The following is a 113,885-nucleotide window of genomic DNA, read 5'->3' on the forward strand; positions in this document are numbered from 1 at the left end:
GCTTTGACCGCACCGTGCCCCCGGCCGGACTGCGGCTGGCCGCCAGCTTGGCCGAGGCCGCACCGGGCGCGGACAGCGTCGTCCTGCTGTGCGTGAAAAGCGGCGCCACCGAATCCGCCGCGCGCGAGCTGGCCAGCGCCTGTGTGCCCGGCACACCGGTCGTCTCGCTGCAAAACGGCGTGGACAACGTGGCCCGCATCGCGGCCCACGCGCCGGCCCTGCAGGTGCTGGCGGGCATGGTGCCGTACAACGTGGTGCTGCGGGGCGCGCATGTGCACCGCGCCACGGCCGGGCCCCTGCAGCTGCAGCGCGATGCGTTCACCGAGCGCATCGCGCCCCTCTTCGAGGCCGCGGGCCTTGCCACCCTGCTGCCGCCGGACATCCGCGCCGTGCAGTGGGGCAAGCTGCTGCTCAACCTCAACAACCCGGTGAACGCGCTGTCCGACCTGCCCTTGCGCCAGGAGCTGCTGGACCGCGACTACCGCCGGGTTTTCGCAGCGCTCCAGTCCGAGGCCCTGGCCGTCATGGCCCGTGCGGGGATCCGGCCGGCCAAGGTCACGGCGGTGGCGCCTGCGCTCCTCCCCCACGTGCTGCGCCTTCCGAACGGGCTGTTCACCCGGCTGGCCAAGCGCATGCTGCAGATCGACGCCAGCGCCCGCTCGTCCATGTGGGACGACCTGGAGGCCGGGCGCGTGACGGAGATCGACGCGCTGTGCGGCGCGGTGGTGCGGCTGGCGGCACAGCAGGGCATGGCGGCGCCGCTCAATGCGCGCATGTGCGAGCTGCTCGGCGGGCCGCGGCTGCGCCTGAGTGGGGCGCAGCTGCGGCGCATGCTGGGGGTGTAGGTGCGAAGCTTGTCGGGTTACGCCCTTCGGGCTAACCCGACCTACGATGGGGACCGGCCGCTATCCGTAGGTCGGGTTAGCGCAGCGTAACCCGACACTCTTCAGAAGCCCACGCGACCATGCACTACCGCCGCGCCTTCACCCCTGGCGCCAGCCTGTTCTTCACCGTGGTTACTCATGACCGCCGCCCGCTGTTGCAGAGCGACGGCGCTGTGGAAACGCTGCGCGCCGCTTTCCGCACGGTGCTCGCCTCCCGTCCGTTCGTGATCAACGCCATGGTGGTGCTGCCCGACCATGTGCATTGCATCTGGACGCTGCCACCAGACGACGCGGACTTCGCGACCCGCTGGCGGCTGATCAAGACTTGGTTCACCAAGCACGGCCCTGCACACCAAAGGGCCAACCAAGACTCCGCCCGGGCTGCCAAGCAAGAGCAGGCTGTCTGGCAACACCGCTACTGGGAGCACAGAATCCGGAACGAGGAGGACTACGCCCGCCATGTGGATTACATCCACTACAACCCTGTAAAGCACGGGTGGGCGAAGGCAGCCGCGGAATGGCCGTATTCGAGTTTCCGGCGGTATGTGGCGGCGGGGATTTATCCGGCCGATTGGGGGCACGCCGCGCCGGATCTTGAGGGAGTTGGGCGAGAGTGAATGTCGGGTTACGCTTCGCTAACCCGACCTACGGGTGGCACGGGCTCCGCCCCCAGCGGCACCTTGAGCCCCGCCTTCAAACACCCCAGCGCCACCGACGTCCGAAACCGCCGCACGTTGTCGTCGCCCTCGAACAGCCGCTGCGTCAGCGCCTCGTAGTCGGCCATGGAGGCCACCGTCACCACCAGCAGGTAGTCCGCCTCGCCCGTCACGCTCCAGCACTGCTGCACGGCCTCTTCGGCGGCGATGCGTGCGCGCAGCGGGGCGGTGCGGTCGGGCCATTCGTTCTCCAGATGCACTTCCACGAGGATGGTCAGGGACTTGCCGACTTTCTCCGGGTCCAGCACGGCCACGTTGGCGCGGATCACGCCGGTGCTCTGCAGGCGCTGGATGCGCCGCTGCACGGCCGGGGCCGACAGGTTGACGGCCTGGGCGATCACCCGCTGGGGCGTGGTGTTGTCGGTCTGCAGGATGTCCAGGATGGCGAGGTCGAAGCGGTCGAGTGCGGCAGCGGAAGGCATGAAGACCTCGCGAGGGCGGTGAGTGAAAGTTGCGTTTGGCCACTGAAATCAGAGCCAAAAGCACGGCAGATGCGCACTATATTTTTGCGCATGAGTGTTTTTGCTGCCGCTTCCGCATCCCCCGCCGTTCACCGCTGTCTCCCCTTTCTGGCCGTGCTGGGCTCGGTCACCGCGCTGGGCATTGGCACCTCGTGGGCCAAGCACTGGCTGTTTCCCGCCGTGGGTGCCCAGGGCACCACGGCGCTGCGGGTGGGCTTCTCGGCGTTGCTGGTGCTGCTGCTGTGGCGGCCCTGGCGCTGGCGCCTGTCGCGGGCCGATGCGAAGGCGGTGGTGCTGTACGGCGCGGCCCTCGGCGGCATGAACCTGATGTTCTACCTGTCGCTGCGCACGCTGCCGTTCGGCCTGGCCGTGGCGATCGAATTTGCGGGTCCGCTGGCCGTGGCCCTCTGGGCCTCGCGCCGGGCGGTGGACTTTGTCTGGGTGCTGCTGGCCATCGCGGGGCTGGGCCTGCTGCTGCCCCTGGGCCTGAATGGCAGCGCGCTGGACCCGGCCGGCGTCGCCTACGCGCTGGGCGCGGCGGTGTTCTGGGCGCTGTACATCGTGTTCGGCAAGCGCGCCGGGCACTTGCACGCGGGGCACTCGGTGTCGTTGGGCCTGCTGGTGGCGGCGCTGGTGGTGGTGCCGGTGGGCGTGGCGCATGCGGGGGCGGCGCTGCTGTCGCCCGGCTTGCTGCTGATCGGCGTGGCGGTGGCGGCTGTGTCCAGCGCGGTGCCGATTTCTCTGGAGATGATGGCGTTGAAGCGCCTGCCCAAGGAGGCCTTCGGCATCATGATCAGCATGGAGCCCGCCGTGGCCGCGCTGGTGGCGATGGTGCTGCTGGGCGAGCACCTGAGCGCGGTGCAGTGGCTGGCCATCGGCTGCATCATGGCGGCATCCATGGGCAGCGCGGCCACGGCCGCCCGGCCGGCACCGCCCGCAGAACGGCACGCCCAGGCCGTGTAAAAGGCCCCGCGCGTCCATCCCGCCTCGGCTGTGGTTGCCGCTACGGCAAGGCGTCGTCCCCCGCTGACGCGGCGCATGAGCCGCCGCCTACGCGCCGCCCTGGCGGGGCGGCATAGGCTGACCGCATGCCCTGGCGAACGGTGCCGAACGGTGCGTGCGACGGGGATCGCCCCATCGTCATCCAGCACGCCGCGTGACCCCCGGAGATTGGCCGTCTGTGCCGTCGTCGCTGGCAGAACACCCCAGGAGCCACCCATGCGCACCCCCGATGTCCCCGATTCGAAAGTCCAAGAGGCTGAACGCAAGGTCAGCGCCGTGCTGCAAGACCTGGAGCGCGCCACCGATGTGGAGGTGCAGCGCATTGCCCTGGAAGAAGTGGTGGAAACCGACCCCGCCAGCGGCCGCCCGGCCGTGCACCAGGCGGTGGACATTACCGTGCAGCCCCGCGCACGGCGCAGGTGGCTGTCTTCCGGCAAGTAACGCCGCGTGGTGGCGGAGGGCCGGCGGGCTTGCCGGCTGCGGGCTGCGGAGTGCCGCGGAGTGCCGCGACCGGTGCCGCCCTCCAGCCTGCTGGACTGCTGCTGCGGCGTTGTCAAGACGCTGGCGGCAGCATCCCTGCTGCAAAAAAGGGCAGTACACATACCGATACAAACCGTGTAGGCTGGCGCCGCCTCGCGCAGGCCGCGTCCCCCTGACGGTGTGGAACGCTGGCGGCGCCTCCCCCGCTTCACGAACCGTGCTAAAGGAGTCCCCTTGAATCCACCCATGACCCCTGCAATCCTTGTCCGGCAATGGGCGCGCCCAGCGGTTGTGGGCCTGGCGGCCTTGTGGTGCCAGCTTCCCGCGTCCGCCGCGGTGGGCTGGAACGTGGATGCGTCGCTGGCGACCGAGCGGGGCCAGCATGCTGGCGCGCTGCTGGACGATGGCTCGGTGGCGGTGTTCGCCGGGGTCTACCGCTTTGGGTTCCTGACGAACGGCGAGCGCTATACGGCGGGCGCGTGGTCGTCCATTGGCAGCCCCGGGATCGCGGGCAACGCGACGGAAGCCGTCACGCTGGGAACCGGCCAGGTGCTGGTGCGTTCGGACGGTTCCGCGGAGGCCCGGCTGTACGACCCGGTGGCCAATGCCTGGTTGGCCGGGGGCACCCAGTCGGCAACGCGCTTCCTCCCGTCGATGACGCTGCTGGCCAGCGGCAAGGTGCTGGTGGCCGGGGGGAGCAACTTGAATTCGGCTGAGCTGTACGACCCGGAAACCCGCACCTGGACGGCCACCGGCAGCATGTCCGAGGTGCATCGGGCGCACAGCGCCGTACTGCTGCGCGATGGCCGTGTTCTGGTGGCCTCGGGGTTTGGCCCAGGCGGCGAAGTGTTCACGGCCGAGCTGTACGACCCCGTGTTGGGCACCTGGTCGCTGGCCGCGCCCCCGTTGGTGCCGCGCCACTACGCCAGCCTCACGCTGCTGCCCGATGGCCGGGCCTTGCTGGCCGGGGGCTTCACGGCCGGTGGCGTCACCACGCATGCAGAAATCTACGACCCCGTGGCCAACACCTGGACTGCCACGGGCGCCCTGAACTTTCCCCGCAACGGGGTGATGGGCTCGCCGATGGGCCAGGCCCCCTTGCTGGCGTCCGGCCAGGTGCTGATCGCCGGAGGGGCCGATGGCGCGAGAAACCCCCAGCCGGTGGCCGAGCTGTACAACCCGCTGACGGGCACTTGGTCGCCGGCGGGTTCCATGGGCGTGGGGCGCGAGAATGGCACCGCCCAGCTGCTGCCCAGCGGCGACGTGCTGTTCACGGGGGGATTCACCTCCACGCCTTCGACCACGTTCTACCCGCTGGTAGACCGCTACACCCCCGCAGTGCCGCCTGGCCCGGCGCCGGTGTTGGACCCGCTCAGCCTGCTGCAGCGCGCAGGCACTGCGTTGACCCTGGCCGGCACCGGGTTTGCCGGAGGCTCGGGCTCCAGCACCCCCCAGCTGCAGCTGCAGCGGGTGGAAAACGGCGCGCTGAGCTCGTGGGCTCCCGCCAGCTACACGGCCACCAGTTTCACGTCGCCCCCGCTGGGCGCGCTGCCTGCGGGCCTGTACATCGCGCGGCTGGTGGTCGATGGCGTTCCATCGGCCGGGCAGCTGATTCGCTTCACCGACCCCGCCGGGACGCCCGGCGGAACGCCGGGCAACGGGCAGGTCACCGTGACCTGGACACCCCCCGTGGACACCGGCGGCAACCCGCCAGACAGCTACACCGTCACCTCCAATGCGGGGCCGGGCTGCACCGTGGCGGCCCCTGCAACCAGCTGCACGGTCACCGGGCTGGCCAACGGCACGCCCTACACCTTCACCGTGCAGGCGCAGCATCCCAACGGCCCCGGTCCCGTGTCCGCGGCCTCGGCCGCAATCACGCCCACCGCCGCGCCAGGGCCCGGCCCCCGGCCGGTGCCCGGCCTGTCCCCCCTGGGGGTGGCGCTGACCGCCTTCCTGGCTGCGGCCTTGGCGGGCTGGCGGCGCAGGGGCATGCCGCGCTTGCGCCGCTGAGCATCCGGGGCAGCGCGCGGGCAGAGCTGTGTGAAAGCTTCTTCGGCCCTCGACAGCAGCGCGCAGCCCTATCTGTTCCCAGCACGAAAAAGAAAAGGCCGTAAGCGTCGCGGACGCTGTCGGCCTTGTGGTGTGGTCCTCGGAAATTTTCTAACCCCGCACCGTTCAACACCAGCCCGCCCTGGCGGAAAAAGAGCTGCCCGAGTTCATGTGCAAGCTCGCCGCCTATGACGGCGCCCCTAGCATCGTGCGGGGCCTGCGCATGCGCATGCTGACGGCCTGCAGACCTGGGGAAGTACGCGGCGCGCGCTGATTGGAATTCGACCGCATGAGATTCGGGCCGCGCATCACCGAAGCGCGTACATGGCTGACCGGACGAAATCGATGCAGTGGTGGGCAGACTACATGGAAGGCGGCGTTCGCTGAGTCTGGTGTTAGTGCCGTTTGGGCCACAAGCGGTCGGTCACACCCTCGCTTGGTTTACTGTGCCCGGTTGATCTGTGAGCCATTGGTGTCGCCTACCTGGATGGCGGCTCTCGCCCGCACCGGTCGCGTGAAGGCAATGCCGCGGCCGGCAAATCCATAGCCTTTGTTAGCATCCGTGACAAAGAATTTGCAAACAACGGCAACGTATGAAAGCAACCAACGGTGCGATTCCAATGAGCCGACTGCTGGCTATCTGTCTTTTGCTGTGGGGCACAGTTGCAGCGCAAGCAACTGACACCTCGACCTTTGCCTCCCGAGACGACTTGAATGCCTTTAAGGAATTGCAGCAAAGCAAGCTGGAGTCACAAAAGGAGCTTCAAGTCAAAGATATGGAGGCCGTCCGCCAACAGATCACTGCCGTTGACAAGCGTGTAGATGACCAGTTGGCGCAGATAGGGCAAAGCATTGACCGGTTTGGCATCGTGGCAACACTGCTGAGCATCGGCATCACGATATTGCTGGTTTTGGGTGGATTTCTCGGGTACCGCAATGCCAGGTCGGAAGCCAAGGACGCAGCCTCTGATGCTGCTGGAGCTAGCGCAAAAGAGTGGTTTGACAAACAGGCAAACCAGTTGAGAGAAACAATTGAAGCAATGGAGCAGAAAGCTGCCCGTTTGCATGCGGAAATGGATGAGCATGCGCAAGGGGTTCAAGCTCACGCTGCTGATGTCGCAAAAGCCCTCAACACTGCACAAGAGTCAATCGGCAAAACCGGGACCCAAATCCCATCTGCTCTGGATGAGTCAACAAAAGTGCTTGCTCAGCGCGACCGCGAGCTAAAAGCCTCCAACGAAGACAGCTACTCTTTCGATGACTGGAACACTCGCGCCCACGCCGCGTACGCCTCCGGAGCCTTGGAAGACGCTGCCTATTTTTGGCTCAAAGCTTCAAGAGTTGCCAATGTCGGTGCAGCCAGTGTGGCGAAGGTGCTAGTCAATCGCGGTATCACGCAGGGACAACTGAGCCAGAACGAAGCCGCTATGGCCACCTACGATGAGGTGCTGCGCCGCTTTGGTGAGGCTGCCGAGCCTGCGCTGCGCGAGTCGGTCGCCCGGGCCTTGATCAACAAGGGCATCAGCCAAGGCCGACTGAACCAGGACGAAGCCGCTATGGACACCTACGAAGAGGTGCTGCGCCGCTTTGGTGATTCTGTCGAGCCCGTGCTCCGCGAGTCGGTCGCCAGGGCCTTGATCAACAAAGCCAACACCCAATGCCGACTGAACCAGAACGAAGCCGCTTTGGCCACCTACGATGAGGTGCAGCGCCTCTTTGGTGATTCTGCCGAGCCCGCGCTACAAAAGCAGGTCGCCATTGCCTTGGTCAACAAGGGCAACACCCAAGGCCAACTGAACTAGAACGAAGCCGAAATAGCCACCTACGATGCCAGACAACGAATGACATCTGACGGGTATGCCAGTCGGCGACCGGCCACTCAGGTTCGCTGTGCGAGCTCTATTGCGGATCAAACGGACATGGATCGCGCCGGATACCGGAGATCGTCGCGTTCGCCAGCGCCCCCCTGCGGTACCCTCGCAAACGCTGGCGAGATTCCGCCTCACCTGCCCGCTAAATGGCCCTGAATTGACGACCCTGCCGACAATGGTCTGCGCGAGGCATAGTGCAGCTTCGGAGGCGATTTTCGAATAGTTTTGGGTGACGAGATTTGACGGCTTCTGGACTTGCCATATGCGCAGGAGGGCTATAGCAGGTTACGTTACGGGCTTACGATGACGAAGTTTCGGAATTCGGTCATAGCGCTTTGGGTAAGGTTGGCAAATAGTCGCGCCGCGCTCCAAGTAGTGAGTACCCGATGGCGCGAAAAATGGCATGTGTGACGCATTGGAGCCATGACCTCCTGTGCCTGGCAGCGTGCCACTTGCTATCGCGTTGAGCAAAGAGAAAGGCGTTCTTGACGCTAGCTCTCCGAGGGTAAGGCTTGCTTCTTGCCGCAGTCTGGGCAGGTCACAACAGTGGGCAAGCTGGCATGAGCGAAGACAGTACTTGCAAGAGTGTTGACTCTGAAGACTTCTCGGCACTGCTTGCACGCGACGAGCTTCGACCCAAATAGAGAACCAACGACATCTCCAGCAGAAGGCATGTCCGGAATGACGGTCTTTACGCTCTCTTTGTAAGTAGGCTTGCGGACGAACGCTTGAAGTACATCTTTGAGCTCGGCAAGAATTTGATCCCGGTGATTGATGAAACTGAGCTGTTCTTCCAGGGTCATCTCCAAAGACAGGAATTCCAGGCGAATGCCGTAAGCTGCGGGCGTGTCCAGGCATCCGGCAACGCGCTCAAGGTGATACAAGTCGAGTTCTATCCCGGGTGCACGCTTGATAAGCGTGTCGCGCTTGGCAAGCGTCAATTCTTGGTTTGTGAAGAAGACCAATCTTGTGGCATCGAGTGTTCTAGCCTTGGCCAAATCTTCGTCAAACTTGGAGTAGATAGCACCATCGGTTTGCTGGCCTCGCGGAAAATAGGCTGCGACTAAGTACTCGTCCCCGTCTTTGGTGCATCGTAGATCTCTGCCTCCATCTGGACCGCCCAGAGGGTGCGATGGGTCGAGATTCTGAAAGCCCTGCGTTGCGAGCAACCTGCAAGCCAATCGCTCTGAGTCCGCCTGCCCGCGGTCCCAATCCAACAGGCGGTGCCATGTTTCTCGTCCCCCGGGTCGTCGCATGTTTACTCCTTATGATGCTGTGAGAAATGTATCTCGCTGCACATGCGAACAATTTGGACGTTCCGGGATGTTCCAGGAACTGGCTTTTCTTTCGCAGACCAATCGCAAAATTGCGAGCGCTTTTAGATCATGGTTCCTGAAATCGCAAAATTTTCTCTTGAGTTTTTAAAGCTGGCGCCCCGCCAAGCACACACCTGACCCGCTTCATCGCAACGCTCATGCCGCAGCCGCAGCCTCCGCGCGTTGCAACCGCATCTCCTGCACTGGCGTGAGGTATGCACGCCCCGCAAACGGCCCCAACTGGCGCGCAACGGCAGAGCAGTGGGCTCCGAATCGGCAAGGCTTTGCGCAGTGCTTCGGCAATGGCCAGCGCGTCGTTCTTCTTGAACAGCGCGTCCCTCACCACCTTCGTTTTCTTGTAGTCCGAGGCCGCAAGCAACTGCTTGAACCCAGCCGTAGCAGCCTGCTGGGGTCATCTGGCCCTAGAGCTGGGCCGTGTCGCCTCTAAAGAGGGCGCGTCGGGGCGGCGTGGGCCTGACTAGAGCCCTGTGGCCGAAGACCATCGCACGCTCAAATTGCTCGTATACAAAATGTGCCCCCAGATTGCGCGGATGGGGGCGGACGGGTCTGGACTGCGGCGGACGGCTAACGTGCTGATTCCAAAGGGGAAATAAAAAAGTCCGGAAGAGTTTGGACTCTTACGGACTGGTCGCTGGTCCCCTCAGCAGGAATCGAACCTGCATTTAGCGCTTAGGAGGCACTCGTTCTATCCATTGAACTATGAGGAGAAGGGCAACCGCGCATTGTAGAGGCTGTGCAGCAGCGCAGAGGGCGCGCCCTGCGTGGCCGCTTCAGTCGTACTTCACGGTGTAGATGAGGTCGACAGCGCTCTTTTCGCCCGTCTGGCCGCGCAGGGTGAGCCGGCGCGAGAGGTCGTAAAAGATGTACAGCGTGCCCAGCGTTCCGGAAAGGCTGCGTTCGTAGGTCACGTACAGGTCTTGCGACAGCCGCTTGCCGAAGGTGAGGGCGGCGGCGCTGGCGTCGTCGCCGGCACCGGGGCCGCGAAAACCGATTTCGTCCAGGCCGATGCGGCTGGCCATGTTGCCCGCGCCGGCGTTGCCGCCGCTCCGGCGGCCCAGCAGGGTGAGCGCTGCCTGCTGCAGCACGGCGGCCTCGGCGCCGCCCGCGGAGGCGTTGCGGCCAAGCACCACCCACGATAGCTTTTCGGCGTCGGGTAGTTCGGGGTCGGAGTACAGCGTGACCCGGGGCGCCTGGGCGCTGCCGGTCACCTGCACCCCGGCGCGCACGCTGATGTTGGGCCGCAGCGCCAGGATGTCGAGCGACGGGTTGTTGTATGGCCCGTTGAATCGGATCAGGCCGGTTTCCACATTCAGCATCTGGCCCCAGGCGCGGTAGCGGCCCTCGTCGGTGCGCACTTCGCCGGTCACGCGCGGCGGCGCGCCGGCCACGGCGTTGCTGCGGATGTCGACCTCGCCCGTCAGGCGCGTGGTGATGCCGTGGCCGGAGAGTGCGAAGTCGCGCCCCAGGTTGAGGGTGATGGCGATGTCGGGCGGCTTGGCGGTTTCGGCCTGGGCGGCCTTCTGGTTGGCTTGGGCGGCGGCCTGCGCCTTGGCCTGGTCTTCGCGGTCCTTGGCGGCAGAGCGCACCACCACGTCCGAGCCCAGGGTGGGCGCTGTCTCGTCGGGCAGGATGATGGTAGCGCGGTCGGTGGTGAGCTGGCCGCGCAGGCGCAGCTGGCCCTGCTGCAACTGGGCCTGCAGCTGGCCCGAGACGCTGACCTGCCGGTCCGCACGCACCAGCACCTGCAAGGCCTGGGCCTGCGCCTGCATGGACATGGTGATGCCCGATGCGCCCTGCGTGGCCGGGTCCCAGGTGATGCGCCCCGTGCCGCTGAGGGTGCCGCCGTCCTGCGGCGCTGCGGTGCGGTTGCCGCTGAAGCCGGCAATGCGGGCGCCACTGCCGCGCCCGCCTTGCAGGCGGAATTCGGTGATGTCCAGTTGGTTGCCGCGCAAGGTGGCGCGCAGGCGGCCGCCCTGCAGGTCCACACCGTCGACCACGGAGCGCACGGCCAGGCCGTCGGCCCCCAGCGTGCCGGCCCAGCGGGGCGCGTCGCGCGTGCCGGACAGGGTGGCGTTGGCGTCGAAGGTGCCGCGCACGCGCCAGCCGGGCGGCGCCAGGGCGGACCAGACGCCCGCATCGGGCAGGCGGGCGCGCAGCGTGCCGGCCAGGGGGGCATCGGCCGCCCAGGTGATGGCGGCCAGGTCGGTGCTGGCACCTCCAGGGCCGCCCACGCCGGTGAGCCGGGTGCTGGCCGTGGCGTCGATGTCGCCCGCGCGTTCGCTGGCCCAGGCGAGCCGGGCGCGCAACGCTTCGCTTTCGACTTCCATGGAGACTTCGGCCTGGCGCACGCCCGCGGGCGTGCCGCCGGCCCCTGCGGCGGAGGCCTCGGTGGCGATCACGGTGGTGGCGCCTGCGCCGGCCCCCTGGCCGCGGCTTTGCACGGCGGTGACGGCGGTGGGGTCGCCCGCCAGGATGCGCAGGTCGCCGCTGGCCCGCCGCAGGCTTGCGCTGGCGCGCAGGGTGCTGGTGGTGTCCACGTTCCACTGCCCGTCCAGCACCAGCGTGCTGGCCAGGCCCATGCGGGCCAGCAGCGGTTGCGCCGGCACCCCGGCCGCGGCCGGGGTGCCGCCCATGCCCAGCGCATCGGCCCAGGCCATGGGCAGGCCTTGAAGCGTTCCCTGTGATTGCACTTGCAGGGTGGCGCCGGTGGTCAGTCGCACGGGCTGCCAGCGCAGCGCCACGGTGCCCGGCAGCGGGCCGGTCAGGCGGGCCTGGCCGGCTGAGGTCTGGAGCGTCACGGGGGCGCTGGGCGCGGGCTTGCCACCCGCCGCACGCCGGGGGGCGCTGGCAGTGCCCAAGGCCGTGTTCACGGTGATGGACAGCGGCTCGGCCAGCTGCAAGGTCCAGGGGCCGGGGCGCTGTGCATCCTGCGCCTGCAGGCGCAGTTCGCTGATCTGTGCGCGCCACTGGGCGGGCGCTGCCAAACCGGCTGACCAGCGCGTCTGCAGGCTGGCGCGCTGCACCTGCGGGGCCTGGCCGGCGTTGAGGCGCGCTTCGCCTTCCAGCACCCCGGTGGCCTGCAGCAGGTTGCCCGACAGCTCGGCTTTCACGCCGCGCAACTGCACCGCCGTGGGCCGGCTGCCATGGTCCTTGGCAGGAGGCAGCACGAGGTCGAGTTGCGGCGTGGCGAGCGTGGCCTGCAGCGCAAAGGTGTCCTTGCCGGCGGGCAGGGCGCCGCCCCCGCTGGCCGCCTGCAGCTGGCGCGCCAGCGTCTGCCAGCCGCCCTTCCAGCGCGCGGTGACCGAGGCTGCGCCCTGGGCCGTGGCGCCTTGCAGGGCCGCCTGTGCCGAGCTGCCCACCCAGGGCAGGCTGGCGAGCCAGCGCTGGGTGGCCTCCACACTCGTCCACTGCAACTGCACTTCGCCGTTGCCGGTGGCGGGCGCGAGGCTGCCCTGGGCCCGGGCGGAGCCGCCGGGCACGGTGACGGCCAACTGGCCCTGCACGGCGGGCCCGGCCAGGCCAATGCGCAGGGCGGTGGCTTCGGCGCGCGCCTGCAGGGCGTCCAGCAGCAGGCGGTCCAGCAGCACGGTGCCGCCTGCCGCGGCGTTGCCCGGTGGGGCGGGCTGCCAGCGGCCTTGCGCGGTCAGGGTCTGGATGCCGAGCCGGGCGGGGCGGCCTGGGGCGGCGCGCACGGGCGCGGCCGCAGCCCCGGTGGCGCGGATGTCGGCGCTGAAGCGCACCTGCTCGCCCTGCATTTGCGCGCTGATGCGGCCGGCCAGCGGCGTGCCGGCCATCGCGGTGTGCAGCAGTTCGGGGCGCAGGTTGCGCAGCTCGGCCTGGCCTTCCAGTGCCTGGGTGGCGGGCGTGTAGCGGCCCTGCAGCGTGGCGGTGCCCGGCCCCGCGGTGGCCACGGCGTGGGGCACGGACCAGTGCGTGCCGTCGTAGCGGGCCTCGGCCTGCAGTGCGGACAAGGGCAGGCGGCCCTGATCCCAGGGGCCGGGCAGATCGTTGCGCAGCTCGGCCCGCAGGGACCAGCCGGTGCCAGAGGGCGCGGGCGCGGTGGCCGGGGGAGGGGGGGGAGGGCTCGGGTGGTTGCCCGCCACCTCCACCGGCCCGGCCTGCACGGAGCCTTGCAGCTGCGTGCGGGGCGCTTGGGGCCACAGCGCGGCCAGGTCCAGGGCGCGCAGCGTTGCCGTGGCGGCCTGCAAAGGCTGGGTGGCCCAGGGCGCGAGCGTAGCGGCCAGGTCGGCCTGCATGGCGGGCTGCGCAGCAGGCGGCGGCGTCGCCGCGGCGGTGGCGGGGCGGATGCGCGCCTTCAACTCCAGCGACGCATCGGGCGCCGCCAGGGAGCCTTGCAGCGTGGCCAGGGCATCCAGGGGCAGCGGGGCACCGCCCCCGGGCACGGCGGTCTGCACGGTGCCGTCCACGGTGGCAGACAAGGCCATGGGTGCGTCGGCCTGCAAGGTGGCGCTGGCGGTGTAGCGGCCCTGCGCCAGTTCCACATGGTCGATCTTCAGCCGGTGTTCCCGGCCATCAAAGCGGTAGTCGCCCTGCAGGCCCAGCACCTGCACGTTCTGCGCGCCCGCCCACTCGAGGGTGTCCACGCGGAAGGGGATGCCGATCTGCAACGGCAGCTGGAGCTGCGTGAGCGGCGCACGCGGCTCGGTGCTGGGCGGTGCATCGGCGGCGGGAGTGATCTGCACGCGGGCGGCATGCACTTCGCCCAGCTCCAGGCGGCGCTGCAGCAGGGGCATGAGCTGCCAGCCCAGTGCGATGTCGTTCACCTCCACCGACAGCGACGGGCTGCTCCAGCGCAGCCAGCCGATGCGCCCGCCGCTGCGCAGCGACCCGGTCACGTCGCGGCTTTCCAGCTGTTGGCCGGCGGGCAGGTACTGCGCGGCGCGGGCCAGGGCTGCGGCCAGCGAGGTGCCGCTACCGGCCCACCCCCACAGCGCGGCGGCCGCAGCGATGAGCAGTGCCACCAGAGCGGCCAGCAGCCACCCCAGGCCCCGCAGCACGCGGCGCGTGCGGGACCGTGGCCGCCGGGGCGGCTGCGGCGCGGACGAAGCCCCGGCGCTGAAGTCCGAAGAGGGCCCGCGCGCGCGGGGGGCGGGCGCCGTGGTGGTCGAGGAAGGGCGGGTTTCGGCCATCAGAAGCTGAACCCCAGCCGCAGGTGCAGCCGCACTTCCTTGGTCTTCACGCCATAGGCCAGGTCGGCCTGCAGCGGGCCCACCGGGCTGCGCCAGCGCACGCCGGCGCCCACGCCCACGCGGGGGTCCAGGTCGCCGGCGTGGTCGGCCACGGCGCCGGCATCCACGAACAGGGTGCTTTCCCAGTCGGTCATCGCGCCCTGGTAGATGATGGGACGCTGCCATTCCACGCTGCCCACGGCCAGGTAGCGGCCCCCGTACAGCTGGCCGTTGTCGGTGCGCGCGCCGATGCTGCGGTAGCCGTAGCCGCGCACGGTGGTGTCCCCACCGGTCAGGAAGAGTTGGGTCACCGGCACCTGCGCGCCGTCACGCGCCAGCACGGCGCCGGCCTCGGTGCGCACGGCGATGCGCGCGTTGCGGCCCTGGCCCGCGTCGTCCTGCACGCGGCCCGCGGGGATGAAAGTCTGCCAGCGCACCAGCGTGCGCACGAACGGGTCGCGCTCGGGCCGCAGCGTGGTGCCCAGGCCCAGCTCCACGGCGATGCCATGGCCGCGCGTGGGAGCCGTGAGGCTGTTGAAGTAGCGGCCTGTCCAGCCATAGTTCACGCTCACCGCCGTGCCGGAAGGCGGGGCGTTGGGGCCCTGGCTGTTGGCGTAGTCGTACTGCAGGAAATAGCTGCGGTCGATGGTCTTGGTGCTCTTGCTGCGGCCCGAACGCAGGCGGCCGCTGTTGGTTTCGTAGTCGCCCGTGTCTTCGCGCTGCACCTGGCCGCCGGCAAACCAGCGCCAGCCGTTGTTGTCCGGCAGGGCCGTCCACTCGGAGCTGGCGAGCTTGGCCTTGCGGTCCAGCGACAGTTTGCTCACCGCGCGCCAGCCGATGCCGGGCAGGCGGTTGTGGATGTGCTCCAGCGACAGCCGGGCGCCGCTGTCGGTGGAAAAGCCGGGGCCGAACACGAGCTTCTGCAGCGGGGCCTCGCGCACATGGGCGACCACGGGGGCTGCCTGGGGGTCGGTGCCTTCGGTGTCGAGCGTGAGGAACACGGCGTCGTAGTAGCCGCTGCTGGCCAGCCGCAGCTGGGCATCCAGCATCTCGGCCTCGTCGTACACCGATCCCGTGGGCAGACGGGCCAGGCGGCGCGCGCCGTCCGGGTCATAGCGTTCGTTGCCTTGCACGCGCAGTGCGCCGAAGCGGTAGGCGGGGCCGGGGTCGTAGGTCACGCTGAGCTTGGCTTCGTGCGTGTCGGCATCGATCTCGGCGCGGCTGTTGGCAATGCGCGCCGTGGGGTGGCGGCGGGCCTGCAACTGGCGCAGGCCGTCGTTTTTTGCGCTGTCCCACGCGCTCTGCGTGAAAGGCTGGCCCGGCTGCAGCGACCAGTCGCGCTGCACGCGCTGTTGCTGGCGCAGGCTGGCTTGCTGCTGCCGGTCTGGCGCACTCTGCGGGGCTTGCGCATCGGACGCTGGGGCAGGTGCCTCCGCGGGGCCGGTGAAGTCGATGGCTGCGCTGGCAATGCGCGTCTGGGGGCCTGGCTCCACCGTGACCACGACGGTGCGCGGCGCGGCTTTGCTCTCTGGGGTCTCGGTCAGCTCCACGGTGATGGTGGGCGCGAAATAGCCCAGCGTGCCCAGCAGCTCGCGCGCATTGGCATCCGTGGCGCCCAGCAGGCGCTGCAGTTCGCTGGGGTGCAGGTCGGGCAGGTGCCGAAAGCGCTGCAGCTCCAGGTGGCGCTCCAGCGTGTCGCGCACGGTGCCGGGCGCTCGCACTTCCACCGCGAACGCGGGCGCGCCCGCGGCCTCGGCCACCGGGGCGTCGGGGTCTGCAGGCGCGGTGCGGTGGGGCAGCAGGCTGCAACCGGGCAGGCCCAGCAGCGCAGCCGAAAGCAGCAACGCCGGCCACGGGGCCGGCGTTGAAGATCGGGCGGAAACCAGGCGCAACACGCGGGACAGCACAGCGGGAAGAAATGGAGGAAGGACGAAATGGTACATGCGCGGACGCCGGGCACTGCCGCCGCGCCTGTCCGGCAGTGCCTGCGGCACCGCCACTATGCACCCAAAGCCGGGCCGGGCGTGTCAGACAGGAGCGCGCGATGCGCCGCCCCGCGGGGCATCCGCCGCGGCTGCCCGGCCGCGCCGCGTCACTTGGACAGCAGCCGCATCGTCTCTTCCAGCCCCTTGAGCGACAGCGGGTACATGCGGTTGCCGATGAGCTGCTGGATGATGCTGATGCTCTGGCGGTACTGCCATACGCCCTGCGGCTCGGGGTTGATCCAGGCGTGCTTGGGGAAGGCGTGCGTCAGCCGCTGGATCCACTCGGCGCCGGGTTCCTCGTTGTTGTATTCCACGCTGCCGCCGGGCTGCAGGATCTCGTAGGGGCTCATGGTGGCGTCCCCCACGAAGATCAGCTTGTAGTCCTTGTTGTACTTGCGGATGATGTCCCAGGTGGGGAACTTCTCGGCAAAGCGGCGGCGGTTGTTCTTCCACATGAAGTCGTACACGCAGTTGTGGAAGTAGTAGAACTCCAGGTGCTTGAACTCGTTCTTCACGGCACTGAACAGTTCTTCCACGCGCTGGATGTGCTCGTCCATGGTGCCGCCTACATCCATCAGCAGCAGCACCTTCACGTTGTTGTGCCGCTCGGGCACCATCTTGATGTCCAGGAACCCGGCGTTGGCGGCCGTGCTGCGGATGGTGTCCGGCAGGTCCAGCTCCAGTTCGTGCCCTTCGCGCGCAAACTTGCGCAGGCGGCGCAGCGCCACCTTGATGTTGCGCGTGCCCAGCTCCTGCTGGTCGTCGTAGTCCTTGTAGGCGCGCTGCTCCCACACCTTCACGGCGCTCTTGTTCTTGCCCGCGCCGCCAATGCGCACGCCCTGCGGGTTGTAGCCGCCGTGGCCGAACGGGCTGGTGCCGCCCGTGCCGATCCACTTGCTGCCGCCCTCGTGGCGCTCCTTTTGTTCTTCGAGGCGCTTCTTGAGCGTCTCCATCAGCTCGTCCCAGCCCATCTTCTCGATGGCGGCTTTTTCCTCGGGCGTGAGTTCCTTTTCGAGGATCTTGCGCAGCCAGTCGGCGGGGATGTCCTTGGTGAAATCGGCCACCATCTCCACGCCCTTGAAGTAGGCGCCGAAGGCCCGGTCGAATTTGTCGTAGTGCTTCTCGTCCTTGACCAGCGTGAGGCGCGCAAGGTTGTAGAAGTCGTCCAGGCTCCACGCGTCATCCGACTTGGGGCCCACCACGCCCGCCTGCAGCGCTTCAAGCAGGGTGAGGTATTCCTTGACCGACACCGGCAGCTTGGCCGAACGCAGGGTGTAGAAGAAGTCGATGAGCATAGTTTTGGCCTCTGGCGCTTACTGGGCGTGCGCGCGGCGCTCCAAAAGGTATAGCAGCTGCGCCTTGGCCTCCGGCCATTCGCCCGCGCGCATGCTGTACATCACGGTGTCGCGGATGGTGCCGTCGCGTCGCGGCGCGTGGCCGCGGATCACGCCGTCCTTCTTGGCGCCCAGCCGCTCGATGGCGCGCTGCGACGCAAAGTTGAAGTTGTCCGTGCGCCAGCCCACCACATGGCAGCCCAGCGTGTCGAACGCGTGGCCCATCATCAGGAGCTTGGCGGTGGTGTTGACGTGCGTGCGCTGCACGCTCTGGCGGTACCAGGTGTAGCCGATCTCCACGCGCTTCACGGCAGGCAGGATGTCGTGGTAGCTGGTGGTGCCCAGCACGGTGCCGGTGGCGTCCTCCACCACGGCAAAGGCAAAGCGGTTGCCCTCGTCGCGCATGCGCAGCGCGTCCTCGATGTACTTGCGCGTGTTCTCGGGCTCGGGCACCGAGGTGACGCGCAGGTTCCACAGCGCACCATCGGCGGCTGCGGTGCGCAGGCCGTCTTCATGGACCAATGCCAGGGGCTCCAGGCGCACGCCGCGGTCGCGCAGCGTCACGGGTTCTACAAAAGCCATGCGTCTTTCCTCATCAATCCTTGGGCGGCTGGGGGCGGCTGCGCTGCCACCACCGCGCTCCGTGCAGCCCCAGGCCGCCGCCCAGGCCCACCAGCGCGATGCCGATCAGGCTGGCCGTGCCGTAGCCCGGTGCAAAAATGTCCATGCCCAGCAGTTGGCCCAGCCAGAACCCCAGCAGCGCGCCACCCACAAAGCCGACCGCGTCGGCCACGCCCTGGGCCAGCAGGTGGTGGGGGTCCTGCGGCGCCATTTAGCGGTTGCGCTGGTTCATGAACACGAGCTTCTCGAACAGGCTCACGTCCTGTTCGTTCTTCAGCAGCGCGCCCACCAGCGGCGGCACGGCCACCTTGTTGTCGGCGCTTTGCAGGGCCGACAGCGGAATGTCCTCGGCCACCAGCAGCTTGAGCCAATCGATCAGCTCGCTGGTGGAGGGCTTCTTCTTGAGGCCGGGCAGGTTGCGCACGTCGTAGAACGTCTTCATCGCCACGGTGAGCAGCTCGCTCTTGAGCGTGGGGAAGTGCACGTTCACGATCTGGCGCATCGTGTCGGCCTCCGGGAACTTGATGAAGTGGAAGAAGCACCGGCGCAGGAAGGCGTCGGGCAGCTCCTTCTCGTTGTTGGAGGTGATGAACACCAGCGGGCGGTGCTTGGCCTTGATGAGTTCCCGCGTCTCGTAGCAGTAGAACTCCATGCGGTCGATCTCGCGCAGCAGGTCGTTCGGAAACTCGATGTCGGCCTTGTCGATCTCATCGATCAAGAGCGCCACGGGGCGGTCGGACGTGAAGGCCTGCCACAGCACGCCCTGCACGATGTAGTTGCGGATGTCCTTGACCTTGTCGCTGCCGCCTTCGAGCTGGCTGTCGCGCAGGCGGCTCACCGCGTCGTATTCATACAGGCCCTGTTGCGCCTTGGTGGTGGACTTGATGTGCCATTGCAGCAGCGGCATGTCCAGCGCCTGCGCCACTTCCTCGGCCAGCATCGTCTTGCCGGTGCCGGGCTCGCCCTTGATGAGCAGCGGGCGCTGCAATGTGATGGCCGCGTTCACTGCGAGCATCAAGTCCTGGGTGGCGACGTAGTTCTGAGAACCTTGAAATTTCATGAGGGAAATCACCGAAACATTGATGAATGGGCTTGACAGGCGCTGGCTATAATCATCAGTCGAGCAGAGCCCCGAACTTCCACGAGATTGTGCGCGCAAAATGAACAAAACGTTGACCACGCTATTCGCCCTGGCTGTCGCTTCCGTGACCGCCATCTCCCATGCCCAGGAAGCCAAGGGCGACGTGGAAGCCGGCAAGCAAAAGATCGCCATGTGCATCGGCTGCCACGGCATTCCGGGCTACCAGGCCAGCTTCCCGGAAGTGCACAAGGTGCCCATGATTTCGGGCCAGGGCGCCAAGTACATCGCTTCCGCACTGGTCGCCTACCAGAAGGGGGACCGCAAGCACCCCACCATGCGCGGCATCGCCGAATCGCTGAGCGAGAAGGACATTGCCGACGTCGCCGCCTACTACGAGCAGCACGGCAAGACCGGCACGGAACTGCCGGCCAAGGCGGGCCGCGAGCCCAGCGTGCAAGTGGCCGCGCTGCTGCAAAAGGGCGCCTGCGTGTCCTGCCACGGCGACAACTTCGCCAAGCCCATCGACCCGTCGTACCCCAAGATTGCCGGCCAGCATGCGGACTACCTGTTTGTGGCGCTCAAGTCGTACAAGGTGGAGAAGAACGCCAACGTGGGCCGCAGCAACGCCATCATGGGCGGCGTGGCCAAGCAGTTCACCAACGCCGAGCTGAAGGCCCTGGCAGGCTACGTTGCCAGCCTGGACGGCGACCTGCACACCGTGCCCCAGTCGCGCTTTCGCTGAACGGCCCGCACTGCGCGCCTCGGCCCGACAAAAACCCGGCTCCGCCGGGTTTTTTTATGCCCCTCTGGGGCGGCTTGATAAACGTCAGCGTTTTAGAATGCGCACCGGGTGTCGCAGCCGCGGGGGCTCGGCAGGTTCATGCGCTGGTCGGGCCGCCGCGCGGCTTTGCCACGACCCATGAACGCATCTCCCACCCTGATCCAGGCCATTGGCGCCCTCCTGTTCGGCCTGGCCATCCTCCACACCTTCTCCACCCGGTATTTCGAACACCTGGCCCACACGCAGCCGCGGCACGCGGGCATCTGGCATCTGCTGGGCGAGGTGGAGGTGGTGTTCGGATTCTGGGCGCTGGTGCTCATGGTGTTCATGTTTTCCCTGGAAGGGAAGAGTGAAGCCACGGCGTACCTGGATTCGCGCAACTTCACCGAGCCGCTGTTCGTCTTCGCCATCATGGTGATCGCGGCCACGCGGCCCATCCTGCAGCTGGCGGGTGCCATGGTGCGGCTGCTGGCGCGGTGCCTGCCGTTCCAGCGCGGCGTGGCCATGTATTTCGTGGTGCTGTCGGCGGTGCCGCTGCTGGGCTCGTTCATCACGGAGCCCGCCGCCATGACGTTGGCGGCGCTGATGCTGCGGGACCTCCTGTTCTCGCAGCCGCTGTCGAGCAAGCTCAAGTACTCCACCATTGGCGTGCTGTTCGTGAACATTTCCATCGGCGGCACGCTCACGCCGTTTGCAGCCCCGCCGGTGCTGATGGTGGCCGGCCAATGGGGCTGGGACCTGTGGTTCATGGTGTCCCACTTCGGCTGGAAGGCCGCTGTGGCCGTGGGGGTCAACGCCGGGGTGGCCACGCTGCTGTTCCGCCACCAGGTCGGGCACATGGGGCGCAAGATCGTAGCCGACGAGTTGCCCGTGCCGTTGTCAGTGATCGCCGTGCACCTGGTGTTCCTGACGCTGGTGGTGCTCTTTGCGCACCACCCGCCGGTGTTCCTGGGGCTGTTCCTGTTCTTCATGGGCTTTACCCATGCCTACCAGCGCTACCAGAACCCGCTGATCCTGCGGGAGGCCCTGCTGGTGGCTTTCTTTCTGGCCGGGCTGGTGGTGCTGGGCGGTTTGCAGCAGTGGTGGTTGCAGCCGGTGCTGATGAAGATGGATGCCAACGCCGTGTTCTTCGGCGCGGCGGCGCTGACGGCCTTTACCGACAACGCGGCGCTGACCTACCTGGGTTCCTTGGTGGAGGGGCTGAGCCACGAATTCAAGGTGGCGCTGGTGGCTGGCGCGGTGACGGGCGGCGGCCTGACGGTGATCGCCAATGCGCCCAACCCCGCGGGCGCAGCCATTCTGAAGGAGAAGTTCGCCGACCAGGCCATCCATCCTCTGGGGTTGCTGCTGGGTGCGCTGCCGCCCACGCTGGTGGCGGTGCTGGCGTTCCAGCTGCTGTGAGGGGGCGCGCGGCGCCTGCGGGTCAGTCCCGCGTGGCGCGCCGCTGCACGCAGGCGATGTAGGCGTCGCCGTCGGGGGGGCGGCCTGCGCGCTGGCTCTCCCAGAGCATCTCTCCCAGGCATTCCATGGCGGCATGGTGGGCGTCGTGCAGCGAATCCAGGCGCGCCGTCAGCAGCTCCACCGCCTGGCGAATGCCGCGGGGCTGGTCGATGCTGCATTGCTCGCTGATGGACAGGTGCATCGACAGGTGCAGGAACGGGTTGGTCTGGCCGGGCGTTTCGTCGTAGTTGCGCGCCACGGCGGCATCGGCGTCCGAGAGGTCGGCGTGGTACTCGGGGTGCTCGGCAATCCACAGACTGGCCAGCGTCTCGATGGCTTCCATGGGAGCGCCGGCCTGGGTCTTGCTGTGCACGCCGCACAGAAAACGGCGCACGTCGGCTTGGGAGGGGCTGAACATGGGCCGAGCGTAGCACGGGCACTCTTCGCTCCGGGTGGGCGGGGACACCGGCGCACCGGCCCGGGGTGCTGCACGCCGCGGCGGCGTCCTACGCGCCGCGGCCTTGCGGCCACCTACATTGGCGGAGCGCAGAGATGAGGGCGGGGGCCGCTGTGCACTATTCACCAGTCCAGTCCCCGGTGCAGGGAGATATTTGCCATGAATGCAATGCGTATCGTCGGTGTCCTGTTGCTGCTGCTGGGCCTGGCTGCGTTCTGGGCCGGTGGCAGCCCGTATGCGCGCGAGCCGGCCCCGGCAGCGCTGTCGCCGGTGCAATGGATGGTGCAGGAGCAGCAGGACGCCTTCGTGATCCCGCAGTGGGCGAGCCTGGGCGCGATGGTGCTCGGCGGTGCCGCGTTGGTGCTGGGGTTTCGCCGGCGCTGACCGTAGGGGCGTCCAGCTTTTCACCGGCCTCAGCTAGCGCAGCGGCGCCCCCATCCGGTGTGAAATGGCCGCGGCGGCGCGCAGGAGCTCCGGCAGCATGTGCTCGCGCATGTGGGCCTCGCTGGTGCGGTTGGCCTGGCCGCTGATGTTCAGGGCCGCCACCGTGCGGCCGCTGCGGTCCGTGAGCGGTGCGGCGATCGAGATCAGACCTTCCTCCAGCTCCTGGTTCACCAGGCACCAGCCCTGGGTGCGCACGGCGCGGATGCGCTCCAGCAGCCCGTCCCGATCGCTGGTGGTGTGCTCGGTGTGGCGCGCCAGCGGCACGGAGGCCAGCCGCGCCTGCAGCGTGTCGTCGGGCAAGGCCGCGAGCAGCACCCGCCCCATGGACGTCCACAGCGCGGGCAGGCGCGAACCCACGCCCAGGGTGGTGCGCATGATCTTGTGCGTGGGCACGCGCAGCACGTAGACGATGTCCAGGCCGTCCAGCACGGCGGCAGAGGACGACTCGCGCACCGCCTCCACCAAGTCTTCCATCACCGGCTCGGCCAGGTTCCAGATCGGCAGCGAGGACAGGTACGCAAAGCCCAGATCCAGGATGCGCGGGCTCAGCCGGAACAGTTTGCCGTCCGTCTCCACATAGCCCAGCGTCTGCAGCGTGAGCAGGATGCGGCGCGCGCCGGCGCGGGTCAGGCCGGTGCGGGCCGCCACCTCGCTCAGCGTCTGCTCGGGCGTGGCCGCGCTGAACGAACGGATGACCTCCAGCCCGCGCGCGAACGACTGCACATAGCTGTCGCTGGGTTTCGGGTCCGTCGTTCGCGCGGCAGGGTCTTTGCCTTCGGGCATTTGGGAATTCATACGTGTGCCAACTATAATTCTTTTAGCGAACATTTGTTCTATATGCGAACAAATACGAAAGAGACAACAGAGTAACCAAGAAAGCGTTGCAATGATCAACAAACTGGCGGACTCGGTGGCCCAGGCCCTTCAGGGGGTGCAGGATGGTGCCACGGTGTTGATTGGCGGGTTCGGCACGGCGGGCATTCCCGGCGAGCTGATCGACGGCCTGATCGCGCAGGGTGCCCGCGACCTCACGGTGGTGAACAACAACGCCGGCAACGGCGACCAGGGCCTGGCCGCGCTGCTGCAGACCGGCCGCGTGCGCAAGATCATCTGCAGCTTTCCGCGCCAGGTGGATAGCCATGTGTTCGACGGGCTGTACCGCAGCGGCAAGCTGGAGCTGGAATTGGTGCCCCAGGGCAACCTGGCCGAGCGCCTGCGCGCAGCGGGGGCCGGCATCGGCGCGTTCTTCTGCCCCACGGCCTATGGCACCGAACTCGCAGCCGGGAAGGAAACGCGCGAGATCAATGGCAAACACTACGTGCTCGAATACCCCATCCATGGCGACGTGGCGCTGATCAAGGCCGAGCAGGGCGACCGCTGGGGCAACCTCACCTACAGCATGTCGGCGCGCAACTTCGGCCCCGTCATGGCCACCGCCGCCAAGACCACCATCGCCACCGTGCATGAGGTGGTGGAGCTGGGCGCCCTGGACCCCGAGGCCATCGTCACCCCCGGCATCTACGTGACCCACGTCGTGAAGATCGAGCGCACGGCCACGCAGGCGGGCGGCTTCAAGCAATCTGCGTGAGGTTTTGAATGAAATCGACCTCTAGCGCAGAAGGGACAAGCGTGAACAGCTATCAAAAACGCAGCAAAGACGAGTTGGCAAAGCGCGTGGCGCAAGACATCCACGACGGCGCCTACGTCAACCTGGGCATCGGCCAGCCCACGCTGGTGGCCAACCACATTCCCGCGGGGCGCGAGGTCATCCTGCAAAGCGAGAACGGCATCCTGGGCATGGGGCCCGCGCCGGCGGCGGGGCGGGAGGACTACGACCTCATCAACGCCGGCAAGCAGCCCGTGACGCTGCTGCCCGGCGGCGCGTACTTCCACCACGCCGACAGCTTCGCCATGATGCGCGGCGGCCACCTGGACATCTGCGTGCTGGGCGCCTTCCAGGTGTCGGCCACGGGCGACCTGGCCAACTGGAGCACGGGCGAGCGCGGCGCCATCCCGGCCGTGGGTGGCGCCATGGACCTGGCCATCGGCGCTAAGCAGACCTGGGTGATGATGGACCTGCTCACCAAGCAGGGCGCGAGCAAGGTTGTCGAGCGCTGCACGTATCCCCTGACCGGTGTCGCGTGCGTGAAGCGCATCTACACCGATCTGTGCACACTGGCCTGCACGACCGCCGGGCTGCAGCTCATCGACACCGTGCCCGGCCTGTCGCTGGCCGCGCTGGAGCGGCTGGTGGGCCTGCCCATCCGCCCCGCCGCCTGACGAATCCCCCAAGAACCGAGGAGACAACACCATGAGCCCCCAACGCCAAGCCTTTATCTGCGACGCCATCCGCACCCCCTTCGGCCGCTACGGCGGCGCATTGAGCAGCGTGCGCACCGACGACCTGGGCGCCATCCCCATCCAGGCCCTGATGGACCGCAACCCCGGCGTGGACTGGGCGGCGGTGACCGACGTGCTCTACGGCTGCGCCAACCAGGCTGGCGAGGACAACCGCAACGTGGCCCACATGGCCAGCCTGCTGGCGGGCCTGCCCGTGGAGGTGCCCGGCGCCACCATCAACCGCCTGTGCGGCTCGGGGCTCGACGCCGTGGGCACCGCAGCGCGGGCCATCAAGGCGGGCGAGGCCGGCCTGATGATCGCGGGCGGCGTGGAAAGCATGAGCCGCGCCCCCTTCGTCATGCCCAAGGCCGAGTCGGCCTTCAGCCGCAACAACGCGGTGTATGACACGACGATTGGCTGGCGCTTCGTCAACAAGCTGATGAAGGAAAAGTACGGCGTCGATTCCATGCCCGAAACCGCCGAGAACGTCGCGACCGACTTTGGCATCGAGCGCGAAGCGCAAGACCGCATGGCCCTGCGCAGCCAGCTCAACGCCGTGGCAGCCATCCAGGCCGGCCACCTGGCGCGCGAGATCGTGCCCGTGCGCATCCCGCAGAAGAAGGGCGACGCCCTCATCGTCAGCCAGGACGAGCACCCGCGCGAGACCAGCCTGGAAGCGCTGGCCAAGCTCAAGGGCGTGGTGCGGCCCGATGGCACCGTGACGGCGGGCAACGCCAGCGGCGTGAACGACGGCGCCTGCGCCCTGCTGCTGGCCGATGAAGCCAACGCCGCCAAGTACGGCCTCAAGCCCCGCGCCCGCGTGGTGGGCATGGCCGTGGCCGGGGTGGCGCCGCGCATCATGGGCTTTGGCCCCACGCCCGCCACGCAGAAGGTGCTGGCGCAGACGGGCCTGACCATCGACCACCTGGACGTGATCGAGCTGAACGAAGCCTTTGCCGCGCAGGGCCTGGCCGTGCTGCGCGCGCTGGGTATCCAGGACGACGACGCGCGCGTCAACGCGTGGGGCGGCGCCATTGCGCTGGGCCACCCGCTGGGCGCCAGTGGCGCGCGGCTGGTCACCACCGCCGTCAACCGCCTCCACGAACACGCGGGCCAATACGCGCTGTGCACCATGTGCATCGGCGTGGGCCAGGGCATTGCCGTGATCCTGGAGCGCGTGTGAGCATGGCGGACCCACGCACACCCGTCACCGTCGTCACCGGCGCCAGCAACGGTATTGGCAAGGCCATTGCCGAGGCGCTGCTGGCCCAGGGCCGCGCCGTGGTCAACCTGGACTACGTGCTGCCCACGTGGAGCCACCCGCTGCTCACCTCCTACCAAGGCGACCTCACCGACGAAGCATCGACCCGCGAGCGCGCCGCCGAGATTGCGGCCCGGCACCACGTCACGGCGCTGGTGAACAACGCGGGCGCCACGCGCCCCGGCACCATCGACACCGCCACCACTGCGCAGCTGGATGACGTGGTGGGCCTGCACCTGCGCGCGCCCATGCTGTTGGTGCAGGCCTTTTTGCCCACCCTGCGCGCCAGCGGCCAGGGCCGCATCGTCAACATGTCGTCGCGCGCCGCCTTGGGCAAGGGCGAGCGCATCGTCTACTCGGCCACCAAGGCGGGCCTGATCGGCATGACGCGCACGCTGGCCATGGAGCTGGGGCGTGACGGCATCACCGTCAACGCCATTGGCCCCGGGCCGATTGCCACGGAACTGTTCCGCCAGAGCAACCCCGACGGCGCGCCGCAGACGCAGCGCATCCTGAACAGCATCGCCGTGGGCCGCATGGGCACACCGGAGGACGTGGCGCGCGCGGCGCTGTTCTTTCTTGCGCCCGACAACGGCTTTGTGACGGGCCAGGTGTTGTACGTGTGCGGCGGCACCACGCTGGGGGTGGCGCCTGTTTGACAGCCTGACCTGATTCCCACGTCACCCCCAAAGGGGTGAACCAACGACTCTCGCCCGGGGGGCATCCGCACCCGGTTGAGGCCATGGCGCGGCCGGCTCGGCACCTGCGGCGCTGAAGTATTTCATCCACCTTATTGAAGGAGACAAACCATGACCCATTCCCTCCACGCCACCCGCCGCTTCGCGCTGTCGGCCGCCGCATGCGCTGGCATCGCCGCCATCGCGGGTGCTGGCCTGCTGGGCAGCAGCGCCGCATTGGCACAGGCCTATCCCACCAAGCCCGTCACCATCATCGTGCCCTTTGCCGCCGGTGGCACCACCGACATCCTGGCCCGCATCATCGGCCAGGCGCTGACCACCGAGCTGGGCCAGTCCGTCATCGTGGACAACCGCGCGGGCGCAGGCGGCAACATCGGCGGCGCCCTGGCAGCCAAGTCCCCGGCAGACGGCTACACGCTGTTCATGGGCACGGTGGGCACGCACGCCATCAACGCCAGCCTGTACAAGAAGATGCCGTTCGACCCCGTGAAGGACTTTGCGCCGCTCACGCGCGTGGCCAACGTGCCCAACCTGCTGGTGGCCAACCCGGCCCAGCCGTTCAAGACGGTGAAGGAACTGATCGCCTACGCCAAGGCCAACCCGGGCAAGGTGAACTTCGGCTCGTCGGGCAACGGCAGCTCCATCCACCTGTCGGGCGAGCTGTTCAAGAGCCTGGCCAAGGTGGACATGGTGCATGTGCCATACAAAGGCAGCGCCCCCGCCGTGACGGACCTGCTGGGCAACCAGATCGCCATCATGTTCGACAACATGCCCTCGGCCATTCAACACGTGCGCAGCGGCAAGCTGGTGCCGATTGCGGTGACCACGGCCAAGCGCTCGCCCGAGCTGCCCAACGTGCCCACCATCGCCGAAGCGGGCGTGCCCGGGTACGAGGCCACGTCGTGGTTCGGCATGTTTGCCCCGGCCGGCACGCCAGCGCCCGTGGTGGCCCAGCTGAACAAGGCCATCGTGAAGGTGCTGAACCAGCCGGACGTGAAGAAAAAGATCAACGAGCAGGGCGCCGAGACCTATGGCGAAACGCCCGAGCAGTTTGCTGCTTTTATCCAGGCGGAATCCGTCAAGTGGGGCAAGGTGGTCAAGGAGTCGGGCGCGAGTCTGGACTGATCTGCGCCGGCATTGACGACAGCCCCCCACGGACGGCTGCGACCGTTTGCGCGACAAGCGGTCGCAGCTGTTTTCATTGCAACGGAGGGTTCCGTGCTCACTGCACGCGGTACACGCGCCCGGTCTGCGCGCCTTCCACGCTGCGCTGGTAGGCCCGCGCCACGCGCTCGGCGGGCACGGACTCGAAGCCGGGGAAGAACGGGCCATAGGCCGCCGCCGACTCCGTGACGATGGTGGGGCTGACGGCGTTGATGCGCAGGCCGCGCGGCAGCTCGATGGCGGCGGCCATCACAAAGCCCTCAATCGCCGCGTTCACCGTGGAGGCGCTGGCGCCGTTGGGGATGGGCTCCACCGCAAGAATGCCCGAGGTGAGGGTGATGGAGCCCCCGTCGTTGAGGTACTGCTGGCCCAGCAGTGCCAGCTGCACTTGCCCGAGCAGCTTGTCCTGCAGGCCCAGGTTGAACTGCTCGGGGGTCATGCCCGCGAGGGGGCCGAAGTGCACGTTGCCGGCAGTGCTCACGATCGCGTCTACCTTGCCCACTGCGGCAAACAGGGCGGCCAGGGCGCCCGGCTGGGCGAAGTCTGCACGGTGCGTGCCGCTGCGGCGGCCTGCGGTGATCACGTCGTGGCGCGCGCCCAGGTTGGCCTGCACGGCTTGGCCCAGGGTGCCGCTGGCGCCGATGAGAAGAATCTTGGACATGGATGTTTCCTTTGCGTGGTGGAGGAAGAGGTCAGACAGGCCGCCATTGTTTTGCGAATCACGCGGCGCATAAAGTACAGTGCGGTTCTTCCACTGCTAACCAATGATTAGGAATAGGGGCCCCCGCCATGGACAAGCTGCGCAACATGGAAGTGATGGTGGCCGTGGTGGAGGCCGGCAGCTTTGCGGCCGCCGCGCGCCAGCTGGGTATCTCGGCGGTCATGGTGGGCAAGCACATTCAGCAGCTGGAGGCGCACCTGGGCGCCCGCCTGCTGCAGCGCAGCACGCGCCGCAGCAGCCTGACCGAGGTGGGCGCCGCGTTCTACGAAGACAGCAAGCGCGTGCTGGAGCAGGTGCGGTGGGCTGAGTCCGCCGTGGAGCGCAGCCGCGCCGTGCCGCAGGGCCTGCTGCGCGTGAGCGCGCCCTTCACCCTGGGCAGCCACGTCATCGCGCCGCTGGTGGCGGATTTCCTCCAGCGCCATCCGCAGGTGCGCGTGGACCTGCACCTCTCGGACAGCGTGGTGGACGTGGTGGGCGAGGGGTTCGACGCGGCCGTGCGCATCGGTCGGGTGGCCGATGAAGGCCTGGTGGCGCGGCCCCTGCGGCCGTATGGCATGGTGATCGCGGCGTCCCCGGACTACCTGCGCCGCCACGGAACGCCCCGCAGCGCGGCCGACCTGGCGCACCATCAGTGCCTGAGCCATTCGGTGTGGCAGCGCCGGGTGGAATGGACGCTGCACGACGGGGGCGCGGAGTTCTTCTGGCCCGAAAACGCACGCTTCATCTGCAACCAGGGCGAAGGCCTGCGCCAGGCGGCGCTGCAGAGGCTGGGCCTGGTCATGCAGCCCGAGGTGCTGCTGGCCGACGCCCTGGCCACGGGGGCGCTGGTGCCGGTGATGCAGCACTGCCTGCCCGTGCCGCGCCCCGTGCACCTGGTCTATGCGCCCGACCGGCGGCAGCTGCCCAAGCTGGCGCGGTTCGTGGAGCATGTGGTGGCGGCGCTGGCCTTGCCGCCCGAGCAGCCCGCGCCTGCAGCGGTCAGTCCCCGGCGCCGGGCGGCGTCGCCGGCCCGATCTTGAACACCCCGCTCACCCGCGCGCAGGCCTCGCCGTCGGCGGTGACCAGGCCTTGGGCAAACACCAGCGATCGCGTGATGCGCAAGGGCGCGGCCTCGCCCTGCACCCACATGCCCACGTGCGCGGGGGCCAGGTAGTCGACTTGCAGGCTGACGGTGGGAAGGAAGCGGCCCGCCAGCTCCGTGGTCTTGTAGTGCACCGACAGCGGCAGCAGCATGTCGCAGAACGTGGCCATCATGCCGCCGTGCAGGTTGCCCAGGGTGTTCACATGGCGTTGCTCCACGCGAAAGCCGAACTGCACGGCGCTGCCCTCGCGCCGTACGTACAGCGGGCCGTTGTTCTGGATGAACGGCCCGCCCAGAGTCAGCCGTTCAAAACCCGCGGGGACTGCGGGCGCCCCGCCCGGCGCGGCGGCGTGGGTCTCCGCGCCGGTCACTGCACGGCCTCGCGTGCCACGTCTGCGTCGAAGCTGGCACTGTGCAGCGCGCTGGTGGTGGTGCCCGTGTCCAGCCAGCCGCCGTACACCGCCTGGAAGTCCGCCACGATCTGCGCCAGCGGCAGGTCGTCGAAGGCGCCGCGCTGGCGCACGTATTCCATGTGGCGCTGGCCGCTCTTGTCGAACGGGTGGTAGATGGAGTCGTGCTCGCCGTCGAACGTGAGCGGCAGCAGGCCAAAGCGCTCGCACAGTTCGATGTTGAAGGCGGGCGTGGCCTTGCGCCAGGCGCCGTCGAGCCAGAGGTCGGCATAGCCGTGCCAGATGAAGAGGTCGGTCTTCATGGTCTCGCGCATGCGCTCGGTGCTGAGGTGGTTGCGCACGTCGGCAAAGCCCATGCGGGCAGGAATGCCCGCCGCGCGGCACGCGGCGGTGAGCAGGGCGGCCTTGGGCACGCACCAGCCGTAGCCGTTGGCCAGCACGCTGCTGGCCGCCATGCCGCGGGGTGAGAGATCAATGCGGTAGGGGTCGTAGCGAAAGCCGTCGCGCACGGCCAGGTACAGGGCTACGGCGCGTTCGCGGTCGGTGGCGCCGCGCGCGTGTTCGGCGGCAAAGGCCTGCACGGCGGGTGCGTCGCTGTCGATCAGCGCGGTGGGGGCCAGGGTGGCGGGCGGGGGCGGAACCGTGGTCATCGGGCGGGTCTCCTGTGATCGGATGGGCCCAGTGTGCGGGCCTCTGGCACCCGATGCTGTCACAGGCGCGGCAGCGGCGCGTGGCGGCAGGGGCAAACCCCTGCGGGTCACACCCGCCAGGCCGGCAGTTCCCAGTTGCGCCACAGCGCCAGCCCGCGCAGACCGGCGGTGAGCAGCACGCAGGCCGCCAGCGGCGCCCAGTCGGGCGCGTGCAGTTGGCGCAGCGCCACATCGGCCCAGCCGCCGGCAAACGCACACAGGGCATACGGCCGGTGGTCGCTGAAGGCCTGGGGCACCTCGTTGCACAGCACATCGCGCAGCACGCCGCCAAACACGCCGGTGGTCACGCCCATCATCACGCTGATGATGGGCGCCATGCCGATGGCGTGGGCGATGTCCACGCCCACGGCGGCAAACAGGCCCAGGCCGATGGCGTCGGGCAGCAGCATGGCGCGCTCGGTGGGCAGAAAGTGCCGCTGGCGCATGAACAGCATGGCGCCCACGCACAGCGCCAGGATGCCCCAGACGAATTCGGTGTGGCGGATCCAGAAGAAAGGCCGCTGGTCCAGCAGCAGGTCGCGCAGCGTGCCGCCGCCAAACGCAGCCACGAAGGCCACCACGCACACGCCCACGGCATCCAGCCGCTTGCGCGCTGCGGCCATCACGCCCGACAGCGCGAAGGCCACCGTGGCGGCCACTTCCAGAATGAAGCGAAGGGTGTTGACCCAGGGGGCGTTGAGCAGCGACGGATCCATGCCCGGGATTGTGCCGCGCCAAATGATTGCTACTAAAATAATAGCTGTTAGCGCTTGCTGGTAAAGCGCTGGAGGCCAATTTCTTTCAAATCCTGGGTGGGTCAGCCCATAAGGCGCCACCCGAAAGAGCCCAGCGCCACCGCGCACCCCGCACATCCCAGCACCCCCAGCCGCACCGCCCAGCGCCGCGCCGCCGCCGGCCACTGGTTCATGCCCAGCACCAGCAGCCAGCCCAGCGCCATCCACGCTGCCAGCACCAGCGCCACTCCCGCGGCCGGCCCCGCTGCGGTCGCGGCCGTGGCCGTTTGCAGCACCAGCGTGGCCAGTGCCACGGCGCCCGCACGCACGCGCGCCGCCCCGCGCACGCCGTCGCCCCAGGCGCGCGTGGACATGGCCTGGGCGCCCTGGGCCAGGGCCAGCAGCGACGCCAGCGCGGCGCTGGCACCGATGAGCTCTTCGGTCATGCGGCCCCCGCGGACTGGGGCTGGCGGGCGGCGGGGCGTTGGCTGCGCAGCGCCCGGCGTGCGCGCAGCTTCCACCACAGCCGGGGGCCCGCAGCCGCCAGCGCGCACAGCGCGGACGCTGCGGCCCACTGCCACAGCCCGGCCTTGGCCGCCAGGCCGCCATAGGCCAGCGCGGCCAGCAGCCACAGCGCGGCAGCGGCGCGGGGCGCCCAGGGGCGCACGGTGGCTGCGGGCAGGGCCACAAAAAAGGCCAGCAGCAGGCCCAGCATGCCCGAGGGGCGCGCTGGCGCTGTGGCCACGATGTGGGCCAGGCGGAACGACTCCACCGCCAGCGCGCCGCACAGCCAGAACGGCAGGTGCGCTGCCTGGCGCGCCCAGCGGCGCCCCGGCCGCGCCAGCAGGGGGGAGCGCTGCGGCGCCGGCACTGGCCTGCGCCGGGGCGCGTGCACCCGCTGCGGCCCGATGTACACCGCCAGCCCCGCACAGGCCAGCCCCACGGCGCCCAGGCCTGCCGCCATGGCGGGCGCCAGCGCACTGCCCAGCGCCAGCCCGGCCAGTGCGGCAATGCCCAGCAAGGCCCCGGCGCCCGCCAGCGCCACGCGCCACAGCGCCAGCGCGCGCAGCGCCCGCGCCGCCGCTGCGGACAGCAGCAGCCACACGCCGATCAGCACCCACACCGCCCACACCGGCCGCTGCGCCAGCGAGGGCAGGCCCGGCGGCGCCCAAAAGTGCACGAGCACGGCCACGGCCAGCGCGGCAGGAATAGTGGCGTGCAGGGCAAGGAAGAAGCGGTGCATGGGGGCCTGTTGGAGCAGCGGCAAAAAAAGGAGAAACAAGGAAGGGATGCGCGGATCAGCCCGCGGCGGCCACGCCCTCGGTGCCCGGCGGTGCAGCGCCCGCTTCGCGCAGGCGCTGCTGCCGCGCATCCAGCCAGATCAGCGTGCCCGAGATCGACAGGAACGCCGGGGTCATGCCCAGGAAGAAATACAGCCACTTCAGCGCCAGCCCGCCGAAGTCGCCAAAGTGCAGCGGCTCCATGAGCCCGTTGACCAGCGACCAGAAGCCCGCCGTGCGCGGGTCGTGCACCTTCTTCGGCACGCCGGTGGCGGCGTTGATGTCCACCCGCGCCGTGCTGGCCAGGTGGCCCTGCAGGTTGCCGGTGAAGCCCGCCTCGGCCGCGCTGGTGCCCCAGCGGCGCAGGGACACGTACCGCGCCTCCAGCCCCGGCACGGCCCGCTGCGCGGTGGCGTACAGCGCGTCCAGCGACTGCATGGGCGCGGCGCGCTCGCCGCCCTCGGCCTGGCGCGCGGGCTTGGGGACTGCCATGGCGGCGGGGGAGGCGAGGTAGTGGTAGCCCTGCTCGAACAGTGGCGCCAGCCCCATCCACGCGCCCGTGGCCGCGATCAGCAGGTGAAAGCCCAGCCCCCAGATGCCCGCGGACTTGTGCAGGTCCGACATCACCAGGCGAAAGCTGCGGCCCCAGCGCAGCGTGAACAGCTCCGCCAGAATCTTGCGGTGGATGACGATGCCCGTGGCAATCAGCACCAGCATGGCCGCGCCCAGGAACCCCACGATCCAGCGCGGCCCGAAAAACAGGAACACGTGCAGCATGCGCAGGTACTGGCCCAGCTGGCTGTCCACCGGCCCCACCACCGCGCCGGTGTCCGAGCGCAGGGCCACCTTGGTGCGCGTGCCGGCCGGCGCGCCGCGCTCGCGCACAAAGGCGAAATAGCTGGGGTTGATGGCGTCGGGCAGCGCAATCGTCTCGACCGTCGCGCCCGGGTAGCGCGCGTGCAACTGGGTCAGCACTGCGTCGAGCGGGGCAGGTTTGTCGGAGCGCGGCAGCCGGGCCAGCGACGGGTTGGCCCACAGGTCGATCTCGTTCTTGAACACCACCACTGCGCCCGAGAAGCACACAATGAACAGCAACAACCCCGTGACGATGCCCGCCCAGGAGTGCAGGGTGAACAGGCGTTGGAGCGTGCGCTGGCTGGTCATGGTGGCGGCTATGGGTGTGGGTTCATTCCCCAACCGTTCGGGCTGAGCCTGTCGAAGCCAGGGCGCGCTGCGTGAAGCCCTTCGACAAGCGCAGGGTGAACGGCGGTGGGGAAACGCGAGCGGTCAACACGGCGGTCAGAAGAAGTACGTCAGCCCCAGGCTGAAGTTGCGCGGCAGCGCGGGCGAGACCACATTCGCATTGATCGCGCCGTCGTAGTACGCCTTGTTGAACACGTTCTTCACGCCGGCCGTCAGGCGGTAGTTCTCGCCCAGGTAGGTGATGGACGCGTCGGCCACCACATACGACGGCAGCGTGAACGGGTACGAGCCGATCTGCTCGCTCACATACCGCCCGCCCACCCCCAGCGTCACGCGCTGGTATTGCGGCAGCTTGTACGTGGCCCAGGCCGTGAGCGTATGGCGCGGCGTGAGGTTCAGCGGCAGGCCCACGAGGGCGGCATTGGTGTCGCGCGTCACCTGGGTCTGCGTGTAGGTGTAGGCGCTGGTCAGCTTCCAGCCGTTCTTCAGGTCGGCGCCCAGCTCCACCTCCAGCCCGCGGGCGCGCTGCTCGCCGGTCTGCACGCTGAAGCCCGTGTTCACCGGGTCGGCCGTGGTCACGTTCCGGCGCACCAGGTCGAAGACGGCGAGCGCGCCGGTGATCTGGCCGCCCGGCGACTCGTACTTCACGCCGGCTTCCCACTGCTTGCCGGTTTCGGGCACAAAGGGCGATCCCGCAAACGTCAGGCCCGACTGGGGCAGGAAGGACTCGCCATAGCTGCCATACGCGGCCCAGCCGGGCTTGAACTCGTACACCAGCCCGGCCGACAGCGTGGTGGCGTTGTCCTTCTGGCGGGTCTGCGTATTGGCCACGCGGTTGTGGGTGTCGTTGGTGGACCAGTCGCGGCGCAGGCCCACCAGGGCCGTCCAGCCCTGGCCGAACTTGATCTGGTCCTGCGCATACAGGCCCAGCACGGTGAGCTTGGACGGTGCGTCGCTGGTCAGCGCCTCCGGGCAGGTGGCCTGCATGCCGTACACGGGCGCAAACAGGTCCAGCGCGCCGATGCGGCAGGTGCGGCTGGCCAGCAGGCTGGTGCCGGTGCGGGCGTCCAGCCCCGTCACCAGCTGGTGGCGCACGCCCAATGCCTCGAAGCGCGACAGCAGCGAGGTGTCGGTGGCCAGCAGGTCGTAGTCCATATATTGGCGCGAGGCCTGGCGGTTCTGCAGCCGCTGGTTGGCCTGCAGCGCCTGGTTGGAAACAAAGTTGCCCGTGCCCTTCTCGGTCTCGTAGCGCACGTTCTGGCGGAAGGTCATCGCATCCGACAGCCGGTGCTCCAGCGCATAGCCCACCGTGGTGCTCTCCACGTCGTACACGCCAAAGCTCGGGTCGCCCGTGAACAGGGTGCGCGGCAGCGTGCCGTTGCGGTTGGGCAGCAGCGTGCCATACGGCGTGATGCCCTGCTGGCGCATCCACTCGCTCTGGCTGTAGGTGGCAAACAGCACCAGGTCGGTCTGCGCGCCCAGGTCGATGGACAGCGACGGAGCAAACCACCGGTCCTTGCGGTAGACGAATTGCGTAGGGTCGTCGGCGTTGGACACCTGCGCGTTGATGCGCAGCGCCGTCTTGCCCGATTCGGACAGCGGCCGGTTGATGTCGGCTTGCAGCGTGCGCTGGCCAAAGCTGCCCACCTCCACGCCCACTTCGCTCAGCGCTTCCTTCTTGGGCCGCTTGCTCACCGCGTTGACGATGCCGCCCGGCTGCACTTGCCCATAGAGCACGGAGGCCGAACCCTTGAGCACCTCAAACCGCTCGTACCCATACGGCTGCAGCTTGGCCCACATGCCCGGGCTTTGCACCAGGCCATCGACCAGGATCGACTCGGTGGAGCGAAAGCCCCGGATGTTCAGGTCGTCAAACCCCCGCCGGCCGAAGTTGACGGGGCTCACCCCCGCCACGGTCTGCAGCGCCTGCTGCACGTTGGTGATCTGCCGCGACTCCATCTGCTCGCGCGTGACCACGCTGACGGATTGCGGGGTCTCCAGCCGGCGCATGGGCGCCTTGCCGGCGGTCTGGGCCTCCACCGGGGCAAAGCCCATGTCCTTTTCGGTGCTGGCGTTGATGCGGACTTCTTGGAGCTGCGGGGCGGTCGCTGCGGCGTCGGCGCTGGGTGTGCCGGCTTGCTGCGCCAGGGTGGCCTGGGCGAGGCACAGGGCCAGTGGTGTCAGGGCGAAGAGGGCCGTTTGGCGGGCAGACGGGCGCGAGGGCGAACGAAGACAGGCGGACGAAGAACGCGGCGACACCGCACGCGAGGGCTGAGAAGACATGGAGGTCCCGATGAAGAGAAAGGCGGACGAACGCTGGGGCGCTGGCTCGCGTGACCCTCGGGACGCTGGCTGGCAGAGGTTGGGATTGTAATGAGAATTATTATTGATTGTGAAGGAGGCAAGCACCCGCAATGCTCGAACGCATCGGTATCGCCATGTGCCGGCTCGCGCCCGTTGGTCCACAGGCCCGGCGCTCCGATGGCCGCGCCACTGCAAACAATGTTGTGCGCTCAGCCGCTTGGGTCATCGCACAGGTAAGCTTTCCTCGCTGCCGACTGCCAGCTCCACGCCTGGCTTTGGGCGGGAAGTCCCCACGCTGACAAAACAAACCATGAAAAATCGATTCCTGCTGCTTTGAATTCTCACGTTCGCTTTTGCACTCACCGGATGTGCGACCCGGACAAACATGGCGTTTCAGGACGATGCCGCGCGACTGACGGAAAAGAGCAAGCCCGTCTTTCTCCTCACCGCGACCATCAAGAACACCTACCGGGCCAGCTACCAGCCGCAACTCCGCGTGGTTCACGTCGAAAAGCCCGGGGCGAAAGAAGCGGCAGATCGCCTCAATTTCACAATGGACGAGAAGGCCAAGGAGGAGACCGGTTCCGTCGAGTCCGGAAACAGCTACCTGCTGCGCCTTGAACTGGAGCCCGGCCAATATGAACTTCGAGGCCTCACCAGTTTTGCGAGTTCTTTTCCCATCCATGCCGCGTTCTTTACGCCGATCCATTCCAACTTGGAGGTCAGCGCAAACGGAGTGTTCTATCTTGGGCACATCGCCGCAACGGTGCGTGAGCGCCAGGGCAATGAATTCAAGGCAGGGCCGTCGATTCCGTTGCTAGACCAAGCGCTTGCCGGCGCTTCCGGGGGAACCTTTGATGTTGTCATCACCGACCAGTTCGAGGTCGATGAGCGCGCCTTCCGCGCCAAGTTTCCCGCGCTGGCGGGCGTCCCCATCAAAAAAGCGATTCTTCCCGCATTTGACAGGGCGAAGGCTCAGCAATGGTGGGAGGCGCATTGAGGCTTGGTGCCGCACGGCGGCGGCTTCAATGACGAAGCGCAATCGCGCCATCCATCCTTGGCGAACGCTGGTTTGATATCAAAATTGATAGCTACCAGCGATTGATACATAAGCGCTACGGCCTGTTTTTGTTCAAATCTTTGCTCTGGGTGGGCTCGCCGCTTTCCCCCGCATCCCCCACCCCTCCGTACCCCGGGTACTCCTGCCCGGCAGCCTTCAGCGCCGCGCTCTCCTGCCGCTCCCGGGCCATCTGCTCCGCAAACTGGTTGCGGCCTTCGCGCGCCACGGCGATGAACTTGGCGCGGTCCTTGTGGTGGGGGTACATGCGGTCGGCCAGCGCGATGTTGTGGGTGCGAAAGCGCTGGGTGATGGCGGTGGCCTGGGCGGCGGGCAGGCCCATCAGCTCCAGCACGGTGTGGGCGCTTTGCAGGCTGGACTCGAACAGCTCGCGCTGCACCAGGGTCACGCCCAGGTCGCGCAGCTTGTTCCAGTGCGTGACGTCGCGCGCGCGGGCCACGATCTGCAGGTGGGGGAAATGTTCGCGGGCCAGCTTGGCCAGCTTGAGCGACTGCTCCGCGTCGTCCACGGCGATGACCAGGATGCGCGCGTGCTCGGCCCCGGCGATGCGCAGCAGGTCCAGCCGGGTCGCATCGCCGTAGAACACGCGGTAGCCGAAGGTGCGCGCCACCTCCAGCATTTCCACGCTGTGGTCTAGCACGGTGGTGGGAAAGCCTTGGGCCAGCAGCACGCGCGAGACGATCTGCCCGTAGCGGCCGAAGCCCGCGATGATGATGGGCGCCTCTTGCGGCTCGGAGATTTCTTCGGCCTGGGGCGCGGACTTGAGCTGCGCGTAGCGGCGCAGCAGCACCCGGTCCAGCAGCACCAGCAGCAGGGGGCTGAGCAGCATGGACAGCGCCACCGCGCCGATCAGCAGCGAGGCCGTTTCGGCCGAGAACACTTGCGCGCCCGCGGCTGCCTGGAACACCACGAAGGCGAACTCGCCGCCCTGCGCCAGCAGCAGGGTGAACACCGGGCGCTCCTGGTAGGGGATGTCCACCTGGCGGGCCAGCAGGTAGATCACCAGTGCCTTGGCCGCCAGGAACGCGGCCAGCACCGCGGCCATGACGCCGGGCGAGCGCAGGATCACGCCAAAGTCGATGCTCATGCCCACGGCAATGAAGAACAGCCCGAGCAGCAGGCCCTTGAAGGGCTCGATGTCGGCCTCCAGCTCGCGGCGGTATTCGCTCTCGGCCAGCAGCACGCCGCCCAGAAAGGCGCCCAGCGCCATGGACAGGCCGGCCAGCACCATCAGGTAGGCCAGGCCCACCACCAGCAAGAGCGCTGCGGCGGTGAAGATCTCTGGTGTGCGGCTCTTGGCGATCCAGCGCAGCACGGGCCGCAGCAGCAGCCGCCCGCCCAGGATGATGGCGCCGACCACGCCCACGATCTTGAGGGCTTCCAGCGCCAGGTCGCCCGGCGCGTGCAGCGGGCTGTCTGCGCCCCCCGCGGCGGCGCCCAGCAGCGGCAGCAGGGCCAGGATGGGAATGGCGGCCACGTCCTGGAACAGCAGGATCGAGAACCCGGCCTGCCCGCTTTGCGTGCGCAGCAGATTGCGCTCGCTCAGCGACTGCAAGGCAATCGCCGTGGACGACAGGGCCAGGCCCAGCGCACCCACCAGGCTGGTGCGCCACGGCAGGCCCGCCACCGCCCCCAACCCGAACAGCACCGCGGCGCAGCCCAGCACTTGCGCGCTGCCCATCCCGAAAATGGGCCGCCGCAGTGCCCACAGGCGGCTGGGCTGCAACTCCAGGCCCACCAGGAAGAGCATCAGCACCACGCCGAATTCCGCGAAGTGCAGGATGTCCTGCACATTGCTGACCAGGCCCAGCCCCCAAGGCCCGATCGCGATGCCCGCCGCCAGGTAGCCGATGATGGCCCCCAGGCCCAGCGCCTTGGCGATGGGCACGGCCAGCACGGCAGCCGCGAGGTAGAGAAAACCGTAGGTGAGCCAGGTGGGTGCGTGTTCCATGGACGAAAGGCGAGGGCGGGAGCGAGCGTGACGGGGCCGCTGGTGCGGATGCGGGGGATGCGCCGATTTTGCCCGTCGGCGGCGATTTGTGCGGGGTGGGCGATAGCTATCTTATTGATAGCGCTTTGCGCTGTTGTGACGGCACTCGCTGGCCGTTTTATGCCGTGGTGGTGGCCTTGCGCCGGCCCTGGCGGCCAGGCGGCAGGGGCGGGGCTTGCGTTCGGCGGCGTGTCCGTCGCATCCACTCATCCCGAGTGCATTCCAACGCGGCCCCGAAAAGATCGTAAACACGTTCTAAGATGCGATCCCCCTTTGCTTTGTGCGTGATCTCATGGATTTGCAGACCTGGCTTGCGTTTTTTGCGGCCTCGTGCCTTATTGCCATCTCCCCCGGGTCCGGGGCTGTGCTCTCCATGAGCCATGGGCTCTCGTACGGGGTGCGCAAGACCACCGCCACCATCGCCGGGCTGCAACTGGGGCTGTTGCTGGTCCTGGTGATTGCCGGGGCGGGCGTGGGCTCGCTGCTGCTTGCGTCCGAGGTGGCGTTCAGCGTGGTCAAGGTGCTGGGGGCCTGCTACCTGATCTATGTCGGCTTCAGCCAGTGGCGCGCGGGCGAGGCCTCGCCCCTGCAGGGCGACGATGCCGCCCCGGCCGGTCCGTGGCAAAAGCGCTGCCTGACGGGCTTTCTTACCAACGCCACCAATCCCAAAGGCATCATCTTCATGGTCGCCGTGCTGCCCCAGTTCATGACCGACACGCGCCCCCTGTGGAGCCAGCTGCTGGTGATGGCAGCCACCACGGTGACGGTGGACGTGGTGGTCATGCACGGCTACGCTTTCGGCGCCAGCGCGTTGCGCAGCCTGATGCGCAGCGCACGGGCCATGCGCACGCAGAACCGCGTGTTCGGCGGCCTGCTGATGGCGGTGGGCGCCGGGCTGTTCTTCGTGAAGCGGGGCGGGCAGCACGCGTGATGCGCCACCCAGGGAGAGGGTTGCTCTTGTTTTGATAGCTGCTGGCGCTTGTCCATAAAGCGCTAGAGCGCGATTTGGCTGTTTTTCATCAGAACGGTGAGGAGGAAGTCGCCATGCCAGTGATCGTTGTCGCCAACCCGAAAGGCGGCGTGGGCAAGTCCACGCTGTCGACCAACGTGGCGGGGTACTACGCCAGCCAGGGGCATGCCGTGCTCCTGGGCGACACCGACCCGCAGCAGTCGGCCCGCCTGTGGCTGGGATTGCGCCCGGCGGCGGCGCGCCCGATCGGGAGCTGGGACGCGAGCTCGGACCTCATCGCCCGCCCGCCGCGCGGCACCACCCATGCCGTGCTCGACACGCCGGCCGGCCTGCATGGCTGGCGTCTGAAAGATGTGCTCAAGCTGGCCGACAAGATCATCGTCCCCTTGCAGCCCAGCGTGTTCGACATCTTTGCCACGCGCAGCTTCCTGGACACGGTGGCGGAACACCGCCACGGGGCCGGGGTGCCGGTGGGCATCGTCGGCATGCGGGTGGATGCGCGCACCAAGGCGGCCGAGCAGTTGCACCACTTCGTAGACACCCTGGGCTTCCCCGTGCTGGGGTATTTGCGCGACACGCAGAACTACATCCACCTGGCCGCCCACGGCCTCACGCTGTTCGATGTGGCGCCGGCGCGTGTTGCGCGCGATCTGGAACAGTGGCAAGGGATCTGCCCATGGCTGGATTGAAGTGCTCGCCTGAATCACGCCACCGGTCGACTGGTGCAGCCAGACCCAGGGCGCCACTGGCCGGGGTCGCGCCAGCTGCTGGCGTGGGAAGCGGGATGGGCGTGCGGTGTCCCGTGCCAGACAAGGCGCGCCCTGCTGCGGCGCTACATTGGCGCGATGAAAATCTTCCACTCCTATTCCGAAGTCAGCGCCTGCGTGGGCCAGGAAGTCTCCGTGACCGACTGGATCACCATCACGCAGGAGCAGGTCAACCTGTTCGCCGATGCCACGGGCGACCACCAGTGGATCCATGTGGACCCGGAACGCGCCAAGGCCGGGCCGTTCGGCGCGCCCATTGCGCATGGGTTCCTCACGCTGTCGCTGATTCCGCAGTTCTTCGAGAAAGGACTGACCATCGAAGGTGCGCGCATGGGGGTGAATTACGGGCTCAACAAGGTGCGCTTCACGGCGCCGGTGCCGGTGGGCAGCCGCTTGCGTGCGCGCCTCACGCTGCAGGCGGCCGAGCCCATCGCGCCCGACGGCATGCAGATGACCTGGCTGGTGACGGTGGAGCGCGAGGGCAGCGACAAGCCCGTGTGCGTGGCCGAATCGCTGGCGCGCAACTTCGGCGCAGAACCTTAATACCCCCTGAGTCGCTTCGCTCCTTCCCCCTTCCAGGGGGACGCCGCCAGCGCGGCGGGGCGACCCTTGCGCGGCGGCTGCTGGCCTGCGCCGCGCCAGTTTCGTGCGTCCTGTCTGGCTGCGCGTTGGGTTCCGGTTCGGTTTGCACAGCGTGGGAGGTCTGAACCATGGACCGTCTGCAAGCCATGAAAGTCTTCGAGCGCGTGGTGGAGGAGGGCGGCTTTGCCGCCGCCGCCCGCGCCATGGACATGTCGCCGCCCGTGGTCACGCGCATGGTGGCCGAGCTGGAGCAGCACCTGGGCACCCGCCTGCTGCAGCGCACCACCCGCAAGCTCGCCCTGACCGACGCGGGGGAGGCCTACCTGCAGCGCGTGCGGGCCATCCTGCACGAGATTGACGATGCCGAAGCCGCTGCGGCCGCCAGCACCCGCGACCTGAAGGGCACCATCCGCATCGTCACGTCGCCAGTGCTGGCCACCAATTTCCTGGCGCCCATGGTGGCGCTGTGGCATGCGAGCTTTCCCAAGCTGATGCTGGACATCAGCATCGATGCGTTTGCTGCGGCCCGTGTGGATGAGTTCGACGTGACGCTCATGGTGGCCGGCGAGGACTTTGACGCCAACATCGTGGCCCGCCCGTTGCTGCACGGCGAAGCGATCGTGGTGGCCTCGCCCCAGTACCTGGAGCGCCGCGGCATTCCGCGCGAGCCCCAGGACCTCGTCCACCACGACCACTTGCGCGATTCCGGCATGGCCGCCCGGTCGCAGAGCGGGCCGGGGCGCAAGCTGCGCCTGCAGCCGTTGCGCGGCGACGGGGAGGCCCAAGAGATCGACATGCCCGCCGTGCTGCAGTCGGTGAGCACGGAACTGCTGCTGCGTGCCGCCGTGGATGGCGCGGGCGTGGGCGTCACCTCGCGTTTTCTGGCGGAGGAGCACCTGGCCCGCGGCGAGCTGGTGCACATCCTGCCGGAGTGGATCTTCTCGCGCTACACCGTGTACGCCGCATTGCCCTCGGGCCGCATGCTGCCGGCACGCACCCGGGCGTTCCTGGACTTTCTCACCCAGCGGGTGGCTGATGAGGCCATGGCTGTGCAGCGCGGGCAGCAGCGGGCCTGACCGGCGGGGCGCACGGCACGGGCGGCCAGATGCCGGCGCCTATCCGGCAGGGCTGCTTCGCAGGCCCCTTCCACCTCAGCCCAGTTGGGCAAATCCGCTAATGATGGTGCCCTCGGGCTCCACGGGCACCTCGCCCCCTGGCATCGCAAAGCTGTTCTGGCGCCAGGCCTCGAACACCGTCACGGCCACGGCGTTGGACAGGTTCAGGCTGCGCTGGCCTGCCACCATGGGCAATCGCAGGCGTTGTGCGGGCGGGAAGGTCTCCCGCAGCTCCGGCGGCAGGCCGCGCGTTTCCGCGCCGAACACCAGCCAGTCGCCCGGCAGAAAGCAGGTGGAGTGCACGGGCTGCGCGCCGTGCGTGGTCATGGCAAACATGCGTGCCGCATCGGGCTGCGCGTCGCGCAGGAAGGCCGTCCACCCGGCATGCACCTGCACCTGGGCGTACTCGTGGTAGTCCAGCCCGGCGCGGCGCAATTGGCGGTCTTCCAGCGAGAACCCCAGGGGCTCAATCAGGTGCAGGGCGCATCCGGTATTGGCCGCCAGGCGGATCACGTTCCCGGTGTTGGGCGGGATCTCCGGCTCGACGAGGACGATATGGAACATGGGCGCCATTGTGAACGTTCGTGCCCTGCGGTACGCAACCGCTCGTAATCAAAAGTATCCCGTCAGTCCAGGCTGGTGCGGGCCAGCACCACCGCCGTCACGTGCGCCACGCCGGCTTCGCGCAGCGCGAGCGTGGCGGCCTGCAGCGTGGCGCCCGTGGTCATCACATCGTCGATCAGCACCACCCGCTGCCCGCGCAGCGCGGCCGCCCGGTGCGGTTCCACGGCAAAGGCGCCGCGCAGGTTGCGCAGGCGCTGGGCGCGCGGCAGGCTGCTCTGGGCCTCGGTGGCGTGCAGGCGCAACAGGGTGTGCACGTCTGTCTTGGCCCGCGCCAGGTGCCGGGCCAGCAGCGCCGCCTGGTTGAAGCCGCGTTCGCGCAGGCGGTCGGTGGACAGCGGTACGGGCAGCACGCGGTCGGCTGCCTCCAGGGCGGGCTCCATCCACGGCGTGCTGCGCATCAGCAAGGCCAGGGTGGCCGCCCACCCCGCGTCTCCTCGGAACTTGAAGTCCGTCACCGCGTCGGCCCAGGGGTATGCGTAGTCCACCGCGGCAATGCAGCGGTCAAAACTCGGAGGCTCCTTCAGGCAGGCTCCGCAGACCGCCACCCCGGCGGGAACCCGCAACGCGCAGCGTTGGCAGCGCGGCGCCGGCTGGGCAAACCGCGCGGCGCAGGCGTTGCACACGCGCCGCGACGGCCAGGCGTGGCAACAGGCGCACTGGCTGGGGATGGCATCCACCCAGGCGCGGATCTGGCGCGAAAACCCTGGCAGCCCGGAAAAAAGCATGAGTCAATATACTCGCGCGTCCTTGCCGCCTGCCCATGCCACTGTCCCCTACGTCCCCTGCCGAGCGCCCTCCCACCATCGACCCCGTGGCGGCCGCCCGCTGGCACGCAGCGGCGCCGGCCGTGTCCCCCTGGCTGCACGAGGAGGTGGCCCGCCGCATGGAAGAGCGCCTGCAGTGGATTCGGCAGGCCCCCACGTCGTGGTGCCACTGGGATGCGGTGCGTGGCGGCCTGCAGGCGCACGCGCTGGTGAGCGCCCGCTATCCCCAGGCGCGGTGCCATGTCTATGAAACAGCGGCGCACTGCGCGCAAGTGGCCCGGCAGGCCCTGGCCAAGCCGTGGTGGTCGCCGGGGCGCTGGAGCCCGGCGCGCCCGCAGTGGGGGTTGCCGGAAGATGGCGGCGTTCAGATGCTGTGGGCCAACATGGCGCTGCACACGGCCGCCGATCCGCAGGCCTTGATGGCCCAATGGCACCGCACCCTGGCGGTGGATGGGTACCTGATGTTCTCCTGCCTGGGCCCGGACACGCTGCGCGAGCTGCACGCGGTTTATGCAGCACTGGGCTGGCCACCGGCAGGCCACGCCTTTACCGACATGCACGATTGGGGCGACATGCTGGTGCACACCGGCTTTGCCGAGCCCGTGATGGACATGGAGCGGATCACCCTCACTTTTGCCAGCGCCGAGCGTCTGGTGCAGGAGTTGCGCGAGCTCGGTTGCAACCTGCACCCTGATCGCTTTCCCTCATTGCGCGGAAGCCGCTGGCGCGACAAGCTGTATGCAGCGCTGACAGAGCGGCTCGCGACCGAGCCGGGAGGTCAGTTGGCACTGACTTTCGAAATCATCTATGGCCACGCTGTCAAACCCGTTCCCCGTGTGCGGATGGGCACCAGCAGCTCCGTCTCTTTGCAGGATATGCGCACGCTGTTGCGCGGCAGCGGCAGCAAGAGTTAGGCCTGTTTGCCTTGTCAATGACATAGAACAAGGCAGGCTACAATTCCTTAAAAAAATAGAGATTCGGGCATCTTCCCGCGCAACTTTGCCGGCAGTGCCCGCCCCGCCTGCGGCGGGCGGAGCGCCAGCTGGGCAGTCTTGTGAGCACTTCCGGTGATGGGCTTGGTTTTTCGTTTTGCCACGGTGTCGGGCCAGCGCATTGACTGGCGCCTTGTCCGCAACTGCTCGGTGAGTCCGGCGCAGTTGGGCTGGATGTACCTGGGCCTGTGCCTCCTGTCCCTGGGCATTGCCGTGGGCTTCTGGATGCTGGGCGCACGGCTGGTCCTGCCTTTTGCGTGGCTGGAAATCGTGGCGCTCGGTGTTGCGTTCGTCATTTACGGTCGCCATGCGGCGGATGGCGAGAGGATTTCGCTGCAGGGCTCGCGCCTTGTGGTGGAGCGGGAGACAGCCGGCAAGCTGGAGCGCGCAGAGTTTGATCGCCACTGGGTTCGCGTCGAGCCCAAGACAGGCGATCAATCGCTGATCCTGCTGTCGGCCCAAGGCCGTTCGGTCGAGGTGGGGCGTTACATGCGCCCTGAACTGCGTCCGGCCTTGGCATCGGAGATCCGCATGGCCCTGCGCGCAGCCTGACCCCTGCAGGCCGCGCAAGGGATTGGTAATTGAGGCTTAGAAGTAAGTGAGAACTATGAAGAGCATTTCCAATAAGCTGGCTTCTCTGCTGCTGATGGCCGGTGCATGGGTGGGCAGTGCAGCCCATGCCGTTCAGGATCTTCCTGGGGGCCCGGCCGTCAACCAGCTGAACCTGGCGCCTCCCGTCACCCGAATTGCGGAAGAGCAGCACTTTCTGCATTGGATGATGCTGATCATCTGCACGGTGATCTTCGTGGCAGTGTTCTCCGTGATGTTCTATTCGATCTGGAAGCACCGCCGCTCGCAGGGGGCGAAGTCGGCCAATTTCCATGAGTCGGTCACCGTCGAAGTCGTGTGGACGGTGATTCCCTTCATCATCGTGATCCTGATGGCGCTGCCTGCCACCAAGGTGCTGGTGGCGCAGAAGGACACCACCAACGCCGACCTCACCATCAAGACCACCGGGTACCAGTGGAAGTGGGGCTACGACTACATCGCTGGCGAGGGCGAGGGCATCGGCTTCATCTCCACGCTGGACAGCAGCCACCGCATGATGTCCGACAGCGGCAACGTCAAGGACGCACCGCCGGACTACCTGCTCAAGGTGGACAACCCCATGGTCGTTCCTGTGGGCAAGAAGGTCCGCATCATCACCACCGCGAACGACGTGATCCACTCCTTCATGGTGCCGGCCTTCGGCATCAAGCAGGACGCCATCCCCGGCTTCGTGCGCGACACCTGGTTCCGTGCCGAGAAGGTGGGCGACTACTACGGCCAGTGCGCCGAGCTGTGCGGAAAAGAACATGCGTACATGCCCATCCATGTGAAGGTGCTCGCCGCCGAGGACTACAGCGCCTGGGTGGCCGACCAGAAGAAGAAGGCCGCCGCCAAGCTCGACGATCCCGCCAAGGTCTGGGCGCTGGACGACATCCTCAAGCGGGGCGAGAAGGTGTATGCGGCCAACTGCGCGGCCTGCCACCAGCCCAACGGCAAGGGGGCCGGGCCCATCAAGCCGCTGGACGGCTCGGCCATCGTGCTCGACGCCGACCACGCCAAGCAGATCCAGGTGGTGCTCAAGGGCGCTGCCAATGGGGCAATGCCCTCGTGGGCCCAGCTGAGCGACACCGATATCGCTGCCGTCGTGAGCTACACGAAGAACTCCTGGTCCAACAAGACGGGGCAGCTGGTGCAGCCGGCTGAAATCGTCGCCCAGCGTGGCAAGTAATCACCGCCCATTGCATTGAGGAATCCAACATGAGCGCAGTTCTCGACAACCACGGGCACGCGGGCGATCACGCACACGACGGCCACGACCATCACCACGGCCCTACCGGCTGGCGCCGCTGGGTGTTTGCCACCAACCACAAGGACATCGGCACGCTGTACCTGCTGTTCTCGTTCACCATGCTGATGGTGGGTGGCGTGCTGGCGCTGCTGATCCGTGCCGAACTGTTCCAGCCCGGCCTGCAATTGGTGAACCCCGAGCTGTTCAACCAACTCACTACCATGCACGGCCTGATCATGGTGTTCGGCGCCATCATGCCGGCCTTCGTGGGCTTTGCGAACTGGATGATCCCGCTGCAGATCGGGGCCTCCGACATGGCCTTCGCGCGCATGAACAACTTCAGCTTCTGGCTGATGATCCCTGCTGCGCTGATGCTGGTCAGCTCGTTCTTCATGCCCGGCGGCGCGCCCGCCGCAGGCTGGACGCTCTATGCGCCGCTGACCTTGCAGATGGGGCCGTCCATGGACGCCGGCATCTTTGCCATGCACATCCTGGGTGCCAGCTCCATCATGGGCTCGATCAACATCATCGTGACCATCCTGAACATGCGCGCACCCGGCATGACGCTGATGAAGATGCCCATGTTCTGCTGGACCTGGCTCATCACCGCCTACCTGCTGATCGCCGTGATGCCTGTGCTGGCCGGCGCCATCACCATGACGCTGACGGACCGCCACTTCGGCACCAGTTTCTTCAACCCCGCGGGTGGCGGTGACCCGGTCATGTACCAGCACATCTTCTGGTTCTTCGGCCACCCCGAGGTGTACATCATGATCTTGCCGGCCTTCGGCATCATCAGCCAGATCGTGCCTGCGTTTGCCCGCAAGAAGCTGTTCGGCTATGCGTCCATGGTGTATGCGACCTCGTCGATCGCCATCCTGTCCTTCATCGTGTGGGCCCACCACATGTTCACGACGGGCATGCCGGTCACGGGCCAGCTGTTCTTCATGTATGCCACCATGCTGATCTCCGTCCCCACGGCCGTGAAGATCTTCAACTGGGTGGCCACCATGTGGCGCGGCTCCATGACGTTCGAGACCCCCATGCTGTTTGCCGTGGGCTTCATCTTCGTGTTCACCATGGGCGGTTTCACGGGCCTGATCCTGGCCATGGCGCCCATCGACATCCAGCTGCAGGACACCTACTACGTGGTGGCGCACTTCCACTACGTGCTCGTGGCCGGCTCGCTGTTCTCCATGTTTGCGGGCGTCTACTACTGGCTGCCCAAGTGGACGGGACGCATGTATTCCGAGACGCGCGGGCAGATCCACTTCTGGGGTTCGCTGATCACGTTCAACATCACGTTCTTCCCGATGCACTTCCTGGGTCTGGCCGGCATGCCCCGCCGCTATGCCGACTACCCCATGCAGTTTGCGGACTTCAACGCCATCGCTTCGGTGGGAGCGTTCGGCTTCGGCCTGATGCAAGTGTTTTTCTTCCTCGCCGTGGTGCTGCCCGCCATGCGCGGCCGCGGTGCGCAAGCGCCCGCCAAGCCGTGGGATGGCGCCGAAGGCCTCGAATGGGAAGTGCCGTCGCCCGCACCCTTCCACACGTTTGAGAACCCGCCCAAGCTGGACGCCACGGCCACGCGCGTGATTGGCTGAGGAGACCCGCGATGCCGATGACCCCCGAGCAAAAGAAGAGCAACCTGCGCATGGCGCTGATCCTGGCGTCCATTGCAGCGGTGTTCTTTGTGGGGTTCATGGTCAAGGTCGTGTGGCTGTCCCGTTGAACTGCACCCCGCCATGAACCTGCACAGCGAAAACGCCAAGATGGTCGGCAAGCTGCTCGTGGTTGCGGCCGGAATGTTTGCCTTTGGCTATGTGCTGATCCCTATCTACAAGCACATTTGCGAGATGACGGGCATCAACATCCTGTCGCTTGCCGAGCGCCAGGTGCCGGGGGCCGGCGTGGCGGGCAAAGATGTGAAGGTGCCGGCCAACACCCAGGTGGACACCAGCCGGACCATCACGGTGGAGTTCGATGCCAATGCCCGCGGCCCGTGGGACTTCAAGCCGGCGCAGCGTTCCGTGCGGGTGCATCCCGGCGAACTCACGACCGTGATGTACGAGTTCCAGAATGTGCAGAACCGCCGCATGGCGGCCCAGGCCATTCCGAGCTATGCACCGCGCCAGGCAGCCGCGCACTTCAACAAGCTGGAGTGCTTTTGCTTCAACCAGTACACGCTGGAACCCGGTGAGAAGAAAGTCTGGCCTGTGGCGTTTGTGATCGATCCGCGCATTTCCAAGGACGTGACGACGATCACCTTGTCGTATACCTTTTTTGAAGTGGGCGGCAAGACCCCGCCCGCGCCGGAAGGCCGCAGTGCGGCTTTGCAGCTGCCTGCGCACCCGGCGGCCGATGCCGCAGGAGTGGGCTCATGAACCAGCGGCCCGACCCATCCGCCCCGAACGCCGCGAAGCGCCAGGGTTCGCTGCCCCGGACGGTGCGGGCCGTGGCCTGGTCGCTCATCGGCTTGCGCAAGGGAAGCGAATACCAGCAGGATGTCGAGAAGCTGAACCCGATCCACATCATCGCGGTGGGGCTGGTGGCGGTGTTTCTGCTGGTGCTGGGTCTGATCGCGTTAGTGAACTGGGTCGTATAGCGGTGGCTGGAGCCCTTGCCGACCCCCGCCCGTCAACAGAGATTTTGAGAGTCAGGAGCTGAAATGAGTGCATCAACCCACGGCGCAACCCCTTACTACTATGTGCCCGCGGAGTCCCGCCATCCGGTGATGGCCGCCGCCGGCCTGTTCTTCGTCATCCTGGGCGCGGGCCAATGGATCAACGGCCACGATTGGGGCAAGTACTCGCTGGCGCTGGGGCTGGTGTGGTGGCTGTTCACGCTGTACCAATGGTTTGGCGATGCCGTGCGCGAGAGCGAGGGCGGCCTGTACGGCCACAAGATCGACCTGTCCTACCGCTGGAGCATGAGCTGGTTCATCTTCTCCGAGGTGATGTTCTTCGGGGCTTTCTTCACCGCGCTGTGGTGGGCGCGCTCGCATTCCGTGCCTGCGCTGGGCAGCCTGGACAACGCGCTGCTCTGGCCCAACTTCAAGGCCGTATGGCCCAGCCTGGCGGCCGGCGCAACGGCCTCGCCCGCGGGCATTGTCGAGCCGTTCCAGACCGTGGGCCCCTTCTGGCTGCCCACCATCAACACGGCGCTGCTGCTCACCTCGGGCGTGACGCTGACCATCGCCCACCACGCCTTGCGCGTCAACCAGCGCGGCAAGACCATTGCTTTCATGTGGGCGACCGTTCTGCTGGGCTTTGTCTTCCTGCTGGTGCAGGGGTATGAGTATTTCCACCTCTACACCGAACTGAACCTCAAGCTCAGCTCGGGCGTGTTTGGGTCCACCTTCTTCATGCTCACCGGTTTCCACGGCTTCCACGTGTTCCTGGGCATGCTGATGCTGCTGGTCATCACCTTGCGCCTGCAAAAGGGCCACTTCACGGCAGACAAGCACTTCGGCTTCGAGGGAGCCGCCTGGTACTGGCACTTCGTGGACGTGGTGTGGCTGGGCCTGTACGTCCTGGTGTACTGGATGTAACCCGGACAAGGCCACGCTGCCTGAGACAAAAAAAGCGCCGCAAGGCGCTTTTTTGTTGGGCCTGCGGCGGCTACGGCTCAGCGGGCAGCGGCTGGCAGCCCGGTGGGCTGGATATAGCCCAGTTTCCAGGCGATCAAAATGCACAGAAACAACGCGATGGACAGGCCTACGCGCACCGCCAGGGCCTTGGCCATGCGATTGCCTGTGGACTTGTCGTCGCGCCCGTTGCGCATCATGAAGAACAGGGCCGACGCCAGGCTGGCCACAATGGCGGCAAACGCCAGCACTACTAGGTATTTCATGGAGTTCATTATCCCGTGACCCTCGATCGCCGTCCTGCGGGCCTGCGCTTCTGGCTGATCACCCTCGCTGCGGTTGTGGGTATGGGGGTGACTGCGTCGCTGGGGCGCTGGCAGTTGTCGCGCGCTGCGGAAAAGGAGGCGCTGCAGCACCTGCTGGACGAGCGTGCGCGCCTGCCGGCCATCGATGCGGCGAGCCTGCTGGCCCCGCGCGCCAGCGCCGATGCTGGCGCCGACCCGGCCGCCGTATTGCACCGCGCTGTGGTGCTGGAGGGGCACTGGGTGCCCGAGCACACCGTGTACCTGGACAACCGGCAGATGCAAGGCCGCCCGGGCTTTTTCGTGCTGACGCCCATGCGCCTAGCGCGAGGTGAAGGTGGCGCGGAGGCCGGCGTGGTGCTGGTGCAGCGGGGCTGGGTGGCACGCAACTTCCAGGACCGACAGCAACTGCCGGCCGTGCCGACCCCCACGGAGCGGGTGCGGATCGAAGGCCGGGTGGCTGCGGCGCCGTCGCGCCTGTACGAATTTCAGGACCGGAAGGGCGGCCAGGGTTTTTCACGCATCCGGCAGAATCTCGACCTGGCGGCGTTTCGCACCGAAACCGGTCTGGCCCTGGCCCCCTTCACCGTGCTGCAAACCGGGACGGCCAGCGACGGCTTGCTGCGCGATTGGCCTGTGGTCGGCACGGGCGTCGAAAAACACTACGGTTACGCATTTCAATGGTTCGGGCTCTGCGGCCTGATGGCTCTTCTTTATGTCTGGTTCCAAATCGTCCGACGGTTCATTCGCCCGCGCCGCCAGCCTGCCGCCTGAGGTGGCCGGGGACCATCCCCTGGGCCTCACGGTGCACACGCTGCCCGAGGCCGCTGGGGCCGTGGACCGGGTGCAGCGCACGCGCTACGGCCGCTGGAAGATGCTGGCCGTGCTGCTCATCTGTGCGGCGCCGGTGATTGCTTCGTATCTCACGTACTACGTGATCCGGCCCCAGGCGCGGCACAACTACGGCGAGCTCATCGAGCCGCAGCGCACCGTGCCCGATCTGGTGGCCGCGGCCCCGGATGGCTCCGCGGTCCCGCTCGCCCAGCTGAAGGGGCAGTGGCTGCTTGTCAGCGCCGCGGGCGGCGCCTGTGACGCGGCCTGCCAGAAGCATTTGTACCTGCAACGCCAGCTGCGGGAAAGCCTGGGCAAGGACAAGGACCGGGTGGACTGGGTGTGGCTGGTGACCGACGATGCGCCCCTGCCCGCAGGACTGGCGCCGGCGCTGCAAAAGGCGACCGTGCTGCGGGTGGATGGCACCGCACTGGCCCGGTGGCTGGCGCCGGCTCTGGGCCACCAGCTCGCGGACCACCTGTACGTGGTGGACCCGATGGGCAACTGGATGATGCGCTTTCCCGCGGCGATGGACACGGCCGGTGCGGCCAAGGCCAAGCGCGATCTGGAACGCTTGTTGCGCGCCTCCGCGTCCTGGGATGAGCCCGGACGCCCGCAGAAGCCCTGAACCATGGACGCACCGCTGCTTTACGACCTGGCTCCCGCCGCGCGCCTCATGCTGCTGGGCGTGCTGATTGCTTTGGGCCCCCTCGCCTGGGTGGGCTGGCGCAACCGGGGCGGCTCGCCCATGCGCCGGCTGCAGGCGCTGACGGTGCTGACGCTGTTCCTCACCTTTGACCTGGTCCTGTTCGGCGCCTTCACGCGGCTGACGGATTCGGGCCTGGGCTGCCCGGACTGGCCGGGTTGCTATGGCAATGCCAGCCCGGTCGGCGCGCGCACCGAAATCGCCGCCGCCCAGCACGCGATGCCCACGGGCCCGGTCACCCACGGCAAGGCGTGGGTCGAGATGATCCACCGGTACCTGGCCACCAGCGTCGGGGTGCTGATCATCGTGCTCACGGTGGCGACGTGGATGCAGCAGCGCCGGGCCCGGCGGCGCCCCGGGAGCGAGGCGCCGCCGCTCAGCCCCTGGTGGCCCACCTTGACGCTGGTCTGGGTGTGCCTCCAGGGCGCGTTTGGCGCGCTGACGGTGACGATGAAGCTGTTCCCTGCCATCGTCACGCTGCACCTGCTGGGCGGCCTGGTGTTGCTGGTGCTGTTGTGCGTGCAAGCCGTGCGCCACACCCATGCCGCCCAGGGCCGTGCACCCGAGCGCCTGGCGCCCGGGCTGCGGTGGGGCCTGGCGGCGACCATCGGGCTCGTGGGGCTGCAGGTGGCGCTGGGCGGCTGGGTCAGCACCAACTATGCGGTGCTGGCCTGCACCACCTTCCCGGCCTGCCAGGGCAGCTGGTGGCCTGCCATGGATTTCAGCCAGGGCTTTGAGCTGTGGCGTCCCCTGGGGTTGCTGCAGGACGGTAGCCACATCAGTTTTGCCGGGCTCACGGCGATCCACTATGCCCACCGGCTGATGGCCTATGCGGCGCTCGCTGCGTTGGGGGCTCTGTGGTGGCGCTTGCGCCAGGCGGGCGCACTGCCGGGCCCGGCCCGCTGGCTGGCCGGGCTGGGTCTGCTGCAGTTGCTCACCGGGTTGTCCAACGTCGTGCTCGACTGGCCCCTGGTGGCCGCCGTGCTGCACACGGGCGGCGCTGCCGCGCTGGTGATGGTGTTGACCTGGGCCTGGGTGTCCAGCCGCGCGGCGAGCGCGCGCCAAGAGTTTTCTGCGCCTTCGGGCGCGCCGAGAGTGTCCGCATGAGTGCTGCAACCCCTGGCGTCGTGCCCGCGCCGTCACGCCTGTCCCAGTTCTACGCGCTGACCAAGCCGCGCGTGGTCCAGCTCATCGTGTTCTGTGCCCTCATCGGCATGGTGCTGGCCGTGCCGGGCATGCCCTCGGCCGCGCAGTGGGGGCTGATGGCGCTGGCGTGCGCCGGCGTGTGGCTGGTCGCGGGCGCCGCGGCGGCGTTCAACTGCATCGTGGAGCAGGGCATTGACGCCAAGATGAAGCGCACCGCGTGGCGCCCGACGGCCAAGGGCCAGCTGTCCAATGCGCAGACGCTGCTGTTCTCTGCGGTGCTGTGCGCGCTGGGGTCGGCGCTGCTGTATTTCTGGGTGAACCCGCTGACCATGTGGCTCACCTTCGCCACGTTCGTGGGCTATGCCGTCGTCTACACCGTGATCCTCAAGCCGCTCACGCCGCAGAACATCGTGATCGGCGGCGCCTCGGGGGCCATGCCGCCGGTGCTGGGCTGGGCTGCGATGACCAATGACGTGGGGCCCGAGGCCCTGATCCTGTTTTTGATCATCTTCCTGTGGACGCCCCCGCACTTCTGGGCGCTGGCCCTGTACCGCGTGGAGGACTACCGCAAGTCCGGCCTGCCCATGCTGCCGGTGACCCATGGCAACGAATTCACCCGGCTGCAGGTGTTCCTCTACACCCTGATCCTGTTTGCCGGGTGCCTGATGCCCTTTGTCTACGGCATGAGCTCCTGGCTCTACCTGGTGGCTGCGGTCGTGCTCAGCGTGGGTTTTTGCGCCTACGGCTTTGCGCTGTGGCGCAACTACTCCGACGCCCTGGCGCGCAAGACTTTCCGCTTTTCCCTCATCCACCTGAGCGCGCTGTTTGCGGCCCTGCTGGTGGACCACTATGTGATGTAACCGCCATGCAAAGACGAAATGCTCTTAAATTGATAGCTGCTAGCGCTTATTCTATAAGCGCTGCAGGCATTTTGGCGGCTTGCTCGGAGAAAAAGGCCGAGTTCCGCGGCGTGGACATCACCGGCGCGGACTACGCCCGCGACCTGCCGCTGACCGACCACAACGGGCAGCCGCGCCATATCAAGGATTTTGCGGGCAAGGTGGTGGTGGTGTTCTTTGGATACACGCAGTGCCCGGACGTGTGCCCCACCTCACTGCAGGAGCTTGTCGAGGTGAAGCAGCTGCTGGGCAAGGATGGTGACCGGCTGCAGGGCATCTTCGTGACCGTGGATCCGGAGCGTGACACGCCGGAGATGCTCAAGGCCTACATGGCCAATTTCGACCCGACCTTCCTGGCCCTGCATGGCACGCCTGAGCAACTGGCTGCCGTGGCCAAGGACTTCAAGATCTACTACAAGAAGGTCGACGGCAAGACGCCCACCAGCTACACCATGGACCACTCTGCCGGCAGCTACGTGTATGACACGGCCGGGCGCCTGCGGGTGTACAACCGCTACGGCAGCGGCGCCCAGGCGCTGGCTTCGGACGTCAAGACGCTGCTGGCCGAAGCGGGCTGACCCCCGCCCGGGCCGCCCGCATGCCGGTGGGCCGAGGGGTTGCAAGTGTCGTGGATTTGCTGCACCGCGGCCGCGGCAAAGTGACGCACGTCACATTCGCATCAAGTTGCGGAGTTAACCCGGGGCCGCCGGGGTGCCAACGCAAGCCCGATTCTCTAGAGTGGCAGAAGCTGCCCCCGCCAAGCCGGGCACCGGCTCCGGGCCGGCTCGCCGGTTTCATCTGCGTTCACTCTCTCCTGTAGGAATCTGGCACCGATGCGTTTGTTGATCGATGCGCCCCGTCCCCAAGGATGGCGGGCGAGAAAGTCGAACCCCGTTGTTTGCGAACCTCGCAGCCTGTCTGCAAGCCGCTACGGCGCCCCCCATGGGGTCCCCTTGCGAGAGGCCGCTGCATGAACGCGGACGAGGCCAACACGGCCGTTCCCGCAGAGCTTGAACCCGGCGCGAGACGCGCTGGCGCCGCGCAAGCCTGGCCGTTCTCCTCCGAGGGCGATGCGGCCCTGGTGCTGGCGGCGATGAGCGCAGCGCCCGACGGGATCCTGCTGGTGGACCGCCAGGGCTGCATTGTCACGGCCAACACCGCCATGGAGGAGATCTCGGGCTATTCGGCGGACGAGCTGTGCGGCAGTCCTCTGGGCCTGCTGTTGCCCTCGCCCTTGCGCGAGGCCCATGTGCAGCATTTCCAAAGCTACTTCAACGCCCCCTCGCGCCGCCCCATGGGGATGGGGCGCAACCTGTGGATCGCGCGCAAGGACGGCCGGCTGACGCCGGTGGACATTGCGCTGGGCTACACGGAAGCGCAGGGCGGGACCGCGGTGGCCTTCGTGCGCGACATCTCGGCGGTGCGCCGGCTGGAGGCGCAAATGCACTTCCAGGCCACCCACGACACCCTGACCGGGCTGGTCAACCGGTGGCAGTTTGGTCAGCAGCTGGAGCATGCCATTGCCGAATCCACAGGCAGCGGCCAGCCATTTGCGCTGCTCCTGCTGGACCTGGACGACTTCAAGGCCGTCAACGACGGCTACGGGCACGCTGCGGGCGACCGCGTGCTGCTGGAGGTGGCCCGCAGGCTCAAGGGCGCCCTGCGGCCGGGCGACACGCTGGCCCGGCTCGGGGGCGACGAGTTCACGGTGCTGCTGCCCCAGGTTGCGCACGCGCAGGAGGTGGAGGCGGCTGCTGGCCGGCTGCTCCAGGCCTTGTGCCAGCCCTACCAGATGCACGGCTTTGAACTCGATTCGGGGGCCAGCCTGGGTATTGCCATGTGCCCCCGTGACGCGCAGGACGCGGCAACGCTTTTGCGCTATGCCGACATGGCGATGTACCACGCCAAGGAAACCGGACGCGCGCAATACGCTTTTTACGAGCCGCGCCTGGGCCTGCGGATGGCCGAAAAGCTGCAATTGCATGAGCGCCTGAAGCTGGCCTTGGGCTATGACGGGCTGAAGCTGCACTACCAGCCCCAGGTGGACGTGGCCACGGGGGAAATCCAGGCCGTGGAGGCCCTGCTGCGGTGGCACGACCCCCAGCTGGGCGAAGTACCGCCCGATCGGTTCATCCCGGTGGCGGAGGCCACGGGGCTCATCCTGGCGCTGGGAGCCTGGGTGCTGGACGCGGCGTGCCAGCAGATCGCCGCGTGGGTCGACGCCGGAACGCCCTTGCGGGTCGCGATCAACCTGTCGGTGCAGCAGCTGCGCCAGGCGGACCTGGTGGAACAGATCGAGCGCAGCCTGGCGCGGCATGGCGCGCCCCCGGGGCTGCTGGAGGTCGAGGTGACAGAAACCCAGGCCATGGCCGACCCGGTGCAGGCGCGCGACGTGCTGTGCCGGCTGCAGGCGCTCGGGGTGTGCATCGCTCTGGATGACTTCGGCACCGGCCACTCGTCGCTGGCCTACCTGAAGCAGCTGCCCGTGTCCCGCATCAAGATCGACCGGGAATTTGTCCATCCGCTGCTGCAGAGCCCGGAAGATGCAGCGTTCGTGCAGGCCATCATCGTGCTGGCCCAGACGCTCAAATTGCACGTGGTGGCCGAGGGCGTCGAGACCGCCGAGCAGCTGGGCATACTGGCCCAGTACGGCTGCGATGCTTACCAGGGCTGGCTGTTTTCCCGCGCCGTGCCGGCAGCCCACATCGCCCAGCTCCTGCGGGCGCAGCGGGAAGCCCCTTCGGACGAGGTGTCGCTTCGGCCGGAGTAGCTTCGGACAGGCTGTTAAGGCAGCGGCGCGGAGGCCGCCACCCAGCCCATCAGGGCATCGCGCTGGACTTCGCAGTGCCAGCGGTCGCGGCGCACCACGCCCCCGCGGGCATGGAGCAGGCCCAGCGTGCGCGCAATCGTCTCGCGCGAGGTGGAGAGCAGGTCGGCCAGCAACTGGTGGCTGGGCAGGCGCACCAGGGTGCTGCGCTGCAACTGGGCCAGTTCCAGCAGCGTGGCTGCGAGCTGGCCCTGCACGCCCTTGATCCGGACGATGCGGGCCCAGTCCGCGATTCGAGCGTTGGTCTGGGCGTAGCACTGCGCCAGCCCGCGCAGGAAGCCCGGGTCTGCCAGCAGGCCGTGGCGCGTTGCGCAGGCAATCGGCACCTCGCAGATGCGGCCGGCCGTCAGGGCACGGCATGACAAGGGGGCCGGGTGGTCCAGCAATGCCGTGGTGCCCAGGGGCTGGCCGGGGCCGGACAGCCCCACCGGGCGCTCCACGCCGTCTTCGCCGCTGCGCAGCAGCACCACCGTGCCGGTCTTGACGATCTTGAACACACGCGAGGCGGTGTGCCCTTGCTGCAGCAGCAGTTCGCCCTTGCGCACGGAGCGCTCGGTCACCAACCCTGCCCACCGGCGCCGCTGCGCCTCGTCCAGCCGCCCCAGCATGCACAGCTGCTGCCCCGCACAGTGGGCGCAACCGCCGTCAAAAGCCGTGGAAATGGGGGGCATGGGGCGGTGGCGTGCAGACAACAACAAGGCAAAAAGGCGGGCGACGGTGCCGGCCGGTGTCTGCGCAGGCAGCGCAGCCGGGCGGCTGAGCGGACCTTACCGTGGTTGTCGGCAAATTGCAACAAAATGTATGCAACGCCGAGTGCCCCCGAGGGCCGTTACTCGGCCTTGATGCCCCGCATGGCAATCACGCCGCCCAGCAGGGCCGTGTCGGTCTTGATGCGGTTGGCCAGGCCCTCGGGCGAAGTGCCCGCCACCTGCCACCCTTGCTGGAAGAGCTTGGTGCGCATTTCCGGGGTGCGGGCGATCTCGCCGATCACGGCCGCCAGCCTGGCCTGGATGGGCTTGGGCATGGTGGCCGGCGCGGCAAAGGCATTCCAGATTTCCAGGCTGAAGCCGCGAATCCCCGCCTCGGCAAGGCTGGGGATTTCAGGGGCGAGCGGGCTGCGCCCGGCCGACGTCACCCCCAGCGCACGGAGCTTGCCGGAGCGCACCTGCGCCTGGGCCAGCGCGGGCGGCAGCAGGGCCATCTGTAGCTGCCCGCCCAGCATGGCGGTGGCCACCTGCGGGTAGCCAGGGTAGGGCACATGCACCGGGTTGATGTTGCTGCGCGCCTTGAGCAGTTCGGTGCCAATGTGGCCCACCGTGCCGACCCCCGGCGTGCCATAGCTCCACTTGTCACCGGCATTGCGGGCGGCCACAAAGAACGCGCGTGTATCCGCCGTTGCCGGCACGCCCGGCTGGCTGACGGGGGCTGTCAGTACCAGCGGGGAGGTGCCGATCAGGCTCAGCGGAGCGAGGTCCTTGAGCGGGTCGTACGGCACGGCCGGATTGATCATCTTGGCGATGGTCATGTTGCCGTTGATCATCAGCCCGATGGTGTGGTCGTCGCGGGCCTTGGCCACGGCGTCCGCCCCGATGTTGCCGCCCGCACCGACCTTGTTCTCCACGATGACCGGCTGTCCGAGGGCCTTCGCCAGCGGCTCGGAAAACGCGCGGGCGGTCAGGTCCGGGGAGGAGCCTGCCGGAAACCCCACGATGATCTTGAGCGGCTTGCTCGGCCAGCCGGGTACGGCGGGGCTGGTCTGGGCCAGGGCCCAAGGCGTTGCAGAGGCGGTCACCAGGGCCATCAGCAGCGAGGCGCGGCGGGAAACAGGGCGTGACATGGAAGCGGTCTCCAAAAAGCGGTCGAAACAAACAATCCGGGACAAACGAAACGGGGCCCCGGAAGCGGGGCCCCGTAGGGCTGTGTCTGCGACATGCAGGATATTAAGCCAACCGCGGCTTCAGGCGTATTCGGCCAGCGCCTTCTTCATCTTCTTCATGGCCGCCACCTCGATCTGGCGGATGCGCTCGGCACTCACCCCATAGACGGCCGCCAGCTCGTGCAGCGTCATGCCGCCCGAGCCATCGTCGTTCACCTTCAGCCACCGCTCTTCCACGATGCGGCGGCTGCGGTCGTCCAGGCTTTCCAGCGCCGTAGCGATGCCGTCCGAGGCCAGCGCATCCCGTTGGCGCGACTCGATCATGGCCGTGGGCTCGTGCGACGCGTCCGCCAGGTAGGCGATGGGCCCAAAGGCCTGTTCGCCATCGTCAGACGGTGCCGGGTCCAGCAGCACGTCGCCGCCGGCCATGCGGGCTTCCATCTCGATGACTTCTTCGCGCTTCACGTTGAGCTGCGCTGCCACCGAGTCGATTTCGCGCTCGGAGAGCGTGTCCCGGTGCGTCGCGGCATCGGCGGCGGAAGCGTCGGCCTTGAAACCCTGCTTCATGGAGCGCAGATTGAAGAACAGCTTGCGCTGGGCCTTGGTGGTCGCCACTTTGACCATGCGCCAGTTCTTCAGGATGTACTCGTGAATCTCTGCCTTGATCCAGTGCATGGCGTAGCTCACCAGGCGCACGCCCTGGTCCGGATCGAAGCGCTTGACGGCTTTCATCAGGCCGACATTGCCCTCCTGGATCAGGTCGCCCTGGGGCAGTCCATAGCCCAGGTACTGGCGCGAGATGGAGACCACCAGGCGCAGGTGCGACATCACCAGCCGGCCGGCGGCGTCCAGATCGTTGTGCTCTTTGAGGCGGCGTGCGTAGGTCTGCTCTTCCTCGTGCGTGAGCAGGGGCAGGCGGTTGACGGCGGAAATGTACGCGTCCAGATTGCCCAGGGGGGGCACCAGCGCCCAGGGGTTGGCCGGCGCCAGGGTGGTCGTCACGGTTCCAGACTGAATGTTCATTCCAGAAATCCTTTCCTCTAATCCGTCATGTTAGCACTCTCTGTGATGGAGTGCTAAGGCGATAGTTCCGTTCCATTTCCCACCTTCCAGCTTGCTGGGCACAGGGGGAATGTCGCTTTCACTTGAGTTTTGTATTTTTCTCGTTGAGTTTTGTATTTTTAAGTGTAAAAAAATCGCCTAACTGATTGTTTTGCAAAGGAAAAATAGCTTTCTGACGGCAGTCAGCCTCGTCATCGGGCCTGCTTTTTAGCGGATTTCAGGAGTCGGGCCATAGCTGTGGAGGGGCAAGAGGTTCTTTCGGGATCGCTTGAGAGACCGGGGGCTGGCAAGCGATGCCGTGGTGCGGGCTCGGCCTTGCCGTGGTCCGAGGCCGATAGACCGTTATGAAAAATTTGCTGGATGCCCAGCCTCTGTTGCGGCCCGTCCGTTTACCCTTAGACAAGCCTGTTCTCCAGACACCGCGCCACCTCAGCACACCGGCCATCGTTCATCGCCATCAGGTCGGCATAGACGAGCAGCGGCGGCGCGGTGTTCTCGACCGTCGGGCCGGGGCGAGGCCAGAATGCATCAAGGATCTCAATGTCCCCCCGCGGGTCAGGACGCAGTCGATGCGCCTGCATGAGCGTACTGCGCGGCGCCCAGGTGTAGAGGCGGCCCGTCTCTGGAATAAGGTAGTTCGTGAGTATTTGGGCAGCCACCTCACCGCCCCACACTTCGCGTACCCCATCCGGATGCACCGTCTTGCGCCAATCCCGGCCAACGCATGAATAGCGCTGGGGATGAAGCTTGTCGCGCAGCGCGACAGGGTAGTGCTGTGCCCAGGTGAGTGCCATTTCTTCTGCCGCCAGGAGCCTGCGCCGACGCGACCCGCCTGCCAGAAAGCCGAGCGCTTGCAGGCTGCCAATCGCACCACATGTCGTTCCCACCGCCACGCCGCTTGCTTGCGCTATTTCTCGCATGGAGGCGGTAGCCAACCCAGGCTGAGTCAGGAAGGCGAACATGACCCGCAACGTGCTGGCAGATCGCAGCGCTGAGTGTGCTTTCACCGCAAACGGCTCGCTGGGCTTCGGCCGACCCGAGACAAACACGTAGCACCCCGGGAACTGGAGGTTGGCGTTCCCGGCGGTATCAATGAACGCAATCCCCTTTTGGCGGCATTCCTCCGCAAGGGCTGGCGTCATGTGGTGTGTAACCAGTAGTGAGGCTCCGCGGGGGGCGTTTGCTGCAAACCAGGACAGTTCACTGCGGCGGTCGACCTTGCGCACATCAGCTACCAAAACCAGCGGCTCCCGGGTGCGTAGCGGATCAACGGCCACTCGATGGATACCACGCTTCCCAGTGTCCGGCTCCAGCAGCGTCATGCTCAGCGCAGGCGAGATCGCTAGCAGCGCTCGGTCTATGACTTCACGTTTGTTCATAATTCCTGGTTGTTCACGGAACGTGAACAGTAGTATTTTCATGAACAAATGACTATCCACGCAACGGCCGCGTGCAAACACCGCCTGCGCGAATTGCCCGCTCCGGACCGGAGATGGGTGTTTTGATACAGAGGGAAGACGTCTAGAGGACTCAAGGACGGTGGGCACCAAGACCATTGCTCCGGCCACGGATTCCCCCGGACGGACAGCTGCGCTCGCAGGGCCCAGCGCCTGATGACACTCAGGGTTGCCACGTCCATCTCTCCTGGTCTCCTGCTGCTCAACAAAGCAGCAGGTTAGGTAGTATGTGGATTGCGCATTCCGGTGATGATGACCAGTCAGTCCGGCGCCATGAACACTGCAGCAGGTATCTTCCGTCAACGGCCGCAAGCGGCCGGAAGCCGCCAATGCAGGTGCGCCACGCACGGCTCTGGGTGACTTCGCCTATTTGCTCGGCGCAGCTGCAATGATGCGAACGGAGAGCAAGGCAAACAGAGCCTCCCTCACCCCTAAGCACCGGTCCTCATGAGATTGTGCTGCACATGCTCATCAGCGTGAACGCGACTCGAATCCCCAATGCTTCAATAGGAGTAGGACGCGCTTCGCTAAGCCGCACATTTATCGGTGTGACTTTGGGATGTGCTCTTTGAGCCCAATGGCCTGGAGGTGATGATTAGCTTGCTCCTCCGCGCCCAGTCTGGTGCGTTTTCGTAGGTTTCGGCAGTGAAATGCAAATTCTTGAGTCAGCTCGGCTATGTCGTCTACCCGCAGACCAACTAGCGCCAAGCAGAATCCCAACGGCAATGCCCTCAGGTCAAAAGTCCCCATATCATCCAGCAGCCAGCAGCCAGCAAGTCATTATCCAGCCATGCACTCCTCGATGACACGCTGGCGAAGCCAGCGGTGCGCAGGGTCTGCGCCCGCGCGGGGATGCCACACCAGGGACACGCGAAACGGTGGCACGTCCAGCGGCAACGCAAAATGGCTCATCTGGTGCCGCAGGCTTCGCGTGTAGGCATCTGGCACCGTGGCAACCAGGTCCGATCCTCGCGCCAATGCCAGCGCTTCAGAGAACGTGCCCACGGTCACGGCAACGCTTCTGTCCATACCGTGGGCTTGCAACGCATCATCGATTCGTCCCCTGCCCCCGCCATGGTGCGAGACATGGACATGCTCTGCGTTCGCAAATTGCGCAAGGGAGACCTCCCCGCGGCCCAGCGGATGCCCCTCGCGGACGACGCCCACCCACCGGTCCTCGAACAATGAATGGGTGACCAGCTCCGGACCCAGGTCCGTTCCCACCACGGCGGTTTCCAGGTCCACCCGGCCATCCCGCAGCGCCGAGCTGTCCCGATCCACCTTGGCCAGAAAGTGCAAGCGCACGCCGGGCGCCTCGCGCCTGATCCGTTCGACCAGGGCGACACCGAATCTTTCGACGAATCCGTCCCGGTTGCGGAACGTGAAGTCGCGGTTCAGCCGGGACAGGTCCAGCTGTTCGGTCGGCTGCAACAGCGCCTTGGCTGCGCCCACGACGCCGCCCACCTGCTCGCGCAACTCCTGCGCACGCTGCGTCGGGACCAGCCGCGTGCCGGCACGCACGAGCAAGGGGTCGCCGGTCGCGTCCCGCAGACGCGCCAGCGCGCGACTCACCGCTGAGGGACTGAGGCGCAGCCGCCTGGCGGCACCGGCAACACTTCCCTCGGTGAGCAGCAAGTCGAGTATCAGCAACAGATTGAGGTCCGGGCTGGTCATGCATGCAACATAGCACGCGAGGCGCGGCGCGCCATGCACGAAGTCCTTGCGCGCATGGCAACGGGCTTGCTCCTACGCTACGGCAACCATTGCAAACAGGAGAACAACACTATGACTGATACCGCACTGGACCGATTCGTTTCCGACATCCGCACCGCCTGGGGACCTCTGACTTCCGTGATGGCCTCCCAATGCGCGGAAGCGCTGGCACGTCTGGCGAACACGCCAGCGACCGAGCCCTGGCTTGCAGCCGTGCTCTCGCGGGCCGCGGACACCGCGGAACTGCACCGTGATGCCGAGCAGGGCTTCCTGTTGCTGGCCCACACCGAGCCTGAGGGCATGTACAGACCGCCCCACGACCACGGGCACAGCTGGGGCATCTACGGCGTGGTGAGCGGGGAAATCGACATGGCAACCTTCGCCCGCGTCGAAGATGCCGACGGCAAGGTCCGTCTAGTGCAGCGCGACGAAGAACGGCTGGGGCCAGGCGACATCAAACTGTTTCTGCCCGGTGACATTCACGATACGCGCTGCGTCAAGGGCCCTGCGCTGGAGCTTCGCTTTACCGAGCGCGATCTCAAGAATGAGGATCTGGTCCACCGGCGCATGACCCGGTACGTGTCAAAGGATGGCAACTGGACTGTCTAGGTGTGAAGGGGAAGGAGGACTGTCCGCATGGTGGTCAACAAGGATTCGCGGGCGCGATCTACGACCCTGCAGCGCGAAGCGATCGATTTCAGGGCCGCGGACCAAGTGCGTTTCTCGCGACTGGCCGTCACGCAGCGGATTCAGACTTTGACTTGACTCGGGTCTACCCGGTGCATGGCAGTCCCCTCCCTGCCTGCAGCGCAATGGCCCAATGCAGAGTGGTGATACGGGCCAGTCGAGTGCGCTCAATCTCATAGTCAATTGAACGGATTGGCGGCGAGTCTGCCGGACTCAATGAACAGCCAAGCCCCCTACCACCTGTCGGTGGCAGTCCGAACATGCGATCTAGCGCGCTTCGGTTCTGCAAGGAAGCTCTTTTGGGATTCGATGTTTGCCAGCGGAGGAGTCATTCCTACGCGGAGTAGCTCCGATTGGCACGGGGCCCTGGTCCGGTCGGTGAAGTAGATGTGGTGCGTGTGGTCACGTTGCAGTGGACTCGGTGGTCAAGTGCATCTGCTTTTTGCAGCCGCTTGCGGCCGCTGGCTGAGGATACCTACTGTGGGTTCATGGTGCCGGACTGACCGGTCACCATCGCCGGCATGCGCAACACGCTTCCGGGACTATTCAGCGAAACAGGGATGATGTAAGTCTGCGCGGAGGCCCGTCCAAGGTACTGCGCCAAAAAAGAGTCCCCGAAGCACTGGCAAATTCTCAGACAACGCCTGTATTAAGCTGTCGAGCAGCCGGTTTGGGGGGGTGCTTCTCATGGCCCAAGATTGAACCCATTCAACCACAAGCAAAGCGCATTGCTCCTCACCAAAACCACCTTCGTTCGTCTTGGTCGCAATCACGAGCGCAGCCAAAGCATCAAATTCCGGGTGCTTCAGAAATTGGATGGCATCTCGCGGACAGAGACCTATTGGCAACCAAAGACGCAAGCCTGCCCCCGTCGCTCGCAAACCACCAAGCCTATGGAACAAAGCCTCGCGCACGAAGGACTTCGAGTGGTATAGCTCGGATGACAAATGGTAGAGAGCCTCCTCGTCATTGCTCGAACGCATCGACGCAAACAGAAAGGAGTTGTAGGTGTCAGAAATCCCCGGATATCGAGCCAACGCCCAATGGAGGGGACTGCGCTCAATCTGATGGCTTCGGGGACAGCGGCGCCCGTTTGCGTATTTCAAAAAGTCCTCCGGCTTTCGGGTCATCTTCTCCAGCTTCCCTGGGAAGCACTCGGTCAAATACTGCCGCTCCATCTTCGCGTGGGACATGCCGCTTTCCGCCTTCAAAGAGAAAAACGTGAGGCTGGTACGCAGGCGGTCAAGCGCTTGCTTCCTGGGTCTGCCGCGCTTGCGTGGCGCCGAAGGTCTAACGACGCCCATAAAAACCGGACTCGAAATTCATTGGGACCTGATTTTCGCGACGGCTTCCCACGGACGCAACAAAACAGAACAATGCCGTGATGCCCGAAGTTGCCTTGGAACCCAAAAAATGGTCTCGCCTGTAACGGGTGGGGAAGACGCCGGAACTGCTGTGCTCAGCGACAACCAAGTTCGGGATCGGGCCTCTTGTCCAGCCATGAATACCAAACCGGTTCTGACCGCAGTGGAAGCCAGGGCGGCAATGACAGCGAGGGGAATCACGGTTGCCGAATGGGCGCGAGAACACGGGTTTGGCGCCGAACTGACCAGAATGGTGTTGTCGGGCAAGAGAAAGTGTCTGCGCGGGCAGTCCCATCAAATAGCGGTCGCACTTGGTATCAAGTCCGAAGCTACTGCGCCAATGAGCACCGAAGACTAAGTTCGTTCGAATCGGATTAAAAAGGAAAACATACACCCAGAAAGCAAAAAACCGACCACCTCTCGATGATCGGCATCGCCGGCAGCAGAAGTAACAGCCACCTCAGGTTTGGACTCCTTGGGGCGAATTTACTCCTGAGGCAGTGGTGCGGTCAAGCCACGTACGCGACTTTTTTGTTGCGTACCTGGCCCGTCAAATCTCCACAGAAGTACACATGTCAAAGAAGCAACAAGCGGCCGCGCTCGATCAAAGTGGCGCGGCTCCAGTTACGCGCACGGTCGTTACCCGCTCTCCAGGGCACACGGTTCGCTCCATACATCTGCCCCACCTCCAGCCGAAACCCATTGAGGCGGACAGCTCACTCGAACGCGATTTCGTGTACCTCACGATTGCATTCCCCTTCCTGAGAACTATCACCCACCAGCCGTTTCAGCTGAGCCTGGCCGCGGGTGGTTACACGCCTGACTTCTTGGTCTATTTTAAGGACGGGTCGCGAGTCGCCGTCGAGGTGAAGCCCGAGTCCCAGATGGAAGGCTTCGCGGAAAAACTCGCACAGGCCAAGGCGCAGCTTGCAGAGCGTGAAATTGAGTTTCTGGTCGCTCACGACACTCTACTTAGGAGGGACGGCATTGAGGAGCGGGCCAAGCGCATCCGCAGATATGCGAAAGGAAAGTACCCAGCTTCGGAGCAGGAACTGGTCATCCAATCGCTTCAGTCATCCCCCCGAGGTTTGAGCTTTAAGTTTCTCGCCAGCTTGGGCGTGCAGAAGACAACCATTCTGCACATGGTCAGTCATCAGAAGCTGCAGGTGTCTTCCAGGCTCGACATAGAGGACGACGCCTTGGTGCAGTTGCCCATCACCCTAAACGAGGAGGGCAGCCATGCGATTCGCTTTGCAAACTGGCTTAACGCTTAGGGCGGGTCAGCGAATCTTGGAGTTGGTGAGAGAGTTGCCTGATGGGTGCTACGCCCTGGAAGATGCATTGACCCGCCGTACCGTCGAGTACACGCGCCAGCGACTGGTAGACGATATACACAGCAAACGTCTACTCGTAATTGTTGGGGAGAAGCCACGTGACGAGGGCGCCGGATCCGCCGTCGCGGAAGCGGTATTGGACATTTCATCCCTCACAGTACGTGAGCGCGCCCAGCTGGAATTCCGGCTGATGTTCGTGAAAGCACTTGAGAGGCAACGAGTACGTCGCGGTCAACGAAAGCAGGTGCAGCGGGTCATTGATGTTGTGTCCAGCAAAGCCGACCATTCGAAGCGTCCATCTGCAACTACCGTCATGTTGTGGGCACGCAAGTACCAAAAAAGTGGGATGAACCCGCTCGCGTTGGTCGACAGACACCGTCTGCGACACTCCCCAAGACGCATTCAAGAGGCAGTAGAAAAGTTGATCTGGAAGGTCCTCAAGCGCTCTTACTTCACCACAGAGTGTAGGTCTCTCCAATACGCCTATGACGACCTCAAACGTGAACTCAAGTTCGCCCAGGAGAACCGCCTCATCCAGTCCGAGGAAGCGGTTGTTGCCTATGCGACCCTTCAACGTCGCGTCAAAAGCGTCGACATGTATTGGAGGGTTGCTTCGCGCGAGGGCATTGCCAGAGCCAGGATAGTCTGCCGGACCGCATTTCCTGACGGGCTACCCACGGTAGCAATGGCGCAAGCCCAGATCGACCATACACCTCTTAACTGGGTCGTGATCTGCGACCGGACGGGCCTACCCCTTGGTCGACCTTTGCTCACGGTCGCCATCTGCGCCTATAGCGGATACATCCTCGGCTTCTATCTGAGTTTTTACGGGCCGGGCGTCTCTTCAGTGTCGGGCGTTTTGCGCAACGTGATACGCGTCAAAGACGACATGGTTGCCCACGCAGGCCTAAAACACCAGTGGCTCTCGTTTGGCCTGCCGGATGAACTGGTCGTTGACAACGGGCTGGAATTCCACTCCTTCGCCTTCAAAACAATGGCAATGGCGCTAGGAACCGACATTACATACTGTCGCGTGCGGACCCCTTGGCTCAAGCCACATGTCGAACGCTTTTTCTCCACGCTCAACACATTGACGCTGTTGAAAGGCCGAGTCACAAAGACGGTGGCCAACGTGATGAGGATCGACCCCTACAAAGACGCGGCCATCACGTTCTCTGATTTGGTCAAGGGCTTGCTGATGTTCTGCGTGGACGTTCACGCACACGAGCCTAACTGGAACAAGATGGCAACCCCATTTGAGCTGTTCGCAGAGAGCATTGCGCGAACTCCACCCGTCGCGTTTCCTAACGATCTTGAGCAACTTACGCTCGCGACCGGCATGAGTAAGGAACTGACGCTCAGTCAGGGTGGGATCCAGATGCTGGGGCTGCCCTATGGGTGCGTGGATTTCAAAACCATCGTCAACAAGCACGGCCACGGCTTGAAGGTGATGTGCAAATGGGATCCCGACGACATTTCCACGCTGTACGTCCGGGACCCGGACAGCCTTGCTTGGTACACCGCAGAGTGCCGCTGGAAAAGCTATGCGCAAGGGCTCAGCTACAACCAACATCGCCTGATTCGCGAGTTTCGTCGGCGGGACCTGAAGTCACCGGAGCGCGAGGAAAGCCTCCTCGAATCTCGGCTTGCCCTACACAACCACTGGCTGGACTCGACGAGCAGCCGGGGGCGGGCAGATGCTTTGAAGGCGGGGCGCTATCAGGACCTGACAAGTCACAAGGTTCTGTCCGGTACAGCTTCCGAACCGGCCGCGCCGTCGATTGCGCAGTTGGTGGCCCCTGCGGAGATCACGCTGGAGGACGCCGAGGTCCCGAGCTTTGATTCGTTCTCGTTCGCTTCAGCCTAGGCGGCACTTTCAGAACCGCACCAAAGGCTGCAGGGGCTCACCTCCTCAGCCTTTGCCCCGATCGGGTGGACATGTGATCTGCCCTCCCGATTGGAGCATCGCGACCATCATTACTTCAATTTTTTTGTCATGAAGAAACCGACATCCTCGACCTTTTCCGAATCTCTTGCCCTCGATGGACCCGACCTGTATGGAGCGGAGATCAACGCTCGCCGCCTGCAGACTTACTCTGTTGCCGCGCTTCGCGTCGCGGCACAAATCGAACGCGTGTACGTTAACCACACAGGGTTTGCGTATGGCTTGAATACGCTGGATCGCCTGTTCCAGTTGGGGAACGAGTTGGAAACGCCTCAGGGTTACATGCTTATCGGCCCATCCGGTAGCGGAAAAACCGCGTTGTTCAGGTATTTCCGAGACTCCCTGCCATCGTCGTCGCTGTTTTCAGACAGCGCGGGGGCGATAGGCTTGCGTGTGCCCAAGAGGCCCCTTCCAGGCCTTTTGATTCGTGAATTCCTGCGGATACTGAAGTACCCCTTTGCAGGCGGTTCATACAAGCAGCTATACGAGCGCAGGCAACTCGTCTTTGAAGCCCTGCGGTCGAACGGCACTCGGCTTGTATGGCTGGATGAAGCACACCACCTGTTGCCCAAGCACACCTCAAGGCAGCTCGAACATGACGAAACTGAGGCGATAGAGTTGCTTCGCGAACTCATGGACGAGTGCAAGGTGAGCCTGGTCCTCGCGGGGTCGGATGAGCTGGACAACCTAAAGACCATCGCCCCTCACTTCGCGACACGCGTGGCTGGACGGGCGGCTTTGAGCGTCTTTGCATTGGATGCCAACTGGCTGGGCTTTCTCAAAGCTTTCTCGGCGCAGTCTGCGGCCTTTGACATCAGCGTCATCGAAGATCGTTCGTTGGCGAAACTCATGCATTTGGCAACAGAGGGGAATCTGCGCGCGTTCAAGCAGTTGATGGTGGAGGCCGTGCTTCTTGCTCACGATACGAACGCATTGCACCTCACGCAGGATCATCTGCGTAAAGCCTTCGATCTGGTCTTTGGGCAAGCGTGCACGCGGAGCAACTCTTTTGCGTAGGCACAGCACCCCCCTACCCATCGTCCAAACGCCCGCTACTGGAGAGTCGGGCGTTGGATTTCTGCTGCGGCTCGCTGCAATCAACGGAATCAATATGCACAAGCTTCGCCAACTAGTTGGGATGACGGAAACGGAGACGTTCACCGCCAAGTACGCGGACGGCTTGTTTGCGCTTGTCGGGTTGGCGGGGGCAGATCAGTCCGTACTGCTGCCGCAGGAGATACGGGGCGGAGGTGTCACGTGCTACGGACACCGTTTCAGGGTGCGAACGATGCTGCGATTTCGTCGACCGCAGTTATGTCCAGCTTGCATTCGGGAAACACGGCTCTGCGCGGCGCACTGGGACCTGTCAGCTTCGGTAGTCTGCTTAAAGCATCGCTGCTTTCTCCAGGATTTCTGCTCTACATGCCATGCTCAGATTCGCTGGAATCGACAGTCGGTCGAATGGGGCCATTGCAAGCATCTTTTGGCGGGCGCTGCTCGTCAAGACGACATTCCGGAAGCGGTCTTCTCTGCCCAAAAAGTCACGGAAGACCTGCTAAAGAGCCAGTCAGCAGATTTCGCGGCATTGGGTCTTTCTTGCGCTTCGCTCTCGCTAGATGCCTGGGTCAGTTTTCTGTGGGCGCTCGGATTGATAGAAACGCCCCATTCCGTACCTCGAAGGACAGTGGCCTCAAAAGCGCCATCCTCGTTGGAGGCGCGCACTATCGTTCTGCGGGCCATCAATCGTCTTCGTTCGTGTATTGAGAACGGGCGGGCTTTCTCTGAACTTGCACCCGAGGTGGCAGAAGCTCCGCTGGTAGGGACAATTCTTGATCCTGCCGATGAGGCTGATCGCGCAGTTTTCTTGGACTGGTACGGTTCATTTTTTGGCGAACGCCAAGCGGCGGCACTTGTGCGCCGACACCGTGTGCTGTCCCAGATGAGTCTCTTCTGAGGGCCGCATGAAGCTCGTTGAAGTACCACACCATGAGTTCATGGAAAGCCCGTCCTCTTGGCTTACGCGCGTAGCCTTCCGGCAAGTAGTATCGCCCCGGGAACTCGCTCGCTACCTGGATTTGAATATCCGGGTCGATTGTGAAATGACGCTTGCGAGAGCTTCCTTTGAAGACCTCGCGACCAGAGTTGCGAAGAATGCCGGCTCATCAAAGATGGTGGATTCGGTGATGGATCGATTGCGAAAGATCGATCCGACCGGGGAACGGTACTTGCTGAGGCATCGGTCTATCGCGTATCACAGGTTTTGTGCCGCGTGCCTGGCGACAGACAAGACCAAGTACTTTCGTCTCGAATGGAGATTCAAATGTTGGCGCTGCTGCCCGATCCATTCATGCTTGCTTCGAGAGCGCTGCCCGCACTGCAACAAAGTGGTGACGCTGCCGGGCGATATGTATTCAGCAGGACCCGATGGGCTAGGTATCGCGACGTTGGACCGGTGTTTGCATTGCACGGAACTCCTCACAACTGGCTGGATGGAGTTCGTGGACAGCCTGGCTGACGACGTTACAACGCCGTGGGAGCAGGTACTGATCAGAAATGGGCGTTCTGCCCTTGCGGCGCTGGCGACCGGTCGCCTGTGTATTGAGGGGGAGCAGAAAGCACATGGCTTGTCTCAACTCAAGAAGATTGAGCGGCTTGGGTACTTGCCACATGTCAATTTTCGGCTTACCCACGAGGAACTGGTTCGTCGTCAAAACGGTGAATCGCATCTTCGCAAGAGCAATGGCGAACCGTCCTGCGGAGGCCCATTTAGTAACATCGCCAGCCATGGTCAAGATCAACGGCATCATTGATCCACCACGCAAAATGGCATGCGTCGCCGGCCGGTCAGGACCGTATATGTTGACGACAGATCAATGCACGGACTGCCGCACTTAGAATATGGAAATTGACGGTGCTCAGAACGTGAGGCAAGCCAGCGTTGTTGAGGAACGGATCAATCAGATCTGCGTCGGCCCTATGGCCTAAGGTCTGCGGGTATGCTCGCGCCGACACCTGCTCCGGATCAGTGTCGCTGTGAATTTCCTGGCAAAAACTCCACCCCCGTGCGTTTGACCAGCTCCTGATAGCTGATCGGCCGCCCCACCGTCTCGCCCTCCCGGTTCTCCTGCCAATGCACCCAAGTTCTCTGGGTAGTGGCGTCGTACACCAGCTTGTACAGATAGGTCGGCACTTTCACCCCATTGGCCCCAATGCGTGGCCCCGCATCCGTGAACACCGGTCCGGTGATCACAAACACATCTCCCTTGGCCCGCTTCACATAGTGCCGGGTGTCCTGCTCGATCTTGTTCCAGGCGCCCCCGTTGTGCTGGGCGTTTTGGGGAACCATGTTCGCCAAACTGAAGCTCTGGGCCATGGAAGTGGGTGTGGCCATATCTCCCGCAGGCGCCATGTGGCCTCGGGAGTAACCTGAGTTCTTGTAGTCCTCCAGTTCAGCCCGCTCACCACTTGGGAGTCGCGCGTCCGCGAAGAACCGTTTGGCCCTTTTCTCATTGGCCCCATCCAGCATCTGCCGATTCAGCCGTTGTGCCACGAACACCGGCGTCTTGGTGGTACCGGAGTGCAGTACCGCAAACGCTTCATAGCAAAGCTCGCGCAGCTGCGGCCGGGGCGTGATGGCCGGAGGAGTGCCATTCGCAAAGAACTGCGGGCACTGCGCAAAGGAGGTGGGCTCGGGCGTGAGCAGGGCTGCACTGTCGAACTGCGGAAACCGCGCCCAGGAAAGATTCGGGAGAGCAACGCCCGCAAGACACAGTGCCAGCGCAACTGCCAGGCGCACGCCGCCTGGCCAAGAGAACAAACGATTCACAGAAGAGGCATTCGGGTCGAACAAAACGGAGCCCGATTGGAGCACCGTTCAACTCTCACTTTGGACCTGAATGCTTGGAACCCGCAGGGTTTTACAGCTGCTTGCAGAGATGGGGTTCACCAACAGAAAAGGCTCCCCGAAGGAGCCCATTCTGCCTGCCCGCCCCTGCGGTTCAGTTAACACTCCCCATGGCCGCAGCACCCGCAAATGCAAAGTGCCGCCACCATGGGAAGTCCCGCAACGGCTTCAAACCAATCTCAGCAGTTGGTCTGCCAAATTACATGGCGCTGAATTCACCCGAAGGGATCTGGCCGGCGCGCACAGCTTCAGCAGCTTGGGCACGCACGGCAGCGCGATCAGCCGTGGACTTGTAGGTCACCACACGCGAGCCTGCGGGTTCGATGCTGCGCGTCTGAGCCACGGTAGCGGCTTCAGCAGCCACTTCAGCGCGGGTGCGGCTGGTCTGGGTCTGCGTAGCGAATTGCGAAGCATCGGCCTCATCGGCTTGGGCACCAAATGCGGCGAAAGCGGCAACAGTGGCGACGGAGAGGAAACGTGCGGTCTTGTTCATGATGAATCCCTAAAAGCAAATAAGCGTCTCAAAAAAGCCGGGTCAAAAACCATTCCTGAACCGGGTTCGGTAAGTCGCCTTGCGGGTTCGGCTCATCGATGGGTTGAACTGTACGCGCCCATCATTCAGAGAAAAACCGTCCAGTCGCAAACTAACTGTTCCAGTATTGCGAACAATGGTTCTGTTCCTTCCTTCGCTTCGCCGCAACCCTTCAAGCTGCCCTCAGGGCTTCCAAAAACTCCCGCGCATTGAGCTGGCTCTTGTTCTCCATGCAGTTGTTGAACACAGCATGCGGGTACCGCACCGACCTTGCAATCGGGCTGTACCGATGGGCGAGACTCTGCAGTTCGGCGGAGGTGTACGCATAGTCAAACCGCTCTGCCGCCGACTTGGCAGGCATCCCATACGCCACCTCATTGCGCCCATGCAGCCTGAGCAATGCATGGTCGGGGTGGGTGGTCTCCCAGATGGCTGGAACACTGTGTGCTGAGCCTTGCGGCCCGTCCACGATGGTGTGGACCAAGCCCAGGCTCCTAAGCATGGCCAGGGTGTCTGCTGTCATCGCATCGTTTTCCCACCAACTCGGATGCCGGAACTCGATGCTCAAGGTGTGCCCCGGCAGATGCTCCACACAGTGCTCGATGTGGGCCACGGCGGCTGGGTGGCGCACCACCTTCGGCGAGAACTGGAAGTGCACCAGGCCCAGCTTGCCGTTGACTCGCAAGGGCACCAGGCAGGCCGCAAAGCGCTTCCACAGTTCCTCCCGAAACTCCACTCCCATGTCCTTGTAGACCAGGCGCCGACCAGGTCCCAATGCCTCCTTGACGTCCTTGGGTAAGACATCCGTGCTGGTCCACTGCCCGGTGAACAGACTGAAGGCCTTCACGTTGAACACAAACCCAGGCGGTGTACGTTCTGCCCAGTGCTGGGCGGTGGTGACCGCTGGGATGGCGTAGTAGCTGGTATCCACCTCCACCAGATTGAACTGCGAGGCATAAAAGCGCAGCCGCGCTTCGGGTGTCTTGGCGGTGGGTGGATAGAACTTGCCGCAGTCGAGCAATGTCTTGTCCGACCAGGAGGCGGTCCCGACCAAGGGATTGAAGCCATGACTGGAGGTGGCGAAAGACTGCTCCATGGGGAGGCCTCCTTGGGTTCATCCTACATGCGCAATTGCAGTAAAAGCTGTATATTTATACAGTATTCAGCCACAGGAGAAGCAGCGCCTTGCAAGTCATCCAATCCACCTATGTTGTCACCCTGCGCGACTACCCCGAAGAGATCCCCGCCAAGGAGCGGATTGCTGCAGAAACCCGGTATGCCCAAGCTCTGGAAAAGCAGCTCGGTGGCGCTGAACAGGTCGCCGCCGCCCTGGACACCATGCACAGCCTGGAAGAGTCGCCACCCGAGGTGGTTTCGCCTGGCGATCTCACCTTGCTCAAAGCCTGGGGCAAGGCCAGTGCGGCGGCCAAGCAGGCGGGGTTCCGGGACCTTGGGAAGGCGATGGGGCGTATTTTGAAGTGCAGCTGGTGTGAGGGGGGGGTCTACTGAGAACACGCCATGCCGATCAACGCGCGCTGGTCCTACCCTGCCTTGACGTGCACACCACAGGGCAGAGCCGGTAGTGTGTTCCCGGCTGAGACCGTGCTGCCGCTGGAGGCTGAAGCGTATGCGATCACCCGCGAGTGTGATGTCTGGGGGGTGACGGTGCAGCACTCGGGTGAAGTGCTGTATTCCGGGCCGGGGCCCGAGGTGCTGGTGGAGTCACCTGCGCCGTTTTGAAGCGATTTGATTGCACCGCACCGGCTTGCGGTCGTATGGTGCATCAGCAAGCAAGGAGTTGATATGTCGATGGACCGTGCCAACTATCCGGGGATTCCGGAAGACTTTCCGGTGACTGCCGTACCGTCTGCGGTTGCGGGTGCCCAGCCGAAGATGAACTTGGTTGAGGAAGGTGGGAAGTTCTATGCCCCGGGCACCTCGCCAGGCGAGGTCATGGCGGCTTTCCAGATGTGTGACGATCTGGTTTCGCAGATGGTGCCGTACTGCCAGAGAAAACTCGCCACCTACGAAGGCAACCAGGAGGCGACAGTGAAAGCTGCGTTGAAGGGCCTGCTGGCCAAGCGGTGGTGCACCGATGAGCAGTGCGTGTGGATCATGCGCAGGGTGGTGGATGAGCTGCAGTGGGCTGTGGGTGATGGCACTTTGGCAATCTAGTGCCCAATGCTGTAGCCAGGTCCCATGGCACGTGAGGGAGATCACACCAGCTACTGCGTCAGCTCCCTTTACTGATTGGATCGTTATGACAAATCCATCCTCCGATAGCCGTACCAATGCTCCTGAGCCTGCTTTGCTGCAAGATCTGCGAGGCCGGTTAGATGCCGCCGCTCAAAAGGCCTACGAACCCGACGATGGGCCTCTCTCTCCCGCACAGATCGCGGCCCTTCGGGCTGCCGCCGATGAGGATCTGCCGAAGGGGGCTGTTCTGCACAGGATTTGTCTTTTCCCTTGAGGATGAGATGGTGAAAAGACACTCGCCTACACTTTTATTGTCTGCCCGCATCGACCGGAGCAATGGCTCCCAGACGGTAGTGCTACCGCCCGGATTCAGGTTTCCCGATTCCGTCCGTGAGGTATTCATCCGCCGCAATGGCGAGAGGCTGGTGTTGACCCCGCTTCCGACCGATTGGTCTGGCTTCTTTGCTTCAGGGGTAAAGACCTCGGCCGACTTCATGGCGTTGCACGAGCGCTTGCCGATTCAGGAACGTGTGGTTGGACCTCCGGCCTGTTGAGCCCGAGGTAGTAAGAGGATTTCTGACTTCCTTGTCATTCATTCGCCGCCAGAACCGCTTCCGGTAAAGGGCGCGGAGCTGTCTGGTTTGCAGCGGTTGCTGCCGGCGGTATGTTCGATCCGAACACCCGGTATTGGCCAGTGAGCAGTCATTGCACACATTCGCGCAGGTATCCGACAGGGTGTTGGTTATCCTTTCAGCCCATGTATATCGAACTGCACCGCATCTTCCAAGAACTGCTTCCACCAGGGCGTCGAGGCGATGACGCGGCGCTGGAGCCCGGTCAGGGGCAAGAGACGGTATTTTTGTATGCGCTGCTGGAGCAGCCCAGGGTTGTTATGTTGGCAGAAGGTGGATCCGGCAAGACATGGTTGCTGCAGGAAGCGACTCGCCGCTTGCGGCGGGAGGGCAAGGCGGCCTTCTTTCTTCGTCTGGAGCATGTAGCCCAAGATTTCGATGGGGCGTTTGACATCGGCAGTAGCGAAGACTTCGAGGCATGGCTGGCCTCGCAGGAGCCCGGCTGGGTGCTACTCGACTCCATCGATGAGTCGCGGCTGCGTTCATCGCTGGATTTCGAGCGAGCGGTGCGCAGGGTCGCTGTGAAGCTGTCTACGGCAACGAAACGGACGCATATCCTGATGACCGGTCGGCCGTCGGCGTGGCGGCCTCGGACGGACCTGGACCTGTGTGGTCGACTGTTCCCGCTGCCCGAGGAGGAGGTGAAACGGTCCTGCCAGGGGCACGATGCGGGACCGGTCTTCCAAGTGGTGCGGCTGGAGCCACTTTCGTCGTCGCAGGTCGAGGTATTTGCCGCCGCCAGGGGCATCGGGGCCGTCAGACCTTTCATGGAAGCCATCGAACGGGCCGATGCCGGGTCTTTTACTCAGCGCCCTCAGGACCTGGACGAGCTCGTGGGGTTTTGGAGCGAGCGCGGGCTGATCGGCTCACGGGGGGAACTGATGACCGCCAGCGTGCAGCGCCGCTTACAGGACAACCAGGATCGCGCACATGCGTATCCCATGACTCCCGCACGTGCGCGAGAGGGGGTGGAAAAGCTTGCGGCCGCCCTGGTACTCACGCGCATGCAAAACATCCAGGTGCCCGATGGGCCGCAAGCCGGTCCGGGCCTGCGGCCACGCGACGTGCTGGGTTGGGACGATGCAGAGATCGCCGCGCTGCTGCAGCGATCGCTGTTCGATCCGGACATCTACGGTAGCGTCCGGTTCCATCACCGATCAGTGCTGGAATATCTTGCCGCTCAGTGGTTTCTCAGGCTGCTCAAGCAAGAGGTATCGCGTCGGCGGGTAGAAGCCCTGTTCATTCGCGAGCAGTACGGGCTCCAGGTGGTTACGCCCTCGCTGCGGAGCTTGTTGCCCTGGCTGGTCATGACCGACACGCGCATTCTCGCGCGAGTGCAGCAAGTGGCGCCGGAGATCGTGTTCGAAGGTGGGGATCCACTGCTGCTTCCTTCACACGTGCGCAGTGCCATCCTGACGAATGTCTGCAAGCAACTGGCGGCCGGCACGTCGGATCGCACCCCGGCCCAGTACAGCGCCATCCAGCGCTTCGCGGCGCCGGATGTGTCCGAGACCGTGCGCCGGCTGGTCCAGGAGTACAAGGACGAGGAAACCGTCACCGGCTTTCTCATGTGGATGGTGTGCCACGGGCGCATCGCGGACGCCCGTCCGGAAGCCCTGCAGATCGCCCTCTCCGCCACAACGCCTTCCGAGGGGCGCCTGGCAGCATTCCATGCCATGGATGCTGTGGGAACCCCATCGGACATGGCAGTCGTTCGCAGCCAGTTCGCCTCGGAGGGCGACAGCCTGGACCGGCGGTGCATGGCTGAGCTGTTGAGCCTGATCGATCAACCCGACGCCGCGACGCTGCAGTGGCTGATGGACTGCATTCCCCGGCTGGAAGAGTTCAACGAGTACGACATCACGGGCCTGACTACGGCGACGGTACGGTTCCTGGAAAAGGCTGACTTTTCTCTGATTCCGAACGTCATCGAGCGGGTGTATGCGCTGTTGATCAAACCTCCGGTCATGGAGCGTCACGACCATTGTCTGTCAGTGCGAAACAAATGGCTGCGCCGACCCATAGGTGCAGTGCTGAGCCGCCTCATCACCGCACGACATGAGTTTGCGCTGCAGCCCTGCGCGGTGGCAACACTGCATCTCTTGATGCGAGACAGTCCCTACGACGAGGACTTCCATGGCGTGAAAGAAACAGGCTTGCCTGATCAGGTGCAGGCTTGGTCTGCCCTCAAATGGGCCTGGCTTTGGTACCTCGTTGATCGACAGCGCTCGGAGCAGCGCGTCGTCGACCACAGGATGGCTCAGGCCTCCATGCATCCCGTGGACTGGGACGAGAACGACTTCGCTGCCGCCATTACCGCCACTACCGAGCGGGAACTGCCAGAAGACAAACGGGTGGCGCTGGAGATTGCGTTCCGGCTGTATGTGCGGGCCGAGCGACCGCAGGGTCTGCACGATCAGTTAGCGAGCGCGGTGGTCGGCAACGAGGCGCTGGTACTAAGGTTGCAGCAGCTTGAGGTGCCGCCCGAGAAGGACGTTGCGCTCCAGAAGCTGGAATGTGAGGGTGCCGAACGCCCGCAGCGCAGCAGGGAAACTGCGGAACGAGCCAGTGAGCAACGCCGGAAGGTTGCAGTGTGGCTCGCCGGCGGGCTTGACATCCTGCGTGACCCGGGCTTCGATGATCCTTCCAGTATGTGCAAAGAGCAGAGTTACCTGCTCGACGCCATGCTAAAGCTTGAGCAGGGCAACCACTCACGACGGATCCGCGGCGACTGGCGTGGCCTCGAAGCGGAGTTCGGCGCGCCAACGGCGCACGCGTTCCGGGACGGCATGGTGGCGTTCTGGCGCCGGCATCTGCCGAAGCTGCTCTCCGAAGGCGCGCAAATCAACGGCGGGCCGTGTGCCAACCTGTTTGGCCTGGCCGGCCTCACCGTCGACGCCGCGGAGACTCCCGGGTTGATGGAGTCGCTCTCGCCTGCGGAGGCCCGTGTGGCGTTCCGCTACGCGATGGTGGAGATAAACGGATTTCCGGACTGGTTTCCTGCCTTGTTCGCAGCCCACCCGCAGGTCGTCGTAGAGATGCTGCTGGCCGAGATCGCTTTCGAACTGCAGATGAGCGACTCGAACCCGACCACTCAGTACGTGGTCGCTCGCATCCATCGCGCGAGGGCATGGCTCGCCAACGCTCTGGCGCAGGGCATCCTCTCGTTGCTGACCATCCACTCGCCGCAGAGTCCCCGGGTGCTGGAACACCTTGTGGACATCCTCCAAGTGTCAGAGTTGTCCGATGGGCTCATTGCCGCCTTGGCGCGTGAACAAATGGTGACGGGAGATTCAATGCACCGTGCGCTGTGGGCCGCTACGTGGATTAGCGTCGATCCCGACCCCGCCCTCGGAACCGTAGAGCATCACCTGAACGCATTGGGTGACGTCGCTCAGCGCACTAAATTTACCATGGAGTTTATCGTGCATCTGCTGGGCAACCGGCGGACAATGTCCTGCATGCGCGGCGCGTACCGGACGCCAACGGTGCTAAAGCGCCTCTATCTTCTGGCGCATCAGCATGTGCGGGCCGATGAGGACATCGACCGCTCCGGCAAGGGCGTGTTTTCGCCCGGCCTGCGGGACGACGCCCAGGACGCGCGCGAGAGCCTAGTGCAGATGCTGCACGACATTCCAGGACGCGAGGCCTTTCTGGTGCTGCAGAGCCTGTCGCTGTACCATCCCCACGCTGACTATCGGCCTTGGCTGGCGCGGCAGACCCTGGCAAGGGCCCAGGCCGACAGCGAGCGGCCTGCGTGGAGCGAAAAGCAGGTGAGCGAATTCGCCGAAACCTACGAGCGCTCGCCAGCTAACCACCGCGAGTTGTTCGACCTAGCGGTCATGCGCTTGCTCGACCTAAAGCATGAGATGGAGGACAGCGATCTCAGCACCGCGTCAGTGGTCATCCGCACGGAGTTCGAAACCGAACTACGCAACTGGATCGCCGCATGGTGTCACCGCCATGCCCACGGCCGATTCGTGATTCCTCAAGAGGACGAACTCCCAGACGCGAAACGTCCCGATCTGCGATGGACTTGCTCGACTTTCCCTGGTGCCGTTCCGACCGAGTTAAAGATCGCCGATAACTGGACTGGACCGAAGCTATTCGAGCGGCTTGAACGGCAGCTCGCGGGCGACTATTTGCGAGACAGCGCCTCAAACTGCGGCATCTACCTACTGGTGTGGCGGGGCGCCAAGAAGCAGCGCTGGAAGCTGCCTGATGGCCGCTCGGTCGATTTCGTGACGCTGGTCGCTGCCTTGCAGTCGCATTGGACATGTGTGGCCACCCATCACTCCGGCGTCGAAGAAATTCAGGTCATCGGTATTGATCTGACCAAGCGGGCAGGCAAGACCGTATTAGTACCACCCACAGAGTGCTAACACCCGATAGTCCCGGGGCTTGAAGCGCGGCATCTTATCGCTCCACTGAACGCCTTGGGCCGAGGGGCCAGCGACTCCAGGAATATCATTTCATCTGGTTCCGCCGGGCCTCGAAGGCTCCGGGGATATGGTCGAAGAACGCGCTGGGCTTGGACTTCATTGGCTTGGCGTAGCTCTTTGTTTCTTACGCTTCAATTGTTTGAGGCGTTCACGTCCACTCCTGGCCACTACGCTAACCGACATCGACCCCTTCACGCTTGACCCACTCTAGCAGCGTTTGTGTCACGCAATCAATTTTGGGGCTAGCCGAGTCAATGTCGCGTAGCGAATGCAGCGGACACTCAGGCGGTCTTCCACGGATGGCTCAGATCAGCCTGTAGCCGTCACGCCGGAGATCTGTTCTGCGGCGGTTGCTGCCGGTCAGTTTGCGGAGGCGGGTAGACCGGTCCAAGGCAAAAGCAATGCTCTGCTCACCGGCTCCTAACCTGCGATCTCACCCTTAGCAGCGCATCGGCCAGCGCGCCAACACTGGGCAGTTCGCTGCCTGCCGGGGTCATGCAAACGAGCAGCTTTCTCCGAGACCAAGCATCTGAGAGTCCTACGACCTGGGTACCTGACTTGGCAAAGCGCACAGCGGCGCTCTCGGACATGACCGCCACTCCGACGCCTTCAGCTACCAGTTCCGCGACAGCGTCAAATCCACCCAGACGCACCCGATGGCGCGGGACACGGCCACTGCGACTGGCCTGGGCTGCCAGAAAGCGGCTTAGTCCGCTCTCCCGAGCTAGCCCCACAAAGGGATGCCCTAGCAATTCGCCATACGCCACGGAACGACGGCGGCCCAAAGACCAACGCTTTGGCAACAGTGCCACCAGACGGTCATCGACCCATGGCTGCACAAGCAGCCCAGAGGTATCGACGTAATCAGCGACGACGCCCAGGTCGGCGGTGCCACGGCGCAATGCCTCAACAATCGCCTCGCTCGAAAGCTCTTTCACGTCCACATCAAGATCAGGGGTCTTCACCAAGAATTGGCCGATCACGCGCGGAAGGCTCTCGGACATGGCTGCTGTGTTGCACAGCAGCCGAACGGTCCCGCGCAACCCATGACCAAAGCTCGCCATCTCTACATGCAGCGATTCGAGCTCAGCCAACACGCGGTGGGCGTGGCGCAGCAGGGCGCGTCCCGCATCGGTGGGTATTGCGCCCGACTTGGACCGCTCCAACAACCGTGAACCGGTCGCTTCTTCAAGACCCTTGAGGCGAGCACTAGCCGCAGCCAACGACAGGTTCACGGACGAAGCAGCGGCAGTGATGGTTCCATGCTCCATCACCGCCGCAAAGAGGTGTAGGTCAAACGGGTCAATGCGGTAATCCGTGGTGCGGCGCTTAAGGGTACTCATGACCGCCATCCTACGGAATACACGAAGGATCTGTTCACCGCTATCCGATGGACAGCACGTGACCCATGCGGACACCATAGGGCATGGACATATTGCAGCTCATGATGGTGGTCGTTGTCTTCGTTCTGGCCGGCTGTGTGAAGGGCATAAGCGGCATGGGATTACCTACAGTGGCCGTGAGCCTGCTCGGACTATGGATGCCCCCGGTGCAAGCGGCCGCGCTGTTGGTCGTACCCTCGCTGGCAACCAACATCGCGCAATGCCGGGGCCCTCACCTGCGCTCTCTGGTATCCCGGTTGTGGCCCGGTTGGCTCGCAATCGCGATCGTGACTGTCAGCGCACCAGGCCTGGGGGGCGCCGTTTCCGAACAAACGACCAAGGGCTGGCTGGGCGGGATTCTCATGGCGTACGGTGTTTGGGGCTTGTGGCGACCTCATCTGCCCGATCTTTCACTCACCAGCAAATGGCTCAGCCTGCCGACAGGCGCGGCCACTGGGCTCGTGACGGCACTCACGGCTGTCTTCGTATTGCCCTGGGTGCCTTACTTGCAGACGCTGCGGCTGGGCAAAGACGAGATGGTGCAAGCGCTGGGCCTTTCATTCACCGTTGCCACTCTGTCGCTCGCGGTGAGAGTGCAGATGTCCGTCCCGTTCGATTCGCTCTCCTCGTCTGTTGCCGTGGCAGTCGGTGGCGCATTGATGGGCGCATTTGGCGGACTCAAGCTTGGTGAGCGGCTACGCAGCCGCCTTGTCGGCCCAGCCTTTCAGAAAGTGCTTTTTACGGTGTTCATCGGATTAGGCACCGCCAATCTGATCCAGGCGCACTGACAGCAACATGAGTGGATACGTGGACTTGCTTAAAGCCGCGGCCTTGTTGGAAAGGGCTTACCGGCTGGCACACCTGCTGCAAGGCGAAGGTTTGCTTGAGGCCGAGAGCAGTCAGTTTGTTTCAGACGAGCTTGTCGCGGTGCTTGACGAGGCCCGTGTTGCTCTTTTTGCGGCCTGTGAATTGCCCAAGTCGATCTGATTTGCTATGCACTGGAATGCGCCATTTACGCCCCAGCTAACATTCGAGCGACGAAACCGGGCGACTGCTCCTGGCCCCAAACCCAAGTAGCGCTGAAGTACTTGTCTCAGAGCCACGCCCAGATGCGCCGCAGTAAGGCGGGTGCTGGCCGGGCAGGACGGAATACATAACGGGTTGGTTTGCGCATGGCCTTCTCGGTGTCGGTTTTTGCAATACTGTATAAAAAATCAGCATCATGCGCAAAAGTGCTTCGTAGCTCTCAACCTGTTCGCCCGGGGCATCAGAATTAGCGCGCCACCGTCCTTCGCCCACCTGATGTCCTCAGCCCTCGCACCCACCGAACTCCGGGGCTTCATCCTCACCCGCAACTGGCGCGACCTCCCGGACGGCACCGAGATCGAATACTGGCTGGCCACTGACGAGGGGCCGAAGAAGGTGCTTCTGACCCAGCAGGCCTCGGTGGCCTTTCTGCCTGTTCGCCACAGGGCTGCAGCACAGACCACACTGGCAAACCTGCAGGGCTTGGAGGTGAGGGAGCTCGATCTGAAGACATTCGACCAGCAGCCCGTCCTCGGTGTCTACGCCCGCAGGTTCCGCGATCTGGGCAAGCTGGCGCGCGCACTCCAGCCATTGGGGATCCCGCTGTACGAAGCGGATGTGCGGCCACATGACCGCTACCTGATGGAGCGATTCATCACAGCCGGTGTTTTGGTGGAGGGAGGGCACCGGGAAGGTTCGACCATCCTCGACGGCAGGTTGAAGCCCGCGTCTGGTTGGCGCCCGGTGTTGAAGGTGGTGTCGCTGGACATCGAGACGAGCGCGACCGAGGATCTGTACTCCATCGCACTGGATGCTGCATGCGACCGGGTGGTGTTCATGCTGGGGGAAGCACCAGAGTCTGTGTCGGCGCCAGCTGTGTCGCCGATGGACTTCCGGCTTGTGTACTGCTCAACTCGCAGGGCGATGATCGAGCACCTCAATGCCTGGTTTGCAGACCATGACCCGGATGTCATCATCGGCTGGAGCGTGATCCAGTTCGATCTGCGGGTGCTGCAAAAGACCGCCGATGCGAACTCCGTGCAACTGCTGCTCGGACGCGAGCGCCGCCCCATCGCTTGGCGTACGCACCCGGGGCGCCAGGGCTACCTGTTCGCGCCCATGTCCGGACGTGTGGTTGTTGATGGCATTGAGGCATTGCGGGCGGGCATGTGGAGCTTCCCGTCGTTCAGTCTCGAAGCGGTTTCGCAGGCACTGCTCGGCGAAGGCAAGGAGATCGGCGACGCCTACGACAAGATGGCCGAGATCGAGCGGCGCTACCAGGAGGACAAGCCGGCCCTGGCCAGCTACAACATCCGCGACTGCACCTTGGTCCTGCGCATCTTCGACAAGCTGGAGCTGCTGCCGTTCGTGCTGGAGCGCGCGCAGACGACAGGCTTGCAGGTGGATCACTTCGGTGGCTCCATCGCTGCGTTCAGCCACCACTACCTGCCGCGCATGCACCGCCTGGGCTATGTGGCACCCAACGTGGGTGACATCGCGGCCAAGGCCTTTCCTGGTGGCTATGTGATGGACTCGACGCCAGGCTTCTACGACTCCGTTGTAGTCCTGGACTACAAGAGCCTGTACCCCTCCATCATCCGGACCTTCCTGGTGGACCCGGTAGGCCTGGCCGAGGGAGAGAGCGCCGAGCTCCAGACCGGATTGGTGCAGGGGCCGCAAGGCACGCTGTTCTCGCGCGAGAAGCACTGCCTGCCGGACATCGTGACTACTCTCTCGAATGCCCGGGACGAGGCCAAGCGCGTGCGGAACCAGTCGCTGTCGCAGGCCCTGAAGCTGCTCATGAACTCCTTCGCTGGCGTGCTGGGTGCCTCCGAATGCCGTTTCTTCAACCCGAAGCTGGTGTCCGCCGTGACCCTGCGCGGCCATGAGGTGATGAAGCTGACCCGCGCGCTCGTAGACCAGCGCGGATACCAGGTCATCTACGGAGACACCGACTCCATCTTCATCTGGCTCAAGCGCACCTATCCCAATGCGGATGCGCACGCCATTGCGGCCAGCCTGGTGCAGGAGATCAATGCCTGGTGGACCCGCAAGCTGCGCGAAGAGCAGCAGTTAGAAAACTTCCTCGAGATTGAGTTCGACACCCACTACGCCAAGTTCTTCATGCCCACCATCCGGGGATCGGACGTGGGCAGCAAGAAGCGCTACGCCGGCCTGAGCGTCGACGCAGAGGGCCGGGAAGAGATGGTCTATCGCGGCCTGGAGATGGCCCGCAGCGACTGGACCCCATTGGCACGCCAGTTCCAGGAGGGCTTGCTGTCACGCATCTTCCACAAAGAGCCCTACCGGGCGTTCGTGGCCGACTATGCGCGGTCCATGCTGAATGGCCAGATGGATGCGCTGCTCGTCTACCGCAAACGCCTGCGCCACCGGCTCGATGCCTACGAGGTCAATGTGCCTCCCCAGGTGCGCGCGGCGCGCATCGCCGACGCACACAACGCGAAGCTGAACCGTCCCCTGCAGTACCAGCGCGGAGGCTGGATCCAGTATGTGATGACGCAGAGCGGTCCCGAACCCCTAGAGGCCCGACATTCCCGCATTGACTATGACCACTACCTCGTCAAGCAAATGCAGCCCATTGCCGATGCGATTCTTCAGCCGTTGGGCGACAGCTTTGTGGCCTTGACGAGTGCGCAGACGGTGCTGTTCTAGGCGCGGGGGACGACCTGGGGCGATACCTACGATAAAGCTGGTGGACCGGTCGTAGTCGCGTGGCAGCTTGCCGAGGCGACTGCTCTTTGGGCTTCAACCTCAAGAGCGCCAGACGGCAGTTTTGCAGCGATAGCCGTCGTATGACATTCGGTGCTGGATGTCTGCTTCCTTGCACGAAGCTGTTATCTATTCTCCGCTATGCCGCTGGCCCCCCAACGATCGTGGAGGCTGTTCTGTCATCCATCCTGCGTGTTCATAGTTGGCGACGAATCAAAACGCTCGGAGTGGTCGCAGCCAATGTTTCAGCACGCCCTGAAACTTGTTACAGTTTGCGAACATAAATTGACCGCTTCGCATGTGATCGGTTTGGGGCCGACGCCCGCGGCGAACAAGTGGAGATTGAGGGGGGCAACGTGAGTTCTGCGACAACGGTCACAGTAGACGATCACTCCGCTATCGATGCGGCGTTGGGGTTCTACTATCAATCGCTATACGGGCTGCTGCTTATTGTCAAAGCCGATGAAGACGATGCAGCGGTATGTCTGGAGCGTTTAGACGATGTGGAGATTGCCCTAAACGGCCGATCGCTGCTCGTTCAACTAAAGCACTCGCTGAGCAAGAAGCCAGCGGGGGTTAGCTTGGCTTCCGTGGCCCTTTGGAAGACACTCAAGGCATGGATCGACGTACTGCCAAAGGTAAGCCTTGACGACACGCGCTTCCAACTCGTCACTGTGGCTCCGCTGCCGCCCAGCAGCGTCTTGGCGCCGCTCCTTGATGAAAAGGCGTCGCGCACAGATCTCTTGAAACTCTTGGAGGCGGAGGCCCAACGCGTAGTGAATGAGCACTCTGCAGCCAAGCAGAATGGCAGGGGACCTTTGCCGCACATTGAGCGGCTACCCGGCTGTTCTGCCTATCTTGCCCTCGCGGAGGTTACCCGAGAGAAGCTCCTGTCCAGGGCGACGATCCAGCCTGCTGCGAACGACATCAAAAAGATTCAACGCGACATCGCGAACGCGCTCACGAACTTCCCTCCCGACCAGCGTGAAGCGATTTCGCGGCGCCTCATGGAGTGGTGGGATCTGCAGATCGTGTACTCGTTCTGTGCCAAGAGAGAACGGTTCATCACCACACTCGAGGTTCAACAGCGATTGCTCGAGATGGCTGGCGAGCTGGCACGCGACGAGTTGCTCGCCGATTTCCAGTTCGAGGCTCCACCCGATGATCACAACCCGCCGTCCATGATTGCCACGCAACTACAGCTCGTGAACTGCACCAAATCCGAGATTCGGTCGGCGCAACGCGAAGAATGGAAAGCACGGTCCCAGCGTCACAAGTGGATGGCTGATCGAGCGGACATGGCTGGCCGTATTCATCGATACGACGAATATCTCGTCCAAGAATGGAGAGACCGGCATGAGCCGATGACGGAGCAGCATCAGTCAGCCTCGGAGAACGAAAAGCAGGCCGCCGGCTTGGCGATCTTTCGGTGGTCGTTCAGTCAGGCCCACCAGGAAGTCGACCCCTTCGCGAAAAACTGGAGCGCTTCCTATTACGTGCGTGGCAGCTATCAGGTTCTAGCGGTTGAGCAGAGTGTTGGCTGGCACCCAGATTACGCGACCCTGTTGAAGGGCTGCCCATGATTGCCGCGCGTGACGTGTTCGCCGAGACCAATCCGGCGTTCTGCGGTGCAGTGTTCGCACAGTTTTGTTCTGCCTACCAGGCGGCTCAGCCGGGAGTCTGCCCGGCAGCGGCGTTGTTATACCTAGTCGTACCCCTCGCGATCTCGGAAGACTTGGCGCCGACCTTTGAAGGCTGCAATCGGGATACCGGGTTCACCCTTTGGATGAGCCGAAACCCGAAGGTGTCAGTCGACCTGGCAAAGAAGGTCAACTCGACGCTGGAAATCACGACGGCCGCCATCCGCTTTGGCTGCATCGCCGGCATCTTCAAGCTCACAGCCGACGGAGGCGTTGAGAGCACCCGTAAGACGTTTCCGGCAGCGGTCACGACCGGCGTGGCGGGCGCTGCCTTAAAACGGGCCCGCCTGCTGGGGATTTGGATGGCTGGGATGGGCTCGCCCAGGTCGGTCCTGGAAGCATTGGGAGTATCTGTATGAAACGATGGAACATCGCAAGCGTCTTCTTCATCGGCGAGGAAGGTGCTTTCCGCATCATCGAACTGGACGCTGACCGCGTGAACATCATCACCGGCGCATCGGGCACAGGCAAGTCGGCGGTCATCAAGGCATTGGACTATTGCCTGGGGTCGTCAAAATGCCAGCTTCCTGTATATGTACGGCGCCGCTGTGTTGCTGTTGGAGTCAAGTGGGTAAGGGGTACCGAAGAGATGATCTCGTGCCGCCAAGTCCCGCTTGTCGGCAAGGCGCCAAACTCCTACATGTATGTGACTACGGGGAGAAACCTGAAGGTTCCTCGCTCCGTAGAAGAGTTTGAAGGCAGAGGGCCTGTGGCAGTCAGCAAGGCTAGGTTGGGCGAGTCGTTCGGCATCGAGGCGATGCCTATAGGAGACTCCGAACAACCCGAAAGAGATTCGCTGGACAGACCGTCGATCCGCCAGTTCACGCCATACGTGTTCGTCACCAAGGAGGTTATCGACAGCGAGACGGTCCTGCTTCATGGGCTTGACGACAATCGCAAAGCTCTCCCCATCATCGCGACAATGCCCTACTTCCTGGGCGTGGTGAATGGGTCAACGGCGGCCGCCGAGCGACGCCTTCGACAGGCGCGCAGAGCCTTGGAGATCGACGCTGCTCGTGAAGAGGCCCGCGTCGCAAAAGACAGCTTGCTAAAGCAGAGGTCTCGGGTGCTGCTTGGTGAAGCGCAGCAACTTGGACTTGTAGAACGCCCGCCCGAAGGAGCTGACGAAGCCTTACTCATCGGCATGTTGCGCAGGGCAGCATCCCCAGCAGCTCGTCCGCTGCAATACCCAGGCGCTGACCAGCTTGACAGCTTGCAGGAGCGTCGCCAAGCCACACTGAAGGAGTTGAATCAGACTAAGCGCAAGCTTCGAGCGCTGGCCGTGGCGGAACAGGAGTCACTGGACTACGAGGCTGCGGTTAGTACCCAGCAGCAGAAACTCCGGATTGCCGAGCATCTTCACCTGCTGGATGTCCCCACCAAATGCCCGGTCTGCGAGTCTGAAACTGCCGCTGGCGCCGAAGTCGCCGTCGCCATGAGGCGATCACTCGAGACTTTTCGTGCAGAGACCAGTGCAGTTGGGCGCCTTCGACCGCTGATCGGCGAAGCGGCAGAGCAGCTGAACAAGCGAGTTGAAGAGCTCAGCGGACTTCTGAGGGAACTCGATGCTGCAGTCGCGTCAGCGCTGAACCAGATTGCCGAGGCCAAGCAATTTGCCGACCTTGCTCAGCTGCAGTACTTCTTCCGCGGCAAGGCCACATATTTCCTTGAAACCATCGACGACCAGCTTCTGAAGCCTGCCAAAGACCTAACTAAACAGCGGGATGAAATTGCGGAACTGGAAGCGAAGATTGACGCCGACAACCGACGCATCCGCATGCGTCGTGCGGAAGCCGCCGTCTCACAGTACGCCTCTGAAGCCTTCTCGAAGCTGCCAAAGGTTGAGCCCTGTGTTGACGCAGAGCTCATATTCTCGGCCCGGGAGCCCTCCATCTCTGTCATTGAGGCCGGGCCTGAAGATGCGGTGCTTTCGATGGCGGATTTAGGTTCAGATCAGAACTGGCTGGCAGTCCACGTAGCACTGGCGTTTGGACTGCAAAAGCATTTCGAGAAAGAGCGCAGGCCCGTACCCGGCGTCATCGTCCTCGACCAGCTCAGCCGTCCCTACTTCCCCAATCAGAGTAAGGACGCCGATGAAGTTGAGGACGAAGGGGATGAGGATGCCGGCGAGGTCGATTCGGACATAGAAGAATCCCGACCGGACGAGATATCGATTTCTAACGACGAGGACTATGTGGCCATGCGACAGCACATCGACTTCCTCTTCAAGGAGGTTGAGGCGCGCAGCGGCTTGCAAGTACTTCTGCTTGAGCATGCCTACTTTCCGTCGGACCCTCGTTACGTAGCCGCGACGAAGGAGCGCTGGACCAAGGCGTCGGGTAAGGGCCTTATACCTCGTGATTGGAAGCGTCGGTCTACAAACTAGCCATCGAGTGCGCGTCGACCACACGCAGGCCGTCGCTCGGTATGGCGTCAGATCCACCGTCTTACTTTTTACCCGTGACCGATTCAACCACCCCAGGGTGGCAGTCCTTCCTGCGAAGGTTCGTGACCCGCCGCCCGATAGCCATCCTTCGACTCGAAGACTATCAATACGGTGCCATCCTGAACTCCAGGAAGGGCATGCGGGAGTTCACGCTCAACATTCCGCATGATTACCTGCGCGAAGTCGTCGCTCCCTGCCTGTGCCTGATCACCGGCACGCGTTTGCGAGGCGTCCAGGATCACGATGATGGCGAGGAGATGCTCTACGTGGGTGTCATCAAGTCCAAGCAGGTTACTGCGACGCTCGACACCCGGATCAAAGTCGAGAGAACCGCGCGCGTCACGCCGTCAGCGTCGCAACTGGTTGGACTGATCCAGGAGGCACGCGCCGCAGAGCGATTCTCCACACGCCTGGCAGACCCGTCGCCGGTGACAAAACTGTCGCCCAAGCTCAGCGCGATCCTCGTGGACACGATGGCCAGCTCCCGGGGCAACCATGGCGCGTTGCGCATGGTATCCGCCGGGCTCGATCAACCTCCTCTCGGCCCTTCCGGACGACTGCAGGGGGAGGCGATCGACATGGCACTGAAGGTCTTCGGGCTTTCGGGCGATGCGCCCGCCGTGCATCTCGAACTCGTCAAGGGCAGGGAGAGCCGGCTGGTCGGCGCACGCCTTATGGAGGACTCGGTGATTGAGCACGATGCGCGCCAGGTCCCGGAGTTCCAGCTCGTCGGCAGCGATGCCACCGGGCGCGCGATGTTCCGCAAGGGCCAGCAGACCCTAGAGGTCATCACCGCCAATCGCAAGAAGCTAGAGGAGGTGTTCGGCGTCGATCTCATCTACATCAACCACTTCCACGACAACCTCGTGATGGTCCAGTACAAGATGCTTGAACACGACGGCGCGGGCGGGCGCGACGACTGGACCTACACTCAGGACCGTCACCTGTCCAAGCAACTGAGCGCGATGCAGCGGTTTTCCCGCCGCGTAGTGAGTTCAGAGAAGAGCTATCGGCTTTCCGACGACTTCTTCTACCTCAAGTTCGTCCGCCGCTACGGTGATTCGGAATCGAGCTTCCTCCTTCCGCTGGAACACTTCAAAGCACTGGCGCGTGGTCCATCGAGAGCACCGCGATCCAAAAAGGTACACCTAAGCTACACGGCCTTAGAGGGACGCTACATGCGCCAGACAGCCTTCCACAGTCTTCTGCAATCGGGCTACATTGGCGCGGACAGCAGCACGACCGCGGTACTTCAAACGCTGATTGAAGACTTGCTCTCAGGAGGCGACGCGCTGGTCGTCGCCATCCAGCGCAAAACCACCCAGGCCGAGGATGACGCCGATCACGCTCGGCGCATGCAAGACTGGGACGACACGGAGGCCGGATACCACTAGGCAGACTTCGACAACAGTTCGAGGATGCTCAGGCTGAACGTTCCCGGCGAAGCCCGGAGATTGGGCGGCTACGAGCGTAGAGACTATCGAGAACGTGTGGTTTTCTACGTCCCTTGTGGACGGGCGCGCGAAAGCGAGCGTGGAGAGGTCGCCCAGTGGCGACTCTTCCTCGAAGCAGTCGTCTATCGGCGACGTGATGACCGACCGCTCGCAGCCTGAAGCTGCCATGTCAGGGGTGTGCTCTGCAGGGTCTGGAGTCGGTCGCCGGCTTTGGTTGTGCCCTCGATGAATGCAGCGAAGCGACTGTTGGGCGCTTCGACTTTCTCTGGCCCGGGTAGCGCTGGAGAAGGTACTGCTGCCATATCGTTGCGCGACCCAACTGGTACCGCGCAATCGACCGCTTCTCCGTAACTTAGACTGGCGGGTTCGACTCGTAACGGTCGGTGGCGACTCAAGAAAAGCAGTCGCTCAACGTTGATTGCAGTCATTCGCGTTCGACGGGCTGAGCAACTGCTTCGATCATGACCTGCCAATCGACTAACGACTCGTCAGTGGTTTGCGGCACGAGCCTGCCCAAAACCCCTGCCATACTTGATCTGGTGTGGTTGATTTTGCTATCCGTTGGCTTCACCTGACTCCCTTTTTGCGACAGCCCTGCATGCCTACCACTCTCACGCCGTCCGCAAAGCTACTGCAACTGCTACCCGAGGCGGTGGTGCAGACCGATGCGCTGTGGGAGATCACTTACCTGAATCCGGCGTGGACAACGCTCACCGGTCATTCGGTGGAGGCGGCGCTCGGCAGGTCCTTGCTGGAGTTCGTGCATTCCGACGACATTGGCACCATGCGCTCGGGCATGCATTGCTTAGCCTGAGCAATGCATCACCTTGCCCGTTCATCAATCTCACGAATCAATGCCCGTGCCTCATCTCCTTCAGGAATTGGACGCCCACTATCTCTCCATTCGATCGCCGACTTGAATCCGTGCTCTTGCGCATGGCGGCGGAACCACAGGCCCTCTGGGTTGTGACGGGTGATTCCATCAAACATCGTAGCCATCATCTGGGTCTGCTCGACGCCCATGTTCAGCATGACCTGGTTCACCACCATCTTGTGCATCGCCAAATGCGAGCGCGGCACGCCTGCAATCCGGTTGGCCAATTTCACAACGGTTTCCTCAAGCTCTGAAGCGGGTACGGCCATGGTGGCAAGCCCCCATTCCGCAGCCTTCTTGCCGTCGATGAGATCTCCGGTGAACATCATCTGCTTGGCCCGCATGGGCCCCAGACGAAAGGTCCACATCGCCGTGGTGGGACATCCCCAAACGCGTGTCGGCATGTAGCCGATACGGGCGTCTTCAGCCATCACCAGCAAGTCGCAGCACAAGGCAATGTCGCTTCCTCCCGCGGCCGCTGCGCCATGGACCTTGGCAATGGTGGGCTTGGCGCTCTTCCAGAGCGTCATGAAATCCTCGGTGTTTCGCTTCATGTAGGCGTAGTCCACCATGGGATCCCAGGGGGACTTCTCCTGCTGACAAGGGTGTTCGATGTGCTGCTCTGCGTATCCCGCAAGGTCGTAGCCTCCACAAAAGCCTTTACCGGCCCCCTCGACCACGATCACATGGACCTCGTCGTCGGCATTGGCCCATTCCACGGCCGCCCGGATCTCCCGAGGCATCTCGTCGCTGATGGCATTGAGCCGTTCAGGCCGGTTAAGAAGCAAGCGAGCGATGCGTGCGTTCTGTGGGTCTTTCTCGATTCGCAGAGTGCTGAAGGTGGGCATGGATCTGTCCTTGATTATGGGAAAACGTTGATTGATTGAAAACAGTCAGCGTTGACTGTAAGGCGCGATCCGCATACAGTCAACACTGACTGTTTCATTGATCGCACTTATGCAATCCATCATCAAATCCAAAACCTCAAGAAGCGATGCCACACCAGAGCGGTCCACACGTGACCGCATCCTGGATGCCGCTGTCCAGTCACTGATCGAGCAGGGAGCCGCTCGCACCACGACTCTTGAGGTGCAAAAGAAAGCCGGGGTGAGCCGTGGAGCCCTGCTCCATCACTTCCCAACCCATGCCGAGTTGTTGTCAGCCACGGTGGATGATCTGGTTCGTCGCAACGAGCAAAGCGTGTTCGAGCTGCAGGAAAAGCTCCACAACGCCCCCGATGCTGTGGAACGCGCCATCCGGTCTCTGGCACTGATGATGGGCCAGCCACCGTTCATGGCGGAACTGGAGCTGTGGGCGTTGGCCCGCACCGACGAAGGTCTGCGGGAGGCACTGGTGAAGGTCGAGCGAGATGCCCGCAAAGAAAGCGAGCGCGTTTTGCGCGCGCTGTTTGCACCAGTGGCCGACCGGCCTGGTCACGACGCCGTGATTGCGATGACCACTGACTTTCTACGTGGGTTCGTTCTGTCTGGCGTCTTGCGCAGGAACCCTGTACGGCGTCAGCAAATGATATCCAACTGGGTGCGAGCCACCCAGATCCTCCTTGAACACTGGAAGTAAAAACAATGCCGAGACTGCCTGACCCCTCTGTTTCCTACTGGCCGGCCGACACGTCCCGGCCAGTCCTCAACCTGACAGCTGGTGATGCAGTGCGCCAGGCGGCGTTACGCCACCCTGATCGTTGCGCACTGGTCGAGGTGGTGCCAGAGGGCCTCCCTTCGCTGACCGGTGCGGATCGCAAAGACAGGCGATGGACCTATGCTGAACTGCTCGCAGATTCCGAGCGATGCGCTCACTGGCTCCTGGGTCGCTTTGCACCTGGAGACCACGTTTGCGTATGGGCCCCCAACGTACCTGAGTGGGTCATCCTGCAATACGGAGCTGCATTGGCAGGCATGGTTTTGGTCACCGCAAATCCTGCCCTGCGGGCCGAGGAGTTGCGCTATGTGCTCAAGCAGTCACGATCGGTGGCGCTGATCCATGTGGACGCTTTCCGCGGTACGGACATGGCAGCCGTTGCGGGGCAGGTGGCCGGAGAAGTCAAGGAAGTGTTCAGCCTGAGCCGCTGGGGTGAGGTTCGCGGCAGGAATCAAACCGGTGAGCTTCCAAAGGTGGATCTGCGGGCTCCCGCGCAACTGCAGTACACGTCCGGTACGACTGGGCAGCCCAAAGGCGCACTGTTGCACCACATGGGGCTGCTGACGAATGCCAGCTATGTCACCGCACGGCTAGAACTGGGCCATGGCGTGCTGATCAGTCCCATGCCCTTGTTCCACACAGCGGGTTCGGTGATGAGCGTGCTGGGCAGCATGGTCAGTGGCGCCACACTGGTCTTGCCGCAGTTCTTTGATACCGAGGCGGTATTGGCGGCCATCGAGCGCGAAAAGGCCACCGTCCTATACGGCGTGCCCACCATGCTCATTGCTCTGCTGGAGCATCCCAAACGGGATCTATACGATCTGGCGAGCTTGCGCTTTGCGAATTCCGGTGGTGCTCCAGTACCTCCAGAATTGCTGCGGCGCGTGCAGGCGGGTCTTGGCTGCGATCTGTTGTCTGTCTATGGACAGACCGAAGCCAGCCCCATCATTTGCCAGACGGCGCCGCACGATGCACCGGACGACAAGGCTGAAACAGCTGGACGCCCCCTTTGGAATGTTGAGGTGAGGATCGCAGACCCGGTGAACGGTTCTGCGGTGCCAGTCGGCGCAGGTGGCGAAGTGCAAGCCAAGGGCTACCAGACGATGCTCGGTTACTACGATATGCCTGATGCCACCAACCAGGCCTTCACCAAGGATGGTTGGTTGCGCACTGGGGATCTCGGGGTGATGGATGACCGAGGATATGTGCGCATCACCGGGCGGCTCAAGGACATGATCATCCGTGGTGGCGAAAACATCTATCCTGTAGAGGTGGAGGCCCGGCTTCTGGAGCACCCCGAAGTGGTGGACGCAGCGGTGTTTGGGCTACCCGATTCGCACTGGGGCGAGGTAGTTTGCGCCGCGTTGCGGTTCCGCAACTCAGAGAACGCACCTACCGCGACGGAGCTGCGCGATTTTTGCAGGCAAACGCTTGCGCCACAGAAAGCACCGTCGCGGTACTTTGCAAGCACGGCGTTTCCGCTCACGGGGTCTGGGAAAGTGCAGAAGTTCCGGCTGATACAGCAGGCGCGTGAGGGGTCGATAGTGCCTCTGCAGTAGAGGTTCAGGTCGGAAGGGCGACCTGGAGAAAAATGGCAAAGGGGGGCTGTGGTCTGCTTTGCAGCGATTGCCGTCAGTCAGAGGTACAACCTGAGTGTCCGGTATGAACGACGATCCTGCCATCGGCGGCCATTCGAGTCCGTGACAACGAGTCCATGTCGAAAGCGCTCACATGCCGTCATAGCATCGGCTCGGAGAGTACCCAAGGTTTGCAGCTCGAACACTATCGGGCCTACCCTTAGCGGTGGCGTCAGCTCTTCATAACAGCGAGTCGAGCAACGATCGCCGCGCCGGTGATACCTTGCTCGCGCAGCTTGGCGGCAACGGTCCCCGGGTCAGTGAACAAGGGCCCGTCGTAGGTGAGGCTCATCAGCACCTTGCGAAGCCGATCGACAAGGTCCATGAGCACAGATTCAGGCATCAGTCTGGGGCCAAACGCGATGTCCTCGGGGCGATCTGCGGACGTTACGTTGGTCGCAAAGACAAGGACCGGCTTCGGCGTGCCGGCCACTATTTGCTCATCGCACCATGTGCCGCTCAGGAGCAATTGGGCGGCATCGGTCTTGTGAATCGGTGCCGTTTTCTCGCTCTTCGCCTCGATACAGGTCCCGCAGTCATCAAACAACCAAAGCACGTCCGGACCTCGCCCGGTCTCCTTCTCGGGCCGGCTGCTGGCGGCGCCCAGCAATTCGCCTAGTTCATGCAGGCCGCGCTCCACCATCTCCGCCTCGTTCGCGAAGGCCAGCTTTGCCTTAACCTCGTCGACGCGTGCCAGGGCAGCATTCGGAGATCCGAAGACGCCAAACACCCCACACAAGGCCACAGCCTGATCAGTCATTCTTGCGAATCGCTTGTCGGGCGTCTGCTGCGGCCTAGGGAACTTGGTGTTCAAGCCGAAGACAGCTTTGTAAACCTCCGCCGCCTGACCGGGATCGAACTGGTGTTGATACGTCGCAACCCAGTACAGTAGTTCGGCCTTCTGGATCGGATGCAAAAGATTGGCGCCGGCAGCGTCCCTAAGGCGCGCCACCGCACCTTGCGAGTTCTTGGCCTTCGCCATGTTCCAGGCCTCTCGCATGGCGAGCGCGCCGGCCTCATAGGGTGTCAGTGCCGTATCGCGCACTTGTTTGTCGGTCACAGCGACGCGCGTCTTGTGCGCGTGCCGCCAGCCCTCGTTGCGATCCAGCAATGCTTGCGCAAGGTCCTGGATGACTACGCCTATCGACTTGCCCGCATGATCCGGAAGACGAGCCAGCTCCTGCCCAAGCTCCACTTGTCGCCGGGTGCGCTCTTCAAGCAGGCCCGCGACGTTCTTGCGGCCGATGAACGCCGCGATGTCCGCACCTACCAGCAACACAGTGGCAAAGTCGGCGCTTGAGCGGACCGCTCTACCCAGCGCCTGCTCGAACTTGTTAACCGTGCGCACCTCGTATTCAGGGCTGTCCTTCTGTCGGTACGCATCGATTCGGTCGATGATGCGGTCCCCACCCGGCACGCCGTCGATTACGAGGACGCGACAAGCATCGTCGGGCAGGTCGACTCCGTCGAACCGCTGAGCGAATACGACATAGTTGCCAGTCGTGGTCCGCAACGTTTCGAGCATGCCGTCGAAATCAGAGCCTTGCGACAAAACCGCGCCCGTCGCCGTCCACACCGCCGCCTGGGATGCCGATGTCGTCAGTACGACGACGTTGGTCTTCGTGGCCAATACCGCACACGCGGCCGCGATCTCATGCTTTTCGCTTTCCGAATTTATGAGGGACGTGGGTAGGATCATGCGCTCACCCGCGCCCTCGTCCTCCTTGGGCTCGATCAGGTGTTGGTAGGCTTCAGGCGAGCACCCTAGCGCGGCGATCATGCCGGAGCTGTCTTTGATGCTGGCCGACATGAACAACCGGTGCTTGGCCCCGGCATATGCCGCCACCTCCTCCACCGGAGGTATATGCAGCGCAATCTCCGCCGCCACACCAGAAATGCAGCATCGCGTTAGCTCCAGATAGCGGGCGATGTTGCCCCAAGTGAACAGCAGCGGCGGCTGGTCGATCGAGTCCGCCATCAATCGTGCGACCGCGCCGCAGACCTGTGACCACACCCAGTACGGTACTTCATACGTCGAACCGGCATCGCCTCTGACGATGCCCGCCCACGTGGCGGCATCAGTGGCATTGCACAAAGGCTCCAGCAATGCCCGTAGCGCAGGAAAGACAGCCGCCGGAACTTGGACGGTGTAAGCTTTTCGAATCCGTTCGGCGCCAGCGTGAACATCGTCCATGACTACGGCTGAAGGCCGGATCGATTTGCTCTCGAAAACCGAGTTCGCGTTGAAAAGTCGGTCGTAGGTGCAGGCGAGGACTGCATCGCCACTCAACGCTTCATAGGGCAGTCCCTTGCTTGGGAACGTACTGACCTTTACACCGATGAGCCTGCCGGTCTCGACGACTTGGTCGGCTAATTGATTGGTCGGGCACAGATAAACCACCGGCTCGCCCTTGTACTTGCGCCGCATCATCTCTGCATAGAGCAGCCCCAGCACCGTTTTGCCGGACCCAGTGCTCAGCTTCATGATGACATCTTTATGCTCGATCTGCTGGTCCAGTGCGGCCAGCGCAGCGAGCTGGGCTGGCCGCAGCCCCGTATGTGTTGCCTTTCGGTCCAACTGCTTGAACAGCTCTTCGAGCGTTGCTGGGACATCGCCCCCTGCAGCCTTCGCCAGCGAACCAAAGTTGATCATGTATTTTGCTCACACGCCAATCGAGAAAATCTTATTGCTTAGCAGCAATGCTTTATAGGAACTGCTGCTAATCGTATACCTAAAAAAGCGGCAACTGATATCCAGGTATCGCCGGACTATCTATCTCCCGCGAGCTAGCTTTCTCCGGGCGCTTGACCCGACTCGGCAATTGGGCAGCAATCGGTGAACTGTTTATACAGGTGCGTCACCTTGTCCATTCGGCGTTGTGATCCCATGAGCATGGCAAGCATTCGGTAAGCCATGTGCATGAGCCCATTGGAGATTCGAATCAGATTCAGCGCCATCTCCACCGGGAATCCCTCGCGCACACGGCGAAGAGGGTGAATCCCGCTGTGGACATAGGAGTTCAAGGCGTGTCGTGAATACTCGTTGAACTCCGCCAGGTGCGCAGTCAACCCCGCCGGAGCTGCCGCCAACACCTTTGAGAGCATCTCATTCGCACTCGGGAGATTTTTGGCCGCAAGCTCGGCTTCCGGTGTCAGTTCTCTGCCAAGCTTTTCAATCTGCGCTGGAGTCGCCACGAAAAATAGCCACGAAGCCCGCAGCAAGGCTTCGTATTGAAGGCGCAGGACTCCGCATGCAGAGCTCGGAGCGTCAATAGCAAATGCGGTTCTTACTACCCTGGAATGCTCAATGCACAAGTGGCATGCGCTCAAGGCCAATTGGTTTTGTTCGGACTCAATGGCCAGGACCACACCTGTCGAAGGAAAGCAGTCCAGTATGGCGTCCTCGAACTCGTCGGATCGATCTGCGAGCGCCAGTACGGGATCGTCGCTACGAGAGTCTTGTGGAGCTGACGAAGATCCAGTCAAGGTGCAGTCTCTCAGGGGGCTAGTCGATCTGGAAACGTTCTTTGAGCCGCGCCACGGTATGTACCCATTTAGGTGACGTTGGTCTAGCGACGGTGTTCTGGTTCCCGAAGAAGCCCTTTTCTTTGATCGCGTTGGCGACAGGCACAGTCTCGATCCACTTCACAGGCACCAGGTACTCCGCGTTCTCCGGACTTTCCGCGTACTTGGTCCGGGTGGCGATGACGGCATCGGTGTCCGTGATCTTTTTGGTGTGCCCGTTCTCGATAAACGTGAAGTCATCTACAGGCACCCGGAGACCTGTCACTTCTCCGACTCCAACATATCCTGTGCCCGGGATGTTTACCCAGACACGATTTCCGGGAGACAGCATCTGTAGGGTGTTGCTGTACCAGGTCCCGCCTCCGCCCGCAATGAAGCCGTACTTCTGGGCCTCATTCCACTCGCGATTCTCGCCGGCATAGGAAACGTAGTACTCACCGTTCCAATGACTGTTGGCTGGTGCATCGGGCGAATCGGACGCATCTTCCGTCGGGTCACGAAGCCAGGCACGCGTGAGGTACTCGCGATCCCCATCCTTGAACATCCGAAAGAAAATCGCATTGATGTTGATGCCGTGGTAGCCAGCAAGGTACTCCACGATCCGTTCGGTGCTGTCATCCAAGGCACTGGCGACAATGATCAGCTCATGCTCGGTGTTCAGCTCATCAAGCATTTCCTTCAAGCCGAACCGTTTGCAAAACGCCTGGTCCAGGCTCATGCCTTTGTCGCTGGGGCGATACTTCTCGACGTAGTTACCCCAGATGGACGCGATCTGATCGCTCTGCAGGCCAATGACCCAAGAGCCATAATCCAGCACCTGGGCTACTACATCGCGCGGTGTCATGTCGCGCTTGAGCTCAATGATTGCCAGGTTTCCGGCTCGGTCAATCGCTAGAAGATCGACATACTTCCCGTAGCTGGTCTGGACTTGCCGGCCGATGACCATGAGATGTGGCGCAACCACCGCGATGTTCGCCTCAATCAAGTCCTCTAGCTTCTTTTCGTTAGCCATGGGTTGATGCAGCACAGCTTGCAACCCCTGATCAATTCGCCAAACACCAAGTTCAACCGGCATTTCATTCCCTCCCTTTGGCGGCAATTATGAAGTCTGGCAAAGGTCGAGTGGGTGGCCCTGGAGGCAGTGAGCATGCAGATGAGCGCTACTGCTCATATGCGTATCAGTGCATCCGTTTCGCCGACGGGATTTCCAGTGAGCCATCCGCTGGCCCGCCGAGGCGGGCCACCAGCAGGTCAGCCAGTGTGTCGGAGGGTTGGCAGAAATTGCAGCGCCATAGCCCTGCTGTGCAATCCAGACGTGCGGTCACTATGGTTTTATCGTCTGGGCTAAAGGCAGCGTAACGGAACAAGTTCGTGTTCCCATTAAGTGTGACAAACGGCTCCTCGGTGGCCTCGCTCCGTTATCCGCTTGATCGCTTCGATCTTGAGTTCTTCGGGATATGGCTGTTTTATCGTGGCACCTCCTATTGGCCTCAGGTTTGAGGCTCGATGGTGTCTAGTTCAGCCGGAGCGATTCACTCCGAGATTCAGCCCCATGCTTGCGGATGGCAGGGCAAGAGCCCAGAATGCGGAATGGCCCTGCCCAACGACGTACGCCCCCCAAAGATTCTGACGGACCTGGTTCAGCAGATCGTGACGGAATCAGGCAATCCTGAAGGCTTCAACGCCGAGGTCTGGCTGCAAAAGTGGCTAGCCTCACCAATCCCCGCCTTCGGAAACCGCCGCCCGTGGGATATCTTGCAAGAGCCCGAAGGGCTAGCGTTGGTCCAAGCAATGCTTCTGCAAAGCCAGTCAGGCAGCTACGCCTAGATCCGCCAAGCCACAGCGTCCCGCACGCAGCGCTGCATAGACCTCAGCCCTTCGCACCTTGGCGCATCTTCTTCTCGGCCTTGGCTGGCCCCATGTTCACCAGTTCTTCAATTTTCGCCAGCTGTGGCCCGCAGCGACTGGACACCACTGGCACGCCAGTTTCAGGAGGGCTTGCTGTCACGCATCTTCCACGGAGAGCCCTACCGGGACTTCGTGGCCGACTATGCGCGGTCCATGTTGGATGGCCAGATGGATGCGTTGCTCGTCTACCGCAAGCGCCTGCGCCACCGGCTCGATGCCTACGAGGTCAATGTGCCGCCCCAGGTGCGCGCGGCACGCATCGCTGACGCCAATAACGCGAAGTTGAACCGTCCGCGGCAGTACCAGCGTGGTGGCTGGATCAAGTACGTGATGACACAAAGCACCCCTGAACCTCTGGAAGCCCGGCATTCGCGCATTGACTATAAGCACTACCTCGTCAAACAAATCCAGCCTATTGCCGATGCGATTCTTCAGCCGTTGGGCGACAGCTTTGTGGCGTTGACGAGCGCGCAGAAGGTGCTGTTCTAGGGGCGGTGACGACCTGGGACGATATCTACGGTAAAACTGGCCGACCGGAGAGGGGGCGTGGCAGCTTGCCGAGGCGACTGCTCTTTGGGCTCAACCTAAAGAGCTTCAAAAGGCGGCTTCGCAGCGGTTGCGGTCTTCCAGTTTCGAATGGTGAGCGTCAGGTAATGGGCAGATATCGGATGCTCGCTAACAAGGTAAAGCAGTTCCTCATCGCTCGGCAAACTCCACTCTTCGTGAGAAGAGATCCTCACCGGTCCGGAACATCGGAGAGAAGTAGGTCTCTATGGTGTTTCGCCTGAGGACAATGTCAAGCCGCCACGAGATCTATAGCCTTCGACGACTACGCGATCAGTCTGACCTGCCCCCTGCAGACGTATCCCAGGCTACTGTGTGACCTGACTTCGTTGTAGTCCGTGCGCCAGATGGCCAGGGATGCTCGGGCCTGGTGCAAGGTCTCAAACCAGCTCTCGTTGAGCTGCTCGTCGCGGAGCTTGCCATTGAAGCTTTCGATGTAGCCGTTCTGCATTGGACGCCCTGGCTGAAACAGAATGTGACGAATTCCGTGAGCCTGGGCCCAGACCATGAATGCTCTGCTGGTGAACTCCGGGCCGTTGTCCGTGCGCACCGCCTTTGGATACCCGCGAAACAGCGCAGCGCGCTCCAGCACCCGCGTCACGTACTGCCCTGAGATGCCGAAATCCACAACGATGTCCACGCTTTCGTGAGTGAAGTCGTCGGCCACCGTGAGGTACTTCAAGCGCCGTCCACCTGCAAGACTGTCGCTGACGAAATCCATGCTCCACACCTCGTTGACCGTGCGAGCCAACTGCAGCGGCACCCGCTCGTTGATGGGTCGCTTGCCTTTCTTACGCTTGCGCACAGCCAACTTGGCCTGCCGGTAAAGACGGTACACCCGCTTGTGATTGACACCCGGAAACTCTGGGCGCAACAGGTCGTGAATACGCCGGTAGCCAAAGCGGCGACGCACATGGGCGATCTCCATGATCTTCTCGTGTAGTTCCTGCGTGGCCTGATCGGCCTGTGGTGGGTGGCGATAGCTGTCTCGGGAGAGCCCCACAAGCCGGCACGCGCGACGCTCGGACAAATGGTGACAGCTCACCATGCGCCCAACCGCCTCGCGCTTGGCCTGCGGGGCTAGCGCTTTACCCCCAGAACGCTCTTGAGCGCGTGCATGTCCAGGTGCGCCTCAGCCAGCAGCCGCTTGAGCTTGGCATTCTCTGACTCCAGTTCACGCAGGCGTTGGGCCTCCGAGACCTGCATGCCGCCGAACTTGGCACGCCACTTGTAGAAAGTCGCGTCACTGAAACCGCCGTTGCGGCAAAGCTCCTTGATGGGCATGCCCGCCTACGCCTGCCGAAGGAACCCAATGATCTGTCGTCGCCGTGCAAGTCACAGATTTGTAATTTTTTTGCCATTACTTCCTTCTGGTTTTTTTCCATGATCCAGCCAAACATGATATGTTTTTCAGGGTCTTTGAAGACAAGGCCCACGACTTGTACTTGCGGTTAACATTGGTGGACATCCTGCACCCCTCGGATACCATGTAGTAGATGTCTCAAAGACCGATTGAAAGCGTTTTTGAAAGCTGAGCTTCCTTCGATTAATCCTGCACATCTAAAATCTTGCTGCCACTAGGATACAAAATGCCTAAGTTCAAGCTGAAGCGCGGCTGGTATTCGATGTGTCTGTGGCTCATGTTCTCGCCGGACGAGCAGAGACGCAAAGAAATCGTGCGAGAGCCGACAAAGCGTATTTCCGTACTTGGGCCAGCTGGCGATTCGTGCACTTTAAAGGTCGGTAGCGGGGCCAATGTGGGTTTTCCCAGGCCTCGGAACAAAGTTCGATACGCCTGTTTGGCCGCGTTAATGACAGCGTGTGGTGCTGCGTATGCTGACTGCGAAGCGGATGTAACGGAGTTCTCTACTGAGTGCAATACTGAGTGCCCGATGGGAGAGGGTGCTGCCGCATGTCATTTAGTCTGTCATACAACTACTGTGCAGAAGCGAGCCGCTTGCACGCCGCCGCCCCCTCCACCGCCTCCGGCGTCCTCTGATCGATCAAAAACTGACGGGTTAAATGACCCGTTTAAATCAAGTGGCCCTCGTGAAAATCAGCGAATAGATCCCTGTCTTGTTGACGGTTGTCCCCGGTTCCCGGCGCAGCTGGACAGCCCGACGCCTGCACCCAAGCCGTTTGATCCCTGTCTTGTTGACGGTTGTCCCCGGTTCCCGGCGCAGCTAGAGAGCCCGATGCCCGCTCCCAGGCCAACTGGACCATGTTTAATTCCTGGTTGTCAGAGTGAAAAATTCAAACAATCGCCGCGGCGGAATTTACCTTGACGGTTCGGGTAAGCGTGACGGTGACTTAGGCATGTACATCAACGTCGAAGTCTGGGAAGGTTCGGCCTGGCAGATCGTGTCTCCGTGAGCAAGAAAACCATGAATTTGCCATCTAATTGATGACGCTGACAGTGATGACCGTTCCCACGAACGCAGTAACGGTCCTTCTTTTATACGAAGTACGTTTATGTTCACTGGTTTGCTCCGGAAAGCGCTCCGACAAAGAGTGAAGCCTTCGATGAGACCTGCCACTGGGCTGGGCGACGACCCGGGCACCATCGGCCGCTTCGCGATGTGATGCTTGTGCTGGCTCAAGACATTGCAACTCGAGACGGCGTCCATTGGGACGGCATGACGCCGCCGGACTTAGGCATTGCCATTGCGGGTACTTAGCAAACAGCCAGTTCACCCAACCGCCACACACAGAAATCCCTACGTCTTGACCGCAACGTCTCCTCCGGATCAAAGGGGTCATTTGAGACTGCAGCGCTGACTGACTGTAGACCGCCTTGACCTGCCATCTGCGTATCGACGGCGAGTTCGCAGCGAAAGCAGACATCACGTACAGGCCGATCCCCGCATAACCAACGCCGTATCGGCCTCGAGACCTCGTCCAGTGACTGCCCGCCGCCTTCATGCGCCTATTTAACGGTTGAGCAACGTGTCAGAATGTTGCGAAACGGGGGGAACGCGGTGGTCAGTGTTGTCGAAATCGATTTGGCTGTTCTGGGCGTTCGCTTTCCCCGGAGTGGCGTGGGCATGGTGCTTTCGCAGCCGCACATCAAGTTCACGCTCGACGAGCCCATCGTTTTGCGGCCAGAGAGCAAGCACAAGTGCCTGCAAGACCTGCAGTCAGCGCTGAACGTATCGCTTGGTCGGCATCATCGGGCCGACAGAACCCACTTCACGGTGCTTCCGGAAGACGCCATACCCGGCCTTGAGGGTGTTACGGTCATCGACCAAGCGCTTGCCGGCAACGACTGGCCAAGTGCCACAGTAGTCATCGGCGGCGTGGACGGCCTGACGAACACAAGCTACGCGCAGCTTCTTCAACTCGCGAACACAACCGCCAGCGCGGGCAACACACCTGCAGCAGTCACGGCGCAGCAGTGGGTCAATTGCGTTGTCACGTGGGTGAAAGACGCGCAGGGGCAGGTGCACCGGTGGGTGCAGCCCAAGCTTTCTCCTGCCTGGGTAGAGCTCAATCGCTCTCATCAGACGATGTTCCAAGGCGAGACGATTTACGTATTCAAGGCATCGTGCGCGGACACGGGCGTGCCGCTTCGGTTCGCCTCACTGCTTTGCTACGACTGGGTCGGAGAGCGGGACGGCCGGCGCGTTTGGGAACTGCTCCTCGACGGAATCAACACTGCCGCCCAAGACGCGTACCTGACTCTGGACTGGATGTTCGTGCCGCAGTGCAATCCTGTGCCGTCGCACGCCTCGTTCATGTCGCAGGTCACCAATTTCTATCAGCAGGGACAGTTCGCAAAGGTCCTGCGTGACGACACGTGCCTGGTGATGGCGAACGTTGCGGGACGCGATGAGCCCGGAAAATGCGACAGTTTCGGGCAGTCAGCCGTCATTTTCGCAAGCCAGAAGTTCGTCAAGCCCAACTGCATGCCGACCTATTGCAACGGTGGCGCGCCGTTCCGAGCGGGCAATCCGCTTGAGAGCTGCCGGGACGCGCTGTTTCGCGAGAGCGGCGCGTGTGTTCACTCATTGCTCGTCAGGAACCCCAAAGCTCTTCCGCTCGGCGCGGCAGGGCGACGCGTTGCGGTAGAAAACGCGACGGTTCACCCCCTGAGCGACAAGGTTGACCCCAGGACGCCCGGCGCTGGCGTGGCTGCGGAGGTCAAGTGGGTGAATGACGAACTCGACGAGCCCACAAGGGCGCTTAGCAAGCTGTTTCCAGAAGCGCCGTTAGCTGCTGCGGCCAAGACCGCCCACGAGGGTATCGACCTCGGTATTCGGGAGCTGCAGCCACACGCGGTCAGGCACGCTGTTCTGATGGCGAGTGTGAATACCAAGAGCGAAGAGAGCGTCGACAAGTGGGCAGACGCTGAGTGCAAGGCTGTCGACCACATTCTGAACTCGCTCTCAATCCTGGGGGCGGCGGGGATGGCGATGTATGTCCATGCCGCCAGCGCTCACGCAACTGTCAGGCGAGACCATGCCGAGATGGAAATGGTTGCTGTCCTGGCCAACCGGCACGAAGATGCGGACAAGCACGTGCGTGACATGGCGCCGTGTCACAGGGGACGGCTGCTGGTTATCAGCAGAGACGCGGAAAACACCCTCTGGGGCAAAGAGTTCGGTAGCATCTTCGACAAGTTCAGTGGCGCGACCGAGGAGGTCAACATCACTGACCCGGGAAGTGCCATCGTGCGCATCGGCTACCAGAACCTGCTGCGAGCCTACCGCACCGCACAGGCGCCTGCGGACGTTCTAGGAGTGATTGATGCGGCTCTCAACTGACGCAATCGGACTGCCGTCAGGCCTCACCGAGGCCCTGTCTGCATTGCTGCCGAGTGCGCAACTGGTGCAAGTGAGTTTCCGTGAGGACTTGGCTCCCATGGTCATCATGCTGCGGGGCCACGCAGTAGATGCGTTTGCGATGGGCGGCGCGGACGACTACGAGGCGCTGTACTCTGGCTTCAAGGACCACTATCGCTCCAAGGGCTCTGAGTGGATCTCGAAGGAAATCTCGTTTGTCCTATGCATACCGCCAGGCCAGGAGGCTGACGAAGCGTTCTGCTCGAAGGTCGAGATCGACGTCTACTTCTGTCGCAAGTACGTGCTGCGGCTCACCTCAAACGTGCGAGAGAGTCTGTCTCGCCTTCCGTTCATTCCGCTCGAGCAGATTGCAGGCGCCTCCATTCGTCCTCCATCTGCAAAGACGCTGCTGCGGCATCGGGCGCTCAAGCCCGAACTCGCAAATGCCCTAGTCGACCCTGGTACAGGGCCAGCAACCATTCTTGACAACAGCTTGGCTGGCCGGTACGGGCAACCTGTGCTGGGCAGCGAGGGGGCAAGCCCCAGCGCAGCGGTTCGGGAGCCTGAGAGGCCGAATTTAGCGACGCTCAAGTCCGTCTCGATTGAGAACTTCCGCGCCTACCGGGCGACCAAGACCTTCGAGCTTGGCTCTAAGCTCACGGTCCTGTATGGGCCAAATGGCTTTGGCAAGACGTCTTTCTTCGATGCGCTGGACTTTGCCGTAACAGGTGGGGTGGGTAGGCTCTCCAACGCGAGGGGCGGTCTTGCGAAAGCGGCCAAGCACCTGGACAGCACTGGCGAGCCTACATCCGTGACGGTGACGTTCGAACAGGGCGGGCAAGAGCGGGTACTGGTGCGAACGCTCAGCTCTGCTTCAGATGCAACTCTGGATGGTCAGGTCACCTCGCGCAAGTCGGTGCTTGCGGCGCTGACAGGCGGTACTCCGTCAGCGGACCGCGTTGAAAACCTGGTGTCGCTTTTTCGCGCCACGCACCTTTTTGATCAAGACAATCAAGAGCTGACGCGGGAGGTTTACCAGAGCTCCACACTTCCCGGCCATCTGGTTTCGCGCATGCTCGCGTTCGACGACTACGTCAACGGAGTAAAGAAGTCAGCCGAGGTCTGCAGGCTCGCCAAGCAGAGGCTGGAAGAGGCCGAAGCGCAGATGAAGAGAGCCTCCGATGAGCGTGATACCGACGAGAAGGAACTGCAACGGCTAAAGGGACTCGTCTCGAGCGATGGTGTTGCCGACGGAGCGGACGCACGTATCGCAGCTCTCGTTCAGCCCGCTAGAGAGCTTGGGGTCCAAGTTGACACGGCGGACGGTCCATCAAGTGTCCGGTTGCTGCGCGCCGCGCTTGAAGCGCGTCTAGTAAGTCTGCGCGAGCGCAAGGTCTCTCTTGATGGGTGTCGCAGCAACCTCGAAACCCTCGCGACGCTGCGCTCTCAACTCGAGGGGGCGCGGAAAACGCTCGTTGTCTCTGAGTCCACTCTTAACCAGGCATCCACGACCGAAACTTCGAAGGCAGAAGCGCAAGCTGCGGCCGAGAGAGAGCTCGCGCTCCTGACGCAAGAGCAGGAGGCTGTTCAAAACACGCGAGACTGGCTGGCCTGGAGCGTGTCTGTTGCGCCGACTTACGCGAGCCTCAAGCAACAAGTAGCGCAGCTTGACCTTCGGCATGCGGCTATATCGGAGAGCGCGGCGGAAGCTCGTGCCAAGACCGAAGCGGCAGCTGCTGCGAAGGGGCAGGCGGCGGCAGCCTTGGAGCAGGCGCAGAGACTGCTCCGATTGGCCTCGCAGGGGCGTGCGGCACTCGACGCGCTGCGACCGATTCTCGAAGCGTGCACACAGATTGAAAGGCAGCTAGCCGCCGCGCGCGACGATGAAGCTGCCTGCGTTCTGGCACTTGCAAACCAGCGCGCCGCCGTGAGTCAGGCGTCGGAGACCGTCGAGGTACAGGGGCAAGTGACTGCCAGTCTGGAGCAGCAACTGAACTCCGCACGTGCTGACGCAGAGAAAGTGGACGCACTCGTGGCAGCGTTGCGCAGCCACACCTCCGACGGAACGTGCTTGCTGTGCGGGCACGACCATGGCAGCCACGAGGCACTGCTTGCGGCCATCGACCGCCGTGCTCACGCTAGCGCGGCTCTCGACAAGCTCTCCGACGCATTGGCTGACGCGCGCACGAAGCAGCACGAATTGCAACTGGCAGCTGCAAACGCCGAGTCTGCATCGCGCCTGGCAGAAGAAAAACTAAGAAATGCCCGCTCCATGCTCCAGCAGCGCCAGCAAAGGCTTTCCGAGTTGCAAGAAGCGGTCAGCGCAGTCGGCCTAGCGATGGACGGAACGTTGCTGGCCGAATACGCCAGGAGAGCCTCTGAGGCGACCTCCGACGAGGCTCGGTGCTCGAACGATTTGGTTGCTGCTCAGGACGCTCTTGCGTCAGCTGAGACCAAACTGGTTCGAACTCAGGAGATCGAGGGCTCACTCCAGTCCGAACTCGCGGCGGTCGCCGACTCCAGGGCTAGCGCAAGCAGGCAGCTCGCCGATCTGACGAGTGAAGCCGCGCGAGGGCTACAAAGCCTTGACGCGGGTGTCCAAGCAATTCAGAAGGCTTTGGCGACCGAAGACCAGCGCCTTGCAGCTTACGCGAGCGAGTTGGCCGCGGCTGCGCAAGTGCGTGAACAAGCCCGAGCACAAGCAAGTGAGGCCGCTTCGCAAGTAGGCGCAGCGCGACGCGCGCATACCGCCATGCAGGAGGCCGTTCGCGCCTGTGAAGCCGAAATCGCGAAGCACACAGCCGTCTTAATGACAGCCGGGTTGGCCGCTGATGCCACAGATGAGGACGTGCTCGAAATGGTCAAGGAGGTGGAGGTGAACGCTTCGGCCATCGCCGACCTCCACGCTGGTGCTACTCAGCTTGAAGTGCAGATTGAAGCTCAAGCGACTTCGGCTGCCTTCGAGAGCATCCGCGCTCGCGTAGAGACGAATTCTCGCTTGCTGTCCGAAGCCAAGGCCAGGGCTGGCGCCGTGAAGCCTTGGATGACCTTCTTCGAAGCTGTTTCCAAGCTCCTGTCCAATCAGCAGGCACAAGCTACCACACACTTCACCACGGAGTACGGTCCTCGCACGGCGACCATACAGAGGCGGCTTCGTCCTGTCTATGGCTTTGACGACATCTCTGTGAGCAGCAAAGACGGAACGATAGAGGTTCACGTCAATCGTGGGGAGGAGCGATTGCGGCCGCCCGACTATTTCAGCCAGTCTCAAGTGCAGACACTTGTGTTGGGCCTGTTCCTGACGGCATGCAGCTCGCAGACTTGGTCGGGCTTCTCGTCGGTGATGATGGACGACCCGGTAACCCACTTCGATGACCTGAATACCTACGCGCTGCTGGACCTGATCGCTGGTCTGCAGACCTCACCGGATGGTCCGCGGCAGTTTGTAATCTCTACCTGCGATGAGAAGCTGCTGCAACTCGCGCGCCAGAAGTTTCGACACTTGGGCGACGAGGCGAGGTTCTATCGGTTCCAAGCGATAGGAAGCGATGGCCCCATGGTGTCGCAGTTGCCGACCTGAGTTGCGCCCCTTTGCGCCAGAGGGTTGCGCGAGTCGACCCCGCCGAAGAGCATCTCCCCCACTGCTTTACAGCCCGGTGGACGGAAGTCCGAGGAGGGCCAACGTTCTACCCGTTCTCCACCTCCTTCGCCGCGGAGGACGGGCAATGTGTGGTATTGGCGACGGTCGTCATTGGGCTGCCCCCAACTGAATGGCTGCAACCAGCCTAGTCCTGCCTTAGCCGTTGCGACTGTCCTTGGGAGCCACTTTCCGCTCGCATTAGCGCGATCACTTTGGAAGGGCGAGGCTTACCCTGGCATCGTGGAAGAGCGTCCCTCCAACGACTGGTGGATGGTCCTCACTGATCTTGATCATCGATGGACTACCCGCGACGGGGCGGCGAAGGCATACGGAGTAGGCTTGGTCAGGGCGCAGGATTTCATCCGCGCCCAGTTGGTAGGCAAGGCGCTACCGTATTGAGATAGAGCAGCCTAACTATGCTGATAGGTCTTGGCTGTCGAAGGCGTCTGGCAGCTTGAGGGTGAAGTGCGTAACCTGATCGCCAGGACACCTGGAAGACCGCACGCCCTTGCAGGGCCGCTTGCCTGCGAGCTTCCTTTAGACTGCTGCGGAAAGTAAGGAGAGGGAGATGAACGCGTGAATCCAATCGTATTTCTCCGTGTGGGTTACATGACCGACTACAACGGCTCGGGCGACATTTCGAGCGGTGGCCAGTATGTCCGCGAGCATGGAGTCGGTGGTGAAGTCCTCAACTTCGCGCCCAGCCGTGGCCTTTGCTATGGCTACGCCATGAGCAAGTCGTTTGGCGGTATCAGGCTTCGCGCTTTGACTGGGACAGGGAAATGGAACAAGGGCGATGAGCTTCACGGCGTAGACGTGGTGTTCATCGCGCAGCGCCCTGGTGTCGGGCAGGTCATCGTGGGCTGGTATCGCAATGCCACGGTCTTCCACAAGCACTACGGGCAGCGTCCGGGAAGCATCCCCGGCATGGAGCGAGAAGGCCGCCGCTATCTGTGTAGTGCTGACGCGCGCGATGCCTATCTGCTTCCCGAGGAGAAGCGATTGTTCAAGGTTCCAACCGCCATGAGCGGCAACAAGGGCTTTCCCGGCCAGTCAAACGTCTGGTATCCGACGATCAATCTGAGCAAGCCTGGCGTCAAGGAATTCGTCCAGAAGGCTCGCGCCTACATCCACCGCTCCCTTCAGCCGTCAGTAGTTCCGGCCGGCGACGCGACCAAAGCCGGCGCCAAGGGCCGTGGCTGGCCACGGCAGCCTGACCATGCGCATAACGCCTTGGTGGAGGCGATCGCCGTCGACTATGCGTGGCAGCACTTTGCGCGGCAGAAGTGGCATGTCGAGTCCGTTGAATCCGAGAATCACGGATGGGATCTCGTCGTCTCCCGTGGTAAACAGACATTGCACGTCGAAGTCAAAGGAACTTCGCTGGAGTCGGTCGGGTTTGAGTTGACGCCGAATGAATATCTCAGATTGCAGGAACGATCGAAGACCTATCGGGTGTGCATGGTTTGCAACGTCTTCTCGAGTCAGCCGGAGATCTTCGTGCTGTCACCAAAATTGGTAGGTGACGAGTGGCACCTTCACCAAAAGTCTCCACCGATGCTCGTCGGCCTGGTGCCGCGAATCGCTGCCGTGGGCAGGGAGATTTGAGGCAGGGGCGTCACTTGAAGTCGCGGCTATGGGCGGTGTCGGCCACGCCAAGAGCCGGCGAATAGTTGAAGGCGGCGTCTGAGAGCTGTACACCGCGCGTACCGGCATAGTCCTTGAATTCCTGGATTCGCCTCGATGCCGCACGCAGCTCCTCCTGCCCCATCTCCCGCATACGCGCGTGGTTCTGGGCAAGCATCTCTTGGTAGTCGCTCACTCCTCAGTCTCTAGCAAATACCGCCCGGCCGAGGCCGTAGCGTTCAGTTGAAAGTAAAGGCCTTCTCGCCCACTGTGATGACCGTCTTCATTCCGCCGGAGATCATCTCAGCCACGAGGTTTCCCGGCATCCTCACCGTGGAGGGAATCAGGCAGGCGTAGACGTCGACACCGCCATAAAGACACAGCCGGTAGGCGATGAGCCCATGTTCGTCGTTAGGAAATCGCTGGTAGTAAAACACCTCGGGATTGCCGCCGTTTCGAGGCATTGAATCCGCGTCATACCGGTAACGTGCCTCGATGAACTTCTGCCAAGTGTGGGCGTGCCCCGGTTCGTGCTTAATGAATCCTGGAATCAGCCGCACATCCCCCTCGAAGCGGTGGCCAAAGTCATGAAAATAGAGCCCGCGCAGTACGTGTTCGAAGCACCTGTACAGCCTCGCAACATCCGGCGTGCCCCAGATCACATCCATGAAAAGGTTGCCTTCGAGCACCAGGCGCTCGATGCGTTTGGGCTTAAGCACCGTGCTATTGAGCACCCTGTACGAACTGCGTCGAAAGGCCCGATCCACCTTGCCAGTCCAGTGCCGGTAGCCGATGGAGTTGTTGCCGACGATGCCGGCCAGACTCATCATCAGGAACTCGTCGTCGCAGGACTTGGCGGCGTTGTGGGCGGCACAGGATGGAACGGTGATCAGCTCCTTGCGCAGGTTCAGCCCCCCAACGTCCTTTGATTCGGGGAACAGGCATCTGGGCGGGACGTGCTCACGCGAGACCGCCAAAGCGGAGCACATGTAGCAGGTTTCCTCGAGCTGCGGATCGTTCGCCACGGTGGCAAAATTATCCTACAGCTATCGCAGTGCTTCGATCCGCTCCATGGCCTCCCGTGTTGATTTCCATTTAGAAGTGACCCACTAACTCCCGGGAGCTGTGCATGCCGGTTTGAATATTCGCTTGACCTCGAGAAGAAGTGCCGGCCAAAGTCAGCTTTTCGCTTCTGCAGCCCCTCGACCGGAAAATTCGACCGGCAGCAACCAGCCTGTAGCTGTCGCCTGCCAAAACGCTGTCCTGTGCGTCAAGCGTCCATGTGCGGCCATGAGTGGAAAGATCTTGAGCTGATAGTGCCAGGCAGCCGGGCTGGGGAAAAATACAAGACTCAGTGAGGAACGCCCGGGAAAATACAACACTGAAGGAATAAGAAGTACAAAGGTAGGCCCATCGTGATGTCCCAAGTCGTTGATTTCTCGAATTCGGCAGTACAACACTCAGCGCATATCGACAGGGAACGGGGCAGGGCATTTAGAGCGTTGGCGGGGGCAAAAATTCCCTAACGCGTTGATTTTTATGGCGGTTTGCGCGCCTTCAGGGTGTTCAGTCGGGCAGCTTGGCGATCACCTTGATCTCGAACTGGAAACCGCTCAGCCACGTGACACCGACGCCCGTCAGGGGCGGGAAGGGCGCTTCGCCCCAGTACTCCGGCACGACCTGCCAGATCCGCTCCAGGTTCTTTTCGGGGTCGACCACGAACACGGTGACGTCGACCACGTCCGCGAAGCTGCAGCCGGCAGCGCCGAGCACGGCGTTCAGATGGTCGAAGGCCAGGCGGACCTGGGCCTGCAGATCCGGTTCCGGCGTGCCATCTTCACGGCTGCCGACCTGGCCTGAGACAAAAAGGAAGCCGTTGGCGCGCACGGCCGGTGAGTAGCGGTTCTTCTCGTAAAGCGCCTGTCGGCCGGCGGGGAAAACTACGTCGCGTGGGGGCATCGGACACCTTTCTTGGAGGGAAGGTGCCCACTGTAGGCACTGCGTCGCCCGGGATAAACAGCCAAGTGGAGCCCACACTGTTTGCGGAATCTGAACAATCCAGCTCGTCCACGGCTGGTGCCCGGCACGGGCGCTGCCGTGTCAGGTCAGCAGTGCCTGGGCAAACTCGCGGGCGTTGAAGGTTTCCAGGTCTTCCAGCTTTTCGCCCACGCCGATGAAATAGACGGGCACCGGCCGTTCCTGGGCAATGGCGGCGAGCACGCCGCCCTTGGCGGTGCCGTCGAGCTTGGTCACGATCAGGCCGGTCAGCTGCAGCGCGTCGTCGAACGCGCGCACCTGCGCCAGGGCGTTCTGGCCCGTGTTGCCATCGATGACCAGCAGCACCTCGTGCGGGGCGGTGGCATCGGCCTTGGTCACCACGCGGCGGATCTTCTTGAGCTCTTCCATCAGGTGCAGCTGCGTGGGCAGCCGGCCCGCAGTGTCCACCAGCACCACGTCCTTGGCCCGGGCCTTGCCGGCGGTGACGGCGTCGAAGCTCACCGCGGCGGGGTCGCCGCCCTCCTGGCTCACGATCTCGACCGTGTTGCGGTCGGCCCAGACGCCCAGCTGCTCGCGCGCGGCGGCGCGGAAGGTATCGGCCGCGGCCAGCAGCACGGCGGCGCCTTCATCGGCCAGGTGCTTGGTGAGCTTGCCGATGGAGGTCGTCTTGCCTGCGCCGTTCACGCCGGCCACCATGATGACGGTGGGCGTGTGCTCGCCGATGACCAGGGGCTTTTCCAGCGGGCGCAGCAGGTCGG

General features: G+C 63.9%; 101 protein-coding genes, 1 tRNA gene and 2 pseudogenes (2 of these 104 only partly in view). 61 read left to right on the forward strand and 43 right to left on the reverse strand.

Translation table 11 applies throughout. The features are described from left to right. Together LWW96_RS20140 and LWW96_RS20145 are read left to right on the forward strand one after the other, a co-directional pair. Positions 1-845 carry the 3' portion of a 2-dehydropantoate 2-reductase gene (locus tag LWW96_RS20140; RefSeq protein ID WP_291489644.1) on the forward strand. Its footprint begins 148 nt before the window's first position, so 845 of the gene's 993 nt are visible here — the last part of the coding sequence; its start codon lies beyond the left edge, outside the window; its stop codon occupies positions 843-845. Between the two features lie 119 nt (positions 846-964). Further along, a complete protein-coding gene (locus LWW96_RS20145) occupies positions 965-1,501 on the forward strand; it encodes a transposase (protein ID WP_291489645.1) in 537 nt (178 codons plus the stop codon). A gap of 8 nt (positions 1,502-1,509) precedes the next feature. Here the strand turns inward: LWW96_RS20145 and LWW96_RS20150 are convergent, their stop codons facing one another. Next, a complete protein-coding gene (locus LWW96_RS20150; RefSeq protein ID WP_291489646.1) occupies positions 1,510-2,022 on the reverse strand; it encodes an Lrp/AsnC family transcriptional regulator in 513 nt (170 codons plus the stop codon). 90 nt (positions 2,023-2,112) lie between these two features. On the opposite strand from LWW96_RS20150, the gene LWW96_RS20155 reads away from it, so the two are divergent. From LWW96_RS20155 to LWW96_RS20170, 4 genes are all read left to right on the forward strand, one after another. Then, positions 2,113-3,024 carry an EamA family transporter gene (locus LWW96_RS20155; protein WP_291489647.1) on the forward strand — a complete coding sequence of 304 codons (912 nt, stop codon included), beginning with the start codon at positions 2,113-2,115 and terminating at the stop codon, positions 3,022-3,024. 255 nt (positions 3,025-3,279) lie between these two features. Then, positions 3,280-3,504 carry a hypothetical protein gene (locus tag LWW96_RS20160; protein WP_291489648.1) on the forward strand — a complete coding sequence of 75 codons (225 nt, stop codon included), beginning with the start codon at positions 3,280-3,282 and terminating at the stop codon, positions 3,502-3,504. Between the two features lie 285 nt (positions 3,505-3,789). Then, positions 3,790-5,556, forward strand: a complete 1,767-nt coding sequence (locus tag LWW96_RS20165; protein WP_291489649.1) for a kelch repeat-containing protein — start codon at positions 3,790-3,792, stop codon at positions 5,554-5,556. A 632-nt stretch (positions 5,557-6,188) separates the two neighbouring features. Next, a complete protein-coding gene (locus tag LWW96_RS20170; RefSeq protein ID WP_291489650.1) occupies positions 6,189-7,397 on the forward strand; it encodes a tetratricopeptide repeat protein in 1,209 nt (402 codons plus the stop codon). A gap of 560 nt (positions 7,398-7,957) precedes the next feature. Here the strand turns inward: LWW96_RS20170 and LWW96_RS20175 are convergent. The 8 genes from LWW96_RS20175 to LWW96_RS20210 form a co-directional block, all read right to left on the reverse strand. Next, positions 7,958-8,407, reverse strand: coding sequence for a hypothetical protein (locus LWW96_RS20175; RefSeq protein ID WP_291489651.1), 450 nt, complete (start codon positions 8,405-8,407; stop codon positions 7,958-7,960). A gap of 1,028 nt (positions 8,408-9,435) precedes the next feature. Beyond that, positions 9,436-9,510, reverse strand: a tRNA-Arg gene (locus tag LWW96_RS20180). 63 nt (positions 9,511-9,573) lie between these two features. Next, entirely contained in the window at positions 9,574-13,953 is a 4,380-nt protein-coding gene (locus tag LWW96_RS20185; RefSeq protein WP_291489652.1) for a translocation/assembly module TamB domain-containing protein, read from the reverse strand. After that, complete coding sequence (locus LWW96_RS20190) at positions 13,953-15,935, reverse strand: BamA/TamA family outer membrane protein (RefSeq protein WP_291489653.1); 1,983 nt, start codon at positions 15,933-15,935, stop codon at positions 13,953-13,955. The genes LWW96_RS20185 and LWW96_RS20190 overlap by 1 nt, the downstream gene beginning before the upstream one ends. A gap of 149 nt (positions 15,936-16,084) precedes the next feature. Continuing rightward, entirely contained in the window at positions 16,085-17,272 is a 1,188-nt protein-coding gene (locus tag LWW96_RS20195; protein ID WP_291489654.1) for a VWA domain-containing protein, read from the reverse strand. Positions 17,273-17,290: 18 nt separating this feature from the next. Next, entirely contained in the window at positions 17,291-17,893 is a 603-nt protein-coding gene (locus LWW96_RS20200) for a GNAT family protein (RefSeq protein ID WP_291489655.1), read from the reverse strand. A 13-nt stretch (positions 17,894-17,906) separates the two neighbouring features. After that, positions 17,907-18,143, reverse strand: coding sequence for a hypothetical protein (locus LWW96_RS20205; protein ID WP_291489656.1), 237 nt, complete (start codon positions 18,141-18,143; stop codon positions 17,907-17,909). Next, the gene (locus LWW96_RS20210) at positions 18,144-18,992 is read right to left on the reverse strand and encodes a MoxR family ATPase (protein ID WP_291489657.1); all 849 of its coding nucleotides are present in this window, start codon (positions 18,990-18,992) and stop codon (positions 18,144-18,146) included. 100 nt (positions 18,993-19,092) lie between these two features. On the opposite strand from LWW96_RS20210, the gene LWW96_RS20215 reads away from it, so the two are divergent. Beyond that, positions 19,093-19,755, forward strand: coding sequence for a c-type cytochrome (locus tag LWW96_RS20215; RefSeq protein ID WP_291489658.1), 663 nt, complete (start codon positions 19,093-19,095; stop codon positions 19,753-19,755). A gap of 177 nt (positions 19,756-19,932) precedes the next feature. Beyond that, positions 19,933-21,195, forward strand: coding sequence for a putative Na+/H+ antiporter (locus LWW96_RS20220; RefSeq protein WP_291489659.1), 1,263 nt, complete (start codon positions 19,933-19,935; stop codon positions 21,193-21,195). Between the two features lie 22 nt (positions 21,196-21,217). Here the strand turns inward: LWW96_RS20220 and LWW96_RS20225 are convergent, their stop codons facing one another. Continuing rightward, complete coding sequence (locus LWW96_RS20225; RefSeq protein WP_291489660.1) at positions 21,218-21,652, reverse strand: DUF1841 family protein; 435 nt, start codon at positions 21,650-21,652, stop codon at positions 21,218-21,220. Positions 21,653-21,850: 198 nt separating this feature from the next. Between LWW96_RS20225 and LWW96_RS20230 the strand changes: the two genes are divergently transcribed. Next, positions 21,851-22,075 (forward strand): hypothetical protein, encoded by a 225-nt coding sequence (locus LWW96_RS20230; RefSeq protein ID WP_291489661.1) that lies wholly within the window; start codon positions 21,851-21,853, stop codon positions 22,073-22,075. A gap of 33 nt (positions 22,076-22,108) precedes the next feature. Here LWW96_RS20230 and LWW96_RS20235 read toward each other — a convergent pair whose 3' ends face one another. Further along, on the reverse strand, positions 22,109-22,918 hold the full coding sequence (locus tag LWW96_RS20235; protein WP_291489662.1) for an IclR family transcriptional regulator C-terminal domain-containing protein: 810 nt from the start codon (positions 22,916-22,918) through the stop codon (positions 22,109-22,111). A 103-nt stretch (positions 22,919-23,021) separates the two neighbouring features. Between LWW96_RS20235 and LWW96_RS20240 the strand changes: the two genes are divergently transcribed. From LWW96_RS20240 to LWW96_RS20260, 5 genes are all read left to right on the forward strand, one after another. After that, positions 23,022-23,723, forward strand: coding sequence for a 3-oxoacid CoA-transferase subunit A (locus tag LWW96_RS20240; RefSeq protein WP_291489663.1), 702 nt, complete (start codon positions 23,022-23,024; stop codon positions 23,721-23,723). Between the two features lie 41 nt (positions 23,724-23,764). Beyond that, complete coding sequence (locus LWW96_RS20245; protein WP_291489664.1) at positions 23,765-24,415, forward strand: 3-oxoacid CoA-transferase subunit B; 651 nt, start codon at positions 23,765-23,767, stop codon at positions 24,413-24,415. A 31-nt stretch (positions 24,416-24,446) separates the two neighbouring features. Next, positions 24,447-25,658: a 3-oxoadipyl-CoA thiolase gene (gene pcaF, locus LWW96_RS20250; protein WP_291489665.1), complete on the forward strand. Its 1,212-nt coding sequence runs from the start codon at positions 24,447-24,449 to the stop codon at positions 25,656-25,658. A gap of 2 nt (positions 25,659-25,660) precedes the next feature. Then, on the forward strand, positions 25,661-26,395 hold the full coding sequence (locus tag LWW96_RS20255; RefSeq protein WP_291489666.1) for an SDR family oxidoreductase: 735 nt from the start codon (positions 25,661-25,663) through the stop codon (positions 26,393-26,395). A gap of 150 nt (positions 26,396-26,545) precedes the next feature. Then, positions 26,546-27,559: a tripartite tricarboxylate transporter substrate binding protein gene (locus tag LWW96_RS20260; protein WP_291489667.1), complete on the forward strand. Its 1,014-nt coding sequence runs from the start codon at positions 26,546-26,548 to the stop codon at positions 27,557-27,559. A 97-nt stretch (positions 27,560-27,656) separates the two neighbouring features. Here LWW96_RS20260 and LWW96_RS20265 read toward each other — a convergent pair whose 3' ends face one another. Further along, complete coding sequence (locus tag LWW96_RS20265; RefSeq protein ID WP_291489668.1) at positions 27,657-28,259, reverse strand: short chain dehydrogenase; 603 nt, start codon at positions 28,257-28,259, stop codon at positions 27,657-27,659. Positions 28,260-28,387: 128 nt separating this feature from the next. Here LWW96_RS20265 and LWW96_RS20270 point away from each other — a divergent pair, with 128 nt between their 5' ends. Then, a complete protein-coding gene (locus tag LWW96_RS20270) occupies positions 28,388-29,338 on the forward strand; it encodes a LysR family transcriptional regulator (protein ID WP_291489669.1) in 951 nt (316 codons plus the stop codon). Here the strand turns inward: LWW96_RS20270 and LWW96_RS20275 are convergent. The 7 genes from LWW96_RS20275 to LWW96_RS20305 all read right to left on the reverse strand — a co-directional run bounded on the left by LWW96_RS20275 (position 29,298) and on the right by LWW96_RS20305 (position 35,999). Continuing rightward, positions 29,298-29,771 carry a PaaI family thioesterase gene (locus LWW96_RS20275; RefSeq protein WP_291489670.1) on the reverse strand — a complete coding sequence of 158 codons (474 nt, stop codon included), beginning with the start codon at positions 29,769-29,771 and terminating at the stop codon, positions 29,298-29,300. The two genes, LWW96_RS20270 and LWW96_RS20275, sit on opposite strands and share 41 nt — an antisense overlap. Beyond that, positions 29,768-30,460, reverse strand: a complete 693-nt coding sequence (locus LWW96_RS20280; protein WP_291489671.1) for a transglutaminase family protein — start codon at positions 30,458-30,460, stop codon at positions 29,768-29,770. The genes LWW96_RS20275 and LWW96_RS20280 overlap by 4 nt, the downstream gene beginning before the upstream one ends. Before the next feature lie 107 nt (positions 30,461-30,567). Beyond that, positions 30,568-31,215, reverse strand: a complete 648-nt coding sequence (locus tag LWW96_RS20285) for a trimeric intracellular cation channel family protein (RefSeq protein WP_291489672.1) — start codon at positions 31,213-31,215, stop codon at positions 30,568-30,570. 101 nt (positions 31,216-31,316) lie between these two features. Then, positions 31,317-31,679, reverse strand: a complete 363-nt coding sequence (locus LWW96_RS20290) for a hypothetical protein (RefSeq protein WP_291489673.1) — start codon at positions 31,677-31,679, stop codon at positions 31,317-31,319. Continuing rightward, positions 31,676-32,476 (reverse strand): hypothetical protein, encoded by an 801-nt coding sequence (locus tag LWW96_RS20295; protein ID WP_291489674.1) that lies wholly within the window; start codon positions 32,474-32,476, stop codon positions 31,676-31,678. The genes LWW96_RS20290 and LWW96_RS20295 overlap by 4 nt, the downstream gene beginning before the upstream one ends. 55 nt (positions 32,477-32,531) lie before the next feature. Beyond that, positions 32,532-33,677, reverse strand: coding sequence for a PepSY-associated TM helix domain-containing protein (locus tag LWW96_RS20300; protein ID WP_291489675.1), 1,146 nt, complete (start codon positions 33,675-33,677; stop codon positions 32,532-32,534). Between the two features lie 135 nt (positions 33,678-33,812). Next, positions 33,813-35,999, reverse strand: coding sequence for a TonB-dependent siderophore receptor (locus tag LWW96_RS20305; protein WP_291489676.1), 2,187 nt, complete (start codon positions 35,997-35,999; stop codon positions 33,813-33,815). Between the two features lie 406 nt (positions 36,000-36,405). Between LWW96_RS20305 and LWW96_RS20310 the strand changes: the two genes are divergently transcribed. Beyond that, positions 36,406-37,020 carry a hypothetical protein gene (locus LWW96_RS20310; RefSeq protein ID WP_291489677.1) on the forward strand — a complete coding sequence of 205 codons (615 nt, stop codon included), beginning with the start codon at positions 36,406-36,408 and terminating at the stop codon, positions 37,018-37,020. Positions 37,021-37,135: 115 nt separating this feature from the next. On the opposite strand, the gene kefC is transcribed toward LWW96_RS20310, so the two are convergent. Next, a complete protein-coding gene (gene kefC, locus LWW96_RS20315; protein ID WP_291489678.1) occupies positions 37,136-39,049 on the reverse strand; it encodes a glutathione-regulated potassium-efflux system protein KefC in 1,914 nt (637 codons plus the stop codon). Between the two features lie 331 nt (positions 39,050-39,380). Here kefC and LWW96_RS20320 point away from each other — a divergent pair, with 331 nt between their 5' ends. The 4 genes from LWW96_RS20320 to LWW96_RS20335 all read left to right on the forward strand — a co-directional run bounded on the left by LWW96_RS20320 (position 39,381) and on the right by LWW96_RS20335 (position 42,483). Continuing rightward, positions 39,381-40,019, forward strand: coding sequence for a LysE family transporter (locus LWW96_RS20320; RefSeq protein ID WP_291489679.1), 639 nt, complete (start codon positions 39,381-39,383; stop codon positions 40,017-40,019). Positions 40,020-40,132: 113 nt separating this feature from the next. Beyond that, the gene (locus LWW96_RS20325; RefSeq protein WP_291489680.1) at positions 40,133-40,747 is read left to right on the forward strand and encodes a ParA family protein; all 615 of its coding nucleotides are present in this window, start codon (positions 40,133-40,135) and stop codon (positions 40,745-40,747) included. Between the two features lie 156 nt (positions 40,748-40,903). Then, on the forward strand, positions 40,904-41,368 hold the full coding sequence (locus tag LWW96_RS20330; RefSeq protein ID WP_291489681.1) for a MaoC family dehydratase: 465 nt from the start codon (positions 40,904-40,906) through the stop codon (positions 41,366-41,368). A 167-nt stretch (positions 41,369-41,535) separates the two neighbouring features. Then, on the forward strand, positions 41,536-42,483 hold the full coding sequence (locus LWW96_RS20335; RefSeq protein ID WP_291489682.1) for a LysR family transcriptional regulator: 948 nt from the start codon (positions 41,536-41,538) through the stop codon (positions 42,481-42,483). A gap of 75 nt (positions 42,484-42,558) precedes the next feature. Here the strand turns inward: LWW96_RS20335 and LWW96_RS20340 are convergent, their stop codons facing one another. Next, positions 42,559-43,086, reverse strand: coding sequence for a tRNA (cytidine(34)-2'-O)-methyltransferase (locus LWW96_RS20340; RefSeq protein WP_291489683.1), 528 nt, complete (start codon positions 43,084-43,086; stop codon positions 42,559-42,561). 62 nt (positions 43,087-43,148) lie between these two features. Continuing rightward, on the reverse strand, positions 43,149-43,871 hold the full coding sequence (locus tag LWW96_RS20345; RefSeq protein WP_291489684.1) for a ComF family protein: 723 nt from the start codon (positions 43,869-43,871) through the stop codon (positions 43,149-43,151). A gap of 35 nt (positions 43,872-43,906) precedes the next feature. Here LWW96_RS20345 and LWW96_RS20350 point away from each other — a divergent pair, with 35 nt between their 5' ends. From LWW96_RS20350 to LWW96_RS20385, 8 genes are all read left to right on the forward strand, one after another. Further along, entirely contained in the window at positions 43,907-44,824 is a 918-nt protein-coding gene (locus LWW96_RS20350) for a biotin synthase (protein ID WP_291489685.1), read from the forward strand. A gap of 153 nt (positions 44,825-44,977) precedes the next feature. Beyond that, positions 44,978-45,454 (forward strand): DUF2244 domain-containing protein, encoded by a 477-nt coding sequence (locus LWW96_RS20355; protein WP_291489686.1) that lies wholly within the window; start codon positions 44,978-44,980, stop codon positions 45,452-45,454. A 55-nt stretch (positions 45,455-45,509) separates the two neighbouring features. Continuing rightward, complete coding sequence (coxB, locus tag LWW96_RS20360; RefSeq protein ID WP_291489687.1) at positions 45,510-46,679, forward strand: cytochrome c oxidase subunit II; 1,170 nt, start codon at positions 45,510-45,512, stop codon at positions 46,677-46,679. A gap of 29 nt (positions 46,680-46,708) precedes the next feature. Beyond that, entirely contained in the window at positions 46,709-48,343 is a 1,635-nt protein-coding gene (gene ctaD / locus LWW96_RS20365; protein WP_291489688.1) for a cytochrome c oxidase subunit I, read from the forward strand. Between the two features lie 17 nt (positions 48,344-48,360). Then, positions 48,361-48,471 (forward strand): cytochrome oxidase small assembly protein, encoded by a 111-nt coding sequence (locus LWW96_RS20370; RefSeq protein ID WP_291489872.1) that lies wholly within the window; start codon positions 48,361-48,363, stop codon positions 48,469-48,471. A 13-nt stretch (positions 48,472-48,484) separates the two neighbouring features. Continuing rightward, positions 48,485-49,123, forward strand: a complete 639-nt coding sequence (locus tag LWW96_RS20375; RefSeq protein WP_291489689.1) for a cytochrome c oxidase assembly protein — start codon at positions 48,485-48,487, stop codon at positions 49,121-49,123. Further along, positions 49,120-49,344 carry a DUF2970 domain-containing protein gene (locus LWW96_RS20380; RefSeq protein ID WP_291489690.1) on the forward strand — a complete coding sequence of 75 codons (225 nt, stop codon included), beginning with the start codon at positions 49,120-49,122 and terminating at the stop codon, positions 49,342-49,344. The genes LWW96_RS20375 and LWW96_RS20380 overlap by 4 nt, the downstream gene beginning before the upstream one ends. A 63-nt stretch (positions 49,345-49,407) precedes the next feature. After that, complete coding sequence (locus tag LWW96_RS20385) at positions 49,408-50,289, forward strand: cytochrome c oxidase subunit 3 (protein WP_291489691.1); 882 nt, start codon at positions 49,408-49,410, stop codon at positions 50,287-50,289. Between the two features lie 77 nt (positions 50,290-50,366). Here the strand turns inward: LWW96_RS20385 and LWW96_RS20390 are convergent, their stop codons facing one another. Next, the gene (locus LWW96_RS20390; RefSeq protein WP_291489692.1) at positions 50,367-50,591 is read right to left on the reverse strand and encodes a twin transmembrane helix small protein; all 225 of its coding nucleotides are present in this window, start codon (positions 50,589-50,591) and stop codon (positions 50,367-50,369) included. A 15-nt stretch (positions 50,592-50,606) separates the two neighbouring features. Here LWW96_RS20390 and LWW96_RS20395 point away from each other — a divergent pair, with 15 nt between their 5' ends. The 6 genes from LWW96_RS20395 to LWW96_RS20420 all read left to right on the forward strand — a co-directional run bounded on the left by LWW96_RS20395 (position 50,607) and on the right by LWW96_RS20420 (position 56,979). Next, on the forward strand, positions 50,607-51,401 hold the full coding sequence (locus LWW96_RS20395) for an SURF1 family protein (protein ID WP_291489693.1): 795 nt from the start codon (positions 50,607-50,609) through the stop codon (positions 51,399-51,401). Next, a complete protein-coding gene (locus LWW96_RS20400) occupies positions 51,343-52,086 on the forward strand; it encodes a hypothetical protein (protein WP_291489694.1) in 744 nt (247 codons plus the stop codon). Before LWW96_RS20395 ends, LWW96_RS20400 begins: the two co-directional genes overlap by 59 nt. Before the next feature lie 3 nt (positions 52,087-52,089). Further along, positions 52,090-53,271, forward strand: a complete 1,182-nt coding sequence (locus LWW96_RS20405) for a COX15/CtaA family protein (RefSeq protein WP_291489695.1) — start codon at positions 52,090-52,092, stop codon at positions 53,269-53,271. After that, positions 53,268-54,170, forward strand: coding sequence for a heme o synthase (gene cyoE, locus LWW96_RS20410; RefSeq protein WP_291489696.1), 903 nt, complete (start codon positions 53,268-53,270; stop codon positions 54,168-54,170). Before LWW96_RS20405 ends, cyoE begins: the two co-directional genes overlap by 4 nt. A 5-nt stretch (positions 54,171-54,175) precedes the next feature. Further along, entirely contained in the window at positions 54,176-54,787 is a 612-nt protein-coding gene (locus tag LWW96_RS20415) for an SCO family protein (protein WP_291489697.1), read from the forward strand. Between the two features lie 392 nt (positions 54,788-55,179). Continuing rightward, positions 55,180-56,979 carry an EAL domain-containing protein gene (locus LWW96_RS20420; RefSeq protein ID WP_291489698.1) on the forward strand — a complete coding sequence of 600 codons (1,800 nt, stop codon included), beginning with the start codon at positions 55,180-55,182 and terminating at the stop codon, positions 56,977-56,979. Positions 56,980-56,993: 14 nt separating this feature from the next. Here LWW96_RS20420 and LWW96_RS20425 read toward each other — a convergent pair whose 3' ends face one another. The 5 genes from LWW96_RS20425 to LWW96_RS20445 form a co-directional block, all read right to left on the reverse strand. Then, a complete protein-coding gene (locus LWW96_RS20425; RefSeq protein WP_291489699.1) occupies positions 56,994-57,707 on the reverse strand; it encodes a Crp/Fnr family transcriptional regulator in 714 nt (237 codons plus the stop codon). A gap of 158 nt (positions 57,708-57,865) precedes the next feature. After that, on the reverse strand, positions 57,866-58,873 hold the full coding sequence (locus tag LWW96_RS20430; protein ID WP_291489700.1) for a tripartite tricarboxylate transporter substrate binding protein: 1,008 nt from the start codon (positions 58,871-58,873) through the stop codon (positions 57,866-57,868). Positions 58,874-58,993: 120 nt separating this feature from the next. Further along, positions 58,994-59,935: an RNA polymerase sigma factor RpoH gene (gene rpoH / locus LWW96_RS20435; protein ID WP_291489701.1), complete on the reverse strand. Its 942-nt coding sequence runs from the start codon at positions 59,933-59,935 to the stop codon at positions 58,994-58,996. Between the two features lie 434 nt (positions 59,936-60,369). Continuing rightward, positions 60,370-61,395, reverse strand: a complete 1,026-nt coding sequence (locus LWW96_RS20440; RefSeq protein WP_291489702.1) for a type IV toxin-antitoxin system AbiEi family antitoxin — start codon at positions 61,393-61,395, stop codon at positions 60,370-60,372. A gap of 816 nt (positions 61,396-62,211) precedes the next feature. Further along, on the reverse strand, positions 62,212-63,105 hold the full coding sequence (locus tag LWW96_RS20445; protein WP_291489703.1) for a LysR family transcriptional regulator: 894 nt from the start codon (positions 63,103-63,105) through the stop codon (positions 62,212-62,214). Positions 63,106-63,216: 111 nt separating this feature from the next. Here LWW96_RS20445 and LWW96_RS20450 point away from each other — a divergent pair, with 111 nt between their 5' ends. Further along, the gene (locus LWW96_RS20450; protein ID WP_291489704.1) at positions 63,217-63,753 is read left to right on the forward strand and encodes a hypothetical protein; all 537 of its coding nucleotides are present in this window, start codon (positions 63,217-63,219) and stop codon (positions 63,751-63,753) included. A gap of 27 nt (positions 63,754-63,780) precedes the next feature. Beyond that, positions 63,781-63,909, forward strand: a complete 129-nt coding sequence (locus tag LWW96_RS20455; RefSeq protein WP_291489705.1) for a hypothetical protein — start codon at positions 63,781-63,783, stop codon at positions 63,907-63,909. A gap of 464 nt (positions 63,910-64,373) precedes the next feature. On the opposite strand, the gene LWW96_RS20460 is transcribed toward LWW96_RS20455, so the two are convergent. Beyond that, on the reverse strand, positions 64,374-65,024 hold the full coding sequence (locus tag LWW96_RS20460; protein ID WP_291489706.1) for a hypothetical protein: 651 nt from the start codon (positions 65,022-65,024) through the stop codon (positions 64,374-64,376). On the opposite strand from LWW96_RS20460, the gene LWW96_RS20465 reads away from it, so the two are divergent. The 6 genes from LWW96_RS20465 to LWW96_RS20490 all read left to right on the forward strand — a co-directional run bounded on the left by LWW96_RS20465 (position 65,023) and on the right by LWW96_RS20490 (position 71,284). Continuing rightward, entirely contained in the window at positions 65,023-65,553 is a 531-nt protein-coding gene (locus tag LWW96_RS20465) for a DNA-binding protein (protein WP_291489707.1), read from the forward strand. The two genes, LWW96_RS20460 and LWW96_RS20465, sit on opposite strands and share 2 nt — an antisense overlap. Positions 65,554-65,767: 214 nt before the next feature. Next, complete coding sequence (locus LWW96_RS20470) at positions 65,768-66,469, forward strand: TnsA endonuclease N-terminal domain-containing protein (protein ID WP_291489708.1); 702 nt, start codon at positions 65,768-65,770, stop codon at positions 66,467-66,469. Then, positions 66,435-68,396 (forward strand): transposase, encoded by a 1,962-nt coding sequence (locus LWW96_RS20475; protein ID WP_291489709.1) that lies wholly within the window; start codon positions 66,435-66,437, stop codon positions 68,394-68,396. The genes LWW96_RS20470 and LWW96_RS20475 overlap by 35 nt, the downstream gene beginning before the upstream one ends. A gap of 129 nt (positions 68,397-68,525) precedes the next feature. Next, entirely contained in the window at positions 68,526-69,491 is a 966-nt protein-coding gene (locus tag LWW96_RS20480) for a TniB family NTP-binding protein (RefSeq protein WP_291489710.1), read from the forward strand. After that, complete coding sequence (locus LWW96_RS20485) at positions 69,484-70,428, forward strand: TniQ family protein (RefSeq protein WP_291489873.1); 945 nt, start codon at positions 69,484-69,486, stop codon at positions 70,426-70,428. The genes LWW96_RS20480 and LWW96_RS20485 overlap by 8 nt, the downstream gene beginning before the upstream one ends. A 7-nt stretch (positions 70,429-70,435) precedes the next feature. Then, positions 70,436-71,284: a TniQ family protein gene (locus tag LWW96_RS20490; RefSeq protein ID WP_291489711.1), complete on the forward strand. Its 849-nt coding sequence runs from the start codon at positions 70,436-70,438 to the stop codon at positions 71,282-71,284. A gap of 212 nt (positions 71,285-71,496) precedes the next feature. Here the strand turns inward: LWW96_RS20490 and LWW96_RS20495 are convergent, their stop codons facing one another. From LWW96_RS20495 to LWW96_RS20505, 3 genes are all read right to left on the reverse strand, one after another. Next, a complete protein-coding gene (locus tag LWW96_RS20495; RefSeq protein WP_291489874.1) occupies positions 71,497-72,177 on the reverse strand; it encodes a DNA/RNA non-specific endonuclease in 681 nt (226 codons plus the stop codon). Between the two features lie 400 nt (positions 72,178-72,577). Next, the gene (locus tag LWW96_RS20500; protein WP_291489712.1) at positions 72,578-72,871 is read right to left on the reverse strand and encodes a DUF4148 domain-containing protein; all 294 of its coding nucleotides are present in this window, start codon (positions 72,869-72,871) and stop codon (positions 72,578-72,580) included. Positions 72,872-73,082: 211 nt separating this feature from the next. Further along, a complete protein-coding gene (locus LWW96_RS20505) occupies positions 73,083-74,006 on the reverse strand; it encodes a DUF72 domain-containing protein (RefSeq protein ID WP_291489713.1) in 924 nt (307 codons plus the stop codon). An 89-nt stretch (positions 74,007-74,095) separates the two neighbouring features. Here LWW96_RS20505 and LWW96_RS20510 point away from each other — a divergent pair, with 89 nt between their 5' ends. The 4 genes from LWW96_RS20510 (at position 74,096) to LWW96_RS20525 (ending at position 80,120) form a co-directional block, all read left to right on the forward strand. Continuing rightward, complete coding sequence (locus LWW96_RS20510) at positions 74,096-74,419, forward strand: hypothetical protein (RefSeq protein ID WP_291489714.1); 324 nt, start codon at positions 74,096-74,098, stop codon at positions 74,417-74,419. Positions 74,420-74,428: 9 nt separating this feature from the next. Continuing rightward, positions 74,429-74,650: a hypothetical protein gene (locus tag LWW96_RS20515; protein WP_291489715.1), complete on the forward strand. Its 222-nt coding sequence runs from the start codon at positions 74,429-74,431 to the stop codon at positions 74,648-74,650. Between the two features lie 63 nt (positions 74,651-74,713). After that, the gene (locus LWW96_RS20520) at positions 74,714-75,085 is read left to right on the forward strand and encodes a hypothetical protein (protein WP_291489716.1); all 372 of its coding nucleotides are present in this window, start codon (positions 74,714-74,716) and stop codon (positions 75,083-75,085) included. Positions 75,086-75,863: 778 nt separating this feature from the next. Further along, complete coding sequence (locus LWW96_RS20525; protein ID WP_291489717.1) at positions 75,864-80,120, forward strand: hypothetical protein; 4,257 nt, start codon at positions 75,864-75,866, stop codon at positions 80,118-80,120. A gap of 152 nt (positions 80,121-80,272) precedes the next feature. Here the strand turns inward: LWW96_RS20525 and LWW96_RS20530 are convergent. Beyond that, positions 80,273-80,436, reverse strand: a pseudogene (locus tag LWW96_RS20530) (IS3 family transposase); the annotation flags it as partial. 154 nt (positions 80,437-80,590) lie between these two features. Next, positions 80,591-81,523: a LysR family transcriptional regulator gene (locus LWW96_RS20535; RefSeq protein ID WP_291489718.1), complete on the reverse strand. Its 933-nt coding sequence runs from the start codon at positions 81,521-81,523 to the stop codon at positions 80,591-80,593. An 83-nt stretch (positions 81,524-81,606) separates the two neighbouring features. Here LWW96_RS20535 and LWW96_RS20540 point away from each other — a divergent pair, with 83 nt between their 5' ends. From LWW96_RS20540 to LWW96_RS20575, 8 genes are all read left to right on the forward strand, one after another. After that, on the forward strand, positions 81,607-82,350 hold the full coding sequence (locus LWW96_RS20540; protein ID WP_291489719.1) for a sulfite exporter TauE/SafE family protein: 744 nt from the start codon (positions 81,607-81,609) through the stop codon (positions 82,348-82,350). Between the two features lie 19 nt (positions 82,351-82,369). Continuing rightward, positions 82,370-82,549, forward strand: a complete 180-nt coding sequence (locus LWW96_RS20545) for a hypothetical protein (RefSeq protein ID WP_291489720.1) — start codon at positions 82,370-82,372, stop codon at positions 82,547-82,549. 315 nt (positions 82,550-82,864) lie between these two features. Next, on the forward strand, positions 82,865-85,261 hold the full coding sequence (locus LWW96_RS20550) for a DNA polymerase II (protein WP_291489721.1): 2,397 nt from the start codon (positions 82,865-82,867) through the stop codon (positions 85,259-85,261). A 413-nt stretch (positions 85,262-85,674) separates the two neighbouring features. Then, entirely contained in the window at positions 85,675-86,901 is a 1,227-nt protein-coding gene (locus LWW96_RS20555) for an ABC-three component system protein (RefSeq protein WP_291489722.1), read from the forward strand. Further along, positions 86,898-87,377: a three component ABC system middle component gene (locus LWW96_RS20560; protein ID WP_291489723.1), complete on the forward strand. Its 480-nt coding sequence runs from the start codon at positions 86,898-86,900 to the stop codon at positions 87,375-87,377. Before LWW96_RS20555 ends, LWW96_RS20560 begins: the two co-directional genes overlap by 4 nt. After that, positions 87,374-89,404: a DUF3732 domain-containing protein gene (locus LWW96_RS20565; protein ID WP_291489724.1), complete on the forward strand. Its 2,031-nt coding sequence runs from the start codon at positions 87,374-87,376 to the stop codon at positions 89,402-89,404. The genes LWW96_RS20560 and LWW96_RS20565 overlap by 4 nt, the downstream gene beginning before the upstream one ends. A 74-nt stretch (positions 89,405-89,478) precedes the next feature. Continuing rightward, the gene (locus LWW96_RS20570; protein ID WP_291489725.1) at positions 89,479-90,858 is read left to right on the forward strand and encodes a hypothetical protein; all 1,380 of its coding nucleotides are present in this window, start codon (positions 89,479-89,481) and stop codon (positions 90,856-90,858) included. Positions 90,859-91,516: 658 nt separating this feature from the next. Further along, positions 91,517-91,732: a PAS domain-containing protein gene (locus LWW96_RS20575; RefSeq protein ID WP_291489726.1), complete on the forward strand. Its 216-nt coding sequence runs from the start codon at positions 91,517-91,519 to the stop codon at positions 91,730-91,732. 8 nt (positions 91,733-91,740) lie between these two features. On the opposite strand, the gene LWW96_RS20580 is transcribed toward LWW96_RS20575, so the two are convergent. Continuing rightward, positions 91,741-92,640, reverse strand: a complete 900-nt coding sequence (locus LWW96_RS20580; protein WP_291489727.1) for a crotonase/enoyl-CoA hydratase family protein — start codon at positions 92,638-92,640, stop codon at positions 91,741-91,743. A 109-nt stretch (positions 92,641-92,749) separates the two neighbouring features. Here LWW96_RS20580 and LWW96_RS20585 point away from each other — a divergent pair, with 109 nt between their 5' ends. Continuing rightward, positions 92,750-93,370, forward strand: coding sequence for a TetR/AcrR family transcriptional regulator (locus LWW96_RS20585; RefSeq protein ID WP_291489728.1), 621 nt, complete (start codon positions 92,750-92,752; stop codon positions 93,368-93,370). Positions 93,371-93,375: 5 nt separating this feature from the next. Continuing rightward, positions 93,376-95,007 carry an AMP-binding protein gene (locus LWW96_RS20590; protein WP_291489729.1) on the forward strand — a complete coding sequence of 544 codons (1,632 nt, stop codon included), beginning with the start codon at positions 93,376-93,378 and terminating at the stop codon, positions 95,005-95,007. Positions 95,008-95,257: 250 nt separating this feature from the next. Here LWW96_RS20590 and LWW96_RS20595 read toward each other — a convergent pair whose 3' ends face one another. The 3 genes from LWW96_RS20595 to LWW96_RS20605 form a co-directional block, all read right to left on the reverse strand. After that, positions 95,258-97,738 (reverse strand): DEAD/DEAH box helicase, encoded by a 2,481-nt coding sequence (locus tag LWW96_RS20595; protein ID WP_291489730.1) that lies wholly within the window; start codon positions 97,736-97,738, stop codon positions 95,258-95,260. 134 nt (positions 97,739-97,872) lie between these two features. Then, positions 97,873-98,571: a hypothetical protein gene (locus LWW96_RS20600; protein ID WP_291489731.1), complete on the reverse strand. Its 699-nt coding sequence runs from the start codon at positions 98,569-98,571 to the stop codon at positions 97,873-97,875. A 19-nt stretch (positions 98,572-98,590) separates the two neighbouring features. Next, positions 98,591-99,685, reverse strand: a complete 1,095-nt coding sequence (locus tag LWW96_RS20605; RefSeq protein ID WP_291489732.1) for a hypothetical protein — start codon at positions 99,683-99,685, stop codon at positions 98,591-98,593. A 515-nt stretch (positions 99,686-100,200) separates the two neighbouring features. Here LWW96_RS20605 and LWW96_RS20610 point away from each other — a divergent pair. Both LWW96_RS20610 and LWW96_RS20615 read left to right on the forward strand, forming a co-directional pair. Next, positions 100,201-100,437 carry an MbcA/ParS/Xre antitoxin family protein gene (locus tag LWW96_RS20610; RefSeq protein WP_291489733.1) on the forward strand — a complete coding sequence of 79 codons (237 nt, stop codon included), beginning with the start codon at positions 100,201-100,203 and terminating at the stop codon, positions 100,435-100,437. Between the two features lie 123 nt (positions 100,438-100,560). Then, positions 100,561-101,007 (forward strand): annotated as a pseudogene (locus LWW96_RS20615) (DNA polymerase II); the annotation flags it as partial. 340 nt (positions 101,008-101,347) lie between these two features. Here the strand turns inward: LWW96_RS20615 and LWW96_RS20620 are convergent. Beyond that, a protein-coding gene (locus LWW96_RS20620) for an IS3 family transposase (RefSeq protein ID WP_291489734.1) occupies positions 101,348-102,366 on the reverse strand; the annotation gives its coding sequence in 2 pieces (ribosomal slippage) (positions 101,348-102,168 and positions 102,168-102,366; 1,020 coding nt in all). A 1,694-nt stretch (positions 102,367-104,060) separates the two neighbouring features. Between LWW96_RS20620 and LWW96_RS20625 the strand changes: the two genes are divergently transcribed. From LWW96_RS20625 to LWW96_RS20635, 3 genes are all read left to right on the forward strand, one after another. Continuing rightward, on the forward strand, positions 104,061-105,845 hold the full coding sequence (locus LWW96_RS20625) for a hypothetical protein (protein WP_291489735.1): 1,785 nt from the start codon (positions 104,061-104,063) through the stop codon (positions 105,843-105,845). A gap of 97 nt (positions 105,846-105,942) precedes the next feature. Then, positions 105,943-109,443 carry an AAA family ATPase gene (locus LWW96_RS20630; RefSeq protein ID WP_291489736.1) on the forward strand — a complete coding sequence of 1,167 codons (3,501 nt, stop codon included), beginning with the start codon at positions 105,943-105,945 and terminating at the stop codon, positions 109,441-109,443. Between the two features lie 669 nt (positions 109,444-110,112). Then, positions 110,113-111,111, forward strand: a complete 999-nt coding sequence (locus tag LWW96_RS20635; RefSeq protein ID WP_291489737.1) for a DUF3883 domain-containing protein — start codon at positions 110,113-110,115, stop codon at positions 111,109-111,111. 10 nt (positions 111,112-111,121) lie between these two features. Here the strand turns inward: LWW96_RS20635 and LWW96_RS20640 are convergent, their stop codons facing one another. From LWW96_RS20640 to ftsY, 4 genes are all read right to left on the reverse strand, one after another. Further along, positions 111,122-111,325, reverse strand: a complete 204-nt coding sequence (locus LWW96_RS20640) for a hypothetical protein (RefSeq protein WP_291489738.1) — start codon at positions 111,323-111,325, stop codon at positions 111,122-111,124. 43 nt (positions 111,326-111,368) lie between these two features. Continuing rightward, a complete protein-coding gene (locus LWW96_RS20645) occupies positions 111,369-112,154 on the reverse strand; it encodes a hypothetical protein (RefSeq protein WP_291489739.1) in 786 nt (261 codons plus the stop codon). A 541-nt stretch (positions 112,155-112,695) separates the two neighbouring features. Beyond that, positions 112,696-113,088 carry a Rid family hydrolase gene (locus LWW96_RS20650; protein ID WP_291489740.1) on the reverse strand — a complete coding sequence of 131 codons (393 nt, stop codon included), beginning with the start codon at positions 113,086-113,088 and terminating at the stop codon, positions 112,696-112,698. 141 nt (positions 113,089-113,229) lie between these two features. Beyond that, positions 113,230-113,885, reverse strand: the final stretch of a protein-coding gene (gene ftsY, locus LWW96_RS20655) for a signal recognition particle-docking protein FtsY (protein ID WP_291489741.1). 676 nt of this gene lie beyond the right edge of the window; only the last 656 of its 1,332 coding nucleotides appear in the window; its start codon lies beyond the right edge, outside the window; it ends in the stop codon at positions 113,230-113,232.

Source organism: Acidovorax sp. (assembly GCF_021287135.1).
GTDB lineage: Bacteria > Pseudomonadota > Gammaproteobacteria > Burkholderiales > Burkholderiaceae_C > Acidovorax.

Excerpts from the sequence above, each read along its gene's own strand:
- LWW96_RS20370 (WP_291489872.1), top strand. The coding sequence starts at position 48,361 with ATGACCCCCGAGCAAAAGAAGAGCAACCTGCGCATGGCGCTGATCCTG.
- LWW96_RS20390 (WP_291489692.1), bottom strand. The coding sequence starts at position 50,591 with ATGAAATACCTAGTAGTGCTGGCGTTTGCCGCCATTGTGGCCAGCCTG.
- LWW96_RS20430 (WP_291489700.1), bottom strand. The coding sequence starts at position 58,873 with ATGTCACGCCCTGTTTCCCGCCGCGCCTCGCTGCTGATGGCCCTGGTG.
- LWW96_RS20225 (WP_291489660.1), bottom strand. The coding sequence starts at position 21,652 with ATGTTCAGCCCCTCCCAAGCCGACGTGCGCCGTTTTCTGTGCGGCGTG.
- LWW96_RS20470 (WP_291489708.1), top strand. The coding sequence starts at position 65,768 with ATGTCAAAGAAGCAACAAGCGGCCGCGCTCGATCAAAGTGGCGCGGCT.
- LWW96_RS20560 (WP_291489723.1), top strand. The coding sequence starts at position 86,898 with ATGATTGCCGCGCGTGACGTGTTCGCCGAGACCAATCCGGCGTTCTGC.
- LWW96_RS20580 (WP_291489727.1), bottom strand. The coding sequence starts at position 92,640 with ATGCCCACCTTCAGCACTCTGCGAATCGAGAAAGACCCACAGAACGCA.
- LWW96_RS20605 (WP_291489732.1), bottom strand. The coding sequence starts at position 99,685 with ATGCCGGTTGAACTTGGTGTTTGGCGAATTGATCAGGGGTTGCAAGCT.
- LWW96_RS20205 (WP_291489656.1), bottom strand. The coding sequence starts at position 18,143 with ATGGCGCCGCAGGACCCCCACCACCTGCTGGCCCAGGGCGTGGCCGAC.
- LWW96_RS20490 (WP_291489711.1), top strand. The coding sequence starts at position 70,436 with ATGAAGCTCGTTGAAGTACCACACCATGAGTTCATGGAAAGCCCGTCC.
- LWW96_RS20240 (WP_291489663.1), top strand. The coding sequence starts at position 23,022 with ATGATCAACAAACTGGCGGACTCGGTGGCCCAGGCCCTTCAGGGGGTG.
- LWW96_RS20295 (WP_291489674.1), bottom strand. The coding sequence starts at position 32,476 with ATGCACCGCTTCTTCCTTGCCCTGCACGCCACTATTCCTGCCGCGCTG.
- LWW96_RS20420 (WP_291489698.1), top strand. The coding sequence starts at position 55,180 with ATGAACGCGGACGAGGCCAACACGGCCGTTCCCGCAGAGCTTGAACCC.
- LWW96_RS20235 (WP_291489662.1), bottom strand. The coding sequence starts at position 22,918 with ATGCCCGAAGGCAAAGACCCTGCCGCGCGAACGACGGACCCGAAACCC.
- LWW96_RS20340 (WP_291489683.1), bottom strand. The coding sequence starts at position 43,086 with ATGTTCCATATCGTCCTCGTCGAGCCGGAGATCCCGCCCAACACCGGG.
- LWW96_RS20220 (WP_291489659.1), top strand. The coding sequence starts at position 19,933 with ATGAACGCATCTCCCACCCTGATCCAGGCCATTGGCGCCCTCCTGTTC.
- LWW96_RS20455 (WP_291489705.1), top strand. The coding sequence starts at position 63,781 with ATGGTGGTCAACAAGGATTCGCGGGCGCGATCTACGACCCTGCAGCGC.
- LWW96_RS20460 (WP_291489706.1), bottom strand. The coding sequence starts at position 65,024 with ATGTCCCACGCGAAGATGGAGCGGCAGTATTTGACCGAGTGCTTCCCA.
- LWW96_RS20345 (WP_291489684.1), bottom strand. The coding sequence starts at position 43,871 with ATGCTTTTTTCCGGGCTGCCAGGGTTTTCGCGCCAGATCCGCGCCTGG.
- LWW96_RS20270 (WP_291489669.1), top strand. The coding sequence starts at position 28,388 with ATGGACAAGCTGCGCAACATGGAAGTGATGGTGGCCGTGGTGGAGGCC.
- LWW96_RS20285 (WP_291489672.1), bottom strand. The coding sequence starts at position 31,215 with ATGGATCCGTCGCTGCTCAACGCCCCCTGGGTCAACACCCTTCGCTTC.
- LWW96_RS20325 (WP_291489680.1), top strand. The coding sequence starts at position 40,133 with ATGCCAGTGATCGTTGTCGCCAACCCGAAAGGCGGCGTGGGCAAGTCC.
- LWW96_RS20400 (WP_291489694.1), top strand. The coding sequence starts at position 51,343 with ATGTCTGGTTCCAAATCGTCCGACGGTTCATTCGCCCGCGCCGCCAGC.
- kefC (WP_291489678.1), bottom strand. The coding sequence starts at position 39,049 with ATGGAACACGCACCCACCTGGCTCACCTACGGTTTTCTCTACCTCGCG.
- LWW96_RS20525 (WP_291489717.1), top strand. The coding sequence starts at position 75,864 with ATGTATATCGAACTGCACCGCATCTTCCAAGAACTGCTTCCACCAGGG.
- LWW96_RS20595 (WP_291489730.1), bottom strand. The coding sequence starts at position 97,738 with ATGATCAACTTTGGTTCGCTGGCGAAGGCTGCAGGGGGCGATGTCCCA.
- cyoE (WP_291489696.1), top strand. The coding sequence starts at position 53,268 with ATGAGTGCTGCAACCCCTGGCGTCGTGCCCGCGCCGTCACGCCTGTCC.
- LWW96_RS20520 (WP_291489716.1), top strand. The coding sequence starts at position 74,714 with ATGTCGATGGACCGTGCCAACTATCCGGGGATTCCGGAAGACTTTCCG.
- LWW96_RS20550 (WP_291489721.1), top strand. The coding sequence starts at position 82,865 with ATGTCCTCAGCCCTCGCACCCACCGAACTCCGGGGCTTCATCCTCACC.
- LWW96_RS20610 (WP_291489733.1), top strand. The coding sequence starts at position 100,201 with ATGGCCCTGCCCAACGACGTACGCCCCCCAAAGATTCTGACGGACCTG.
- LWW96_RS20590 (WP_291489729.1), top strand. The coding sequence starts at position 93,376 with ATGCCGAGACTGCCTGACCCCTCTGTTTCCTACTGGCCGGCCGACACG.
- LWW96_RS20405 (WP_291489695.1), top strand. The coding sequence starts at position 52,090 with ATGGACGCACCGCTGCTTTACGACCTGGCTCCCGCCGCGCGCCTCATG.
- LWW96_RS20650 (WP_291489740.1), bottom strand. The coding sequence starts at position 113,088 with ATGCCCCCACGCGACGTAGTTTTCCCCGCCGGCCGACAGGCGCTTTAC.
- LWW96_RS20475 (WP_291489709.1), top strand. The coding sequence starts at position 66,435 with ATGCGATTCGCTTTGCAAACTGGCTTAACGCTTAGGGCGGGTCAGCGA.
- LWW96_RS20585 (WP_291489728.1), top strand. The coding sequence starts at position 92,750 with ATGCAATCCATCATCAAATCCAAAACCTCAAGAAGCGATGCCACACCA.
- LWW96_RS20210 (WP_291489657.1), bottom strand. The coding sequence starts at position 18,992 with ATGAAATTTCAAGGTTCTCAGAACTACGTCGCCACCCAGGACTTGATG.
- LWW96_RS20450 (WP_291489704.1), top strand. The coding sequence starts at position 63,217 with ATGACTGATACCGCACTGGACCGATTCGTTTCCGACATCCGCACCGCC.
- LWW96_RS20440 (WP_291489702.1), bottom strand. The coding sequence starts at position 61,395 with ATGAAAATACTACTGTTCACGTTCCGTGAACAACCAGGAATTATGAAC.
- LWW96_RS20425 (WP_291489699.1), bottom strand. The coding sequence starts at position 57,707 with ATGCCCCCCATTTCCACGGCTTTTGACGGCGGTTGCGCCCACTGTGCG.
- LWW96_RS20215 (WP_291489658.1), top strand. The coding sequence starts at position 19,093 with ATGAACAAAACGTTGACCACGCTATTCGCCCTGGCTGTCGCTTCCGTG.
- LWW96_RS20290 (WP_291489673.1), bottom strand. The coding sequence starts at position 31,679 with ATGACCGAAGAGCTCATCGGTGCCAGCGCCGCGCTGGCGTCGCTGCTG.
- LWW96_RS20415 (WP_291489697.1), top strand. The coding sequence starts at position 54,176 with ATGCAAAGACGAAATGCTCTTAAATTGATAGCTGCTAGCGCTTATTCT.
- LWW96_RS20200 (WP_291489655.1), bottom strand. The coding sequence starts at position 17,893 with ATGGCTTTTGTAGAACCCGTGACGCTGCGCGACCGCGGCGTGCGCCTG.
- LWW96_RS20330 (WP_291489681.1), top strand. The coding sequence starts at position 40,904 with ATGAAAATCTTCCACTCCTATTCCGAAGTCAGCGCCTGCGTGGGCCAG.
- LWW96_RS20150 (WP_291489646.1), bottom strand. The coding sequence starts at position 2,022 with ATGCCTTCCGCTGCCGCACTCGACCGCTTCGACCTCGCCATCCTGGAC.
- LWW96_RS20265 (WP_291489668.1), bottom strand. The coding sequence starts at position 28,259 with ATGTCCAAGATTCTTCTCATCGGCGCCAGCGGCACCCTGGGCCAAGCC.
- LWW96_RS20445 (WP_291489703.1), bottom strand. The coding sequence starts at position 63,105 with ATGACCAGCCCGGACCTCAATCTGTTGCTGATACTCGACTTGCTGCTC.
- LWW96_RS20350 (WP_291489685.1), top strand. The coding sequence starts at position 43,907 with ATGCCACTGTCCCCTACGTCCCCTGCCGAGCGCCCTCCCACCATCGAC.
- LWW96_RS20630 (WP_291489736.1), top strand. The coding sequence starts at position 105,943 with ATGGTCATCATGCTGCGGGGCCACGCAGTAGATGCGTTTGCGATGGGC.
- LWW96_RS20335 (WP_291489682.1), top strand. The coding sequence starts at position 41,536 with ATGGACCGTCTGCAAGCCATGAAAGTCTTCGAGCGCGTGGTGGAGGAG.
- LWW96_RS20300 (WP_291489675.1), bottom strand. The coding sequence starts at position 33,677 with ATGACCAGCCAGCGCACGCTCCAACGCCTGTTCACCCTGCACTCCTGG.
- coxB (WP_291489687.1), top strand. The coding sequence starts at position 45,510 with ATGAAGAGCATTTCCAATAAGCTGGCTTCTCTGCTGCTGATGGCCGGT.
- LWW96_RS20465 (WP_291489707.1), top strand. The coding sequence starts at position 65,023 with ATGCCGCTTTCCGCCTTCAAAGAGAAAAACGTGAGGCTGGTACGCAGG.
- LWW96_RS20540 (WP_291489719.1), top strand. The coding sequence starts at position 81,607 with ATGGACATATTGCAGCTCATGATGGTGGTCGTTGTCTTCGTTCTGGCC.
- LWW96_RS20185 (WP_291489652.1), bottom strand. The coding sequence starts at position 13,953 with ATGGCCGAAACCCGCCCTTCCTCGACCACCACGGCGCCCGCCCCCCGC.
- LWW96_RS20480 (WP_291489710.1), top strand. The coding sequence starts at position 68,526 with ATGAAGAAACCGACATCCTCGACCTTTTCCGAATCTCTTGCCCTCGAT.
- LWW96_RS20535 (WP_291489718.1), bottom strand. The coding sequence starts at position 81,523 with ATGAGTACCCTTAAGCGCCGCACCACGGATTACCGCATTGACCCGTTT.
- LWW96_RS20380 (WP_291489690.1), top strand. The coding sequence starts at position 49,120 with ATGAACCAGCGGCCCGACCCATCCGCCCCGAACGCCGCGAAGCGCCAG.
- pcaF (WP_291489665.1), top strand. The coding sequence starts at position 24,447 with ATGAGCCCCCAACGCCAAGCCTTTATCTGCGACGCCATCCGCACCCCC.
- LWW96_RS20195 (WP_291489654.1), bottom strand. The coding sequence starts at position 17,272 with ATGCTCATCGACTTCTTCTACACCCTGCGTTCGGCCAAGCTGCCGGTG.
- LWW96_RS20635 (WP_291489737.1), top strand. The coding sequence starts at position 110,113 with ATGACCGACTACAACGGCTCGGGCGACATTTCGAGCGGTGGCCAGTAT.
- LWW96_RS20500 (WP_291489712.1), bottom strand. The coding sequence starts at position 72,871 with ATGAACAAGACCGCACGTTTCCTCTCCGTCGCCACTGTTGCCGCTTTC.
- LWW96_RS20280 (WP_291489671.1), bottom strand. The coding sequence starts at position 30,460 with ATGACCACGGTTCCGCCCCCGCCCGCCACCCTGGCCCCCACCGCGCTG.
- LWW96_RS20565 (WP_291489724.1), top strand. The coding sequence starts at position 87,374 with ATGAAACGATGGAACATCGCAAGCGTCTTCTTCATCGGCGAGGAAGGT.
- LWW96_RS20165 (WP_291489649.1), top strand. The coding sequence starts at position 3,790 with ATGACCCCTGCAATCCTTGTCCGGCAATGGGCGCGCCCAGCGGTTGTG.
- LWW96_RS20145 (WP_291489645.1), top strand. The coding sequence starts at position 965 with ATGCACTACCGCCGCGCCTTCACCCCTGGCGCCAGCCTGTTCTTCACC.
- LWW96_RS20260 (WP_291489667.1), top strand. The coding sequence starts at position 26,546 with ATGACCCATTCCCTCCACGCCACCCGCCGCTTCGCGCTGTCGGCCGCC.
- rpoH (WP_291489701.1), bottom strand. The coding sequence starts at position 59,935 with ATGAACATTCAGTCTGGAACCGTGACGACCACCCTGGCGCCGGCCAAC.
- LWW96_RS20230 (WP_291489661.1), top strand. The coding sequence starts at position 21,851 with ATGAATGCAATGCGTATCGTCGGTGTCCTGTTGCTGCTGCTGGGCCTG.
- LWW96_RS20505 (WP_291489713.1), bottom strand. The coding sequence starts at position 74,006 with ATGGAGCAGTCTTTCGCCACCTCCAGTCATGGCTTCAATCCCTTGGTC.
- ctaD (WP_291489688.1), top strand. The coding sequence starts at position 46,709 with ATGAGCGCAGTTCTCGACAACCACGGGCACGCGGGCGATCACGCACAC.
- LWW96_RS20255 (WP_291489666.1), top strand. The coding sequence starts at position 25,661 with ATGGCGGACCCACGCACACCCGTCACCGTCGTCACCGGCGCCAGCAAC.
- LWW96_RS20385 (WP_291489691.1), top strand. The coding sequence starts at position 49,408 with ATGAGTGCATCAACCCACGGCGCAACCCCTTACTACTATGTGCCCGCG.
- LWW96_RS20160 (WP_291489648.1), top strand. The coding sequence starts at position 3,280 with ATGCGCACCCCCGATGTCCCCGATTCGAAAGTCCAAGAGGCTGAACGC.
- LWW96_RS20515 (WP_291489715.1), top strand. The coding sequence starts at position 74,429 with ATGCCGATCAACGCGCGCTGGTCCTACCCTGCCTTGACGTGCACACCA.
- LWW96_RS20170 (WP_291489650.1), top strand. The coding sequence starts at position 6,189 with ATGAAAGCAACCAACGGTGCGATTCCAATGAGCCGACTGCTGGCTATC.
- LWW96_RS20375 (WP_291489689.1), top strand. The coding sequence starts at position 48,485 with ATGAACCTGCACAGCGAAAACGCCAAGATGGTCGGCAAGCTGCTCGTG.
- LWW96_RS20190 (WP_291489653.1), bottom strand. The coding sequence starts at position 15,935 with ATGTACCATTTCGTCCTTCCTCCATTTCTTCCCGCTGTGCTGTCCCGC.
- LWW96_RS20310 (WP_291489677.1), top strand. The coding sequence starts at position 36,406 with ATGGCGTTTCAGGACGATGCCGCGCGACTGACGGAAAAGAGCAAGCCC.
- LWW96_RS20155 (WP_291489647.1), top strand. The coding sequence starts at position 2,113 with ATGAGTGTTTTTGCTGCCGCTTCCGCATCCCCCGCCGTTCACCGCTGT.
- LWW96_RS20305 (WP_291489676.1), bottom strand. The coding sequence starts at position 35,999 with ATGTCTTCTCAGCCCTCGCGTGCGGTGTCGCCGCGTTCTTCGTCCGCC.
- LWW96_RS20320 (WP_291489679.1), top strand. The coding sequence starts at position 39,381 with ATGGATTTGCAGACCTGGCTTGCGTTTTTTGCGGCCTCGTGCCTTATT.
- LWW96_RS20575 (WP_291489726.1), top strand. The coding sequence starts at position 91,517 with ATGCCTACCACTCTCACGCCGTCCGCAAAGCTACTGCAACTGCTACCC.